The sequence below is a fragment of the Candidatus Uabimicrobium helgolandensis genome (genome assembly GCF_041508025.1).
Lineage (GTDB): Bacteria > Planctomycetota > Uabimicrobiia > Uabimicrobiales > Uabimicrobiaceae > Uabimicrobium > Uabimicrobium helgolandensis.
In genome coordinates, this window is the sequence record NZ_CP165719.1 from 686,887 (window position 1) to 802,229 (window position 115,343).

Sequence of the window (115,343 nt, forward strand, 5' to 3'; positions counted from 1 at the left end):
GCAACCCAAGATGTCCTCTATAGAGGACCATTCTTATGGTTTGTTTTTTTTACCATTTGGAATTTTACTTTTATATGTAACCGAAGATATGCACTTGCAGCAATACACGCTCCTATATTACTGAGCTCTATTCTTTTGGAAGCTTTTCAATAAGGAATTTGGGGACAAACACGTGCTTTTGTTCTTGGTTTTCATCAAATATTTCACTTGTACCTTCATAAATATTTTGATAGTCGAATTTATATAAAAGACAGAGACGAACAGTTTATCAAATTTGGTAAACTTTTAGAGGTCATTTCTTTAGGATATGCAATTTTCTACATGATGTGGGTTTTTTATTTTTAATTCTTTTATGATTTTAGTAAAAGCCATCTTCCTCAAGAGCAATTTTGCTATTTTTCTATAGGAAAAATGTGCGATTACTGTTGAGTTTTGTACAACCACAAATTTCACATCGTACATGTAACTTGTTGTAAACCTCTGTCATTTTTCTTTATTGAATGATGGCATTAACATCGGACTACTATTCACTATTATAAAATTGATAAAATTGCCCGAAATTTTCTCAAATCAATTTATTTAGTTGCCTCAGTTATTATTCTTCTTCATTAAATGGTGACTCTAGCTTTGTTGTTTATTCAACTCTGTTCACGATCGTGTTGCCATGACAAACCAACAAAATCTTAGAAAATATTTTTTCCATTTTAAGATTTTGCAAGTTTTTTGTATGCTGTTAATCTTAGCCGCTGGTTAACCAAACTTTGTTTATAAAGATTATGGTTGATATTTATATCTCTTTTGTGGCACTTCTAAGCAGAACAATTACTTGTAAAAGGTTAGTTATGTTAAAAACAAATTTATTCATTGTTTTTATTTCGATTACTTTATGTTGGTCGCAAACATCTCCAACATCAGGCATTCGCAATAAAACACCGCAAATAATTGCTATTACTAATGCAAATATTATAGTGAGCCCATCTAAGAGAATAGAAAAAGCCACTATTGTTATACGTAATGGTTTTATTGAAGATGTGGGGCAAAACGTTCACATTCCTCAAGAAGCTGAAATTGTCGATGCACAAGAATCGACAATCTATCCAGGTTTTATAGAAGCTTTTAGCGATTATGGCTTACCAACAAAATCTAATAATAATTCAAATGCAGATTGGCGTCCATCTTCTGGTAATAAGGAAGTCGTTAATGGAGGAAGGCATTGGAATGACGCTGTACATTCAGAAAGAAAAGCAGCGCAAGCATTTTCTTCTGATGTAAAAAAAGCAAAAGATTTTCGTTCACAAGGGTTTACTGTTGTTCAAACATCTTCTCTTGATGGTATCTTTCGCGGACAAAGTGCTGTTGCTTTGCTCGGAAGTAAAACGGCAAATAATACGCTTCTTAAACACAACCATGCTCAGTTTGTTTCGTTTCGTAAGGGAAGTTCAAAGAGCAGTTACCCTGGATCTCTAATGGGAAGCATTGCCCTTATTCGTCAAGTATTAATGGATAGCCAGTGGTATCAACAAGCTTATAGCGCTTACCAATTGAACAAAAGCCAAAAAAAACCAGAGTTGAATTATAGTTTGGAAGCTTTAAAAAATGTAATTAATGGTAAGCAAACCATTGTGTTTAGCGTAAATGACGACCTTTCACTACTGCGTGCTTCACAGATAGCTAAAGAATTTGATTTGCGATTTATTTACAAAGGGAGTGGTTACGAATATCGTCGTTTAGCAGCGATTAAAAATTTACAGTCGACTCTCATTATTCCAGTTAATTTTCCAGGTGTTCCAGATGTAACGACACCTGAAAGACAGTTTGATGTTTCGTTGGGAAAATTAAAACATTGGAATGCAGCAAAAGAAAACCCAGCATACTTAGAAAAATCAGATATTACATTTGCTTTTACTAGCAACGGCTTAAAAAGTGTATCGCAATTTTTACAAAATGTGCGCCAAGCAGTAGAACGAGGATTATCAAAGAAAAAAGCTCTTGAGGCTCTTACGGTTATTCCTGCTGATATTTGCGGTGTTTCCGATATTGTTGGAACGATAGAAAAAGGTAAACAAGCTAACTTTATTATAAGTAGCGGTGACATTTTTGAAAAAGAAACACAATTGTATTCAGTGTGGGTTTCAGGTGAAAAATTTATTTTAAAAGAACGCAAAAAATTTGATTTTGATGGTAAATGGGAAATCAAAACAGAGAAAAGTCAATTTGAAATTCACATTGAAAACAACAGTAAAATAGAACTTCATAACCTTAAAGGTGCGCACGCCGAAGATCTAGCAATTCACGACAATAAAATTCATTTTCAAGTAATTACTAGTGAAGGTGTTAATCGTTTTTCTGGACGTTTGTGGAAACAACAGCTTTCAGGCGTGGTTGTTTTGGCTAACAATGAAAGTCATTCTTGGCAAGCATCTCACAAAGTAGAAGAAACAACTAAAAAAACTTCTGAGAAAAAAGAAAAAAGTGCATCAGACGAGAATGTACCAGACAAAACTTTATTTGAGCTAGTGTACCCCAATAAGGCTTTTGGGCGTAGATCGATGCCTCAACAACCATATACTGTATTTATAAATAATGCTACAATATGGACAAGTACAGTAAATACAGGTAAAATTGAAAATGGCGACATGATTGTACGCGAAGGAAAAATAGTAAAAGTAGGTAAAGATTTGCTTTCTCCTCCAGAAGCGGTAGTTATTGAAGGAAAAGGAATTCATGTCACTCCAGGTATTATTGATGAACACTCTCATATAGCTATTTCTCGCGGAGTAAACGAAGCAACAGAGGCCGTTACCGCAGAAGTGCGCATAGGTGATGTTGTAAATAGTGATGATATAAATATTTATCGCCAGTTAGCCGGAGGAGTTACTAGTACTCATTTACTGCATGGTTCTGCTAATCCTATTGGTGGCCAATCGCAAGTAATTAAATTACGCTGGGGAAGCTTACCTGAAGATATGAAGTTTAAAAATATCTCAAAAGGAATTAAGTTTGCTTTGGGAGAAAATGTAAAACAAAGTAACTGGGGAGAAAAATATACCACACGTTATCCTCAAACGCGTATGGGAGTTCGCGAAATTTTCTATGATGTTTTTCAAACAGCACTCGAATATAAAAAACAACATGAAAATTATAAAATGTTAAGTGAGGAAGATAAGAGTCGTACAATAGCACCGCGCACGGATATTGAACTAGATGCTATTAATGAAATACTCGACAAAAAAATGTTTATACATTGCCACTCTTATGTGCAAAGTGAAATTCTTGCTCTAGCACGACTCGCTAACGAATTCGGCTTTTCTGTCGGAACATTTACTCACGTGCTTGAGGGTTACAAAGTTGCTGAAGAAATTAAGCAGACAGGAGCGATGGCTTCTTGTTTTTCTGATTGGTGGGCTTACAAATTTGAAGTTTATGATGCAATTCCTTACAATGCTGCGGTGATGCATCGTCAGGGAGTTGTGGTATCTCTCAATTCCGATGATGCAGAAATGGCAAGAAGATTGAACCAAGAAGCAGCAAAAACTATCAAATATGGTGCACTTAGTGAAGAAGACGCTCTGAGACTTATTACTATTAATGCTGCAAAGCAATTGTATATTGATAAGAGAGTTGGTAGTCTTGAAAATGGTAAAGATGCTGACTTTGTAGTGTGGAATCACAATCCTCTGTCATCATATGCACGCGTTTTACAAACTTGGGTAGATGGTCGTAAATATTTTGATGTTGAAGATGATCGCAAAATGCGCCGCGAAATTCAAAGACAAAAAGCTGCTCTTATCCAACTTGCATTAAATAAAAAAGCAAAAGGTGAAAAAGTAGATACTTCTGCCGTTAAAAAAGAAAAACATTATCATTGCGACGATTTTGATGATGCAGTAAGAGGGAGAGATTAAAGTGAAATTTATACTATTTATTTTGTGTTTTTGTTTACTGCATGCTTCGGATATTGTACCGGGAACAGCGCAGCAAAAAATTATAGCCATTGTCAATGGTACAGTGCATACTGTTTCAGGAGATGTTATTGATAATGGCATTGTTGTTTTTGACAAGGGTGTGATTACCGCAGTGGGAGCTCAAAAGCAAGTTCAAATTCCCAAAGGCTGTGAAATCGTAGATGCCAAAGGACAACATGTCTATCCTGGACTTATCGTTCCATACACAACATTGGGACTCGTTGAAATTGGTGCTGTGCGAGCATCTGACGATACCAATGAAGTGGGTAGTGTTAATCCCAATGCGCAAGCCTATACAGCATACAATATGGACTCAGAGGTGATTCCGACTGTGCGTTCTAATGGCATATTAACAGCACATGTTGTTCCGCAAGGTAGTTTATTTGCAGGAACTTCATCTATTATTATGCTTGATGGATGGACTGTTGAGGATGCAGCACTTGTAAAGAATGCAGGAGCTTATTTATCATGGCCATCAATGACTGTTTACGAAAATTGGTGGATAAAAACATCCGCAGATGAACAGCGCAAAAATATTAAAAAAAATATTGCAAAAATAAATAAGGTATTGCAAGATGTGCGCAAGTATCAAAAAGCGAAAAAAGCTAACGATTCGATAAAGAAAGATATTAGGTGGGAAGCTTTACTACCGGTGATAGAGAAAAAAATACCACTTTATATTTCTGCTTCTGAATACAAGCAAATAGAAGCGGCAGTTGCCTTTGCAAAAAGTAATGATATTCGTATCGTTATCGTTGGAGGAGCAGATTCTTGGAAACTAACTCGCGTTTTAAAAGAAAATGATATTCCTGTTATTTTACAAGCTGTTAATTCTTTACCTCGCCGCGGCGAAGAAGATTACGATTTAGCTTTTCGTTTACCACAAATGTTAGAACAAGAAGAAGTTAAATTTTGTATATCAGGTGGGACGGATTGGGATAATTATTGGAATATACGTAATCTACCATTTCAGGCAGGTACAGCTATTGCGTACGGATTAAGTAAGAAAGCTGCTTTGCGAGCAATTACTCTTTCACCAGCAGAGATTCTTGGTATCGATGATCGCGTTGGTTCTATTGAGATCGGGAAAGATGCAACGATCGTCGTTTCTAAAGGTGATATCCTCGATATTCGTAGTAGCCATATTGAGTACGCTTTCATCCAAGGACGCAAAGTTAATCTAGATGATCGTCATAAACGTTTGTGGCGAAAATACCAACAAAAGTATAAAGATAAAAAATAATATTAGTGTATGTCCTGTTTTTATGTTTTCGCCTGCCTTCGTAAGGCTTAAAAGCCTTGCGAAGTGCGCGAGGGGAAAGCATAAGCATAAAGATAGATCCTAAATCTCGATTTTCAAAAGAATTAGAGAATTACTATGTATGATTTTAAAAATTTTCACCAGCACTGTCTCTCTCTATCACAAGAACAATTTTGTAAAAAATTTCCTAAGCCAATACTTGTCATTGGTAAACGACCTAAGCCACAGTATGAAAAAAAAGTTGATTTGATGCGTACGCAAGCGATTACAACATATAACTCTCCTCTTGTTTTCAGAGGTTTTCGTTTAGGATATCCTCCTAAGTACAAATGTTTAGTTTACTGTTTTGACCAGAGAAAAACGGTGACAATTGGCCGCACAAATAACAATGATATCACTTTACGCGACGACTCTGTTTCTAAAGCACATGCTTATTTTAAAAGTAGAAGTACTTTTACCGGATTTTTTTTACAAAAAAACAAAGAAACTTGGAATGTAGTGGATATGGGTTCTGAAAATGGCACTTTTGTGAATGGAGAATTTCTTGAAGAAAATGACTCTCACATTGTAGAAGATAAAACCAATATTGTTTTTGGAGCTTATTACTTTGCAACTTTTTTTATGCCAAAAAGTTGTTATGAGTATATTCGCTCTTTATCGTAGGGATCATATCTTTGTTTGCTATCATTATAACTTTCGTGGGACACATTCTCATTGTTGGAAGTGCTTTACTTTATACTTCAGGTAGTATATTTATCACTTCTACAGAGCAAACGTTACTTTGGTACATCGTTGGTAGCATTGTTTCTTTTGCTGGGCTTACATGGTGTTACTTTCGAAAAATAAAATATAAAAACGCTTGGTGGTTGTGCTGTGTTTGTAGCTTTGCTTATATTTTTATGCCACCAAATTTATCTGATGATATTTATCGTTATATGTGGGATGGAAAAGTTTGCGCAAGTGGACTATCTCCTTACGAATCTAAACCACAAGATTTAAAAATAGATGCGGTTTTGTACCCGCTTCTTAACTCCCCTAAATACTACTCTATTTACCCTCCTTTTTCACAAATAATGTTCTGGGTTCCTGCAAAGTTATCTCAGGACAATAACTACGTATTATTTTATATTTATAAATTACTTTGTTTTGTATTTTTTATAACGATGATTTTTTGGATTGATAAATTATTGTGTTTTGACGCAGGATATCTTCGCGCTCTCATTCTTGTCGGATGCAATCCCGTTATACTTTCGGAGCTTATTGGCCAAGGACATACCGAAATTTTTATGATTGCAACGCTTGTTGGCTGTTTTTACTTTTTTGAATCGCGTCCAAAGTGGTCAATGTTTTGCTTATCACTCGCTGCTTTAACAAAATTATATCCAGTCGTTTTATTTCCTTTTTTAGTTTTCCATAAAAAATATATAAAACATTTATGGATTCCGATTACAACTTGCTTATTATTATGTTCGGTATTTTACACTGATATGATGTTTCACAATATGAGACAATCTTTAGAGTTATACACCCAAAAATTTTCATTCAATTCTGCCCTTTTAGTTATTTGGGAAAAAGGATTGTACTTTGCCGGAGTTAATCTCAATTATAAATGGGCACTGAAAGCTTGTTGGGGAATTTTTACTGTTTCTTATTTGTGCACTCTTGTTCTCTATATACGCCAAAAGTGCCCTGTTAACAAAAAGTTGTTTATTAATATTACTTATTTGGTTTTGTTTTTGTATGTAGTGTGTAGTCCAACGGTTCATCCTTGGTATATTGTACCTCTTCTCGTAGTAGCCGCTATTTGCGAAAAAAAAACATATTTACTTTTTGGATGGTCTTTACTCATTATTCCCACATATCTCTTCTACTTATCAGAAAATCTTCTGTGGCGTAATATTTATGTTTTTATTGAATACCCTGTTGTTATTGCTGCTTTTTTCCCTTGGTTTCTAGACAATACAATGAAGTTTTTGGCTTACCGGAAATTTGGTATTTGCAAAGATTTTATTTATGGAGAAAGTGTTCTTGACAATGGTTGTGCTGAAGGTTATTTGGGACAGCACATTCATGAAAAGCTAAAAATAAAAGTTCAGAATTTAGATGTGTTACCATTGAATAAAAGTACTATTCCTTATACAATGTATGATGGTAAAAAAATACCGCTTGCTGACAATTCCGTTGATACAGTAATTTGCGCACTTATGTTGCATCACTGTGAAGATCCAGAGTTGGTTTTAAGAGAGGTCATTCGTGTAGCCAAAAAGCGAATTATTATTTTGGAATCTACATTTGAAAATAAGTTCGATTTAAATATTCTTAACTTTTTTGATCGTTGCGCAAATTTTGTACGCAGTCGTGGGAAAATGGGAAAAGAGGAATTGCACTTTAAAACAGTTGATCAATGGCAGAAAATATTCTTAGATAAAAAAGTTAGTATAAATAAGGTGTTTTGGGCAAATCGTTTTATTCATAAGCATGTAGTTTTTATTTTAGACAAGGAATAAAGAATGAATTTGATGTCATTAGAAGAGATGAACGCACAGCTTCTACTAAAATTTGGCAACAAAGAAAACATTACTGAGGTTTGCCTTACAAGTGAAGAAGCATTGCGCACTGCCAAAGAAATACTAGGTAGTGTATCACGGCATATGACCTCTGAACAAAAACAAGTTCTTGTAGAAAGCATTCTAAGATCAAATACTCGAAGAATGATAGACGAATCTTACTAGGTAGACAGGAAAATAGCATGAACAAAAAATGGGTGGGGAGAAACGTACCGCGAAAAGAAGGTGTTGAAAAAGTAACGGGGAAAAGTAAATATGTAGATGATCTTACTTTTCCTGACATGATATATGGAATTACTGTTCGTAGCAAAGTTCCCCGAGGTAAAATACAGAAAATTCATTTTGCAAAACACATAAATTGGGACGAGTTTACAATTGTTACCGCGAAGGACGTACCAGGAGAGAATGTTGTTGCTTTGATAGAAAGTGACCAACCTTTTTTGGTAGACGAAGAAATTCGCCACCCACAAGAACCCATTCTCTTGTTAGCTCACCCAGATAAATCTTTATTAGAAGAAGCTCGACGTAGCATTCAAATAGAGGTAGAGCCGTTAGCGCCTGTACTTAGTATAGAGGACTCTTTAAATAAAAAGCAGATTATTTATGGTGAAGATAATGTTATAAAAGAGTATCTTATTTCTAAAGGAAATACAGATGAAGTATGGACACAAGCTCATAAAATTATCTGTGAAAAGTATCAAACAGGAGCACAAGAGCAACTATACATAGAAAATAACGGTATGATTGCAATTGCAAATGAAGAAGAAGTGACAATATGGGGATCGATGCAATGTCCTTACTATATCCATAAGGCGCTTATTCCTCTTTTTAATTTACCAGCAGAAAAAATTCGCATTGTGCAAACAGCAACAGGCGGTGGTTTTGGCGGAAAAGAAGAGTACCCTTCTATCATAGCAGGGCATGCCGCTTTATTAGCTCGTAAAGCAAAGAAACCTGTCAAGTTAATGTATGACCGCGCTGAAGATATGGTGGCGACAACAAAACGTCATCCTTCTCACACGACACACAAAATAGCTGTAGATGAAAATGGTAAGCTCTTAGCGATTGATATTGATTTTATTCTCGATGGAGGTGCATACGCGACACTTTCTGCTGTTGTTTTATCAAGAGGAGCTCTTCACGCAGTAGGACCATATGAATGCGATAATATACGCGTTCGCGCGCGTGCAGTTGCAACTAATAGACCACCCCAAGGGGCGTTTCGTGGATTTGGCGCACCACAAAGCATTTTTGCTTTAGAGCGTAACTTAGACTTAGTGGCAAAAGAAATGAATATGTGCCCTGTTGAGTTGCGCAAACGTAACTTTTTAAAACGCGGAGTTGAAAATGCCACTGGCCAGATGATGGAAGAAGATATTCGCATTGATAAAGTTCTCGATATGGCTTTAGAAAAATCTGATTATTTTGCCAAAAAAAAACAATTTGCTATTCATAACTCACAAAACAACAAAACTTTCAAAGGTATTGGTCTTGCAACATTCTATCACGGCGCTGGTTTCACTGGCTCAGGCGAAGTGCATTTAGCGTCAATCGTTGGAGCGAGATTAACCGCACAAGGAAAAGTAAAAATTCTCGCTGCGAGTACTGAAATCGGGCAAGGGACCAATACTATTTTTTCGCAAATAGCTGCCGATGCTCTAGGAGTTAGTTACGATCTAATTGAAATAGAAAATCCAGACACTGCAAAAGTTCCCAATAGCGGACCAACCGTAGCTTCAAGAACTTGTATGATTGTTGGTAAATTGGTGGAATCGGCTGTTTGGGGTATCCGCGATACACTTCAAAAAAGTAATCTATTACAGGAAAATTATAGCGAAGAGCAATTTATTAGTGCTAGTAAAAAATACTTAGAAGAGTTTGGCGAGCTCAAGATGTTCGTCAAATATAAACCTCCTGCAGGAATCAAGTGGGACGACAAAAACTACCGTGGAGCAGCTTACAGCGCCTATGCTTGGGCAGCTTACGTAGCAGAAGTAACAATTGACAAATATACTTGTGAAGTTTCTCTCGACGATTTTGTTGCGGTGCAAGAAGTGGGAGAAGTGGTTCATCCAATTCTTGCAGAAGGACAGATCGAAGGAGGTGTTGCGCAAGGAATAGGCTACGCCTTATATGAAAATATTGTATGGCGTGATGGACAAATGGCGAATAACCAAATGACAAATTACATTATGCCAACTACTTTGGACGCACCTAGTATACGCGTGTTTTTTACAGAACCTTTTACCCCAGGAAGCGTTCGTAAAGGTATAGGAGAACTTCCACTTGATGGAACTGCCCCAGCAATTATCTCTGCAGTAGAAAATGCAACAGGGCAACATATTTGCCATGCTCCACTTATGCCCGAAGATTTAATGGATTGTATAGAAAAGGGAACGAAATGAATGAAATATCATTTAAAGTAAATGGTAAATCTGAAACAGTAAATGTTCATCCATTTTCACGTTTATTAGACGTTTTACGCAATGATTTACAGTTAACGGGAACGAAAGAAGGATGCGGTGAAGGTGAGTGCGGCGCATGCAGTGTTTTTATCGATGGTGTTTTAACAAATAGTTGTTTAATTCCTATAGCACAAGTACAAAATTGCGAAGTGGAAACTATTGAAGGGGTTGCTGAAGGAGAAAAAATACATAAAGTGCAGCGAGCCTTTATTGATATGGGTGGAGCACAATGTGGAATTTGTACACCAGGAATGATAATGGCAACTCTTAATATTTTACGCGACCAACCACATCCAAATGATGATGCGATTCGCGAAGGGCTAGCTGGAAACTTTTGCCGTTGTACAGGATATACGAAAATTATAGATGCTGTCAAAAAGAGTATAGAGGAGAGAGAAGATGAGAGCATATCTTCCTAAATACAACTTAACAAGTGCCACTAGTTTAGATCACGCACTACAATTATTAGATAATGGTAACCGGCCTATTGCTGGGGGAACAGATTTAATGGTTCTTTTTGATACCGGTAACCTTCCCGAAGGAAATTATGTAAGTATTCATTCTCTAAATGAATTAAAGGGGATTTGTATAAGTGATGAGTATGTAAAAATAGGGGCTTTAACTACTTATAGTGAATTGCGTCAAAATGAAGTTATCCGAGACGAATTTCCTTGTATTTATGAAGCGGCAAAAGTCACTGGCGGAATTGCAATTCAAAATAGAGGGACTATTGGTGGGAACATTGCCAATGCTTCACCAGCAGCAGACACTCCGCCGGCTCTTTTGGTTTACAACGCTAGTCTAAAAATTATTTCGAGTACAGATGAAAAAAATATAGAATATAAAAATTTTCATAAAGACTATAAACAAACGCAATTAGCGGCTAATGAGCTCATTAAAGAAATTATTCTACCACGACAAAACAAACACAAATTGCATTATTATCGTAAAGTTGGTACACGCAAAGCGCAAGCGATATCCAAAATATGTATAGCAGCGCTTGCAAACTTTACAAAAGAAAAAATAGAAAATGTAAAAATTTCCGTCGCCAGTGTTGCACCTACAGTTGTTCGTTGTACAAAAACTGAAGATTATTTTTGCGGAAAACAATATTCGCAAATTGACATTCATGAAGCACAACAAGTCTTACAAACGGAAATATCTGCAATAGATGATATTCGTTCAACAAAAAATTACCGTGTCCGAGTTACTTGCAATCTAATACAAGAATTTTTTGACTTGATAACAGAGGAAAATAATGAGTGACCTACCAACTTTATCACAAGAAGAAGCCAAAGAAAAATTAAAAAATGGCGAAAGACTTCATCAGGTATACGTAGAACGCCTTTCTATGTGTAAATTAGAAATTGAAACTCCTGTTGAAATAACCGAATGTAAGATCGGTATACTAGATTTCAATAAAAATGAGTTTAAACAAGAGTTTATATTACGTCAGTGTGAGGTAGAAACTCTTGTATTAGCAGAAACGATCTTCCACGCAAAATGTACTCTTAAAAAAACCAAGTTTGGTCGTGCCAAAATACAGCGTGCTCAGTTTAAAGGTAATATAAACGCCGAATCTGCAAAATTTTCTTATACATCTTTTTACGAATGCATTTTTGAACAAAATGTAAATTTTGGCTACGCTTCGTTCTATGGAGATGCAACATTCCAAGGGGCAGAGTTACGCAAAGGAGGCCGCTTTAACAGTTTGCGTATTACAAATGGAAGCGCCACATTCATCGGAACGTTTTGGGGAGGAAAAGCAGACTTTCGCCAAATAAACGTAGAAAAAGATTTTAATATCTCAGGAAGTCGGATCGAAGATGAGCTACTGCTTATTGGCTCTGTTATTGGTTTAAATACTAGTCTTGACAATTGTATTCTTCATGCAAAAACCGACTTGAGTAATGTAATGAGTGGACGCAATATTTCGATAATTAACGCCACTCTAGGTGAAAACCAAAGTTTTCGTTTTGTAGACACTACAACACCAGGGCTCAATATCGAACGATCTGTTGTCGAAGGCCATGTATTTCCTGAGAATACTGGAAATTATCAAATGGCCGCAAAAGAATATGCTTTCCTTAGAACGGCATTTCAAGCGATGAATCGCTTCGACGAAGAAGACTGGGCGTACTATCAATTTAAAAAAATGCAGCGCAAAAGTCAGCCTATACCTCTAAGTCCAATCAAAGGAGGAAAACGCTTGTTTGAGTATTTATTTCTAGACCTAGGATGTGGATACGGAACAATGCCTTTTCGGACACTTGGTGCCGTGGGACTTCTAATATTTTTGTTCGGCGCGTGCTATTCGATGTTGGGAGCTGCGGGAAATATTAGTTTTGGCTTAGAAAATGCTAAACTTAACAATTTTTTAAATGCAATAAACACTAGTTTAGTTGTTTTTAGTGGTGGTTATGGCGACCTTCAAGTCACTGGTATTGCAAGACTACTCGCGATGGTTGAGTATTTGATAGGCGTAGTTTTTATGGGACTGTTTGTGGTATCCTTTAGTCGCAAAATAATTCGCTAACCAATTAACAGGTTCTAAACAAATACAACGTTGATTTTTTACTCTAAAAGAAATGGCACGAATAGCTACAAAAGCTGTTCGTGCCATTTCTTTTATCTCTAAGTTGGAATTTTTAGTTACTTCGCTTTTTGTAAATTTATATTATCGTTTTCAGGAAACTCTTCCATATTTAAATTACTTTGAATTTCAACAAACGGTGTTGCCAACCAATCAGAAGCCACTAATCCTACGAAACCTTCCGGTTCTACGTGTTCATTCTCTATTATGTATGAACTGTTGGCCCCTCCACAGGAAAAATTAAGTTTTCCATCCTCAGCTTGATATTGTAACCATAGCTCATATTTTTCGCGGTGAGTAGAGAACGAGTCCTCTGACGTATGGATTAGTTTTTGCTTTCCTTTGTTTACAATATACAAACGATTACGGCGATCTTGCATGTTAAATAAAAACAAATAATATGGTTTGTTAGGTCTATAAAAAAGAACAGCTCCAAAAGCTTTTCCCATGTCGTTTGGTACATTTGCAACTACGTTCTTGAACTCTCTTTTCATTTTATTATTTTCAGGGTTAACTAAATATGCTTTGAGGTGAAAATAATTTGGTTTTAGTGGGTACTTCCATAGTACCACTTCTTTTTTGTTGAGTAGAATAAATTTGGGAGAATACATCTTTAGTTTTAAAGGCTTGAATTTTTTAGCATACCTGAACAAGAACCAATCTTTTTCCATGTTCTCTGGTTTTCTATTCTTGGGGCGATAAAATGGATAATTAATTTCTAACCAATTTCCCTCGAATTTTTTGACTTGTCCAGCAACTATCTCCTTTTGTTGTGGGTTATCTTGTTCTTCGAAATTTTGACAAAGTTCTTCAATAGCAATAGCTATTTCTTCATCTTCTGGAAATTGTTCCTGTAGTCTCTCGTAGTATATTTTTGTTTGCTCAGGGCCATGATCTTTTAATACTTTTTTGGCAGCGCTTTCAATAGTATCTATAATTTTTCCATCTACAGCGGCAAACTCTAATTCATCTAAAGATTTATATTTGTTTAAAGATTCATATGTTTGGTTTACTTGCCAGTATTTTGCTTGCTCTATTAGTTTCAACATGTGTAGAGTAAGATTATTGAACGTTGTTTTCGCCATTTCGCGATGTTGATTTTGCACTTTGTCACCAATAAAACCTTTACCTTCATCGATTATATAGTTCATTTGTAGTAAGTACTGACAACGATCCAATTCTTTTACAAAATTTGAGTTTAGAGCTAGATATTGAGATAAATTATTAGATATGATTTTTTTCCAATTTTGTTGGTGAGAGTTTGGTAACTCGTCAATAGTTTTTGTATACAAACAACTAACATGTTCAATACTTTTTATCATCATCTTAGGTTTATCTATACGCTGCATTTTGTTGTATATACTATTGTTGATAGTTTGAAACACATCTATTGTTTTATCGTGTATAGAGTGTTTCGAATTTAATAATTCTGTTATATGTGAATAAAAACTCACAGCATCTAAAAACTGTTCTATGGTAGGTTTGATGTTCATTACATTAATATTTATATTTGCCACTTTGTTCATTTTATGATCAAATTTTTTCTCTATAAAAGCAATAACATGATTTTTGATTTTGTGATTTTGTTGACTAAAATCTTTTAGAAGGTTTCCTGCTTGTTGATAGTTTTTATTTGTTACGAGCGTTTGTACACGTTTTATATCCTCTTGCCAATCAAATTCGTCGCTAGGAATATTTTCTGAGCTTAATTTTGTGATTTCTTTTTTTACTATACTATCTACAGTTTCAGAAAAATTTTGTTCAAGTAGATTCTGTAAAACAGAAATAACTTGCTCTTTGTTTTTATTGTTGCGCGAAATATAGATAATCTGTGCAACCATCATTTCCCATAGAGTGTTTTCCTGGTCTATAAAAGATTCTCCCCACTTCGTTGCAATATTGTTATTCTTTATTTTTAGTAAAGCTTCTTGTAGTTTATATATATCACTGATTTTAATAGAATCGACAACATCTTTTTCTAGATCTAAACGCAAACGATTTTGGGCAGCTTTTTGCGCATAGATTTTTTGTTGTTTGCGCTGTTGCACTTGCTTTATTAAATTGGTAACTCTATTTACATACCAAGATGGTCCTTCAATACCATTGTCAATCAAATGCGTAAATGCACTGTCATTTTTTTCGTCTTGGCTTTTTTCTTTCAGAGACAAATAATTACTAAGATAGTTTTTTGTTTCTTTAATTTGTGGAGAAATATCACTATGGATCTCCGATAATTCGTAAGCTTTTTCAAGATTATTTACATCTATTTTTTGCGATATCTGTTTTTGAATTTCTTGCGGGCTGACACCTACGGAGTTTAGTAAAATAAAGAAGAATATTACGGCAGCAGCACTACTAGCCCATAGTTTCCAGTGGGATTTCTGTGGAGGAGGAGAAACCCTCGATGAACGCATGCGAGAAGTACGTGTCAATTTTGTTACAGGTGTTTTTGTATTTACAATTTTATTTGTTGGGCGGACAGTAAGGGTGTTTATATTTTTTAAAGCTTTAATTAAGTCACTATAATTTTGAAAACGGTCACTTTTACTTTTGGCTGACATCTTGAGGATAAGAGGATATAGATTGTCTGGCAAGTTTTTATTAAATTTTTTGGGGTTTGGCAATTTTGTTGAAATATGTTTAAGACAAATAGCGGCAGCGTGCGGAGCATCGAAAGGTTTTTCGCCTGTTACCATGTGAAATAGTGTAATCCCCAAACTATAGATATCACTGCGTTTATCAATGCCACTTTCTCCTCGGCATTGTTCAGGCGACATATAGTGAGGAGTGCCCATAATTCGGCCACTCACTGTCATTGTTGATGCGTTGGTACACCTAGCTAACCCTAAATCACACAATTTAGCATGACTATCTTCTGTACGAATCATTATATTTTCGGGTTTTATATCGCGGTGTATAATATTATGTTGACGATCAGCGTATTCTAAAGCTTCGGAGACCTGGGTTACAATTTCTAAGGCTTTATTCACCGGAAGTGGATCACTATCAATAAGTTGTGCAACATTCTTTCCCGCGATATATTCCATTACAAAATAATGAAAATCATCATTTGTACCAGCATCGATACCGGTAATAATATGTTTGTGGTTTAATTTTGCGACCGAATGTGCTTCTCGTTGAAATCTTGCTACATAATCTTTTGTTTGGCGCTGCTTTGAGAGAACTTTAATCGCCACTGTGCGTTCCATTGATAGTTGTAACGCCTGATATACTGCTCCCATGCCACCTTGTCCTAGTTTTTTTATAACATTATATCCCGCTATTTCCATTGTATTCTCCTTTTGTCTTGTGGGAGATTTTTGCGATACATGTTGAAATTTTTCTAGTATGGAATTACTAATTTCATTGTTTTTCAGTTTGTATCTCGGCATTTTTCCTATTCCCTTTTCTCCGTAGCAAAGCTTGGCACAATTTTTTAATTTACGGTCAAACTCATTTGTCACGATTGTTCTCCTATGCATTTCTTTAGCTCATTGTGTAAAATCTGAAGAGATTTATTGACTTGATAGCGGCTAATCCCTAAATCTTTAGCTATACACGAAGCATTCTGATTATCGCGATACTTTAACAAAAATATATCTTTTATATAAGGATCAGGCATCTCCTCTATAATTTCGCGAATTAATAAACTTTCGAATACTTCAGAAGCTCTTTGATCATTTACAAAGACTTGTTCAGCAAATACTTCGTGCTCGCTTTTATTTTGAACGATAGCTCGCTTTTTCGATTTTTGGGTGCGCCAAAAGTTGCCAATTTCCCCTTTGATTATTTTAATAGCTAAATAGTTGAAAGCCTGAGGGTGTTGAATTTCTTTTACTTTTACAGATAATGTAAGAAGAACTTTATTGGTAAGTTCTAAACTATCGTGATAATTACCAACACTTAAGCGAATAAAATTAAAAACCACATCCTGATAACGGTGTAAAAATTCATTCATATGATCTACCGTATGTGGATTTTCTTTGATATATTCTATTAGTTTTACCGTTAGTTCAGAGCAATTTTTATATAGTTTCATTTTTTCACCAGCTAAAATTTTTGCTATTTTGATATGGCTTACATAAGGCGTAAATGCGAACTCTATATGTAAAGTGTAAACAGATCACATGTTTTGAAAAAAAATTTAAAAAAAATAGGATAAAAACTATGATTTATATTTTTGACTTATTTGGAATCTTTGTTTTTGCTGTTAGTGGTGCCCTTAGTGCTGGAAAAAAATCTTTAGATTTTTTTGGCGTTGCGGTGATTTCTGTTGCTACAGCACTCGGTGGAGGCACTCTACGAGACTTAATTCTTGGAAATACTCCTGTTGCGTGGGTTCAAGACCATAATTATATTCTTGTTGCTGTTAGTGGTGCGTGTCTCACTATTTTTTTGAGAAAACGTTGCACTATTAACAATATAGTATTAGTATACGCAGATGCTTTTGGTTTAGCGCTCTTTACAGTAATTGGAACACAGGTCGCTATAGCAGCAAGTGTTTCTCCTGTTATTGCTATTATTATGGGAGTTATGACTGGAACTTTTGGTGGACTACTTCGCGATGTAATGACCAATGAAATTCCATTTGTACTAAGAAAAGAAATATATGCAACAGCGTCATTTGTAGGAAGCATTTCTTATCTGATTGTAGAAAATTTTGCGAGCACGAATATTAGCATAATTATTGCGATGACAGTTACTTTGATATTGCGTATCATTGCTATTCGTCGTAATCTTTCTCTGCCACTTTTTGAAATATCCTAATTTCTTATACTTTTAGGGCGTGTCATCATTCAAAATATTGTGTGTTTTTTCGAGCCCGAGCCCGTTTCTGAAACTTTCACTAACAATTTATCAAAGAAGCAAAGTTTCTTTTTCCATCGCAAAAAACTAGTATTGAACCAATAAATCACTTTCTGTCGCTCAAAAAGTTTTCGGGCGCGGGCTCGCAAACGGGCTCGGGCTCAATACTACTGGCGTATCATTAAATGAATCCGTTATATTTTTATCTGTATTGAATGATGACAGGCCCTAATTAAAACATTTTCAAATGAGTGAAAATTTATGAAAACTATAATTAAAATATCCGCTTTACTCGCATCTGTGATACACATCTTGTTTTTTTGCCTAGAAAGCTTACTATGGACTAACCCTAAGGTACAAAAGATCTTTGGACAAAGTGCTGAAACGATAAGTGCTACCAAGTTACTAGCTTTTAATCAAGGTTTTTACAATTTGTTTTTTGCCTTGGGAATAATCGCTGCTCTTCTTGTAATGAAGAAAAATCAAACAATTGGTTTTACTCTTTTAGCTTATATCGGTTCTTGTATGTTAGGGGCAGCTCTTGTTCTGCTGTATTCTTCTCCAACTATGATTACGGGTGTCTTAGCTCAAGGAGTTCCTCCTATGGTAATGTTACTAGGTATTTCTGTGTATTGTAACAAAAATTGCTAAGGCGTGTTTATGCACAATGTAATAAAAAAAATATTGAAGAATATTGAAAGTGACACGGTGTATAGTGGTTGCACGTTTTATTTAGATGAGAACGTCGTTTACAATATTAAAAATTCGCATTTCGAAAACTGTAGTTTTCGCAGTTCCGTTTGCTTTGGAAATTTAGAAATGTGTGGTTTTTCTAGTTGCGGTTTTTCTAATAAAGTGATGGTTCAAATTATTAAAAATGATGTACAAGATCATGTTTTTTCGTTATCGTTTCTGACACATTTGATCTTGTACTCGCCGCAAAATTGCGAGCGCATAAATTCTAAATTGAGAACTATAAATTTGAATAGTAATGATTTTATTCTTGGACCAATGAACAAACTCTCTTCTTTAATAAGCCTTAATTTAAGTGGAAATAATATCAAGCAGATGCCTGAAACTATTAAGGAACTTCGTAATTTAGAAGAGTTGGATGTTTCGTTGAATAAACTAGCTGCGTTCCCTCTTTACAAAAATCTACCATTAAAACATCTAAATATTTCGCATAATTATTTGAAAAAATTTCCCAATACACTTCTTCGATATTTTCGCCTAGAAAGTTTGGATATTTCTAACAATCAAATTCGTTCTATCCCTTCTCAAATCTTAGAACTAAAAAATTTGCGGCAGTTAAATTTGTCAAACAATAAGCTCACAACCCTTCCTTTTGAATTGAAAGCTCTACCTTGTCTTCGCAATGTATACTTGTGCGATAACCTATTTGATAAAAACTATCAAAATTATTTATGTAAAGAGTTACCCCACTGCAACATCATATTTACATCTAGCACAACACCGTTATTTTTGTTATGATTCGTAAGGTGTTTCTCTGTTTTCTAGTTGTTCGATGTGGTGCCAGCCAAAAGGTTTAGCGAAGATAAAGAGAATTTATATGTACGGCAAAACAAAAAAAATAAAAAAAATTCCACGACGTAGCAAAGGCTTAATCGATCAAATAGTCATTGGCCAAAATGAAAATAAAATTTCAAAACGTATTTTACCTGGAAGCTACTTAGAATGTTTTCCTTTTCCGCGATCAAGACTAAGCAAAAAAAGAGATTTTTCTATTGGGCGTAGTGAAGGAAATGAACTACGATTATCGGACTCAGAGGTCTCACGAAAGCATGCTATTGTCAAGTGGGTACCAGAAAAAAAGGCTTATGTTATTTACGATTTACAAAGTCAAAATGGTGTTTATGTTAACGGAATGTCTTGTAAGGAATACTCTTTAAAGGACAAAGATGTTATTTTAATAGCTGAACATAGTATTTGTTATTACGAAGTAACTGAGTTAGTCGGTTCCAAAGAAACTCCGCCAGAATTAAAAGGTGCTGAAACAACGATCATGAAAAATAAAAGTGAAGTTGTTGAGCGCTTACGAAAATCATTGAAAGGTGACCTTGGAGTTTTAGATATCGGAACCGTTTTGCAAATGATCGCTGGCGAAAGGAAAACGGGTTATATTAAAATTGAAGGGCGTGATGATAAGGGATATATACATTTTCAAGATGGTTATATTGTCCATAGTGAGGTAAATGAGTTAAAAGGGGAAGATGCTTTTTTTTGTATTGCAAGATGGGATTATGGAAAATTTGAATTTATTGCTGATATAAAACCTACAGAACTCAGTATGGATGAAGATGTTGCATACCTACTTTTAGAAATTGCACGTATGGATGATGAACAGTCTCAAAAGTCTGAATAATGTTTTGGCTCCTAGCTCGCCAATCAATAACTAAGAGCCAGGAGCTGTATCATTTTGTAAGTGAAAACAATCTACTTTTTTGCATGTATAGAGAAATAGACTTCTGATAATGGGATTGTTATTTGATTTGTAAACTCGGCAATACATACTTGGTCTTTAATTTCGGTAATGACCCCATCGGCTATTTTTTTATCGTTATTCTTCCTATATAATGACACAAAACTTTTTTTATTAATATGGGTACTTTTTCCTGTTTCTAGGATATACTGAGTTCCCATTTGCGGAAGATCTACTTGTTCTTCATTCCACGTAATTTTTCTTTCCACCTTTGCAATTACACGTCCACTTAACAAACCAGTGGGTTTATTCTTACTTAAATCAATATTTATGTATAAAATATTTACTTCTTGCTTTTGATTAGGTCCAACAACAATACGGATAGTCGTTGGAGTTTTAAAAGCTAATATTAACATTTGTTTGCTCTTGTACAATTGTGGACTATGAATAGGGCCGCGCTGCGTTTTAATTTTTTTTATTGGTTTTAGGTAATCAGCGGCAGTTAAATGTAAATGTAGATGATGTTCTTTATTTTTTTTTGGTATAGGAAGCAAGTAAAGATCAAATTTTCTCTCTAGTTTTTTTAACTGTGGAATTGTTATCATTTTTTCTTCACCAGCAACCTTTGCATATTGATAACCACTGATATAATGAAGCTTCTGTTTACTAGCCATTTCTAATTTGTTAATAAAAAGATCATTGATTGAAATTGTAGGCGAAGACATTACTTTATAGTGGTTTTCCTTGTGTATTTCGATTTCGTTTTTGGCTTGCTTGGGTGTGACAGAATCTACTAATATATGAACATTGGGGTATTGCCAATCTTCTTTTTTTTTCAAAAGCCACTCTATTTTATCTAATGGTATAGCGCGTACCATTTGAATTTGAACTGAAAAAGAACGATTTACCTTCATTTGGTTTAGGAAAGTTTCTATTTTATTGTTTACTTGTAATGTTGCTACACAAACAATGTCTGATTTTATGATTTCAATGCTGTGCAGTTGTTTCTCTAAATTATTGGCTTGTAAATGTACGCGAATAGCTTTAAATAATAATTCTTCTACCACTCTTTCCATTTTTGAAATAGAACCATTGTCATCTAAACGAATATTACCTGCTTTTGACAAAAACTTTTTAATGTCAAAGTGACGAACTTCTACAGCATGAAGATCTTGAGCATAACAAATAGAAAAGCTAAGTAAACAAATAGCGCTAAATAATTTAATCATTATATTCTCCTAAATCGTAATAATAATGTACAACTTGATGATTATTTTCTGATATATATGTTGTATGTGACTCAATGTGAATTATTTTAATTGAATTTTGAGGTTGCTTACTACTGGTAAGCATGAAAAATCCAAGACATGCGAATAATAAACTTGCCGCTGCGTACCAGTAGATTTTGCTTTTAGATTTAGTGACTATCGCGTCTTTTTGACATAACTCATACAACCAAAATGCAAAGTCTATATTTTTTAGGCAATCACATGAAAATAGATGCTGCCGGATTTCTATTTGTTGTTCCTTAGATAATTCTCCATTGAGATAATTCTGCCAAAGATATTCAGCCTGTTGACAATTCAATGTGTTCTCCTATCAAAAAAAATTTGCAATTGCTTAGAACTACGACTTAAGCTACTTTTCACAGTACCAACTGGTATCTCCAATATCGATGAAATTTCTTTTGTTGAATATGATTCATAGTGGTATAGTAAAAATATAATACGCGCAGTAGAATTTAACAACGACAGCGGCTTGCGTATTTCATCCTGTAGCTCACAATTACTCATTGTAGATTTTCCAGGTATATCAATAGCTAGATGTTCCCACCAACGGCGTTTTCGTTTGTAGTTAATAGCAACATTAGTTGTTACCTTTAATATCCACGAATAAAAAGGATAATTAAAATCGTAAAGTGATATTTTCTTATACAAACGTATCCACACTTCTTGAGATATATCCTCTATTTCCCAACGATCTTGAGTAAAACGTTGCAGTAAAGCGAATATTTTTTTATCATAATGATCAATGATTTTTTGCCAGGCTTGTTCGTTGCCCTCCACTGCTAGTTTTATATACGCAATATCTAGTGACATGTGTTCTCATTTCAAAATACAATTTACAGTCTGACACTTACTTTAATCGTGACCACTACTGCTATATACACTTCTTTTTGACAAATGGTTGCATAAAAATTTTTTGCATTGAAACGAGAGTGCCCACAATCAAAAAGAAGGAAATTATCTTCGGTACACTGATTCAAAATTGTTTACATACCTAACTTGTATTTTTTCGTACAGTACCATCAAAGTACCTAGTTGAACATTCAAAATTATCTACATTATAATGCGCGAAAATTTACGAATCAATATACTTAGTTTGCCGAAAAAACAAACTGCTCTCTAAGGCGCAAGCGTATAATATATATAAAAAACAGCGTATTTCACCGGTGATAAATTTGCTTGACATCAAATATTACTATGATATCATTAGGCAACTGTGCGTTTCTAATCTATACAGCGGAAATAAGGCCAAAAATATTTAAACCGTTTTGATATGAAAAAATAAAAGGCATCTTGACCGCCCTAATCATTTATATTAAGGATAAACAATGTCTGAACAAAATACTTTAAAGGTTGGAGATCTTGCGCCTGATTTCACTTTAAAAAGTCATGATCTACAGGATGTAGCTTTAAGTTCTTTTAAAGGAAAAAATGTTGTACTATTGTTCTTTCCTTTTGTTAATACTGGTGTTTGCGAAAAAGAGCTCTGTTATGCTCGCGATAACATGGGGAAATATGAAGAGTTAAATGCTCAAGTATTGGCAATTAGTGTCGATAGTCCATTTTCTCAAAAGCTTTGGGTTGAGAAACATAAGTTTTCTTTTCCTCTTTTGAGTGACTTTAACAAAAAAGTTTCTGCATTATACGGAAGCCTTTTTGCAAGTTTTGTCCCTGAAAAATTTGATTTTCATGGCGTATCAAAAAGAGCTGCGTTTGTTGTTGATGCTGAAGGAAAATTAAAATATTGCGAAGTACTGGAAAGCCCAGGAGAAGAACCTAATTACGATGCTATTCAGCAAGCTTTAGTTTAAAAAAACAATTTAGGATGTAGCCCTCATCCTAAACTCTACGGGTCATTTACTTGGGGTTTTCCCCAAGTAGAAACTATCCAAATAACAAAACTCAATCGTTTTGTCACTCCAAATATACCTATATTTGAGTTAAAAAAACAATTCTTTAGAGATAGGAAATACAATGGAAAATAGAGAGCAATTAAATAAAAATTTGGCGCAAATGCTTAAAGGCGGCGTTATTATGGATGTTGTAAATGCTGAACAAGCCAAAATTGCAGAAGATGCAGGTGCTGTGGCAGTAATGGCCCTAGAGAGAGTTCCCTCAGATATACGTAAGGATGGTGGTGTAGCAAGAATGTCAGATCCTTCCTTGATTATCGAAATCAAAGAAGCCGTCTCTATCCCCGTAATGGCCAAAGCACGTATAGGCCACTTTGTTGAAGCGCAGATACTAGAGGCGCTAAAAATAGATTATATTGATGAATCAGAGGTTTTAACTCCAGCAGATGAAAAGCACCATATAAACAAAAAGAATTTTTCTATTCCTTTTGTTTGTGGCGCAACTAACTTAGCAGAAGCATTACGCCGTATTGCAGAAGGTGCAGCAATGATAAGAACTAAGGGAGAAGCTGGTACGGGAAATGTTGTTGAGGCTGTTAGGCACATGCGTACTATTAAAGATGGTGTTAGAACTATTTCACGTATGGACCATGAAGAACTTATTGTGTGGGCAAAAGAAAACGGAGCACCTTATGAATTAGTATGCCAAGTAGCTAAAGATGGAAAGTTACCTGTCGTAAATTTTTCTGCAGGAGGAATAGCGACACCAGCTGATGCAGCTTTAATGATGCAGTTAGGTGCTGAAGGTGTATTTGTCGGTTCGGGTATTTTTAAATCTGAAAATCCAAGTAAAACCGGTGCTGCTATTGTCAAAGCGACTAGCGATTATAAAAATGCGCAGCTCTTAGCTGAAGTTTCTAGAGACTTAGGAAATGCGATGGCTGGCTTAGAGATATCGCAGATACCAGAGGAAAAAAAATTGGCGAAGCGAGGCTGGTAATGAAAAATATAGGTGTTTTGGCCTTCCAAGGTAGTGTAATTGAGCACGATAAAAAATTACGCGCTGCAGGAGCTACTACACAAGAGGTGCGCTACCCACAAGATTTAAATGGTATTGATGCTATTATTCTTCCTGGCGGTGAAAGTACTTGTATCCACAAAATGTTAAATGCGTTTAAGCTTATGGAACCTTTAGCAAAAAAAATACAGCAAGGTTTACCAGTATGGGGAACTTGTGCGGGAGCCATACTTCTTTCTCGTAGCATTGACGGGAAAAAAAATACAACTTCTCTAGGAATACTCGATATAGAAATAGAGCGTAATTCTTACGGAGGTCAACTAGACAGCTTTCAATATCAAACGACATTGCCTTTTATTGATAATAGCGATGTAAGCTTGATTTTTATTAGAGCACCTCGTATTGTATCTATAGGTGCTTGTGAAAAGTTATTGTGCGTTGAACAAAATCAACAACAAGAGATTGTTGCTATTAAAAAAAATAATATACTCGTAACTACTTTTCATCCTGAGTTAGATACAGGTTGTGCATTTCACCGTTATTTTATCAATGAATATGTCAAAGCTTCTTAAATAATATATTTGCAAAACTATATTTTAATAAATCCGGGATTAAGGAATTTAATATTGTTGAACAAAGGTTTTGAAGTAGAAATGTACACTGGTACATACGAAGCGGAAATCATTGGGTTGTCTGACAAAATTAGTAGAGATCTTGAAGGATTTGAAAGAGAACCTGATACCCGAAATGTAGAATATATCACTTCACCAACGCGCGATTACAAAGAGTCTCTTTGTAAGCTTATACAGCCGCGGGTGATGCTAAGAGAATATCTCAAAAGTCGTAACTATACTATTATTCCTGGTAGTGCTTTGTCATTGGGAGATACAAAACACTTTGATCGTTCTTACCCTGATAATCCATACCATGATTTTATAGAACAAACTTACGGAACAAATGTTGTTACGGCAAGTATACACATCAACCTAGGAATTGGTGATCCAGAAGTATTGATGCGTGTTTGCCGTGTTATACGCATGGAAGGTTGTATGTATTTAGCCATGAGTGCTTCGTCACCTTTTATGGATAATGAAGTAACGGGTTATCACTCAACAAGATGGAAAAGATTTCCTAAAACTCCAAAAATAGTGCCACTATTTTCTAACCATCGGCATTATATCGACTGGATGGAAGAACAGATTCGTTTAAAAAATATGCAAAATGTTAGGCATTTATGGAGTAGTGTAAGGCCGAATGGCAATAAACGTCCTTACGAACTTAATAGACTTGAACTGCGTATATGCGATTTGGTTTCTGATCCAATGGAAATAGTAACTCTTACAGCTCTTTTAGAGGCACGTGTTATTCAGATAATGAATGATGAAACTATTGACCCACTTACAAAAGATTTTAGCAATGAAGAGTTGCGGATTATTGCCGATGATAATGACGAAAAAGCAGCTGAAAAAAGCTTAGAAGCACAAGTTATGAATTGGGAAACTGGGCAAACAGTTACCATGAAGAGCTGGATTGAGGATATATATTCACAAACAAAAGACATAGCCAAAAAGCATAATTTCGGATGTTGTATAGATAAAATTCCGCGTATGCTTGACCAAGGTAGTATGTCACAGCAGTGGTTAAAGCTTTTTAATGATGGACATTCTATCCAAAACATCTTGAAATCAGCTATACAGTCAAATATTCTTCGCGAAAAAGAAATATTTGCTGAAGTTTGTTCTAATAAGAAAAATTAAATTTTGGTTAGGGCGTTTATAATACGCCCTAATTGATTGGTTTTCAATAAAACGATTACGAATCACAAATATTGGATCGTTCCAAGTTTTGACTTTCCGCCTTAAGTAAATGAGATTTATTCAAGTTTATTGCCAAGAATACCACTGTCGTACAATTCTTGAACTTCCTCACTTCCACCTATAAATTCGCCATTTACATATAGTTGAGGAAGAGAAGGCCAATCACTAAATACTTTAACACCTTCGCGTATAGCAAAATCATTGAGAATATCAATGTTTTTAAAGTCGTGAAGACCATGTTCTTTCAACATCATAACAATATTAGCGCTCAAACGACACATTGGCGAAGAAGGTGTTCCTTTCATAAAAAGAACAACCTTGCTTTCATCAATTATTTTTTTTATTTCGCGTTGAATGTCTCTACTCATGATTAGCTAATTTTTGAAATTCAGCAATAGTCAGAGTTTTTAAAGCCAAGGCATGTATTGCTCCATCCATCGCATCTCCCAAAGACTTGTATACCATTTGGTGTCTTTTTACTCGACTAATTCCTTCAAAACTATTGCTCATAACAATAACTTCAAAATGATCACCACCTCCAGTATAGTCATTCACACGAATTTCAGCATCGGGGATCGAAGCTTTTATATTTTCACTAAGCTGTTCAGGAGTCATATTTGTTGTCCTTTAAAGTAGGGGGTGACACACCCTAATTTTTGTTGAAGAATGTGGCTATATTTTTTGTTACACCCTAAATTAACTAGAGTGTCCAAATTTCTCACAGTTTAGACTGGAATTTTTTATTTGTCAACTAATTTTACCAAGGAAACCAAACTATGAACATCATAGATATTGTATTATTTTTTGCTATATATTTCTGTAGTATGTCTTTAGCCTTGCGTATTATGCAACATCGATTGCAATGGAAAAACCTATTATTTATGTCGGTCGTTTTAACATGTGTACCGCTAGTTTCTAAGAGCCTAGTTACTTTTATAGATAAAATCGAGTTAATTAGAAACCCGATGCAGTTTCTTGTTGCCTTATTGTCTATAATAGTATTTGCGGTACTGACAAAAAAAATAATAAAATGCTCTGCTAAGGAAAATGCACAGCTAACAATATGCTGGTTTTTTGTATTTTTTTTGATGCAACTTATGGCTCGTTATGCTATTTAGATTGATAAAAGTGCAGAAATGCACTTGCGCCAAGATGCGAGACTTTGTGTAAGTGACTTGTACGACGGTAGTCCATATCATGTAGTGATTAGGTGTTGTTGATGAATTGCTGTTATTAAGATAAAGTGTATCTTCCAAAGAGTATATTGAGGGAGATATAGAAATGTCCAAGGCAAAAGCGAAAAGAAATACAAGAAGAAGTAAGCTGGTACTAAGTGACCCGCCAAAAGTAATTACCCATTGGCATTTTGCTCTTTTATTTCCTAGCTTTGTTGCTCCTTAGTTACGCAGCTATAGCTGCGCGCCTTCGTCTCGCCGCGCTAGAAAATAAAATCCCTGCATTCAATGGGTAACTACTTTTGTCAGGCCACTTAACAGAACAGACATGAAAAGAAATGGAGTATAAGTGAGTAATCTGTAGGTTCAAGAAATCTTAATTCTTAATTCTTAATCCTAATCCTTTAAGGGGCGCGGCCTTTGGAAGTTCTTTTGATCAAAAGAACCAGCATTGAGACAATTGACCGCAGCACATTTTTTCCCAAATTAATTTGCTCTTTAGGGTAGTATTCTTTGGTAATTATTATATCTAAAGCGCCAGCACTTTCAAGCGCAGATCCTCTAGCAATATCAAAGTAGCGATCTTTAGGTGTATATTTTCCGTTTCCTTCTGCAATATTTAAAACAATCGAGGTTGATGCTCTATCCAACTGATAGAGCGCAGCCAATTTTCTTGGTAACTTTTTTAGTATAGGATTGCACCATTTTATGAATTCTATTGCTTGTTGGTATACTTTCAGTTTCTCGTGGTCAAAATATGCTTCCATTTCAACGCTCCAGATTAAGATTAAGAATTAGAATTATGATTAAGATCCTTCTATTCTAAATCACAGAGCGACAAAACTTCCAAAGGCTTTATATTCTTTTATAGCATTAATTCGTCAGCAGTACCTGGTTCTGTAGTAAAGAATTATAATGGTGAATGAATAACCAAAGAGCGTCAATATGGTTTTCGATTTTTTTGGAAAAAGAAAGAGCTTTACGGACGAGTCGAGAAACTCTTTGCCGAAGGGTATTGTTAAAACGTTCAATGTAAGCTGTTTTACCAGTATGTTTGCCAACAGCTTTGTGACGTTTAGAAGGAAAAACCTCAGAATAAGAATCCCAAAAATCAGTATAAGATAAAGCGCATTGCCTGTATACCGCTGGTAAAGAATTCCAAAGACCTTGCGCTCCTTCTTTATCACGTTTTGCAATGTGAGCTCCGACAATTTCTTTAGTGTTGGTATCTATAGCTAACCAAATCTTATTGCTTTTATTGCTTTTTTTACTTCTACCCTAGGTGATGCTGTCGCGTATTTTTTGTTCACATATTTTTGTAACCAAAACTCCGATATTCCTGTAACTCTGGATATTCCTGCAATCGGACTTTTTTCTAATAGCAGTTTATCCACCAAGTTCCATTCTTCTTTTGAAATCGTTTTCTTTGTTCGATTTATTATGTATTGTCCACATTCTTTACATTTCTGCTTTGCTTTTCCGTACACGCTTCCATTTTTTATAGACTTCTTCGAGCCACATTTCGGACATTTCATTCATATCTCCTTTTCTGATAACTACTTTTTTGTTTTAAATTGTATCAAAAAAGAAGTTTTTAGAAAACATCACTACATGATATGGACTACCTCAATATCTTTAATCAACATTCTTTCATTTGATTACTGCGACTTTTGTGCACAATTTTAATTTTTTGCGCAAAATTTTAAAAAACTTGGTGTTATAGATAGTAAGACATTAATAATTTGTTACTTACAAAAGGATAGATATGGATGAATGGTTAATTAAGCGTGCACGTAGCGGAGATCAAGAAGCCTTTTCTATGCTTGTTCTAAGACATCAAATGTTTGTTGTAAACATTTGTTATCAGTTTTTACGAGTACGAGAAGATGCTGAAGACACTACCCAAGAAGTATTTATAAAACTGTATAGAAATAGTTCTCAATACCAGGCTCAAGGTAAATTTCGTTCGTATCTTGCAAAAATTGCAACCAATGAGTGTTTAAATCGATTGCGACGGGAAAAAAAAATGAAAACAGTACGTTTAGAAGAATATACTCATGCAAATGTGCCGCCAACAAAAGAAGAAAATATTTCTCCTAAATTACAAGAGGCCCTTGATCAACTTCCAACAAGGCAAAGATTAGCATTTCTAATGAAAATTCATGGTAAAGCTTGTTATGAAAGCATTGCTTCAGAATTAGAATGTCCAGTGTCAGCTGTTGGTAGTCTTATTTTTAGAGCAAGGCAAACGCTTCAAAGAAAATTAAAAAGTTCCTCCGAGGAACAGGAGGCTTCTCAATGAGTTGCGAATTATACCAACAACAACTTTCCTTACTTTTGGATAATGAGTTAAATATTCAAGATTTTCCTGATCTTAATAAGCACTTGGAACAATGTTCATTGTGTACAAAAATGTATAATGATTTCCAGGATATAGACGAAGAATATCAAAAATGTTCTTATCCTTTTCCTGCACCCGATATAACAGGGCAGCTAGTCAAGTGTGTAGCCGTTTCTCATTCAAAAAGAAATATGTTACCGCTCATAGCAGCGATTTTTTTAGCTTTTGTATTTGGCGTTTTGTTGACCATTGCTTATGGAAAGGTTAATAGCGATACAATATACGTTGTGCAACCTTCTGATTTGGAGCCAAATATCGATATTATTGATCAGTTGGTTTTATATCAGCAACAGAAAAAATGGCAGAAGGCCAAACCACTACTCAAAACTTTGATTCGCGAAAATGAAGATAGCCAAATCCTAGCGATAGCTTCCTTTTATCTAGCCCAGGTATATGTACAAGAAAAAAAATTTTCACATGCAATCAAAGTCTTAAGCGATTTTTCTAAGTTTACTGAATTAAACATGATTGATCAGGTTGACTACAATAGTTTTGTCTCTGAACATTCTGATTCAACTATTTTTATCAAAGATGCTTTAACTCTAGCAAAAAAGCTGCAAAGCCTTGTGAAATATGCAGAGGACAAAAAGCTTATTAAAGAGCAAATAAAACTTTTAGAATTACTTTCCAAAGGGAAAATATTTTAAGGAAAAAAAATGAAAAAACTATTATGCCTATTTTTTATAATAACTTTGCAAGTAATTGCTCAAACTGAAACTGTTGCAAGTTTACGTATGAGAAAGGAATTATATAAAGCAATTGAAGAAATTTATCCAAGAGCTAAAAATTTGCCTAATTTTTCTGATGTTCAGCAACAATTAAGTAATGAAGATATAAATGAAAAATTGCGCGCTGTTATTCGTTTAAAAGACTTTGATGACAATCATAATATTGTTATTCCTCTTTTAATAAAATTTTTAAAAGACCCCAACAAAGAAATACGAGAAGAAGCTGCTTGGGGTTTAAGTTTTTTAAATAAACATGCGTACGATGCGATCCCTTTCTTAGTAAAAAACCTAGGAGACAAAGAATGGGGGCCAAAACGATCAGCGGCTTATGCTCTAGCAGTTATCGGCGTGCAAAAAATTATTCCGCAACTTATTCTTAGTGAAAATATAGAAGTGCGCGCAACAACAGCAAGAATTCTATACTATATGGAAGATGAAGTTCTGCCCTTTACTGAGGCAGTGAAAGAACTTTTAGAGGATAAAGAAGAAAAAGTTAAGAATGCTGCTTTACTAGCCTGGGAAAATATTGAAAAATATTCTGGAGAGAAAGAAATCATAAAAGCTATTGCTAATTCAGCATCAAGTAAAGATTCATTGAAACGCAAAGCCACCTTGAAATATTTAAAATCGTTAACGCTAAAAGATATGAGAATTTCAACATTAGGGATCTTAGTTAAATTGTGCAAAGATTCGAATTTCGAAATAAAAGAGGCTGCGTGCGACATTTTACTAAATTTAGAGGAAGCGAAAGGACCTTTTGTTGATAAGAATATTCCAAAAATTCAGATTGAAAGAATAAGTCGTTGGTCTGTACGTCGTAGAACGAAAAGGGCTTTACAACAGCTAGATATTAACTATATTACAACCGCGTTTCCTCGATTAATGAAAGAAATAAAAAGCTTTGATTGGAAAACTCGAAGGAGAGCTTTAGATAGACTTGGCGAAATTGGCAAAGTTAATCCTGATATTATTATTCCTGCTATCACCAAATGCCTTTTTGATGAAAATGAAGAAGTGCAGTTAGCTGCTGCTTTTGCTTTGGGAAATTTAGGTACCTTAGCAAGTAAAACTGCACCAGATTTAATAAAAATATTGTCAACAGATTATTGGCGTTTACGCCGAGGTGCGGCAATGGCTTTAGCCGAAATAGGTGCCATAAAAGAGATTTTACAATTAGCAGAACATAAAAATCCAAATATGCGTCAAATGGCGGCGCGCGCTTTATATGATTTGGAAGAGAAAGCACTAGATTATACAGATACAATACAAAAACTACTTCAAGACCCAGATAAAGACGTTCGAGAAGAGGCCCAACATTCTTGGAAAAATGTTCAAGAGTATAAGAAATTTTTTGAAGAGGTTGAAGAAGGGTTACAACTTACTGTTAGTGAATCTGTTAAAGATCGTATTCAAGCAATAAAATTTCTTTCTTCAACAGGTATTCTTGCTGTTCCTACCTTCTTGAAGTTTTTACAAGACCCTGATACTCGAGTTCGACAACAAGCAAGGAAAATTCTTTTAGGAATCCAAAATATGGAAGCAATTAAATCGCAAGATATAATAAAAAGATTAACAAAACAAAAAAGACTTAGAGAAAAAAAATAACGCATGCTGAATATAGAAGCGTGGACACTTATTACGCTCTTCAATTGAAGTAACACTTTGATTTTATAGATATTACTAGGTCTATCATTATTCAAGATGTTTTTTCAAGCCCGCTTGCGAGCCCGATTGCAAAGCTTTTGATCAAATAAACAGGCATTTCACCTTTAGAAAGTTTCGGAAGCGAGTTCGATACTACTTACAGTATCATAACTTAAGTTGTGACCTAAAAATAACAAGAAAAAGTGAAAGCGAGAACAAAAAGGACAACTTTTAACTCAAATCCATAAGAGGTAACAGCATGAATTTTCTTTGGAAAAAAAGAAGTGATCTGACTAAAAGTATTTTCAATCCTTTTACGGGTAACCTTTTGAATAAACTCAGTAGCTCGGGAAAAAGCCCTTTTAGAATTTTTCTTTCTCTGAGGTAAGATAGAGACATTAAGAGCTTCGGAAACAATATCTTCGAAAGAGTAGTCGTTGTAAGATTTATCAGCAAAAACAAAAGAGTTTTCAGGGATATCTAATTGAAATTGTTTGAGAACACGACAATCATTGCAGCCGCCAGGAGCAAGCAAAAACTCAACTGGTAAACCAGTTTTGGTGACGAGCATATGAACCCGCAAACCGAAAAAATAACGACGTTTGCTTGCAACACAACTCCGATGATCTTGTGTATTGTATATTTTGCAACGACTAATGCGAATATTGTCACAGACCGGAATAGGGAAACTATCTATGATATAATCTCGCAGATTGTTTCGCTTACTAATTTCAGCAAACAAATGAAAAAGAGAAAGCCATACACTTTCACCAATAGCACGTATGCGGCGATTGAAACGACTTTTACTTAGCATTTTTTTGATGTAGCCATGCTCAGCTAAAAAATTTCGTCCTTTTTCAAAGTTGCCAGAAAAGTAGAGCATAGAAACTAATGCTGTTGTCATAATTTCTGAATTAGTCATTTTAACTTGAGGATCTTCTACAATCTTGAGTGCTTGTGTTATCTCATCACATATACAGAAAATAATTATAATTTCTTTTTCCATGACTTTCTCCTTCTTGTTTTTCTTACTTTAAGAGAAGAGTCGTTATAACAGTATAAAAAAACGATGTGTGCAATTCGATTTTTGAGGTTCGTGGTCGTGGATCGATATTCCATGTGCGAAAATTAGACTATTAACTTTGAAAGCATACAAATTATTCTATAGAGTAGTTTTTTCTTTTGAGTCTATTATTTGGGCTATCTTAGCAACATTGAATACTGCACTACATTCATTTGCTGATGCTCTTGCTATAGAGAAAAACCTTGCTTTCTCTTTTTTGCTAAATTTGGCATTGCCTTCTGCTATATTAAGAGGGACTCAAGGCGATGCTCTTTTTAGCTGATCCTTTAAATAGCTGTAACCTGATGGCATTTTCTCCATCGCATTAAATGTTTCTTTTGTATATTCTAGTGATACTTGATATACATCTAATTTTTCATGATTAAAATTCATTGCATTACCCTTACTTCGTGCCATGTGCCACGACTGCGTCTCACGAGATTCGAACCGCGCACATCGAATTTGTAAGAGTAATTATACCAGACTGTACGATAACTTTTATAGGTCGCAACTTGGGTTAATATAAACAATGATATTTTAACGATATCTGTTACGATAACACGCCTTACAACAGAGTGGTTATCACTAATTTAATTGATGACAGTAAAAGAATAAATACACTTAGTTCAATATCAACATTGTAGTAATTGGTCATAATTTCGAGGGAACTATGGAATATCTATATCAAGTCAATATTCAAGATGAGGTTCTTGGACGTATTGAAAGAACCGAAGCTCACCAAAAAGGTATTTTACATCGTGCAGGAGTGGTTTGGATTTTTAATTCTAAGCAACAGGTTTTCTTAAGCAAGTCGCAAAAAGTTTTTAAAAGCACGCAGCTTGCCTTTGAGTGTCATAGCGGCGTTGAGCCTTCGGTTACATAGCTACAGTTATGTGCCTCTCAGGCTCTCCTTGCTCTGACACTCAAATTCTACGCTGACTTGAAACGTGCTCAAAACTTTTTGCGACTCACTTAACTACAAGAAGCGAATCCAAGAGCATTTTTCCCAATTGTGTAGATTGTGCCTGCAGTTTCCATGTGAAATACGGACAAACATATCAACAAGCAGCGACCGTAGAATTACAAGAAGAAACAAACCTCTGTGAAAAACCTAATTTTTTAGGTAAATTTGTTGTTAATGAAGAACCTGATCGTATGATTGTGGCAGTTTACAATATCATTTCTGATAAGAAAATTACTTTAGATCCAACAGAAGCGTATAATGGAAATTATTACAGTTTAGACGAAGCAGAACGACATATAAGAGTAAATAACACTACCCACTGGCTTCCACAGTCTTGGGAAATAGTAAAAAATACTTTTGCCCATTAAACTAAATCAAATTCAAAATAGAGAATTCTTGTCCTTCGCGATAAATATCAATAGAAACAAAGATTATGAATTCCTTAATTCAACAAGGAGAGCAAAGCTCCTGCTGTTGAATGCAATATTAATCAACTATACGATTTATTCTTGGGTTAATATATTCAATACTTTCAGCGTCATTGTAAATCCCTTATAATGACAACCTGGGCTGCCCCTAATTCTACTCTGTGTCCCACAAATATACTTGTCCATCATTGCTCATTGATACTAGTGCTCTACCATTAGGCGAAAAACAACAGTGATGCACGGAGGCTTCGTGCTTGCGTAAAGACAGAAGTTCTTGGGCGTTCCATTTTTCTTTTTTATTAGGAGTTAAATTGAAGTCCCATATTCTTATGGTTCTATCTCTACCTGAAGAAATAATGCGATTACCTTCTTTATTAAAAGTGCAAGAAGTGATATTAGATTTTTGCCCTAAGATACGACCTAATGGTTTATGATTCTCTAAATCCCACAAGGCAAAACTAATATCTTGTTCTTCACCTGACAAGTAATAATCTGCGGTTAGTAAAAAGGGTTTATTCGGATGAAAAGCGGCAAATGTAGCTTTGTATACTCCTTCCCGAAATTGATGTATTTCTTTTTTTTTGTCAATATCCCAAAGTGTAATTTCAAAAGATGTTGTAATAAAGTGATTACTATTTTTAGGAGAAAAACCACACCAGCGCATCCCTTTTTTGTGGCGATTGGGAAGTTCAAATTCGCGATTGTTCTTAAAATCAAAAATCTTTATTGATCTTCCTACAGAAGCAAGATAACGCCCATCATTACTAAATGAGCAAAATCGTATTGCATCATTATGAGTACTAATAATCGTTGAAGTCTCTTTTTCAATATCCCACAAAACAACTTCATATTTTTTTTTCTTCGAAGACATCAGACGTGTTAGATCGGGAGCTTTATCACATGTTGCTACTTGGTTTTTAAGTGGGTGAAATGCGCATGAGTAAAATTGACGATGCTTGCCAAAAGTTTTATAAAGTTTTTTCTCATGCCAATTCCAGATTTGTAAACCATCGTTACCTGCTATAGCAAGTAATTGTTCTTTTGTTTTCGCAAAATCTCCTCTTCTTTCGGCAGTCCCTGTTTTTCTTGGTAATAATTCAGCAGGGCGTAAATTTTTGTCTATCGACCATAATTTTACACTGTCAGCAGTAGAGATAAAACTCTTTCCGTCTTTTAAAAAGTCGCAACTCATTATTTTACGAGAGTGCCCATAGTATTTATTAGTAAAAACGATGTCCCCTTTGTTGTGAACTTTCCATAAAACAATAGTCATGTCATCTCCGCAAGTTAACATTCTTTTGCCGCTTTTAGAAAAACAACACCAAGAGATGCCTAGGTTATGAGCTTTTTCAAGAGATCTAATAAAGCGAAGTTTGCCATTATCAATCATCCATAGGTCAACATAACCGTATTTTGTTCCAACAATAATAATATTTTGTTGCGCATTAAACGTAGAGTTGCTAATATTCCCAACTCTGCGTTTAATGTCCATTGAATAAGATAATTCGTTTACTTTTTGATAACGATTGCCTACTTTTTTCCATAGCATCAAAATGTCTTTACGACTAGCGATAATATATTGTCCATCTTTATTAAAGACACAACTAGAAATCTCGAAATCTTTGATAGAGCGAAAAGAATCCGTCCCCATACCACTTTGCAGAGCAGCCTCTTTCATTTTTTTGAGAAGATCTATTTCTTGTACAGGCGTCGTTTGCCTTTTTCTTGTACTCCAAATTTTAATGATACCGTCATCGCCAGCAGACACAATGTATTTCCCATCTGCACTAAAAGAACTTTGTTTCACCTCGTAAGCATGGCCTTCATAATTGTGAATAATTTTTCCGGTAGATGCATTTACAAGATATAGGTTTTTTACTGGCAAGCCAAAAAGTCTATTGCGATTTTTATGGTTGCGATTTGTGGATACAAGAACTAATTTTCCGTTGGGACTAAAATTGCAATTGACAATATCTCCTTTAAATGGTGATGATGTCCATATAGGTTTTTGCGAGTTGCCAATATCCCATAACTCTAGTAAAGAATTCCTTGCAGCGATAAATGTCTTATTTTTAGGGTGAAAATCGCAAAAGCGATATGGCGATTTTCCAAAAGAAATATGTTTGATTTTTAATGTTTTGTTAAGCCACTTCCACTCCCAATTATCACGAAAAATTTGAGAGCATTTGTTTAATGAATTCTTTGCTCCTCCAATATTGGCATCTTCTATACGTAAAGCCGTGAGCGCAATATTTGCTTTATAAACGTTTTTCTTAAGATCATTTAGAGCTTGATTTTTTTGTTTTAAAGCTTTACTTTTTTGCTTTAGAGCTTCACTTTTTTGTCTTAAAGCTATTCCTCGTTCATTGTTACTTTTGCTTAGTTCTTTGTTGGTATTTTCTAGTTTTTTCCTAGCTTGGATTTGCTGATAAAAATATATCGTAGTAAAAGTTAAGATTAGTGTTGCAATAATAGCAATAAGTATACTTTTTTCTTTATTGCGAATAATCGACTTTTTTAAATAAGTAAATTGAGTAGGAGGAGATGCCGTTATTGGACGATTATCAAGATAATTTTCCAAGTCTTTAGCTAGAGAATTAGCGCTTTTGTAACGCCGCGAAATCTTTTTTTCCATACATTTTAAAGTAATTGCTTCTAGTTCTCTTGGGATATCAGGGTTTAATTCTCTTAGAGGAACAGGATCTTTTTGCATGATCTGTACGATAATGTTTAGTGCTGAAGACCCGCTAAAAGGAGGAACACCACTCAGAGCTTGGTATAAAGTTGCTCCTAGAGAGTATACATCGCTACCAGGTACTGCTACTTTGCCGTGCGCTTGTTCTGGAGACATGTACGTTGGAGTTCCCAGAATATCTCCTTCATGAGAAAGGTCACTTTCAGCATCCTTGACCAAACCAAAGTCCATAAGCCGCGGTTCTTTATTAATATCAAGCATAATATTTGAAGGTTTTATATCGCGATGAATGAGATTTTGGCGATGAGCGTTATGCAGTGCTAAAGCAACTTTGTTGATAATTTTAGCAGTAGTTCTGAAAGTAAGTGATTTTTTAGAGATGTACTCAGAGAGCGTCTTTCCTTCTATGTACTCCATCGTAAAGTATTTTTGCGGGGCTTCGCCTATATCAAAAATACGAATAGTGTTCGGGTGGTCTAGTTTTGCAACGACTTGTGCTTCTTTTAAAAAGCGCTGAATTTGTACTGATTTTGCTTGTTTTGCCAATATCAATTTTAATGCTATACTTCTTCCAAGATCGTTATCATAGGCTTTATACACAACTCCCATTCCACCACGCCCTAACTCTGATTCTATGCGATACCGTCCAGCAAAAATATCTGAAATATTTACGGAGCCAGAATGTTTTTGAGTAGTCGAGTGCTCTTTTTTATTTGTCGAAATTTGTTGCAATGAATCAGTTGAATTTCTGGGATTACCTTGAGTGATTACACTTATATTTTGTTTTACTTCGGGCATGTCGTTCGCCACTAGCGTCTCATTTGGAGAGTAATAATCAGAATCTTGGTGAGTATTTATCAAAGATGAAGCTATCTTTTCAAATATCTGAATTTCAATTTTTGTCAAAATCTGCTGTTCTGCTAATCTTGCGATTAACTTTTGATAAAAAGTTATAGGTACAATTTTTTGATATATAGAAAACAAAGTAGGGTTTTGCTGTTGTGTAACTGCTTTATTCCATAGTATACTTTTTTGCTGCTGATTAATAAGGTTTTGAGCAAGCGCACCGTTGAGCAAACAACTTTTTAAATACAAAAAATATAGCTGATAACACTGTTTTTGAGAAAAACTTTTTTGTAAAAATATATCTATATTTGAAATAGGTGGTATTTCTTTTCCCAAATATCCTAGGCTTTGAGCTTGGTATATTAAGGATTTTTCGCGATAATTCATCGAAATCCTCCAGATTCTTTGGTCTTATTTATGCATTTCTAAAAACACATCGATAATTTTTTCGACGCGTTTTGGGTGTTTTACATTTTCTAAGGTAATAATGTAAATGGTATTCATTACTTTGCGTCCTTTGCAAATCTGCGATAATTGCTTTTGTTGATTTTGCAGACAATGTTTTGGAATAATAGTAATTCCCATACCTGATGCGACCATATCAAGTGCACCATGAAGATGATTGATCATACCAGTTACTTTAAGTCTTGAAAAAGCTGGATACGATTTTTTCTGGCTCTCGCACCATTTTTTATACAAAACTTCCATTCCTGGATAGATAATCATTTCTTGTTCTACAATTTCTGACGCAGAAAGTCTTTCTAAAGACTTTTCTTTTGCTATCCATATGTACTGTTCTTCGCAAAAAGGAATAAAATCAATGGACTGAATTTCTTTTTTTTTTGTAATAAACCCAAAGTCAATTTCGCAACTAAGAACTTTGTCATAGATAATTTCGGAGGTGCAAATTTCTACTTGTAAATGTAGCTGTGGAAAGTGATTTTGTCTATAATTTAGAAGTTTTGTAAAGTGTGATGAAAGTAAACAGCTTTCAGGTAGAGCATAACGTATTTTCCCAGAAAGAGCTATTGCAGATTGTTTAATATCGCGTATAAGTGTATCTACATTATCGAGATAATTTTCTATAAAAAAACGTAGCTTTTTTCCAGCTGGCGTTAAATAAATATTTTTTTGTGCACGTACAAATAATTGTGTTTCCATTTGAGTTTCTAGTTTTTTGATTTGTTGTGTTACCGCAGATTGCGTAACATGAATTATTTGTGCTGTTTTGGTAAAATTTAAAGTTTCTGAAGCCACCCAAAAAACTTCAAAATATTTAGAGTCTATTTGATCAAAGTTTTTCATAAATACCATAACTATTAATTTTACTAATGGAAAGTATTAAAATATTTAATTTTACTAATGGATGAAACTATGGCAAGATAATTTTAAATAAATTTTATATAAAATATCCTTAAGGAGAATATTGTGAAATTCTTGCTAATTGTAGCTTTATGTCTTACGTGTCTTTGCGCTGAGAAAAGCAAAATACTTGTTGTTGTTTCTAGTTCTGATTATATTACCCTTGCCGACGGTACCAAACACAAAACTGGTTTTTTCTTGTCTGAGTTAACTATTCCAGTTATGGCCTTGTTGAAAGCAAATTACGAAATTGTTTTTGCAAATCCAAAAGGTAACACACCAACCATGGACGCGGTAGGAGATAATATTCAGTATTTTTCATCCAAAGAAGAGCATCAACAAGCAAAAGAGTTGATTAAAATACAAAGTTTTATCAACCCTCGTAAACTCTCTGATATAACAGAGAAAGAACTTGAAGGATTTAAAGGTGTGTTTTTTCCTGGTGGACATGCGCCGATGGAAGATTTATGCCGCGATATAAATGTAGGTCGCGTGTTGAAACACTTTCATAAATACCAAAAACCTACAGCGCTAATTTGCCATGGCCCAATAGCATTGTTATCAGCCCAAAATGAAAATGGATGGATATACAAAGATTACAAAATGACTATTTTTTCCGATGATGAAGAAAAATTTGCTCAAGAAAATATTCTTCATGGAAAAATGAAAGTGCTTCCTTCACAAGCGCTTAAAAATGCAGGTGGAGAATTAAGTCATGCTAAATCGTGGACAAGTCACGCTGTACGCGATCGCGAATTAATCACTGGGCAAAATCCTAATTCTGATCACGAGTTAACACATCTTTTTTTAGAAGCTCTTGTTAAGCAAAAAATTTCTGGAAAAAAAATAACAGCCTGGGATAAAACAACTCGAATGCAAGTAGACACTCTCTATAACGCGTCGACTGGAAACCCTAATTGGCAGGGAGATGGCCATATAGTAATTTACATTGGCTGTAAGAAAGATGACTCTTCAAAAAACTTTATAAAGCAATTGCAAGCTCATGTAAATATGGCGAGAAAGTCTTTTAAAGAAAATGGGTGCGAAGGTTATGTAGTATATGCTACACAAGATATCGAAATTGCTTACTTGTGGTGGACAGATCTACAAACAATGAAAGATTTTTTTGGCTCCGAATTAGGGCAAGCGTGTATGAATGATGCTAAATCTTTTATGGATGATGTTCTTTTTACGGCGGTTAGTGAGAAACCCGTATGGTTAAACGAAAAATAGGAAGATAATAATTAGCGCTCTATATGCAAAACTTTTCCCGCGAGATAGTGTAATCGAACGTATACCTATGCTCCCGCACCTATATTGATATTTCTTGGTATGCAATCCCTTTATGCTAGCTATGCCGATGTAAAGGGATCGTATACCATTATATTTTTAGCGTTTTAGCTTTGTCAAAAATTAATAGCTAGGTCACTTATTTAGATGTTTTATTATCCTTTATTTGACTCATTAGAGCTTTTGTCAGAGCAATTTGATCGTCGCTTGTAGATTTGCTATTGGTGAATACGATAATTGATCCTTTGCCTTTTGCTGCATCGCGAATAGCGTCTCTTTCGTCAATACCAGCAAAATATTCGAGTATTACTTGGTCGTTAACTCCTTGTAAACCGTCGCGAATTTCTCCCATCGCATCACCAATACCTTCAGCAATGGTTTTACGCTGTTCAACATATGCTTGTGCAGTGAGTTTGAGACTTTCTGCATTAGCTCTCGCTTCACCTACCTTACGAATTTTAAGTGCTTCAGCCTCTGCAATTGCAGCCTCTTGTTCGCGTTTAGCCGCAATAACTCGATTAAAAGCATCCGCCACCTCTTTACTTGGTTCCGGTTCATCAACTAACACTGTAACAATTTCATAACCAAAAGATTCTAGTTTGCCTTTCAAATCGTGTTCTACCGCGACAGCAATATCATCTCTTGATGTGTATAGGTCCGCCATTGTCATGCCAGCAGCTTTCGAACGAATAATGTTAAGTACAAAGGATTGGATTTGCTGAATAGGACGATCTAGCTCATAAAAAGCTGCTTGGACCTTGTCTTCAATAACTTTAAACTGCACTGCAACAGGAAAACGAATAAAGGCATTGTCCGAAGTTTTTACTCCAACCTCATCTTTAACTTCTTGGATTTTTAAATTAATAGTTCCTACCGATAAAGCAATTGGCCACGGCATTTTAAACTGCAAACCTGCAGACCTAGTAGAATCAAATTTTCCAAAAACTTCGATTACCTGCGCTGTCTTTTGTCTAACAACAATCACACATGTAGAAAACACCACAACAGCAACAACAGCGAAAGCAATGTAGTAAATTTCCATGAATTTTTCCTTTATTAAAGTGAAGTTAATTACATTTTGGAATATATACGTACTTACACCACTAAAGTGTTGATAATTTTTATTTTTATATTTTTTGTATGATGTCTGGGCTAGGCATTACCTCAAACTGCACAACATTTATTTTTTTTTTGCCGAAAATAAATGCTTTTGCCAAACGATGTACTCCATCCATTACTACTCCATCTACACTTAAAATAATAGGATAAGATAAATCTGCCTCATAAATTCTTTTTACATGCGAAGCTACTTCTCTTACCGTTGGTTGTTTCCTTTCAAAAAACCAGCAATTCTCATCTAGAGTTTGAATACTTTCTATATCTGTAAGAGTCGAACTTAATTCTTTTGCTAGGCTCCAAAGTCTTTCTACATTCCAAATGTGCTTTTCGCCAGCGACAACAGTTGCGTAAATATGCTTAAATTTCATATGAATTTCCTAAGGAATTTTTGATTGAAAGAAAACTATAGGTTTAGGTTTGTAGAATGATTGTGATTTCTCATAAGGAAAATTTATATAATAGATGATTTTTCTGTGGTGTTTGTAGAATGTGATTTAAACCTGACCAAATACATTTCGTATTTGTGTCAGATTTATATTTTACAAGTATTCTTTGTATAGAATGATGTGCGTAGGCTTAAACAATTTTTAGCTGTTCTACAAGTTAAGCAAGTCGCAAAAAGTTTTTAAGAGCACGCAGCTTGCCTTTGAGTATCATAGCGGCGTTGAGCCTTCGGTTACATAGCTACAGTTATGTGCCTCTCAGGCTCTCCTTGCTCTGACACTCAAATTCTACGCTGACTTGAAACGTGCTCAAAAATTTTTTGCGACTCACTTAAGAAAGAAGATTTAAAAAAGAACGGTGCGAAGCAAACATTTTTTGTTTTAGAGCGTCATTTATTTTGACGAAGCTTGCTTCGATAACTTCTGAATGTTGAACAGTGATTTCCGAGTTACAACCTTCTACATGTAAGTGATACACAGAAGTTTCTATCCAGGCATTATCAGTATTTCGCGGATCATCGACATAGCCTTCGTAAATTTTCTTTGCAGTGGACATGTCTAATTCGATACCTGTTTCTTCTTTTAATTCTCTCTGCGCTGTTTGTAAACTTGTTTCTCCTTCATCGATCATACCACCAGGAACAGCAAGTTCTTCTGTATCTTTTCTTTTAACAAGCAAAACTTCTAAGTCTTTACTATTACGTGTAATAATAGCATCTGCGCCAAAATTAGCTCCCCACTTAGCTAGAATACCTCGACCAGTCATTCCTGTTCTACCAACAGGATTTTGAGGGTAACCGCTCTCTATTTTTACTTCTCCTGCATGACTTTTGAAGTTGAGTTTTTGCACCTCTTCTAAACTTTCGGGATCAGCATAACTCCGAGAATTGTTATCTGTGTGATTAAAATATACTGGATTATAAGGGTCTTCAATCGAAGATCTTTTTGGATACTCGGGATAGTTTTCCAAGCATTTTTCATTACGAACGTTCATTATTATTCCTTTTCAGTATTTTCTGTTTGTTGTTTGTCTTCTATTATCTTTTCTTCTTCTTGTGGTTTAGCTTGTTTATCTTCTGCTATCTTTTCTTCTTGTGGTTTAGCTTTACGTATACACACGGCTGGTACACCACCCCAAACTTCGCCATCGGGAATGACAGTGTTTGGCATAACAAAAGAATTAGCTAAAATCTTTGCTTTTACGCCTATATTAACTCCTCCCATAATCGTGGCTTTCAAACCAATAACAGCTCCTTTTCCTATTCGTACAGGATTAATGACCAGATAGCCTGCTTGTCCGTAGTGAGCAATTATTGTCGCTGAACCACCAATAGTGACTTTTTCTTCTAGAGTGATTAAGGACGGATCAGAAATGTTGGTTGTGTTAAGTTGTGTTCCTCTACCTATTTTCATTCCCATAAGTTTATAAAACATCATGCTAAAAGGTGTTGGAGTTATCATAAATAAGAAAGTATAACGAGCTATATAAGTGAAACCGTTATGTACATACCAAGGGACAGCTTCGAGAGAATAGTATATTCCACGCCAAGGTTTCAACTTTAGTCGCAAAATAAAATTTGCAAAAGGTAGAACAATTAAAATAAGAGTGAAACCATAAATAAAATAACCAGCAGCAATAGAAGTTGCAAATGCTGCATAATGATACAAGTGAAACCAAGTATGAGTAGCGCTGTAAATATACGTTACAAAATAGATACTAGGGACTAATGCTAATCCTATAAGAATAGATGCTAAAACATATAGCAATAACAATACAGAACAATGTACTATACTGCGGAATTTACGTAAACCTGTTTCCATCATGCCAGCGAATCCACCTCGCGTAGAAACTTTTGAATCTATATCTACTCTTTTAGACTTTTTTTCTTCTTCCATAATGACAACTTTCAATTAATGTAGGGGGCGTCTAGTGACCCGCTAAGAGTATTTTACTTAGCTAAGTTTGTTCTTTTATTTTTTAGCTTTGCTAGATCTCAGGTACACAGCTACAGCTGTGTGCTCTTGTCGCGCCGCGCTAGAAAATAGAACTCTTGCATTCGGTTGGGCAATTATTTTGTCAGGCCACTTAGTTTTGATAATTCTACTGAATATTTTACAAAATAGCAAGTTTAACAACAAGTTACTTTTCTCAGCTTACGACTATTGTGCAGCATTCTAAAATACTAACGTATAAGATAATTTAAAGTTAATTTTTTAAGCGAACTTTTAAGTCATTTAAACAAGAACACTTCCAAAATGACAACATCAAAATTTTGATTGATGACATGCTTTGACAATTAAAGTATTATAAAGGTTAACTTTAAACTAAGTGACCTCACAAAAATAATTACCCATTGAATACAGAGCTTTTATTTTCTAGTGCAGCGCGACAAGGGCACGCAACTGTAGTTGCGTAACTAAGGAGCAACAAAACTAGAAATTAAAAGAACAAAATACCAACGGGTAACTACTTTTGGCGGGTTACTTACTACATTGATTCATAAATTTTTACGCATTGTAACGCAGTTAATTTTGAGTGTTCAGCTAGGCACTTTGAAGGCGCAAAGCCATAGTTTTATAACTGAAAAGTAACGACGCTGACGCTCAAAAGTACAAGTTAGAATGTGTAAATAATTTTGAATCAATGTACTTACGATCAGATCTTAAATTTCGTTTAAATATAGGGGAGGACTCATGGAACGCGTAGCATTGTATGCAGGTAGCTTTAATCCACCAACAAAAGGACATCTAGATATCATTAGTCGCGCTTGTAATGTTTGTGATCGTTTGATTGTCGGAGTAGGAATTAATATGCGTAAAAAAGCTGTAATTAAACCAGAAGAACGCGTACAATTATTGGAAAAAGCAACAACGCAGTTTAATAATGTTACAGTGGGTACTTACGAAGGTTTAACTGTTAATTATGCAAATAGTATTGATGCAAATGTTCTTATTCGCGGACTGAGAAATCCGACTGATTTTCATATGGAATTTCAGATGGCTGTTACTAACAAAACCTTGTCACCCAACTTAGAAACTTTATTTTTAATGAGCACACCTAACTTTGCTTTTGTCAACAGTTATTTGGTCCGCGAAGTTGCGGCTTCTGGCGGAGATATAAATGCTTTTCTTCCAGAAGAAATCATCGCCGACGTAAAACAAATATTTGAGAAGAGAATGGATTTATTGAAAGAGTTATTCTAAGAGCCTGTTATAAAATTATTTTAAGGCGCCAAATTGCTTCTTTTAACTTCTAATTTCGTTATTTTTTTGTTACAAAACTACTACTTTGCGTCAAAAAAATGTCTCATTAGAAGCTAAAATGCCCTAATTTTTCGCCCTCAACTAATTTTGTAACAGGCTCTAAACCAAGTTGTTTATTTTCTGATTATTTACATCGTTTTTACCAAACACCTTGAAAGGATACGAAAACATCATTCGTATAAATTGCAATGAAAATAACAATAACGCATATTTTTTTATTTGTATTAGGATGGACTTCGGTTTTTACTCATAGCCATGAATTACAATGGCTAGAAGGAGATTGGTCTAGAAAAAGTGACAATGGAACTATTGTTGAATCCTGGAAAAAAGTGAATGATCATATGCTAAAAGGCACATCTATTTTAAAAGTAAATGGTCAAAAAACGCTTATAGAGGAGTTGTATTTAATTAAAATGAAATCAGGCTGGTTTTATATTGCTAAGCCTGTACAAAACGAATTCCCAACGCCTTTTAAACAGCAAAAAATTAAAGAAAACCAAGCTCATTTTGAAAATAAAAATTATGACTTTCCACAAAAAATAGAATATCAAAGACAGGGTAGTGAGTTGCATATAATGATAGAGGGCACTATTAAAAAACAAAAAAAGTCATTCACTTTTATTTATGAGAAACAGTAATGAATAAAAGTTTACAATTTGGGCGTTATAAAATTCTCGCAAAATTAGGCCAGGGTGGAATGGGAGAAGTCTTTAAAGCCATTGATCCTGTTTTAGGGCGAGAAGTGGCTTTAAAAATTATTACCTCAAATGATGCCAAAGAGATTCAAATAGAACGTTTCTTTACAGAAGCAAAGGCAACAGCAACAATACGCCATCCCAACGTGATCACTTTATTTGATATTGGACAAGAAAGTGGCCGACCTTTTTATGCGATGGAAATTGTTACAGGGCAACGTTTAGACATGTTTATGAAACAAAGTACTTCTATTAATGACTTTGTTCGACTGATGAGTAAAATCGCGAAAGCCATTGCGTGTATTCACGACCATGGAATTATCCACCGCGATTTAAAACCATCGAATATTATGATGGAAAAAAATGGTGAACCTAAAATTATGGATTTTGGCTTAGCAAAATTTTATGAAAAATCTGGGCAGAATTTGACTTCTGAAGGGGTGATGGTTGGCACATTGAATTATATGTCTCCAGAACAAGCTAATGGCATAAAAGAGGAAATTGACAAACAAACAGATATTTATTCTTTAGGGGTGATCCTTTATCAAATGCTTTCAGGAGAACTACCTTTAGAGAGTGACACTGCTTTGGGACTTTTGCGAAAAATCTTTGATCATAAACCTCGACCATTAACAGAGCTAAGAAGTGATATTTCTCCTGCATTAGAAAAAATTTGTTTACAAGCTTTAGAGAAAGATAAAAATAAGCGCCAGCAAGATGCAAAACAACTAGCGGAACAGTTAGATAACTATCTTGCGCATGCTAAAGCTGGTACTTTAAACATTCTTTGCGAACAAAAAGCTACTGTTTCAACTGCGACTAAAAAAAATACAGCACCAAGAACTCGATCGGCATCAAGATCCAAAAGTATTCGTACACAAAGAAACCGCGGAAAAGTAACTAAAGCAAAAAATAACACATCTCAGAAATTGTATCTAATTTTAGTATGTGTATTTGTATGTGGATTATTTATTTTTATTTTTAGCGGTAAGTCTTCGGAGAATTCACAACATCTTAAAAAATTGCAAACTCAGCATGTGGATGATGACAAAGAACAAGCTACCAGTTTATTAACAGAGAAAAAAACACAAGAAAAAGCAAAGCTGCTAACAGCGCAAGAAAAAATTAATCGTTTAGCAGAAAAAAAAGCACAACAGCGTATAGAAGAAATGGCACGTAAGCAAGCCGAGATGCAAGAAGAAATGGCGCGATTGAAACGCGAAAATGAGCTTGCAAAAAAGAAAATTGAATATCCAGAAAAAGATGCTGTGGATCCTTTGCAAAAACAACCAACGCATAAACAGCAAACTCAAGAACAACAAATTGTAAAAAGAGTAACAGAAGATAAAAAGGATTTTCCTCAGATAGATGGTTTTTCTTTCCTACATAAAAAAAACTATACTTGCGCTAATTTAGCATACGAAGTTTATGAGTATAGGCATCTAAAAACAAATATCATTTTTACTTTAATTCCTGGTGGGTCCTTTGTTCTCGGAACTAAAATAGGTAATAAAATAGATGAACAACCGCATAAAATCACTCTTTCTCCTTTTTTGATATCTAAGTTTGAAGTAACGAATCAAGAGTGGCAAACAGTTATGAGTATGCCCAAATTTAAAAAGAAGAAAAAGCATCCAGTTGTAAATGTTACATGGGAAAATGCAGTTTCTTTTTGCCAAAAAACAGGCCTGAATTTGCCTTCAGAGGCCCAATGGGAATATGCTTATTTTTCTGGAAGCGATAGTAAAAGTAAATTTTATTGGGGAGATGATTTTAGCGATGAGTATTTATGGCAATATGGAAAACTAGGGCAAATAGGTACTAAAAAACCAAATGCCTTTGGTTTACATGACATGGCAGGTAATGCATATGAATGGTGTTTGGATGCTTTTTTACCGTATCGTTCTCAGCCAAATATTGACCCTGTTGTAAACAAAGGTCACCGAAAAATAGTTCGCGGTGGTGGTGCACGAAGAGATACGTATGGAGCGAGACGTAATAAGAGGAAGGCGAACAGTTCTGCATCTTTCATTGGATTTCGCTGTGTTAAAAATCTTTCTACCAAAGAGATTACAATCGTAAATAGGTATTTATTTAAAAAAATTAAAATAGAGCAAGATCTTCCGCAAGAACTACCAAGTCATTTATCTCGTAATTGGCAGACTCTTGATGACGAAATTAATCTCTGGCAACAAGAAGTAAAAGATAGTCAGAATCTAATGAAAAGAAAATTCGATTCATTAAAAAAACTTAAAGATAAGGATTTTGTTGTTTCGAAAGAAGTATTTACTTCACCAACGCTTTCTCTACATGGAACTAAAGTTAACGGTGAAATTCTAAAAATACTTTCGAGTATGAATCATGTCAAAGTGTTGGACCTAGGACACACACGTGTTGAAGACAAATATTTGGCAAATATAAAGAATTTTGCCAATATTGAATATCTCGATTTATCGGAAACAAAAATCACTGAAAAAGCCTTGAATTATTTACCAAATTTAAAAAAATTACGTATTCTCATTCTAAGTAAAAACAAAATGCGCAATTTTCCTTTTCACTTCCTAAGAAAATTTCCAGCGCTTGAAATGTTAGAATTGAAAGAATGCGATATCAAAGAGAAGGACATCAAGCGCATTCCTACTTTCGATAAAATAATGATTCTTGATATTTCGGAAAATGAGATAATCGGCGATTTGCGAGGAATACATAGATCAATGCCTAATTTGAAAGAATTGCGATTGTCTAAGAATAAACAATTAGATACTGGAAATAAATGGTTTTTAAATTCCATTGTTAAGATGAATCTTGCGGCTTTATATTTAAATAAAATACAATTCAAACACCCAAGTCATTGTCAAATATTTACGCAAATGAAATATTTAAGAGTATTAAAACTCGATGAAACGAATATTGACAATTCGTGTGTTGAATATATTTCAAAAATAAAATTGTTAAAAACTCTCGATATTTCTGAAACAAATATTGACAGCGAAGCGACAAGGTATATTTCGCAAATAACAACTCTAAAAAACCTGGATCTTTCTGATGTAAAAATTAACAATCAAGCAATAAAATGGTTAGTCCAAGCAAAAGCATTAAGGAATTTAGATCTTTCTGAAATAAAAATAGATGATCATTGTGTCAACGATTTGATACGAATGACGCAACTCAAAAAATTAAATATAGGAAAAACGAATATAAGTAGGGATGGTATTGACAAAGTCAGAAAAGCTCTAAAAAGATGTCTGGTAAAATATTAGGAGATAGTAAACGTGCGTAAATTTTCGATTTTTAATATAGTTGCTACTTGTCTTTTGTTTGTAAGTGGTTGTTATACGAAGATTCATGGAATACTTCCACCACCTAAAACATCTTCTAAACAAGAACAATTTGCTATAGGTGCTAGTAAAGTTGACATTACACCGCTACCAGGTATTGCAATGGGAGGGTATTCTATTGTTGGCACAACTGGACGTGGTTATTGGACAAGACTGTATGCTAAAAGTTTATATTTTTGCGACTCAAAAGGGCAAAGTTTTGTTATGGTTTCGTGTGATTTGTGGTCGGTAAGTGGAGGGCTCGCTGACCGTGTTGCTGAGCTGGTCGCATTGCAAGGCAAGCATTTGAGCCGCGAGCAAATTGTTCTTGCTGCAACACATACACATCACAGCCCAGGAAATTTTTCTACTTCTCCAATGTACAACGAGTTTGCTTCCTACCGTAAAGGTTTTGATCAAAGCTTATTTGATTTTTTTGCCCAAAAAATAGCAGATTCTATTGTCTTAGCTATTGATAATAGCCAGCCTGCGACAGTGGAATTCTCAGTTAAAAAGGTAGCAAAAGTTGTGCGCAATCGAAGCTTACAAGCTTTTTTATTAAATGTCGATAGTCATGAAATACTTCAAGAAAATGCAGAATTACCATTAGAAAAAGTACTTGATTTTGACGATGATGCTTATCGTGCGGTCGACCCCAATCTCACAATGGTGCATTTTCGAAATGCTAAGACCAAAAATACTATCGCAGTATCGGGTTTTTTCGCAGTACATCCAACGGTAATGGGAGCTAAAACCGAGGTATATCACGCAGATTTATACGGCGTGGCGACGACTCTTACAGAGCAATATTTACAAAAACAAGGTGTAAAAACGCCCATTGTAGCTCTTTTTAATGGTGCTGAAGGTGACATCTCTCCTAACTGGAGTGCACGCGATCGTCGTAACACAATGTATTTAGGAAAAAAACTCGCAAAGGAAATGATTTCGGCCTTACAACAACCCCAACAACAAATGAAATATATTGAATTAAGTTACCGATTTGAAAATATAAATCTTGCGAAGCGTTGCTTCGAACTCAAAAATATTGAACGTTGCACAGCCGAAAGACCTAGTGTGGGAGTTGCAACAGTCGGAGGAGCTACTGATGGCCGTAGCCGCTTACATAGTTTTTTGTGGCGTGAGCAGGTAAAAGGAACGCGAAGTAGCGAACAAGGAACAAAACAACCACCAAATAATCCACTTCGTATGGAATTACCTTTTTTAGCGCGTTTTGTACTTGATTCTCTTATGGGGCAAATAGTTCCTCCCAAAAATTGTCCTCTTGGTATTTATCGCTTGGGAAGCTTGACTTTTGTAACAATGCCAGGAGAATTTACTACTACCCTTGGACGCAGAATACGAAACGAAATTGCAAATATAATTCCAGGAGAGACGATCTCTATTGGTTTAGCCAACGAGTATATTTCGTATTTCACCACTCCTGAGGAATATGAAATTCAGTTCTATGAAGGTGCATCAACTCTATACGGTCCATTTTCAGGGGCTTTCATTCGAAAAGAATTAGTAAATATAGCGAAGAAAATGTCAATGGATAATGTACGTACAAAAAATAAACCATACTCTTATTATCCTGGGCCTAAACGCATTTTTTCATTGGAAGATATAGGCAGTGAACCTTATTTATTAGATGATGGTCTTTCAAATCTAGTACAAGATCTCGAAACTGGAAAACCAGTGCGCTCCTACCCTCATTTTGTATGGCACGATTCTATTTCTCAATTAGATCCAAGTTTAGAGCATAATATTCCACATATAAGTTTACAAATTAAAAAGAACGATTCTTGGCAAAACTTTGAGTACCAAGGTGTTGCTGAAAATGACCGCGGATTGAATTTTGTAACAGTATTGCTCAGAGTTACAGATAACAAAAGTAAGTGGGGAACAATTTGGCTACAACCTTCCAAGATAGAAGAGGAATTAATATTGCGTTTTTGCATACAAAAATTAGGAAAAGAAGTTATTTATTCCCCCATTTTCAAGAGCAACTGATGCTTTTGACTTCGATACATTTGAGAAGAGCTACAAGTCACTAGTTAACAAAAACGAGAAGTAATCTGAATATTTCCGCTACTTATTTAACGAAAAAGTCTTCTGGTTTCATGGCGTGCTTTGCGAAATGCAGTAACAACTTCTTGCGACATTTCTCTTGTATCTTGCGTGGTAAAACCTGGCTCAAACAAGGCTGAACCAATAGCAAAACCTGTAGCTCCTGCTTTCATCCACGATTTAATGTTTCCTGGATGAATACCACCTACTGCAAAGACAGACACATCAGAAGGTAAAACGACTCTTATTGACCGTAAGTATTTAGGTCCATAAAATTCTGCGGGAAATAGTTTAAGGTGCTTTGCGCCAGAGTTTATCGCATGAAAAGCTTCTGTTGGTGTTGTGAATCCTGGTATTGGAATAATATTTTTTTCTAAAATATGCGAAATAATTTTAGGGCAAGTGTTAGGAGCCACGGCAATTTCAGCATTGATTTGTTTTATATTTTCTACATCTTTAGTGGTAACAACAGTCCCTGCACCACAAACTATGTGATGAGAAAAATTTTCTTGCAAAATTTTGATGCTTTTTAAAGCATCAGGGCAATTGAGTGGAATTTCAATAATACGAATTCCTGCCAAAACAAGTTCAGTCGCAATATCGATCACCTGACTAGGTTCAATATTACGTAAAATAGCAATAATCGGCATGCTGTCAAAAATCTTTTTTTGTTTACTATTCATTTTTTTATAACGAGATTATCTCTTCTATCATTTATCAAAATAACCTCGAACCTCCTTTGCGACAGAAAATTTTACTTATAACTCTACTTTAGGACAGAAAATAATTTATAAAATAGCAAATTATTTTCCGCCTTAGTTTGATTGTATGTGCTTATCACTTGCCTAAACTAGGTAAGCGAAGATTAGGGATGCTTTTGATAGCAAAGGTATCAGATACACGTGAATGATATAAATACTGTGTAATACGAAGAGGCTCGTTGTCCATTGCGTAATCTAATGCTCTTTCAGGAATACTATTTCGAAATAATAGCTCGTGAGACTTTCTTGGAATTTGTTCATCTTTTTGAGATACAATTTTCAAAATCCATTCGGGCGTTTTTATCTGTCGATTGCTAACAGGCAGAGTTTGCCACAGACGAATTGTTTTGTCAAGAGATGCTGTTAACAAAACACCATTATAATGGTCTATACTCAAAACCGCTTTGCGATGTTGGGCAACAGTACTTACTTTTTTTGAAGTAATGAGGTCCCACCATACAACACTATTATCTTTGGAAGAAGAAAATAAAGCATGGTACTTACTATCATAAATAAGCTGTGTGATTTGCGCGCGATGCCCTTCAAAAGTTTGGACTTCTTCACGTTTTTTCAAATCCCATACATGTATTACCCCGGCTTTTTTTGAAAAAATTAATTGATCTCCGCGTATATATACAAGTGTTTGAACTAAATGTTCTAATTCACATAACGTATATGAATAATCAGCAACTTTTAAATTCCACAACTGTATGCTTTTAGAGCCAGTAACAAGCCAATTACCATCATAACTATAATCTAAAACACTTAATTTTTCTTTGTATTTAAGCTGGTAGGTTACCTGCCCACTTTTCAAATTTTGAATGATGATTTCATTTTTGTTTTTGTAAGCTAAATTGTCTTTGTATGTAGTAAAAACCTTTTCACCAGGAATACTGCGCACAAATGAGTAGTCTTTGCTACTCCAAATATAAAGTTCGTTATTATTGCTAGCACCGACAATGTAATTCTTTATGTATTTTACACGTACAACCTTGTGATTATGCCCATCTAAATTAGCCACAACTTTTTTGTTACTCACATTCCAAACTTTGACCGTTTTATCATCTGAAGATGACACGAAATGTTGTGCATTTGGACTATAACTAACCGAGTTTACTTTACTAGAATGGTCGCCAAAAAAAGCGACGTGTTTATTATGTGGAGCACGCCATAAACGCACAATACTGTTTGTGGCGCTTGCAACAAATTTTCCATCTTTGCTGTAAGTAATTCCGCGCGTGCTTTTATTTTCTCTATCAATATAAGCAAGAGGAACCTCTGTACCTAAATTGAGCAATACTGCTGGTTTTGTTTTATAAGCAATGCCAATTGTGTTGCCATCAGGACTAAAACAAATATCATTTACCAAAGCTTGGTCTTCTTTAAAAGTACGTATTTCTTGGCCTGTCACAATATTCCATAAGCGAGTTGTTCTATCTTGTGATGCAGAAACAATACTGCGTCCTTGCGGATGAAACTTCACAAAGGTTACAGGTTCTTTATGTCCAAAAAGTACGAAAATAGCTTTATTTTTTCCCATATTCCAAATACGAATAGTTTTGTCACTAGAGCCAGAAGCAATAAATTGACCTTGTGGACTTATAGCAACTTTTAAAATAGAAGAGTTATGTCCAGCAAGAACAGTGACTACTTTCCTGGTTTTTAAACTCCACAGGCGAATAGTTTTATCATCTGAACCTGAGATAAGCCACTTACCATCGTTACTAATTACTATGCTATTTACTGGAGAAGTATGTCCAGTATAATTGATGTAGCTAGGTTTTTGAGTTGTAGTGTTCCATGCAATTGTCTCTTTACGCGAAATAGAGACAATACTATTTTGGATTTGACGTACACTCAAGACTTGGTCGTTGTGCCCTTCTAAAGTAGCAACATTTCTTTTGGAACGAACGCTCCACAATTTAACCGTTTTATCTGAAGAAGAAGATATTAAATACTTATTGTCAGTACTAAAGGCAATGTCTTTTACCCATGATTTATGACCAGTAAGTTGCGCTAGTTTTTGCCCGCTTTGCGCATCCCACAAGTATACATTTTTACCAGCAATTGAAGCAAGTAGAGTTTCATCTTTGGAAAAGGCCATCGCTGTAACTTCTGTACTATGTTTGTCGAATGAGCGTACAAGTTTTCCTGAACGCAAATTCCACAATCGCAAAGAACGATCAGAAGAAATCGAGTAAATATAATCTTGCTTACGACTATAATGTATGTTGGTGATTTGTGCTGAGTGTTTTTTTAAAGTATATTTTGGCTGACTATTTGTTAAGGTCCAAACCAGAATTTTCTTATTTTTATCTCCTGAACAAATAAAATTACTTGTGCGATCAAAAGTTAAACAAGTGATGTCTTTTTTGTGTCCGTTGTATTTTCGTATAGGTTTGCCTGTTTTTGCATTCCATAGATACACTGATTTACGAGAACTCCCCGCTAATTTTTTACCGTCAGGACTACAGCTGAGTTTGTAGATAGACTCATTTGTTTTTAACGTTTGCTTCACGCGTCCTGTATTGGTGTCCCATATACGAATTGTGCGATCTTCTGCTGTTGAAATAATTCCTGAGGAGTCTGGCAAAAACGCAATATCGTTAATTTCGGCACTGTGTCCTTTGAGAGATCGTATTAGTTCTCCCTTTGTGTCCCATAAACACACAGTATTATCTTTTGCCACAGTCGCATATAATTGCTGGTTAGGAGCTATTTGTAACATGGTGATTTCGCCATCATGCGCGACCATTTTTTGGGCTTTTTGTTTTCTTGTGTTCCATAAGAAAATACTATTGTCTTTGTTTGCAGTGGCGATAAAAGAGGAATTTGGATGATACGCTATATCGCGAATTTTGGATGCACTTTTCCATTCACCAATGTATTTGCCATGTTGATCTAGCAGTTGCAATAAGTTATCTGAAGAAATAGCAATTGTTTTCATGTCTGGTCCATAACGCAAACACTTGATATTTTTTGGGCGATGAAAAATCGCACGTTTTTGTTCTCTACTTTTGGAAAATGGATAAACATATACTTGATTATTTATGCCTACAATTGCTTGTAAATGATCATTATAATGCGCTTCATGTATCTGTGAAGTAAACGATTTTTTTGCTATCAGTTTTAACGAACTAGCCTCAAATAATGTTGCCTGTTTCGAAGAAAAAACGATTAAATTATTACCATCTGCAGAATACGAAAGAGATAATGCTTTTGTAGGCAAATCGATGTTTTTTAAAGAACTAAAATCTTTAGTAGAAAGCATTTGTAGTTTATTTTTGGAGTCGATTACTGTTATTTGTTGTTTATTCGGATGTAAAGTAATTGCTCTGTAGCTCTCTTTCGATAGATAAATTCTTTTTTTACTGGCTAAGTCCCAAACAATTATACGATTATTTGTGCTAAGATATACTAGTTTCGAATCTTCGAGGTGAACATCAAATGAGCTACGCGGAATTTCTTTACAAGCCATTGTCGAAATCAGTTCTTGTTTTTGGGTATTCCAAATGCGAATGGTTTTATCTTTACTTATAGAAACGAGCTTATAGCCTTCATCGAGGTAGATTGTTGCGACTATTTCTCGCTGATGGCCACGAAGTATTCTTTCGTCACTATTTTCATCTATAGACCAAATGTGTATACTATTATGATTTTGCGACACGGCAGCAATTTCTTTGTTATACGGATGAAAAACACAAAAAGTAAACTGCGCTGACAGTTGTTGAAAAATATTATTTAAGCGACCAGTACTCGTGTCCCACAAATGTACATTGCTATCTGTTGTTACACTTGCAAGCATTTTGCCATCTTGACTGGAGGTAATATGAGAAACAGGAGTGCTGTAATGAGGAGTTGTTTCCCAAACTAAACCCTCTTTCATTAGTGCTAGCTTTACAAATTTCTTGTTCTTATTGCGAATCTCATCCACTTCATCTGGTGGTAAATTTTTTGTGAGCTCTAAACTAGCACTTGAAAATAAAAGACTATCTTTCCATTGCTGATTATCAAACGCTTCGCTAGCCTTTTGTAATGAAATTTTAGCCAATGTTTTTTTTGCAGCTTTGGCTTCAGCAAAACGAATGCGCTCTTCGCGTTTTGCTTTCATCCTTTCAAATTCGGCTCGTCGTGCTGCTTCTTCAGCTATTTTTTTTTGCTTTTCAACTTTTTCAGTTTCGCGCTTAGCAATATCTCGTTGTTCCTGGGCTTCTTTCGAGTTAACTTTTGCAATGGCCTCTTGTTTTTTCGCTTGTGTGGCATTTTTTTCTGCAAGCAAATGTTCTTGGCGTATAAAATACAAACTAACACTCAATACTAAAAACGTAAGAAGTACTGAACCCAATAACAATAATCGTACTCGTTGCGAAGACTTTTCTGCTTTTATTTTTTGTTGTTTTGCCTGTTGAATTTGTTGTCGTACTTGTTGAACTTGTGGATCATCGCGGTCTAATTCATCAATCTGAGCTTCACTTAAACCTAAATCATCGTTTCTTAAAGCTATCGTTGAATAGGCAATACGTGCAGCATATCTTCCTTCTTTAGCAATTGTATTTCCTGTCCACAGTTTTAACGATTGCTCGAAACAACTAACTGCTTTCGAAAACTCAGCATAAAGGTGGTTTCTTTGTTTTCCTTTGAGTTTTTTATCTTGAGCTTGTTGGTTTTCTTCTAATATTTTTTGACCTTCTCCAGAGATAATTAAGCTCTCGCGGTGTTTTAAGAAATAGGCTATAGCTTTTTTGAAATCATCAACATCTTGGAAACGATCTTCTGGAAGTTTTGATAGGGATTTACTGCATATATCTTTTAACTCATGTGGAATATGATCTTCAATGAATAAATCATCGCGTTTTTGATCAAAACTTGGCTTGTCAGAAGCAATGGCTTTCATTAATGATTTCCATATATTCTCATCGTAATGTGGTGGTTTGCCGGTGATAATTTCGTGCAGAATCGCTCCGAGAAGATATGTGTCTGTCCACGGACCTATTTCTTTTCCACAGCCTTCAGCTAATTCAGGACTCATATAATGAGGTGTTCCCATTGGGCTTGTAACCATTGATTTATGAAGCGTACGTAACTCCGGTGAAATTTCATCTCTAGAAACTGCAAGTCCCCAGTCCATCACTAAAACTTCCCCAAATTCACCTATCATAATATTTTCTGGCTTTAAATCATTATGAACAATACCTTTGTTGTGCGCAAAAGCCATTGCATCACATACGTCGAGTAAAATGCGTAAATGTGCTTCTAAGTCGTACTGTTTAAAACGCTCGTTTTCTGCCGTTTTGTTTAATATCTTTTTCCATTCCACCCCTTTTACTAATTTCATTGTAAGGAATACATTGCCGTTTATATTTTGACCTAGCTCATAAACAGGAACAATATTTGGATGGTCAAGGTATGCAGTAACAAGAGCTTCAGAAATAAATTTTTGCTGACTCACATTGTTAATACTTCCAGGAATGATTCTCTTTATTGCAATTTCACGTTTAAGACTTTTTTGTTCACCTTTGTTGATAATTCCCATACCACCACGAGCTATTTCAGTTCCAATTACAAAATTTTCTGAGCGCGAGTCAAGTTTACTTTTAATGCCATCATGTAGGGTATCTTTCATACTGTGAGTTGTTGTGGCTCTTAAAGGATTTTGTGGCGTTTTTTGTTGCGGTTGATCATCATCACAAATAGTTTTTGAATCTTCTAGGCATTCATTTTGCACTGCGTCATTGTCTTGTGCGCCAATGATTGTATTTGCTGCACTCATGCTTTTTTCATCGATGATGTTATCAAAAAGAGTTTGTGCTCCTTTTTCTAAGTCAGATATTTCAGAAGGTAATTCTTCAGAGCTACCATCTAAAGTTTGATTGCCACTTGCACAATCGGGCAAACTTTTTATCAAATCATCTTTGCTATCAAAATTCGCATCCAAAGTTTGGTCACCTTGTAAGTCATTATTTACAGGGCTATTATCGTTATCTAAAATTTCAGTGGCTATCGTTTGGTCGTCTAAAGTTTGGTCACCCTGCAAGTCGTTGTTTACAGGGCTGTTATCGTTATCTAAGGTTTCAGTGGCTATCGTTTGATCGTCTAAAGTTTGGTCGCCCTGCAAGTCATTGTTTACAGGGCTGTTATCGTTATCTAAGGTTTCAGTGGCTATCGTTTGATCGTCTAAAGTTTGGTCGCCCTGCAAGTCATTGTTTACAGGGCTGTTATCGTTATCTAAAGTTTCAGTGGCTATCGTTTGATCGTCTAAAGTTTGGTCGCCCTGCAAGTCATTGTTTACAGAGCTGTTATCGTTATCTAAAGTTTGGTCACCTTGTAAACCATTATTTACAGGACTATTGTTATCAACAGCTGTTTCTTGAACTTGTACAGGAGTTCCAGTAGCTGTTTCATTAATTGTTTCGTCTCCCTCGGAGATCACTGATCCTTTTGGAGTAATTACTTCAATACTCGTATCGTTTTTGTTGAGCAAAGTCATGAGTGGTAAATATACATTTTTGCTTGCAAGAGATTCAGCACCTTTATATGTAGTTCCACCACCACCACGCTCTAATTGCTCAGCTCCAATTGTTTTTGACCAAAGTTCGTGAATTGTTTTTTCATCCATGTATATTACCCTCTCATTTCAACTATTTTTGTTGTAAGGCTGCATCAAGAAAATGTTGTGCTTCAATATTATCAGCATTGATTTTTAAAGCTTTACGTAAATATAGTTCTGCTCTTTTAGGGCGATCTTTTTTTAGGTAAGATCGTCCTAATAGTGTATATGCCTTATCATCACCACCTAATTTGACAGCCTTTTTACACATTGCAATAGCTTTATCCACATCTCCACCTGCAATAGGAGGATTGTAGTAATACATTTTTGCTTTTGCAACATGCGCAAATGCGTTACTTTTATCAGTACTCAGAGATTTATTGAGGTCGTTTAATGCTTGCGGACCTTTTGTCATCCCCGATAAAAAGCCAACGATTGCATGAGAAAGTAGTTCTCCGCGAATTCTGTACAAGTCTGCCCAATTCGGCCTACTTTTAAATAACGGGCTGAGGATTTTTATACCTTTTTCTGCTGCTTTCGCTGTTCCTGGGCGAGTAATATTTTTGCCTTCTGTATTGGGCAATTCTCGGCGAAAAAATCTTTCGACATTGCAATAAGCTAAACAAACTCTTGCAAACCAGTACCGAGCATTGTCATTGTTTGAGTTTTGCGCAATCCAATTTTCTAAATCTTGTTGTATTTTTGATAGATTTTTTAACGAGTAGGTTTTTTCTACTTGTTCTGCTTGTTTTATAAGCTCAGGAGATGCAGTAACGCTTATTAAAAACAATAAAATAAAACATACTTTTTTCATGATAAACTCCTTGGTTTTTGTTTGCAGTGGTATTGCAGAGATTTATCTGCACCTCAATAGAAAAGGTACTTTTAGATAAAATTGTAACATAAAAAATATAGAAATTCACTCTTATTTACATTGCTTTAACAAAAGTAAGAACACAAAAAGCTACTTTCAATTTCAAGTGGGTTTTGTATAATTTTGTCGTAGTGGAAATAAGTATAATTTAGCAATTTAATGATCTCCAAAAGTATTCAACAGATAATTACTTTTGTTAGTCACTTAGCTACTCATTTCTTAGTGCTTTCTTACAGGTATAACATTGTTTGTTGTAAAATGTACTGACACATTCTAATTTTTTATAAGGGATGTGACAAAAAAAATGTAGTAAATTTTTTATCACATTCCCAGATCTAATTTAACGGAATAATATATGATATGGAATTTTTTTAAACGCGTCTTTGGTTTCAAAAAAACAGTTACTTTACCTAAAAATAAATATGATTTTGTCGCTATTGATTTTGAAACCGCAAATAATCGTAAAACAAGTATTTGCTCCTGCGGCATAATTACCATAAAAGATGGACAAATAATTGAAAAAAAACATTTCCTCATTCGTCCAAAGGTACTTGAGTTTTATAAACGCAACACTCAAATTCACGGTATTACCAAAGATGATGTTAAAGACCAACCAACATTTGATAAAATTTGGCCCGAAATTAAAACTTATATAAATAACGAACTTGTAGTTGCTCATAATGCTAGTTTTGATTTAGGGGTTCTTAAGGCTGTTCTTGACCAGTATCATTTAGACTATCCAAATATTGAGTACTTATGCACTGTTCAGCTAGCGAGAAAAACAATAAAGGATAGTGATAATCATAAGCTAAATACTTTAGCAGAATATTTTGGTATTGATTTAAAACACCACGACGCCTTATCTGACGCCCAAGCATGTGCACTTCTTGTTTGCAAAATTTGCGAAAAGCAAAATCAAACTATTCGCGAGGTTGTTTTGCAAAACCATATTAAATTTAAAAAATTAACGTCGAAATTATAAGTGTGCGAAAGCGCTCATTTTCTATGAGCAAAAGCGCGCAGTTATTGTGCTACTGTATTTGCTAATAAGCTAATCTGTTTATGTTACTTAGATTTTTATTGTGCTCTTTACCTTTAACTAAAAAGGAAAGGGCGTTTTCTTGGCAAAAAAAATACTACTCTGGCACGCACTTTGCTTTACTACAATAGCAAAAGAAACAATAATCTTGTTAAGGAGTAGTGTATGTGGCAGCAAAAAATATCGCATCTATTTAATATCCTAGGACAACTTTCTCCCTACTCTCAGGTGACAATCGAAAGTTTAGCAAAAGAATATAAAAAAGCCCCAAGAGCGATCAAAAAAGATTTAGAAATTTTAATGTCAGCAAATCTCGGCGTTTTTATCGAAGAGGATAAAATCCGTATCTCCAAACATGGATATAAACGTATTCGTAGTTGGGTTTTAAGCTAAATTTAATGAGTCTCCCAAATGAGTTTTCGCAACCTGCAAGATAAAAATCCACTTTGGCAAAAGATGTAGGACGCCCCTTGTGGGTGTCCAAGGGAGTCGATAGAACAGAAACGTTCTATGCAAGTTTTATATTATAACCATACACGAAATACCAAATAATACCTACACATCCTAAGATCCTTCATTTTCTTAGAAATTTATAATGATTACTCACAATCACAACGTTTAGTAATATCTTGTTCTGCACAAAGTTCATGAACCCATTTGCGTAATTGCTTTTCGTTGTATTGTGTTAAGTCTTTTAGCGTTTGCCAGTCATTTTCTTTTCCAGACAATTTCATTAAGCCTCGGTATATGCGCGATGCACTTTTATAATATGGGTCATCGCTGGGAAGACGTCCGTACCACGCCCAGTAAACCATTGTAAAAATTCCTTCGAAACTAGCGTCTAAACGTTCCATAACTTGAAACAAATAAAAATCGATATATTTTGTGTGCCGTACACCAAATAATTCCGCTACATGTTCAAATCGCGTTTGGATATTGTTAGGAGAGAATCCCTGTTTCCAGAGCAAGCCTAAGTGTCTACCAATATTGTTTTGAATTGGCATATAACAAGGTAGGTCATTTATATGACCTAATTCATGATTATGAACAGTATCAAGGCGTCTTTCTAGAATTAAATTAAAAAAGGTATCCCACTTTTCATTTTCCGTTTTTGGTAATTTTTTTACTTGTTTTCTTAAAGCGCGTTTCAAGAAAATATCAGCTATAGATTTTGAGTAAGGCAAGTAATCTTTATCTGCCATGGAAAATTTTTCAGGAAATTTTACTGGTTGAGTAATGCGTTTGTATAAGTCTTGTAGAGTAACTATGTGAGGACGCAGAGTATCTACTGCAACATAAAATCCGTTATTTGATAAAAATGCACGCCCTGCTATGGTTGGAGCTCCGGAAAAATAACCACTGTAAGAATCGATAAATGTTTCATCACATGTTATTGCTTGGTAAGTTCTTGGTTTTCCCCATATTTCGCGTTGGTATGTACGGTGACACAAGCGGTTCATTAAACGTATTTCAATTTGCCCATAGTTATTACCCATATCGAAAAATTTATTGTAGCGAGCAAAATAAGAGCATAGAGTTTGTGCTTTAGGATTAAAGGGATTTGCTTCGCGAACAACCCAAAAATAATTTTGAAATTCACGACTGGGTGACGCCGGAAGATCAATACTAAACGTCGCGGCTATACGGCGAATGTCACTTAGCATGGTTACAATATCGCGGCGTGTAGTTTGGTAATATTTAGCCACATATTTCCGCAAAGCTTTTAAAAATTGTATGTGATTTTGTAATTTTTGTTTTTCTTCATCGAACCCTGTTACTTGATCATAAACAATAACCGCTTCTTCTTCCCACCCTACAAAAGTAAGTGAGCGAGCTAGCTCTAATAAAGACTCATTATTATTTTCTTGGACGCTTTTTATCGCTTTTTGCAAACGAAGATAGCGCAAGCGAACTTTATTGTCCTCGTGGAAAACTAAACGCTGCGGAACAATTCTTAGCCAAATATTATAGGCGGTGGCATATTGCTTATTTTGTAGTAAAAATCTTCGGTACAGTTTAACAGTACGTAAAGAATATGGGTTTTCGATGATCGCCTTTTCCAATAGTAATTTCCCCGTTTGTATTGCGCCTTTTTCGAGAGAGAAATGGCCTTTCATTGTTAGCAAAAAATTTTGTCGAGGAAAATATTTTAGAGCCTCATCTAATAGTAAATCTCCACTTTCTGGTAGTTCTTTTTCGTAAAGAGTTAGCAATTCTCGCCAATAAGAAGTTAACAGTCCAAGATTTTCATCATTGTTAAATTCATAATTCGGATGTAGTATTTTTACTTTGTGTATTTCTTTTGCAGCAGATAAAAATTGTCCGTATAGTAAATAATTCGCCGCTTCAAAAAAATAAGGTTTGATAAGAGAAGAATCTAATGAATGTGCTGTACGTGCCGCATCTAAAGCATCTTGCCATTTTAATTGACCAAGCAAAATAAATGCGCGCAGCTCGTAAAAATTTGGCGCGCTTACGTCATGTTCAATTGCGGCATCAATAAGAATTAGTGCTTCATCAAGATTTTTCTCATCATATTTTTTTTGCGCTTGTGTAAACTCATTTTGCGCAGTACTTTTATCTACAGGATTCAATTCGAGAAAAGAACAACTACTTGTTATAGTTATCATAAAAATCAAAAATATTTTCATATTTTTTCCACGACAAAACTAGCCCCTTGTCCACCACCAACGCATAAAGTTGCCAAACCAACTGATTTGTCTTGTCGTTCGAGTTCGTTGACAAGGTTCATTACGATTCTTACAGCAGATGCTCCTACAGGATGGCCAAGAGCAATTGCTCCACCATTTACATTGACAATTGTTTCATCTAGTTCTCCTAAAGCTGGACGTTTCAAATATTTTTCACTTAGTTTATTGCAAGAAAAAATGCGGAGGTTAGCTAAAACTTGGACAGCAAATGCTTCATTGATTTCGACAAGGTCCACATCTTTCATTGTCATTTTGGCTTTATCAAGAGCGAGTGGCGTGGCGTAAGCTGGTCCAAGCCCCATGTAGGAAGGGTCGAGTCCGGCGAATGCAAACGAGCGTATTCGCGCAACAGGTTTGTATCCCATTTTTTTGGCATGTTCTTCTTCCATAACTAGTAACATCGCAGCGCCATCGGTAATTTGACTAGCATTTCCCGCGGTAACAGTTCCACTTTCTTTTTTGAATACTGTTTTTAATTTTGCTAATTTGTCGGTGTTTTCAAGTTCGCGAACACCATTGTCTTGAGAAATATAACTATCTTCATCATCTTCATCAACGAGATAGGGCATAATTTCCGAAGTAAATTTGCCATCGTCGATCGCTTTTTTTGCGCGTTGGTGACTACGTAAAGAAAAAAGGTCTTGTTCCTCGCGAGAAATCGAAAAATCATGAGCAAGTATTTCAGCAGTGTGTCCCATTTCTAGACCACATGAACGATCAGATAGTATCAATTTTAAACCAATCACTGGGCGATAATAATTCATTTTAAACTTTGCTAGCATTCGATATTGTTGCCATTTTCCTCGACAACGCATAAATTTTTGTAGCCAATTTCGTGCTCCGGCATTCCACATTAGAGGAATTTGTGACATATTTTCTGCCCCACCGACAATAAAGGTGTTACCCATATCGGCTTGAATTTTTTGGTAAGCATAAGCAATGGCTTCCATACCGCTGGCGCAGTTTCTTTGCACTGTTACTGCAGGAATACGATGAGGTAAATCAGCAAGGAGTGCTATATGGCGCGCTAGATTAGCCGCTTCTGGAGGTTGGGCCACATTGCCTATAATAACTTCGTCGATATTTTGTGTATCTAGCTCACTTCGTTTTACCAGTTCTTTTACAACTGTCGCCCCCAAGTCATATGCTGGGATATTCTTAAATTCACTATTTATTTTTAAAAACGGTGTACGCAAACTTCTGACAATTACAACATTTTTCATATAAATTTTCCTAAAAACTACTTGCACATAACGATGATAACTTTTACGATGGGGGGAAATTTGCCTTGGGCGCATCGACTTTAAGTTTTCATATAATATTTGATATTATACAACGAAGACAAATGTCGACTCACCCTCTACGAATAAGCCCACGATTCTTTCTCATTTTAATGGATACTTTGATGAAAAAAAAGCAATATTATTATCTACTAATCACACTTTTGTGTTTAGGATGCAGTTCTTCTCAACCCCAAAAAAATGATAACCCTAAATACATTTACGATTTAAGTGGTTATGTAGAAGCAAATAAAGAGAAGTATAACATAGGTGAAGATATTGAAGTTAAATATGTTATTCAAAATAATCGTGGTAAATTACACCAAGAACCTGTGACTAATGGTAGTAAAAAAATAAGTGAAGCTTTTCAATCCTACGGATTTAATGCTGCTTCTAGTAAAGATCAGCTTGTTCATTTAGAAGTAAAAGACTTTGGAAAGCCGATTAATGGAGCTATCTCTTTAAAGCCCAAGGGTAAAAAAGTATTTGTAAAAAATATTTTTTCTAGTTCACAGCCAGGAAAATATCGATTGACATTTAATTTAAACTGGAAAGAAAATAAACAAATACTTTTTAAACCGATTGTCATTGAAGTTGTCGATAATCAAAAGCCTCAAGATAATTCCACTTCTGAAAGTATAGATCCACAAATAAGAACTTCTGTTCGCAATTTAGTAGATCCAGAAACACGCGAAGAAGCGGAAAAGGAAATAGTAAGTTATGAAGCCAAAGGACTTATTGCTGTTGTTGAAGCAATGGGTGACAATAATAGTGAACTTCGCTCGGAAGCAATGTTCTTTTTGATACGAATAAAAGATGACTATGAAATAGATCCTATTCGCGCTTTAGAGTGGGGAGCTTTACACGAAAACCCAGAGATTCGAATGCGTTCTATCCATGTTGCAGGACAAATAGCACCCGATGAAATCATTCAAATTATCAAAGACCGATTGGTGAATGACCCAGATAAAAATGTTCGTCTGACATGTCTACGCACTGCAAAACCGCTAACAGACATTATTGCTGTTCAGTTAATGGTTTTTGCTCTTAATGATCGCGAAGTTGAAATACGTCGAGAAGTAATTAAAGAATTAAAAGAACGTACAAATGAAAACTTTGGTTTTGATCCAGAAGCAAGTGAAGAAGAACGTAAATCTGCTTTACAAAAGTGGCGCGAATGGGCTGTTTCTAAATACCGCGGAAAATAATCCATGCTAGAAGATAATGAACTTATAGAATTGTTCCAACAAGGTGAAATACAAGTGTTTGAAATACTTGTTGAACGCTATAGCTCGCGTATTATTAATTTTTTATATCGTCTTTGCTGGCATAGAGAGTTAGCAGAGGATCTAGCACAAGAATCGTTTATAAAACTATATCGTAGTTTGAATCGCTATGAAACAGAAGGTAATTTTAAGGCTTATATGTTTACTATTGCTAAAAACGTTTGGATTGATTTTCTACGTAGTAAAAAAGGAAAAACAGAACTAAAAAAACAAGCAGGCGATAGTGAAATTATATTTGAAAATTTAAAATCTACAGAACCTTCTGTCGAAGACATGGTTTATTATAAAGAAAAATTAGAACTATTAGAAACGACAGTAAATCAGTTATCAGAAGAACAAAAAATGGTTTTTATGTTGTACCACGATGATATGAAGTATGCTGAAATTGCAGAGATTCTATCCATTCCAGAAGGAACGGTGAAATCGCGATTGCACCATGCATTTAACAAGATCAAAAAAGTATTGTTTGAGGAATAGAGTGTATAAAAAAGGAATATTATTAGATCGCGATGGAGTTATTATTGAAAATCGCGAAGATTATGTAAAAAATACAAGTGAAGTCAAAATTCTTCCAGGAGTTAGGGAAGCAATTACTTCTTTGTGGATGGAAAATTACATAGTATGTATTATCACTAATCAATCTGGTGTTAGCAAAGGTTTGTACAGTGAAAAAGACGTGAAAGATATTCATCGATTTATTGAAAAGGAACTTTGTCACGAGATATCTGGTCCTATTTTTTGGTACTACTGTCCACACCAAGATAAAGATAAATGTACATGCCGAAAACCAAATTCGGGTTTACTTGAAAAAGCTATTAGTGATCACAATTTTTGCAGTGAAAATACGTGGATGGTTGGCGACAATATTCGAGATATTGAGGCCGGTCGTAAAGCACAATGCCAAACATGCTTGGTACTTACTGGGCTTGGAAAAAGCTTTAACAAGCCTAAAATGAGTTTAGTTCCACACAAGGTTTGCCACGATTTATACGAGTTTGTCGAACAAATTTTAACAGAAGAAGAGGAGAGTCTATAAGAAACTCTTATAGCAATACTGAAATATGGCAAAGAAAATGCGAAATGCTATCGCTCCTACAAGAGTAGAGGATTACCCTGAATGGTATCAGCAAGTCATAAAAGCTGCTGATTTAGCTGAAAATTCAGAAGTTCGTGGTTGTATGGTGATTAAACCGTGGGGATATAGCCTTTGGGAGAATATTCAGCGCTGTTTAGATAAAATGTTTCGAGACACAGGACATCGCAATGCCTATTTTCCGCTATTTATTCCTTTGAGTTATATGGAAAAAGAAGCAGAACATGTTGAAGGGTTCGCCAAAGAATGCGCTGTCGTAACTCATCACCGCTTAGAACCAGGAGAAGACGGAGGTCTAGTTCCTGCAGGTAAACTAGAAGAACCTCTTGTTATACGTCCGACTTCAGAAACTATTATTGGTGCAGCATTTTCGCGTTGGGTACAATCGTATCGCGACTTACCACTTCTCATTAATCAGTGGGCAAACGTAGTACGTTGGGAATTGCGCACGCGGTTATTTTTACGTACTGCAGAATTTTTGTGGCAAGAAGGACATACCGTGCACGCCACAAAACAAGAAGCGGTAGATGAAACACTACAAATGCTAGATGTCTATGCTGACTTTTGTGAAAACTTTATGGCAGTACCAGTAATAAAAGGATGTAAAACAGCTAGCGAAAGATTTCCTGGCGCAGTGGATACATATTGTATTGAAGCGATGATGCAGGACAATAAAGCTTTACAAGCAGGAACATCGCATTTTCTAGGGCAAAATTTTTCACGCGCATCAAATATAAAATTTCAAGACAAGAATGGTGAAGAAAGTTTTGCATGGACAACTTCTTGGGGAGTTTCAACGCGTTTGGTAGGTGCACTTATTATGGCTCATGGTGACGATGATGGATTAGTTATGCCTCCGCGTATCGCTGCAGCCCATGTTGTTATCGTACCAATGCTTAACAAAGCTGAAACTAGAGACCAAGTACTAGAATACTGCGACGACTTAGTACAGCAGTTGAAAAAAATCAACTACTACGGAACAGAATTGCGTATTGAATATGATAAACGCGATATTGGCACTGGGCAAAAAACCTGGGAATGGATCAAAAAAGGTGTACCAATTCGCATAGAAGTAGGTGGCAGAGAACTACAAGAAGGAAATGTCTTTATGGGCAGAAGAGACAAAGGACCAAAAGAGAAAGAAGCAATGCCTAAAAGTGATTTTATTGCAAAAGTAACTGACATTCTAGACGATATTCACAATAATCTTTACACCCGCGCCGCAAAATTTCGCGACGAAGCGACGAAGAAGATAGATAGCAAAGAAGAGTTCTACGAATTCTTTACTCCAAAAAATAAAAAGAAACCTGAACTTCACGGTGGTTTTGCTCTATGCCACTGGAGCGGAGAAGCAGAAGTAGAAGAACAAGTAAAGAAAGATTTAAAAGTAACTATTCGCTGTATACCTCTAAATGGTGAAAAAGAAGAAGGTAAATGTATTATCAGCGGAAAACCAAGTAAACAGCGTGTTGTTTTTGGAAAAGCATACTAGAAATTAAAGTGTTAGAGCGCAATTTGCGCTCTAACACTTTAATGATTAAGAAAACGTTTATCATCATCTGAATTGATTGAAAATTCATGAATAAAGCCAGCTTTACTTCGTGGATTCCTGGTCAAGCCAGGAATGACAGTGAAGTTGAGTTTAAGCGCTATATCGAAGGCTTGTACAAGAAGAGTTGTAAGTTTTTTAATTTTAGACTTTTCGAACACACCCAAATCAATCGTCTTCGCTCGACCATCATCTCAACCTTCCATTCCAAACTCGACCATAATCCTCAACCTTCTCCGTCATTCCAAACTTGACCATAATCCTCAACCCCGTCATTCCAAACTCGACCATAATCCTCAACCTTCTCCGTCATTCCAAACTTGACCATAATCCTCAACCCCGTCATTCCAAACTCGACCATAATCCTCAACCCCGTCATTCCAAACTTGACCATAATCCTCAACCCCGTCATTCCTGGCTTGACCAGGAATTCACGATCACAAGAAAACCGTCTATAATAAAAAAAGATCATTCCAATCAGGATTATTTCGTTTAATAAGATCTATTTTCCATTGCCGCTTCCATTTTTTCAGCTGTTTTTCACGATAAATAGCGTCATAGACTTCTGTAAACATTTCTATATACACAAGTTTATTAACACTATATTTTTGTGTAAACCCGCGCGTAAATTTCGACTTATGTTCATACATTCTTCTTTCTATATCATTGGTCACACCAACGTATAAAGTGCCATTTTTTCGGCTAGCAAGAATATACACAAAATAATCTTTCATAAAACTCCTCCGAAATAGTATTGTATAGATTTTATAATACCTTTAGTTGCGACAAGTTGGCTTTTCTCGCGAAGAATTGGCACAACTATTCATCTTAGATTTATAAACAAAACACTAGTACAATACTCTTTGGAGATTACAAAAATGAAATTACAACAAATTGTTAAAACACCATACTTGGCATCGCGTATTGCTTACGGATGTATGGGAATTGGTGGTTCTTGGGATCATAATTCTTTAAATATAAACGAACAGAGAAATGCCACCATAGCAATTGAAACAGCATTTGAAACTGGCATTAATATTTTTGATCACGCAGACATATACTGCTTCGGTAAATCGGAACATGCTTTTGCTCAGTTTATTATTGATAAACCCCACTTACGCGACAAAATTATTTTACAGAGTAAGTGTGGCATTCGCATTGCAACAGATAATCATATAGGTCATTACGATTTTAGTTATGATCATATTATTAATTCTGTTGAGCAGAGTTTAAAACGTCTGCAGACTTCTTATTTGGATATTTTGCTTTTACATCGCCCAGATGTTCTTGTAGAAGGAGAAGAAGTTGCGAAAGCTTTTTCAGAGCTCCATCAAAGTGGTAAGGTACGTTTTTTTGGTGTCAGTAATCATACTGTTATGCAGATAATGTATTTACAAAAATACATACAACAACCTCTTGTTATTAATCAAGTGCAGCTCAACGTTATTGACAATGATTTGTTCAATTCTGGAATTGTTGGAGGTGGAGGAAATTCGTTAGATAGTGTTGGTTTAGTAGAATATTGTCGCATCAATGATATTACAATTCAAGCATGGGGACCATTAGCATCAGGAAAGATATTTGTGGAACAGCCTCAAAACCATCGAGTTGCTGCGGTACAGAAAGTACTTCATAAACTGGCAGAGAAGTATTGTACAAATACTATGGCTATTGCTCTAGCATGGATACTCCTTCATCCTGCCCAAATACAACCTGTCATTGGTAGTTCTAATCCTTCACGTATTCGCAATGCTTGTGAGGCCATTAATGTTGATCTTACGCGTTCAGAGTGGTATGAACTTTTCGTTGCGGGGCGAGGAGCAAATTTACCCTAATCAAATACCACTTCGCAATTTGGTAACCATTTGCGTATTTTGTCTTGCTCGGTTAGAGAAATGTTATTATCTATTAGATAAATTTGCGAAAGCTTCGGTAAATTTTTGATTGTTTGTGGAAGAAATTGTAGCTTGTTGTTATCTAAATGCAAAACTTTTAAAGACGATAGATTACCAAATTCTAGGGGAAGTACTTGTAGTTGGTTGCTACTTAAATCTAAAAACGCTAAATTGGTGAGAGAGCCAAATTCAGATGGTAAGCTTTTAAGCTCATTGCTTGATAGATTTAGTCTATACAGACTTTTTAATTGTCCAAACTCTAACGGTAAAGTGGTTAAATAGTTACTTGATAAATCTGCCTTATACAAGCTATGTAAATTCCCAAAATGTGATGGTAAAGTATACAATTTGTTTTTACATATTTCTAGTTTGCGTAAATTATGTAAGTTCCCAAAGTCTTTTGGTAACGACGTTAGGCTATTTTCTGTTAAATCCAAATCCGTCAATTTAGTCATGCCACTCAAATTTTTTGGCAAGGCGGTTAGTTCATTTCCTTGGAGATTAATACTTATAATATTTTGTAGCTGACTTATGTTTATAGGTAGTTTTTGTAGTTGGTTATCTTTTATCGTCAATCTTTCTAAATTTGAGAGTTGCGAAAAACCCTCAGGTAAAAATTGTAAATTATTATTAGTTAAAACCAAGCGCTCTAACTTTTCTAACTTTCCTAGATAATCAGGAAGAGCAACAAATAAATTGTTTTGCAAATTAAGGTATTGCAATTTTTTCTGAGTGTATAAACTTTGTGGTAGAGTTTGCAGTTTATTATATGAAAGGTCTAGTGTTTCTATATTCGATAAATAAAAATTTGGGCATAGTGAAGAAATTTGGTTGCCTGATAAATCGAGTGTTTGCAATTCTCGCAACTGATTTATTTGCTGAGGAACAGTTACAATTTTATTGTTAGATAAATCTAATACTGACAGCTTTTCTATACAACCAATTACCGTTGGAATTTGTGAAATATTGCGCCAGCGTAGAGAAATAATCGTATTTTTGGGAGCTTGATGAAAATAAGCTAGATCTTTCGTTGTTATTTGTGAAATCCTCCAATCACTTGCTCTCCAAACAGCTAGTTCGTAGCTTCCTCGTCCAATCACAATGTAAATAGAAAAGTAGTTTTGAAAAGAAAAAGAGCAGATTTTGTAGTTATTGCCATAAGCTTTTTGTAATTCACTTCGCGCTCTAAAGTATACTACCGTTAACGTTGCAATAGCTACATTGGATAGAATAAAAATGATGATCAAAGACTTGACAATCCAGCCTGTTTTTTTGTGTTTAGTATTTTTAGAATTCATACAAAAAAAGACCTTATAAATTTTCAAAATCAATAGAGGTATAGTGAGTTGGTGAAATAACACCGCTACCAACTTCTACGATATTATATTTTAAATAGTCTTACCATAAGCTGTTTTTTTCTGAATAAGCCAATTTTTATGTTCGAATTTACAAAAAAATAGATGCCAAAACTATTCTAAACCATTATAATTTAAGCAAGTCGCAAAAAGTTTTTAAGAGCACGCAGCTTGCCTTTGAGTATCATAGTGGCGTTGAGCCTTCGGTTACATAGTTACAGTTATGTGCCTCTCAGGCTTTCCTTCTTTGACACTCAAATTCTACGCTGACTTGAAACGTGCTCAAAAACTTTTTGCGACTCACTTAAAAACGAGTGATTACTTTCAAGTCGAAAATATTGAGGGAAATATGATGAAGATAGTCATTTTTATATGTATATTATTTGCAAGTTGTTCACATAAATTTTACAAACCATATGTAGGCCCATATGCCGAAAATCCAGAATTTGTAGAATCTGTAACATTCCAAACGGAAGATAATCACCAATTGAAAGGTTTTTTACTAAAATCTCAAAAACCATCCAAAGGTATTGTTATCCACTTTCATGGTAACACAGGAAATGCACAAACATACTTTATTTTTGTTGAATGGCTAATTGCTAGAGGTTACGACGTTTTTACATTTGACTATCGTGGTTATGGAGAATCACAAGGATCTCCAAGTCGTTCAGGATTAGTGAAGGACAGTCGCGCAGCCATTAAGTACATAACTGACCAAAGAAAATGGGATAATATCTATCTTTTTGGCCAAAGTTTGGGTGGAAACCAAGCTATCGCCGTAGTCGATGATAGTAATCGTCACTTTATCGATGGCATGATTATAGATAGTACTTTTTATTCTTACGCTTCGGTTGCGAATTACCATGTAGGAGATTCATCTCTTTTTTATCCTTTTACTTGGATGCTAGTAGGTGGTAACAGTTATAGCGCTGCTGATTATGTCAAATCTCTACATGTACCGATCATGTTTATACATGGTGATAAAGACGAAATGGTTCCGATTTCTCATAGTTATCAACTATTCCAAGAATCAAGTTTTCCTAAATCATTCATAGGTGCAGTAAATTGTGGGCATGTTGAAGCTTTAGCACGAGAACCAATCAGAGATGCCATTGTACAATTTTTAGAATCAAATTCTTTAGAATTTCAGTACATTAGAGAATCAACTGATCCCGAATATAAAAAACCTCCGAGCGAAAATCAAAATTAAAAGAGGTTACAACGTACAACAAAAATGTTCTAAGTATTTTTTTTGTTGCTCTTGGGATAGAGTATGCCAACAGTCGCTTAACCAACTCAACAAATATAAACATGCTATAGTAATAAATTCATTGAGCATACGATGTTCTTGTTTTGAAATAGGGGCGATTTTTTGATAGTTTTCAAGGTAATTTTTGGCTTTGTGTGGACATAAACAATGCATTTTCCAGCAACTGCAGAAATAAAAAATAGCAAGTGCAATGTCAAAGATACGATAGGTGTAAAAAATCCAATCGAAATCTAAAATCGCTACCGCTTTTTGTTGGTGAAACATAATGTTTTCTAAGTGGTAGTCACCGTGAATCATTACTTTTGGTAAGTTTGTAATTTGGGGAATAAAAGCAATACTCTTGTTGATGTTTTTCTCGATACATTGGTTATAAGAACCAAAAATTTGCTGTTGGTTGTTTTTTGCACGCAAGTTTTCCAGAAATGCTTTTATTGATATATTTTTTTGATGTGGTGGTTGCCAAGAGAAGATTGCACGATGATATGAAGCTTGTAGTTGCGCTGCACTTTGTAAATAAATGGTATCACAGTTTGCGTCCCAATCGCCTACTATTTCATAGTCTAAAAAACCAAAAAGTGCACCATAGCGTTCACTATAGTGCACATATGTTTTTTTGGTTTTCGTGAAAAGTAACTGTGGTGAAGTTTTGAACCTCTGTTTTTGTAAATAGCAAAGCAAATCGTGCTCGATAAGGATATCTTGTTCGCAATTATTCTTATATAAACGAAAAAAGTAGCGGTTATTATTTATAGTTACAATGTAACTATCATTTACCATTCCACCTAAACAGACACTTATATTGTTGATTTTACCTAGCGAATAGTGGCCTTCGATAAGCTCGATAATTTTGCGTTTGTTAGTCACTTATTAATTATTTGCCTTAAAATTGATCTAATGAATAGTCATCGTCAATTGGATTTTCATCCAGATTATATTTACCAATTACGTTGAATTTTAGTTGCGGTACTTTGCGACGGTTGATCGAAGAAGCGATTTCCGACAATAGTATATTCATATTAAGCTGTAAGCGTTCTAAAATTTCAGCGGATGATGATGGTAAAGAGTTTGGCATAACAGTTACTAATAAACGTGAACTATTTGGTGAAGGGATCACCGAGTCTACATATAAATCACGTAAAATATCATCATCACACTCTCCAGCAAGTGCATAATTGAGAGCTTTTGCTATTTGGCCACATAGGCGCAAATCCTTGTAACTTTTTCCTGTGCTGCGGCGCCTCGGTTTTTTACGACTCATGTTTAATTTCCTTATTTAACGAATGCAGTATATTTCAACTACACTCCAAATAACCGACGCAAAGTTTCTCAAATTTTTGCTCGGTCACCTACTTAAATTATAATAATGAAGCATTATATCTCCTGCTTCCCTTGTTGATCTTCCAAAGCTAATAATGCCATCTTCGTGTCCTCCCATAGAAAATATTTTTAATTTAGCCACATCTGTACGATTAAATAATCTTTTTACTTCATTTGCCATAGCCACTGTACCGTAAGGAATATCGGGGTTAGTAACTGGTATTCCTAAAGCTTTGGCATTTTTCCAGATCTCTGGACTATGAGTGTGAAAAACATAGCGAATATTGGTATCGGCATCGTAGATCGCTCCATGCGTGAGTGATTCAGATGATGGCTTTACAGGACCTTCTGCAACTATAAGGTTTTCTTTGATATTATATTCTAATACGGTTGTGTAGTCATGTGTAGTTAATTGTCGTTTTAAACCTGTTTGTGTTCCGGTAATAAAAAAACTTCTTTTTCCACACGGCTGAAAAAAAGGCGGACAACGTTTACTAACATTTCCAAAACCAGCACCATCATAACGCAGAGGATCTTGACCTATAATTTTATATGTATATAGTATATCGCGCCATTTGTCTAAACACTCAATATTTTTTTGATGAACTGCTGGATAAGGAAAAAAGCGCAGTTGAAATTTTATGACACCCTCTTGTTCCATATCTTTAATCCACCTTAAAATAATTATGAACACCTTGTTGTAGTAGCTGCATATCGCCAGGAATCGTAAAGAAATAATACCCGTGTTTTTGTTTTTGTAAAGCCGTTTCTAGATTGGCCGCATAGCTTCCAAGAGGAATGTTGTATTTGCGCGCAGTGGTTTCTATTTTTTGTATAGCTGCTTTTAATTCAGGAGAGTCGATAACAACTCCCATTGAAACTGATAAATCGAAAGGACCTACATGCCACAAGTCTACTCCAGGCACTTGCGCTATTTGCTCTAAATTTTCTACAGCTTCAGGTGTTTCGATCATTAGTATTGTTAGTACAACATTATTTGCTTCAGCGAAATACTCTCTAAACTTACCTAAATAACGATTTCCTCTTTCAGCACCAACAGGCCTTTTCCCAATAGGAGGGTATTTTGTGGCATCGACAGCTTTTTTAGCATCGTCAGCGTTTTTTATACTAGGAATAATAATTCCTTTTGCTCCAGTGCCAATATATTTTTTTATGTGCGAAATATCATTTGTCGGAATTCGTACAATGGGTACCGTTTTTTCATTTTCAGCTACACGCACGAGGTTTTGTACATCTTTTACGCTCATTTCAGTGTGCTCTGCTTCGATCCAAAAGAAATCAAGTTGATTTCCCATTGCCATATTTTCAATTATTTTAGCGTCGGCAATAGTTACAAATCCACCAAACGTAGGTTTTTTTAACAGACTAATTTTTTCTTTTACTTTATTGTTCATCGTTGTTGATTTTAGCTCTTTTACAATACAACGTGTGATACGTGGATATTGTTCTCCTGTTTCAACGATAACAAAATTTTGCTCTGCTTTAAATTTCATTTCTTCATTATCTTTTGTGGTACCTTGCCATTCCAATTTTACTTGCACAACATAATTACCATCGCGATCAATTTCGACTTTTACACTTTCGATATTGTGCGTCGCTTTTTTTATTTGTGATGCTACTAGTGAGTGCCATTTTTGAAAATCAAACACTGAATACAAATTTACATCTGGAAATTGCATGTATAAACTTGTTTGTGATAATAACGGTAGAAAGTTTTTTAAATCGGCGTTATTGTCTAATAGTGAAAACCAGTGATAAATAAAACTAATGATTTGATTTTTATTGCGTAGTTCTGGACTTATAGGTATTTTGAAAATTCGGTACGGATTTGTGGGACTGCTGCCTAAATGTATTTGTGCTGTAGTAAAATAAAGTTGTCCATTACTTATAGAAAAACTATCGGGCCAAGAGATACTTTCGTGTTGTACCAAGTATTGCACTCGTAAACCAGGTGTTAAGCGCAAAATAGCGTTGTTTTCCAAGCTTGAAATATATAAATTACCATGAGGGTCGAAAATCAAACCATCAGCGGCACCCGTTTTTCCTAAGACTTGTACGTTTTTATGTATAGTTTCTTGTGCAATATTTTGGTCGCGTAAAACCTGTGTACGTATGCGGTATAGACTTTTTGCCGTTAAAGCTTGGTAATATAAATACTCATTGTTCGGACTTAGGGCAATGCCATCTGAGTGAACCTGTGGCGCTTTACCACCGCGCAGCCATTTCTTACCTTCGATTTCTAATACCACGTCTTCAGCATTTGTAGAAGCGTGGTTATCTAGTAATCTACGCGAAATTCCCGTTTTTAAATCGAGAACAACAATTGCACCATCACCCGAGTCTGTCATATAAGCAAATTGGTTAATCGTGTCCACACGCACGTCATTTAAGTAGCTATTTTTTAAAACAATACTTTCGTTGAAAGTATATATTTTCAGTATTTCATTGCTACTCAGATCTATTTTGAGGAGCTTGGGTCCACCTTTTATTACACCAGAAAATTTTGGATTTGCAGGATCAAGTACCCACAAAAAATTCTGATTATCTATATACACACTTTGGACACAGACAAAGCGATTTCGCGGAGATAAATCAAGAGTCCACCCATTCCAGTTTTTATTAGGAAAAGGTATGACACGTCCATTTTTTTGCAGTTCTCCAACAGAAATAGGTGTACGTGCTCCCCATCTTGGGTAATTAACAAATGTGCGACCACTTTGTGAAACAGCGATTCCCGTCCACTGTCTTTTGGAGTTAGCCACTTCTTCGAGAATTTTTTCTTGGGCAACACAAGCGATAAACAGTAATACAAATATAAATTTTTTCATAGAGTATTCCTTAATTTTTACGAGCAATAAAAATCATTTTTTGACTAGTATGTTCGAATGGTCTTTCATCGTACCAACCAAAAACATTTTCCACTGTGAAATTTGCTTGCTCTAATAATAGCTCCATCTCATAGCGATGCACATAACGCAATATTTCGGTATACGGATAACGTTTTACTTCGCCGTCACAGCAAAGTTCTATGATATTGTTAGCAATAAGAACTTGTCGTGCGCTATCATAGCGTCCACTGCACCAATGGTTCAATGTTGTATTTTCTTTGTAGTTTTCAATACACATAAGCAAAGATAGTTGCCCTTGGCACTGGGGTTGTTTTAGCAAATAAAATGGATGGAATACATCAATAACAAGTTTTGCGCCGGAAGTAAGATGCTTTGATATGTTTTGCAAACATATTTTTTGATGGGTAATAGAGGGGAGTAGTAAAAAAGAATTTGCTGCAATAAAAACACCCGATATTTTTCGAGGCAAGTTAAATTTTGTCATGTCGTCTTTTTGCCATTGTATGTATTTTTGTAAATTTAAAGGGCATTTCTCTTGTCCCTTATCCAACATTGCCTGACTGATATCTAGAGCAATCATATGATGTTTTTTGGCAGCAAGTTCAATCGCTAAACGTCCCGTACCAGTGGCAAGCTCCAATAATGGATCTTCACTAGGAGTAAATACCCTTTCGTACAGAGGGAGATCATGAAGAAAACTAACGCAGACATCGTAGAAATCAACTTCATTATGACTGGGAGCACCCAAAATAGACCTTTCTTTATTCTGTTATGTTTCAATGGCGTAATCTTAAATTATGTAAAAAATATGATCTTTATATTTGTAGGGCGTGTCATCATTCAAAATATTGTGTGTTTTTTCGAGCCCGAGCCCGTTTGCGAAACTTTCACTAACAATTTATCAAAGAAGCAAAGTTTCTTTTTCCATCGCAAAAAACTAGTATTGAACCAATAAATCACTTTCTGTCGCTCTCAAAAAGTTTTCGGACGCGGGCTCGCAAACGGGCTCAATACTACTGGCGTATCATTAAATGAATCCGTTATATTTTTATCTGTATTGAATGATGACAGGCCCTAAATGTTTGCGATGTAACAAAATAACTTTTTTAGTTGGGGTAACCTCATAATTACACAATTATGAGATCGTACCCATTTAGATAAACTACGCCATATAAATAGTAAGACCAATAGAAACAAATACAGAGCTAACTAAACCAACAACTGCCATAACACTTGAAGAGTTTAATTTTCTTTGTGTGCTTCTCTCTAAGTTTTCGCATACTTGTGGAAGAATTTTGTAATTTTGATACAAAATAATGGGGGATATCACAAAGGAAAGTCCGTAAACCAGAGACATATAGCCTAATTTGTAATTTTTTTCGGCTACCGCTTTAATAGAGTCATAGTCGCGCAGTAAATCTTCGTCTTTTATTTGCTTGCCGTTACTTTCTTTTAAGAGATTAGTGTATCTTTTGTAAACAGAGCATTCTTTGCCTTCATACACTAATTGTAAACAAATAGGACACTCTTTTTCTGTTATTTCTTGTTTTTCCAGCTCTATTGCTTCAAGCGAAGGATCAGCTTCTGGCAAAGGTAAAGCAGTTAGTTTCGTAGGCTGAGGAACTCCAAGAGTTAATGTAGCTAGGCACCTTGGACATTTGATTTTTTTCCCATAAAAATTATCAGGGACACTCTTTCTGTAAGAGCAGAATGGACAATCAAAAGGAATAGACATTGCGATTACCTTTATATTCATTTAAATTTTTTATACATAAGGCATGCAAAAGAAATCTCTTTTTACATGCTTAAAACGATAAAAATAGAGTCTAGGCTCCATTGCGAATGTTATAAAATGCTAGGTAAACAGTTCATCTTGTTCGCCAGCTAATTTTCTTTTTACTGTCGACCAACTATGCCGAATATAATCAGGAAGAGGTGGTTTGCTTTGACATAGTTTTTGAATAAATTTTTGGGTTTTGGCGTCGGAAGGATAACCAGAACCAAAATCTCCAAATTTTTTGCGTAGTTTTTCTATTTCATCGTCTCTTTTTACTTTTGCGAGAATACTAGCTGCAGCAACAACAGGATAATTATCATCTGCATGATTTTCAGCAACAATACATATTTGACGTTCGTTTAGTAATTTCTCAAGTTGTTCTTTAAATTTATGACCTCCTCTTCCAGGAGCATCAATGTAAACAACATCAGGATACCTTCTTTTTATAAGTTCTACAGCGACTTCTGCTTCTAAAACATTTAAACGTTTTTTTAAACAGTACTCATCTATTTTAGGAGGGGGAACTACGATAATTTCTGTTCCAAGTGCTATATCTTTAATTTCATCTACCAAAGCTTCGCGCTTTTTTTGAGTAAGCTTTTTGGAATCTTTGACACCGCATTTTAAAAGTTTATCCCAACTTTTTTGTGTAACCATTACTGCGGCCAGTACCATGGGACCTATAACACACCCGCGGCCAGCTTCATCTATACCTAAAATTTTCATTGTAATATGGCGAGGATGTTCCCGAAGGGAATGCCAATATGTTCTTCATCGTAAATGTTTGCCCCGCACTTCCTTTCTGCATCTTAGAACTTTTGATTGACAAAACATCACTTTTTGCGTCGATACGTCCTAATAAGTATATAAAAAAGTTTCTTAGTATTCAACATGGTTTCCCACTGTTGCTCACAACTTCAGTATCACAGGCTTAAAACGAGAAACTAGATTTGTAATTATTTATCGTTTTATCGAAAATTAACTATCGTTCCGACGATTTTACTTTGTAATTTGTTACTAGACATACCGTTTTAGATCTTTTTCATAATTATTCATCTTCAGAATTTCCGATGCGAATGCCGTAGCTTTGAAGCACAGATATAATACTCGCTATAATTCCTGGCAAAGAGGATCCATTTCCATCTCCGCTAATATTGACACTATGTTTTGGATGCGGAAGGGATTTGGCAATATCCGGCATCATTGCTATCGCTTGTGATTGAATTTGTTGTTGAGAAAGCATGTTCGCCGTTTTTTGCCTTTTTTCATCGAAATCGAGCTCTATATTCGTTTGTTTGTTATTTAAGTCATTTCTCTTCTGTTTACATTGCAATTCTGTTTCGAGTGCAAGGTCTTCGAAATGCGCTTCTAGTTCTTGCTTTCGCTTACGAAGTTTTGCGTCGCTTTCCATTTCAAGTTCTTGTATTTGACGCTTGGCTTTGATTTTATCTTCTTTTAGCTGATATGAATGAATTTCTAATTCCATATTTTGTTGGCGTTGAGCAAACTCTTTTTCCAATTCGATTGTTTTTATTTTGTGATTCAATTGCAATTGTTTTTCGCGAATAACTTGTTGTGCATCTTGTTGTGTTTGTTCTTCTTCAAGCTCTCTTTTATTCACCGTTGATTGGTTTTCAATTTCTGCTAAGCGCGCGGCAGCCATTTGGCTTGAACGAAATGGTTTCTGTAAATTTTGCCATAAATTTGCCGATGATACGATGGCTTCTTTTATTTGCACTGTGATAATCTTAATTCCCAAACCACTGTCATCACCGAAACCTTCAGCCACTTCTTTCAAACGTTTTGTCAATTCTTTGATAATCGGTTGTTTGTCGGATAAAACTTCGTTAATCGACATAGTAGCGACTTTGTCTTTAATAGCCGCTTCTGCTTGCTCTCGTAACTGTAAGGTTACAACGCGCATCGGATCTTCAGCATCAGAAAAATCGAGACGACGATAGGCCGTTTCTACATCATCAATAATCCACTGAACATAGGCTTGAATTAAAATACCTTGTAATTCTTTGCAAATGGTATTTGCACTGATAAGAATTGTTTGCATTGAGCTAGGAACAACTAAAAAAGAATCGCTGCGCGGATTATAGCGAAACGACATTCCGAGACCTATGTGTAAAGGTTTTTCATGCCCTCTACGTGTATGAATAACGTACATGTTGGGAGGTACAACTACAGATTTAAACAATCGCCCTGTTACTTTTACTCCGAGAGAACTAACTATTTCTTTTTCTTCTTCTTCTATTATTTTGGTGTTGTTATCTTTGCGCGGAGCAGCGGGTTTCGATTTTTTGTGCTTGCGGTTTACACGTAATTGTTTCTCCAGATTATCTACCTCGGCTATAGCTTGCTGCATATAAATATTACCTTTGGCGTCCATAGATTCCTCCTGATTTTGTGGATTGTTTTCAAAATTTGTAATACGAACAGGTATAACATTACTTGGTTTATTTGTCATGTTTATTTCGTTTGAAAAATTCCCTCCAGATTCATCGTTTGAATCGTCAATATCACTGTCGCAATCGTTAATACCACTATCGGAATCGTTGACATCACTGTCGGAATCGTCAAAGCTGCTGTCAAAATCGTCGTCGTTTAAGTTGCTTGCGTTTTTCTTAACAATAAAACAATCTTGTTCCTCATCAAATATGCTGGCGCTAGGTAAATCGCTAAATATATCTTCTGCAGGCATATTACTTTGAGGTACAATGTCTAGAAAAGGGGCATCTTGTTCTTGTTCTTCTTCGTCGCTAAATATGTCAGGCTCTTCATTTTCAAACAAATTTTGGGGCGACATACGTTGTTGTCTTCTTCTCAAAACATGTCCTTTATCGTTTACGTTACTATATAGAGTATAGCACTACATTGATTCTTGCAGTACGGTTGACTTGGAATCGTCGGTGTTTTTTATTGCAAGATAATATATATTATGTTATGTTCACCAATTATGAAAACAAAAAAACAATACACTGTGTTATGTAAAATTATATGTGTAATTTCTTGTTATGCAATCGCATTTTTTATAACCGATCCAACTCTTTCGAAGTGGAACAATCAACAAGTTATTACAACGACAAACCACGAAACAGAGCAACCCGCATTTTCTACGACATATATCGCTCCTGAATTTCCACATGAAAAAAATCATGTATCTTCTATTACTCCGTTAGATGAAAATCGCATAATGTGTGTGTGGTATGCAGGATCAAAAGAAGGAGCTCCTGATGTTTCTATTTATGCGGCTATTCGTGAAAAAAACAAATGGTCTTCTCCACAACGCCTTGTCGATTTAAATATTAGTTCAAAAGAACTAAATCGTTACGTTCGCAAGGTAGGCAATGCAGTTGTTTTTAAAGACGCAGAAGATACTTTATGGCTTTTCTATTGTAGTGTTAGTCTTGGTGGTTGGGCAATGGCAAGAACTAATTACCGTTACTCGCGCGATAACGGAAAAACTTGGAGTCGAAGTAAGGAACTCTTTTTAAATCCATTTTTGAGTTTAAGCAATAATGTAAAAAATAAGCCTCTTGTATTTAAAAACGGTAGCTTTTTATTACCTCTCTACCAAGAATTTATTAATAAATATGGCATTGCGTTATGGGGAAAATGGGAAGACAATGAACTCAAATACATAGTAAAGCGTATTGGAAATCATCAGCGAACTTTACAACCAACACTTGTTCGTAGTGAAGATGCTGGTCTAATAGCTTTTTTTCGTAATCGTGATAAAGGTTCGATGTTGCAATCAAAAAGTATAAATTCTGGTATAAATTGGTCACCAGTAAAAAAGGCAAATTTACCCAATCCTAATTCTGGTTTTGATATGTTGCATATTCGCGAAAAGGAATTTATTGGTGTTATTAACTATTCTCCTACAGAGCGCGATAATCTTGTGCTTGTTTATACCAATAATAGCGGTAAAAAATGGCATATTTTACACTATCTGGAAACAGCTATCCCTGTCGAACAAGATGAGCGCTTTAAGCTTATCGGCAAAAAATCACATTACTATCAATATCCAAGCATAATAAAACACAATGGAAACTATCATCTCTCTTATACTTGCTTCGAAAAAATAAAACATACTACGTTTAATGAGGTATGGTTACGTGAAAAAATAAAAAAGGTGAACAAATGATGCATGGATTAATAGAGTACGCAACTATCTTTCTATTTGTGTTGTGGATAAGTAATAAGATTTTTACAAATTTGTTTATTGCAATTTTAATTGGTGCTTGTAGCCTGTATATTCCCCTAGGAGAACTTACTCTAGCGCAATATATATTGTCATATCATCCAAGCTTTTCTTTTTCCAGCTGTGCACTATGTGGCCTTTTAGTATATCACCAATCTTTGGATGAACTACTCCTTACAAAAAAAGATATGAAGTACTTTTTGTGGGGAAATGTTGTACTTGGAACAACTTTATATTTGAGTTCTTTTGCAATCATACCTTTTGATATTTATTTTTATGGGTTTTTCTTCTCTGAGTGGTTTGTCGTTTTTCTTGTTATAAATTTATTTTGCATTTTACTTAAATATAATACTATTTTTTACATTTTGTTGGGCTGTATATTCTCTTTTCTTATGCACTTTGGTTATTCTCCCAACTATTTTGACTATCTCATAGATCCTCTATTATTTTTGTGTTGTACAGGAATTTTAATAAAAAACAATGTTGTCGAGTGGTTTCGTAAAAAAAATCGATCCACTTCTAGTTAGAAAGTTTAGTCATGTTTCGCGAAAAAAACTCGTGGATTGAATACCTTGTAGTATTTACAGTATTTACATTCGTTATTATCGGAATTTTCTTATCTATTTATAATTTAGATTACTACCGCAATTCTTACGCAGTAGAAGATGGACTCATTGAATGGCTTACAGTTGTTTCATTGTTATTTGCTAGCATGATTTGTGTAGTAAGAGCATTCAAAATCAGACTAAAGCGCGGTTCTCTTTTTCTTGCGTGTTTATGTTTCTCGAGTTTAGTATTTATTTTTGGTGCAGGAGAAGAAATTTCTTGGGGGCAAAGAATATTCGATATCCAAAGCTCTGAATTTTTTCAACAGCACAATGCACAAAAAGAAACAAATTTTCACAATTTAAAAATTGGCGGAGTTAAAATTAATAAACTACTCTTTGGAACTATCCTATCTATTGTCGTTGTTATATACTTAACATTGTTCCCTATAGCTTATAGACGCACTGATTGGGGAAAGAAAATAATAGATATGTTTGCTATTCCTCTTCCCAAACTACTCTATATAATGAGTTATGCAGCTTTGTTCTTGATACTTCTCACCATACCTACAAAAAACCGCGGTGAATTGTTAGAGTTTGGAGGAGCAACACTGTTTGCTTTTATTGTATTATTTCCAGCGAACAAAGAATTGTTTGAAAGTACCTAATTAGTTTCGGAGTGTAGGGCGTGTCATCATTCAATACAGATAAAAATATAACGGATTCATTTAATGATACGCCAGTAGTATTGAGCCCGAGCCCGTTTGCGAGCCCGCGCCCGAAAACTTTTTGAGAGCGACAGAAAGTGATTTATTGGTTCAATACTAGTTTTTTGCGATGGAAAAAGAAACTTTGCTTCTTTGATAAATTGTTAGTGAAAGTTTCGGAAACGGACTCACAAATGGGCTCGGGCTCGAAAAAACACACAATATTTTGAATGATGACACGCCCTGGTTAAAAATAATTTACTGATTTTATCTGTCGCGACTATGTACGTCCAGATAACCAGTTCATTAGTAAAATTTCTATGTAAAATTTGGTGTATTGTTTTTCGCTACACTCTCAATACATACTCTATATAAAATCTTTAACGTTCTAAGTGGTTACTTTTAACTTCTTTAAAATATTTTTCAAAAAAAATAGCGTTTTAAAATATTGATACAAAACGTCTTAGGTAAAACTTTCTTATTTTTTATTTTTTTGTATTGATTTTTAAATTACTTCATCTATAATTACGGGCCGGGGTGTAGCTCAGCTTGGCTAGAGTACTTGGTTTGGGACCAAGGGGTCGCTGGTTCGAATCCAGTCACCCCGATACTATAATGAAACATTTCTATAAAAACACAAAAAACTTCCGCAAAAACACAGAAGCATTATCCTCATACATTATACATCAACGTTGGTATCGAGGGAAATCACAATCCAACCACAACATTTCTATCGATGATGTTATTGAAATTGCAAATGAACAATATATTTTTATTGTAACGGCAAACAATTCTATAAAACATAAATACATTCTTTTTCTAATTCTCTCTGAACAAAAACAACAAAATTCTATGTTTAATTTATATATAGATAATAAACAATTATTTGTTTATGATGGATGTCAAAATGAGGAATATTGTAATAATCTGTGGAACATAATACAATTTCCAGATACATATCGTAATTTGAGTAGCTTTATTATTCATCAAAATTTAGATCTCTCAATTAACAACTCAAAACTGCAAGATATTGAGCAGAGCAATACGAACATCATCTATGATGATCGCTTGTTACTCAAAATATTTAGGCAACCTCAACCTGGCACCAATCCTGATTTAGAAATAAATGTCTTTTTAAGCGAACAAGGTTTTTGTCACGTACCAAAAACAGTCGCTGCTATTCGTTATACATCAGACAGTGGTAAAATTTTCGATATTGCTATTGTCCAAGAATTAGTGAAAAACGCTAAAGATTGCTGGGAGCATACCGTCGATTTAGCAAGTAAGTTTTTAGTCCAAAATCGCGAAGAAAATTTAGCACAACGTTCGATTTTTAGCAGTTTAAAAACAATACCAAGCACAATGGAGTTATCCGCTAATTTTGCCAAATTACTAGGGCAACGAACAGCCGAACTTCACCTAGCACTTACTAATACTAATGACAATGCTGATTTCACGCCATCAAAAATCGATAATCTTTATTTACTAAATCTATATAAAGGTTTTTGTGGTATATTGCAAGAGGTTGTCGATACATTAGAGAATAGTGATATGAGGACTAATCACAATGTCATTAAATTTCTTGAGGCAAAGAATTATCTACAAACGCACTTTGAATCGTTGACAACGATAAAAACAGAGGGATTCCGTATTCGCTGCCATGGAGACTATCATCTTGGACAAATTTTAAAGTTAGAAACAGACATTGTTATTCTAGACTTTGAAGGCGAACCACTTCGTCCCATAGAAGAAAGGCGCCAAAAACAATCTCCTTTTAAAGATGTAGCAGGAATGATTCGTTCTTTTAACTATGCTGGATTTAAAGCCGCCATGGATTTAGGAACTACAGATATCTCTCGTGCAAACTATTGGGGGAATATTGTTTCCACAACATTTTTAAGTGAATACCTGAAAGTCGCTGAAAGTGGAAAGTTTTTATCGCAGAATAAACAACAACAAAGAGTTCTACTACAATTATTCTTGTTTGATAAAGCTCTTTATGAATTGAAATATGAATTGAACAATCGCCCTGACTGGGTTCATATACCACTATCTGGTATAATCTCATTATTAAATGATGTCATCGAAAAATAATTAGTTTTACCTAGCTCAACAAACAATTGAGTTCTCAGAAGCTTTACTTCAAGTATTCGTATATTAAAGACCTCGACTTCAGTACCTAAATACATTCAGTGGTACAATTTTTGGTTGAATGCCCTTAAATTAGGGCGTGTCATCATTCAATACAGATAAAAATATAACGGATTCATTTAATGATACGCCAGTAGTATTGAGCCCGAGCCCGTTTGCGAGCCCGCGCCCGAAAACTTTTTGAGAGCGACAGAAAGTGATTTATTGGTTCAATACTAGTTTTTTGCGATGGAAAAAGAAACTTTGCTTCTTTGATAAATTGTTAGTGAAAGTTTCGGAAACGGGCTCGCAAATGGGCTCGGGCTCGAAAACACACAATATTTTGAATGATGACACGCCCTAAGTAAAATTGACAAATTGCATAAAACTTTTACTACTCGCTTCCGTGATAGAGCTTTACTATAGTCTATTGCAAAGGTTACATTCATTATTTGAACGGCTGAATGCATTCTACTTCTCTCCTCTAAAATTGTACAAAAGAATTTTAGTTCTTTTAAAGGCATTATCTTTGGAATCTTTCCAGTATTATAAAGGATGAATGTCTTTACTTCTTTGGATTTTTTAGTTTGAAAGAGTGGTGAATTCGCACTATTTTCCTATGTAAGTTATCAATAAACTTGACGACTAATAACAAAAATTGATTTACTTACAATGTTTTGTCAAATAAAGTACGCATTTTCCTTTTCTTATTATTCAATTTTATGAGTACGTTTTGAGAAAGCGCTGCTTACAAAGATCCAAGTAAAACTCCTGAAATCATTCAGAAAGGATTTTCTTATGAAGATACTATGGTTGTGCATTATCTTACTACTACCGTGCTTACAAGCGCAATTTGATATGCCAGATCCTGTAGATGCAGAACTTATTTCGCAACAACAAACCGTTGAGCCTGGCTCCTCGTTTTGGGTTGCTGTTAATTTGAAAATAGAAGACCACTGGCATACCTACTGGCGAAATCCTGGGTCTTCAGGTTTGCCTACAACTATTAAGTGGACACTACCAAAAGGAGTGACAGCGAGTGATATTCATTGGGCAACACCACAGTGGATAAAATCAAGTGGTTTAGTCTCTCTTGCTTACGAACACGAAGTAGCGCATCTTGTCAAGATATCAGTGGCAAAAAACTTTGCCGAGAAAACCCTTAAACTTAGTGCGGCAGTAGATTGGTTAGTTTGTTCAGATGTCGGCAAACTTGCTGGTTGTTATCCTGGCGATGCTAAATTGACAACATCTGTTGCAATAGGTAAGTCGCAAGAAAGCGATAAAAACAAAAAGTTTTTTAGTAAAGCCCATGCGCAATTACCAAAAACAAATGACAAGTGGCAAGTTTTAGCTAGTCGTGACAATAAGACTGTACGAATATTTCTTGTTGATGGTAGCAGTGCACAACAAAAATATGAAAATATGACGTTTTTTCCTCACCAAGAGTTCTTTAAACTAGAATCACCACAAAAATTTTCTTATGAAAATGGGGTGTATGTTATTGAAACTGAACTTGCAAGTACTGCTCCCAAAAAACTAAAAGAGGCTTTTGGAGAGATAAAGCTTGCAAATGGAAATTTACTGATATCAGTGGGAGTTATCAACCAAAAACTAGATTCGCAACAAGTAAAAGACTTAGTGAAAAACGGTGGTATTGACAATCTTTCAACTACAGAGAGCTCTGATATTCTCGCAATATTATTTAATGTGTTTTTCGCATTTTTAGGCGGAATTATACTTAATGCAATGCCTTGTGTCCTTCCGGTAATCTCATTGAAGATTTTTGGATTCATTGAAGATGCCGGAGGAGACAAAAGTAAAATTTGGAAAAGTGGTCTTGCTTTTACAGCAGGTGTTTTGGTGTCTTTTTGGATATTAGTTGGACTTTTATTTGCAATACGTGATTTTGGTCTTTTTGGTATAGAAGGTGCTGGATGGGGATATCAATTACAATCTCCTACTTTTGTTATTGCTTTAGTTATGGGCATAGTTTTGTTTTCATTGAACTTATTCGGCGTATTTGAAATTGGAACTTCACTAACAAGTGTTGGAAGCCAAACTAAGAAATCAGGGCTACTTTCATCGTTTTTGACAGGTGTGTTTACTACTATTATTGCGACACCATGTAGTGCTCCATTTATGGCAGCAGCGGTTGGTTTTGCAATGGCTCAAACTACAATAATTGGATTTTCTATTTTTACATCTCTTGCTTTAGGATTGGCATTCCCTTATCTAATGTTGTCTTTTTTTCCAAGTTGGTTAAGTGTACTACCGAAACCTGGGCGCTGGATGGAATCTCTTAAGAAATCTTTAGCGTTTCCTTTATTGGGAGCAGCAGTATGGCTATTTTCTATTTTTGTGGTACTGATGGCCGAAAACGTTGCACAAGCAGAATATGTTGTATTCTACGGCTTAGCAGGTGCCTTTTTTCTAACACTTGCCGCTTGGATTTATGGTCGTTGGGGAATGGTCGGTAGCAAAAAACGTCCTCAAGGAATTGCTTACACTTTGATATGTGCTGCCGTAACAATTTATTGTTGTTATGCTTCTTTAAATCCACCATTTGAAACTTGGGTAAAGTTTTCACCGCAAAAAGTTGAACAACTGTTAGAAGAAGATAAACCAGTGTTTATTGACTTTACAGCTTCGTGGTGCATTACTTGCCAAGCAAATAAAAAAAATGCCTTACGTACAGATAAAGTAACTGAGCAATTTGCAAAATATGGCGTGGTAACAGTGACAGCTGACTGGACAAAGCGCGATAAAGTGATTGGCGATTACTTGCAAAAATTTGGAAGAAACAGTGTTCCTTTATATCTGCTTTATCATGGCAAGAGCGGTGAATATACAATATTACCACAATTACTTACCACAAGTATTGTTATTGAGGCTCTTGAGAAAAATCTAATTTTGCCACAAAAAGAAAAGCCAGAGGAGTTGAAAAAATAAAAATGAGCATTGAACAAAATTCCTACACAGTACCAGGAAGATATTGGACAATGCTAGACAACGGCAAAGTTCGCTGCGATCTTTGCCCACGTTATTGTAAATTACAAGAAAACCAGCGCGGACTATGTTTTGTCCGCGCTCGCAAGAACGATCAAGTGGTCTTGACGACATATGGTCGTTCAAGTGGTTTTTGCGTTGACCCTATTGAAAAAAAGCCACTCAATCATTTTCTTCCTGGCACTCCTATTCTTTCATTTGGTACAGCAGGTTGCAATCTCACATGTAAATTTTGCCAAAATTGGGATATTAGTAAATCGCGACAAATAGATACTCTTGCTGATAGCGCTTCGCCACAGCTCATTGCTAAAGCAGCACAGGAACTGGGATGTTCAAGTGTTGCTTTTACTTATAATGACCCTGTTATCTTTTTAGAATACGCGGTAGATGTCGCCAAAGAATGTCGTAAATTGGGTATCAAAACTGTTGCGGTAACCGCAGGAGAGATATGCGAAGAACCCCGCCGTGAATTCTTTGATCACATTGATGCTGCTAATGTTGATTTAAAAGCTTTTACACAAAAATTTTACAAGGAAATTTGTACAGGAGATTTGCAAACAGTTCTTGATACACTAGTTTATTTAAAGCATAATACCAATGTATGGTTTGAAACAACAACCTTGCTAATTCCAGGAGAAAATGATTCTTCGCAAGAAATCGACGCTATGACATCTTGGGTCGTTGATAATCTCGGTCCTGAAATTCCCATGCATTTTACTGCTTTTCATCCTGATTGGAAAATGTTAGATAAACCGCGTACACCTCCAGAAACACTATCTATGGCTCGCGAAATTGCCATAAAAAATGGCGTTCGTTATGCTTACACTGGTAATGTTCATGATAAGAAAGGTGGTAGTACGATTTGTCACCATTGTGGGGAATCACTTATTGTCCGAGATTGGTATGTGCTCCACAAGTGGAATTTGCAGCAAGATGGGCTTTGTAAAAACTGTAAAGTGAAGTGTGCAGGTGTTTTTGAAGAAAAACCTGGGAACTGGGGAACTAAGCGTTTACCTGTACGTCTAAAAGATTTTGTTGTCTAAAATCTTAGAAATATTATGTTGAAAAAGATTACCATTTTTACTGTTCCTTAGCCCGAACAAGGAGAAGTGTATGTCCACAAATCAAAATCGACACAAGGAAAAGCAAAAAAGTCAAACAGTAGAAACGTTATTTACTACTTCACAAAACCTTGTAGATTCAGAAGAAAATCAAGAATTAGCAACACAACATACGATGATTGATAATTCTCAATTGCACACGCCACCAGCGAAAACAGAGCATACGATTGTTGAAAATAAGACAGCGCAAACGCAGCAAACAGTTCTATTCAATTCTCAGGAACGAATTGATTGCGAAGAACGAACGCGACAAACAATAGTTCAAAAAGATTCACTACAAACAAAATTGCCTGCTGTTTTTGCAGAAAAATACGAAGTATTAGGTATTTTAGGTTCTGGAGCAATGGGAAAAGTATTTAAAGCTCTAGATAAAACTTCTAATCAACAAGTGGCCATTAAAGTAATCCACAAAAGTCAGGAAGATTCTCAGGATATAGTGAAGCGGTTTTATCGCGAATCAAAATTACTAGAGAAGTTAAATCATCCTCATATTATTAAGATTTATGAACAAGGAGAATATGAAGGACAACCTTATTTTGTCATGGACCTTGTACAGGGAACAACTTTAACAGCTGTATTGAAACAAAAAAATTATCCACTAAGACGCAAATTATCTTTATTAATCCAAGTGCTTGAGGCAGTTGATTGTGCTCATAACGAAGGTGTCATTCACCGTGATTTAAAACCAGACAACATAATGGTGACTCCAAAAGCAAAAGCCCTTGTTATGGATTTTGGTATCGCACGCGATCAAGATGATCAAAACGCAACTAAATTAACAAAAACTGGCATGTTAGTAGGAACACCTCTTTATATGTCTCCAGAACAAATTAACGGAGAGAAAGTAACAGATGCCAGCGATATTTATACCTTGGGTGTTATTATGTATGAAATCATTACTGGAAAAGTCCCTTTTTGCGGAAATCTTAGCAAGATTATGTGGCAAGTAGCTCACAGTGATCCTACCCATCCTCGCGAAGTGTCCAACAATATAGCTAAAGATTTATCAAAAATATGTTTGAAAGCTATGGCAAAAGAACAAGAGGAACGTTATACAACAGCAAAGGCTATGGCAGACGATATCAGGTGTTATTTAAAGGGGCAAAAAATATCTGCTAAATCTTCTTTTGGTGTAAAAAAATGGGTCTCTAAAAATCGTAATTCTTTACTGTTACCATGTGTGGTTTTGATTGTAGGACTTATATTTTTAAGTCAAAACAAAGACAAAATAACAGGCGAAAATAATGTGGTAGAAAATGATGGGCAAAATTTAGAAAACTCTGTAACAAAACGAAATGATACTGTTAACGATAAGCATCCAAAAGATAAGTTTGGTAGACCACACGACGACGGACCACATGGTCAAAATAAACACCCACACAACGACAGACCACACCACGACAGACCACACGATAACGGACCACATGATAAAAATAAACATCCACACGACGACAGACTACATGATCAAGAGCCAAATGACGAAGACAAACATTCAGAAGATGGGAGACTGCATAAAGAACCGCACCATAAAAATAAACGCCCAGGTAGATCACATGACAAAGAACTACACGACGAAGATAAACAGCCCAGAAATAATTTTGGCAGACATCATGGCAAAAATAAACGCTCAGAAAATAGTAGATTGCATGATAGAGATAAACGCCGTAATAAACTTGACAAGCCAATAGATGAAGAGTTTTTCGATGAAGAACTCGAAGATAATTTTGGCGAAGATAGACCACGTCGCCGTAGATTTGAAGATATAGAAGAGCGTGTAGATAAAAGATTTGAACGCGGTAATCGAAATGTAGATAAAAGATTCGAAAACGGTGAACACCCAAATCGACGTAATAGGCTTGGATCAATAGATAGAAAAAAAATATCTCGCAGCGAAATGCATAAATTAAATAAGCACTTTCGTTTTTGTAAAGAGTGTCACCATCTTTTGCGTAAAAACCGTATCAAACCAAGTCGTCCTCCGCGGTTAGCAAAATTACCAAAAGAAATCTTCTTAAAAATTAAAGCGCATGCTGAAAAAGAGTAAGATGCTACATGAAAATTGAAATAGCGATGTTTTTTACATTTGATAATGGAATTAAGAGACTTAGCTTTCCTTTCCCACTGGAGCTACGGAAAGGAAAGCTAAATCTTTTATCAAAAAATAATTGTGAGTTACGAATTTAGCGAGAATACATCGTTTTTTACGATGTTCTCTTCACAATTAATGACGTATGTAGTAAAAATAATCTACTTGCGGCATAAAACTTTCTCCTGCCTTAATTGTTTTTTTCCATTTCACAGTGGTGCTATTGTTTACGGCAGAACTACCACGGTAATTATTCCAATCTCTACTATTGTAAGCGTGTAGAGTTACGTTGCCATCATCTGAAGCTTGTGTTGCTTTACCACCAAAAGCAAAAATAATTTCAATATCAATTGCTCCACGTTTATTATTGCAAACATCTAATTTTGCTTGGTTGTTTACTTTTACATAGTGATATCCATCCCACTTCAAATCACGTGGTTGGCGTTTAGTTTCTTTTTCGTTAACAGTCCCCTGAATATCCACAGCGATAGTTACTGGTACGCGAACTTTACTTCCAGAAGATGTATATGTAAGAAGTTCTTGGGCTAGAGGTTGTTGACCTTGCATAATCATTGCTGCTCCGGTTGTCCACGGAAGTTCCGTATTGTTTAGCAATTCAATTTCATGCCAAATTTTATTCTCTGAAAACTCTAACTGCGTTCTATTTTTACTAGAGTAACTTAAATTATGCTTGATAGCAGCTTTCCACGTGTAAATATCGCGGTACTTAACCTTCGCGGTAAAGATATGAACTGCTGCACGTCCACCTTTTCGAATAGTGAGTTTCGGTAATTTGTAAACAAATAAATCCTGCGAACCTTTTGCTGTAAGTTCTGAAGGCAAAGTAACATTTCCACTTTGTTGCGAACGTTGAGGAGCGCTATATGCATTTATTTGTTGCAAACTAACTGCAGCATTGGAAAAAGAGTTTGTTCGATTTTGACGTTGAGAATTGCGTAATACATTGCGTAAAGTATTTTCTAAACTCAGAGGACTTACCGTATCGCGAAAACGAAAATTGGGAACACCTACCACTATATCCATTGGAACATCTAATAAATCTTCATTTTCATTGATAATTTCCGCTTGTAGTGAAATTGCGGCGATATTTTTGGGTTGCAAGTCAATGCGGTAAGAAGGAATCCAACGCATTCCAGGAGTAAAATACATTAGAGTAATGTTGTGTTTTTTATTTGCTTGTGCAAAATGAAAAGTCAGTTGTTTACGGCGCTCTTTGGTTTCGATCTTACGTTTTATTGTCGTTATCATATTGCGAACAAATAAACTACGAATTTGCGATACTGGTAGTAGCATGTCTCCTGTTTCGGTACGCAACACAAAATAAGAGCCTGAAATGCTTGAAATGGTTGCTTGTGAATTTTGCGTATTAAATACATTCTGTGACAAATTACTCACTGACTTACTTAGTAAAACACGATGAATTCTTCCTTCGTATTTTGTTTTATCATTCATGACTATTTTGCATTTTTTGCCTTTGTTTACTTCTAGAATTTCAACATACTCAGTACAAGTAAAATCTTTTTCTTCGGTTTTTGTAACTTCGCGCCACTCAGCATTTAAACTGGTAATATCGGCCTCTTTTGCTGTTGCCCATAGCGAACCAAGAACAGCTGATTGCGGGACGTCATAGCTTATGATTTCACCTTTATCATTAGAAGTTGCACTTCCTTTTTTCACAACGAGACAATAACCATCTTTAAAAACAATGACCCTTTGTGTTTTAAATTTAATATCAACTGCGCCAACAAAAATAAACGAGAATGAAACAACTGCAAGCAATGTATATTTATACATAATAGCGTCCTTAAGTAATCTTGTTGTAAGAAAAGTAACATCACGTACAATATACCATAGTATCAGAGTTTCTTTTGTAACAGGTTTGTAAAAGAAGATGTTAGTTTATGTGAGTTAAAGAAATCACAAGTGCATGACATAAAACGATGCACTTGTGGATACTACTTTATTTCATATTGAGAATTTCTTGTTCTTCTTCTTCTAATTTTTTCCATCGTTGTAGGGAAGATCTTCTATTTTGAAAATGAAAAATGACCCCAATAAACAAGTATATAAAAATGTGATAGTAGTGGAGAGGAATTTCATAGATCAAATAATTATAGTAAGTAGTTTTCAAATCCGCAACAGGAGCTAGGCTTAGTCCAAAACATAAGCTAGGTGATAAATATTGAAGATTAGCTAGGTTTGCACCAAAATAATTTTCTGCCTCCATGTAGAACAAAGCATAAAGAGGTAAAAGCACAACTAAAAATAATGAGATACAAAAAAGAATGGCGCGGCGAAAACCTGCTTGTTTAATTCGAAAAGATAAGAATGTTGAAAGCATACAAAAAAAGTAGGTAAAGCTAAAAACGACTAATCCTGAAATGGCTAGTTGCTCGATATAGCTATGAGTATATTTTTTAAAAAAACGATTATTTTTTATACCAAGTGATTCCACTAAAAACATAGTACCTACTAAGAAGATTAGCATCCACAAGATACTCATTGTACAGACAAAACGCCCTCCTCGGTAAGATCCGGGTCCTAAAAGGGTGATGAATAATTTCCAATTAAATATTTTCCGTATACGACCAGCTTTCAAATACTCCGATAAACGCTTCATAACAAATTTTTCTGGTACGGCATTTTCTCCTGCAAAGCCAATTGCCCCAATTAAGGAAAGTAGGCCTACTACCCCAAAGCAAAAACCACTGCTGACAATAATCATCTCATAATCTAGTTTTTGCCCTACAGAGAATATCGTGTTTATATAGTAGGTAAGAAAAATAGCAAGCAAACTTGTTCCGAATATTACAAAGTACGCCCTAAGAGCTGTGGAACGATTGTTTGCATAGGTACGTAGAGAATTTTTTGCAACTAGATAAGGAGCAAAGATGAGCGAAAAAAATAGAAAAGGTGGCATAATATAAATTGTAAGAAAAACGTTTAGGCTTCCATAACCACCAATACTGATAAAAAAGCGGCTAATTTCGGAGAAATACAAATAATCTACAAGTAAATAAAATAATACTGGTGAGACAAAACTGTTTAATACAATAATAACAACATAACTTGCAATAATAGCACGCGTTATAGTCTTATATATACTTGAAATAGCAAGACATAACATCACAATAAGAGCAGAATATGCAAACAAAACACCATATGTTATTGCAAGAAGATCAGGGGTTATTCCACCAAAAAGAAAAGCCATCATCACTACAGGCAGTGAAGAAATTAAAAACATTGCGCAGTGAGTAAATGCTGAAAGAAATTTTCCCCAAACGATATCAGAGGGAGATAAATTTGCTGTAACTAACAAATCGTATGTTTTGCCTTCTTTTTCCGAAATAATAGCGGTGCAACTAAAAGCTGGAAATACTAGACTAACAACAATGTATTGCATAATACTAAAAATCATAAATAAACTTTTACCTATACTTGCTGTTGCCATGCGTTCCATTGACATAAAGAAAAATCCCAGTAGCATAGCGCCGATCATAAGTAATATTGTAAGATTAAAAGTATAAAGAAAGCGTTTCGTGCGTAAGTGGGACCGCAACCCAAGTAAATGAATAGGGTTTATATATTTATCAAAGAATTCCATTAGCTAACCTCTCCTTGGGTTACCCTCATAAAAATATCTTCTAAATTACTTTGTGAAGATGTCACCTCTGTAATAGGAATATCGGCATTAACCAAGTTTTTTATTACTAAATACAAGTTTTCTGTTTGTCCAGAATATTCAATTAAAATAGAATCATTTTCGTTGTGAACATTTATAATTTCATCGGTATTTTCTAATACGTTAAGCGCTGTTTCTATTTTCTCTTTGCTATGAATTTTGATGCGTACTTCTGTGTGATTTTTGCTAGAGAGTTGTGAAATCGTTTGTAGATTTCCACTTACAACTAAACCTCCTTTTTCAACAATTGCAACTGAATCAACAATATCCGAAAGTTCTGTTAGTATGTGACTTGAGATAAAGACAGTTTTGTTCATATTGCGTAGTTCTCTAAGAAGTGAGCGAAATTCAATACGAGCTCGCGGATCTAAACCAGCAGCAGGTTCGTCTAATATCAAAACATTTGGGTTGTGTAATAAAGTCTTTGCAAGACAAAGTCTTTGCTTCATTCCTTTTGATAGAGAAGAAACAAGCTTTGATTCTAGTTTTTGCAAGTCTGTCAATTCCATACAACCTTTTATTGTACCTGTACGGTTTTTTGGTGGAATACGATAGGAACGAGCAAAAAAATCTAGAAATTCAAAAATAGTTACATTATCGTATGTACCAAAATAGTCTGGCATGTATCCCATCGCCATACGAACTTTTTCTGGATCAGTATAGACACAGTGTCCATCAATCCAAGCGTTACCGCTATCTGGCTGCAATAAAGTAGCCAACATTTTTATGGTAGTTGTTTTTCCAGCACCGTTGGGACCGATAAATCCAAATATCTCGCCAGAAGGTACTTCAAATGACAAATTGTCCACGGCTAAAAAATTACCAAAAATTTTTGTTAGGTTCTTCAACAAAATCATCTTAATTTTTCCTAGGTATGGGCATAAATAAAGCGCTTATTTTTTCAGTTATATTTATGCTTGGTTCTGTTTTTATGGGAGTCCAGTTTTCACGAAAAAGTAATATCACAAAATCGCGATTGTCACACTTTAAATAGTTTGTTATCTCTGTGTTGATAACTTTTGCCAAATGCGAAGAAATATTATCATCTAAAAGGTCTGTATTGTATCCATAATTGTTGAGCGTACGTAGTTTTTTATTGTAATGAAAAGTGGTTTTATTTGTACTGTTATTAGACAAATTATAGATTTCTCTAGTTTTGTATTTAACATAAAAACTCTTGATAATTTCAATATTGTTCTCACCTTTATCAATTACAATATCATTGCCTTGTTTGTTGAGAACAATAGCACTGCTATTGAACACTGTGTCTATACGAAAAAACTTTGTCTCCCATAAGTTAATAGGATAATTGTGTATAAAGAGTCCTTTATCTTGTTTATACTTAAGATTTTCGCTTCCTTCACTAAATATTTTAGTAACAATAGATTTTTCTTTCCCTTGAATTCGATAGAGGTTTTTAGCTCCTGATGAAATAGCTAAGAATTCTTTACTATAATATTTATTATTTTCTAATGGATAATAAATTGAAATTTGCTTCCCTATATTGGAAACACCTTTGGAAAAAAAACCATAAAATAACACAACAGCGCAAAATACTAAAGCAATTGCAGGTATGCTAAAAATCAGATACAAGGTTTTGTTTCTTTTTCTTAGAAATGTAAAGTTAATAGGACCGATGAATAAAAAATATAAAATCATCATTATGATAATTAAACTAAGTATAGGTGCACGTTCTTTTGTAAACATTGCTTGATCAATATAACTGTTTTCACTCCCCAGTTTAAAAATTTTTTCATGCACTGAAGGTGTTTTTTGTTTAGGTAAACATTGCAACCAAAAATTACTGGTAGACTCTGAACGAGCGTAGGTTTTTAGATCAACTCCAACATATGTTATTGAGCCATAATTGTAGTCTAATTTCCAAAACAAGTCTTTGATAATCGCTCGTTGTTGCGGATGAGCAAAACGATATTGGGTTTTGGAAAAAACTAAATTTTCAAACGCCTTAGAAGTATGTGATTCAGTTGTAATTTCGTCCAGTTGAAAAAGGTGTTGCATAAATTTATTCTTTGATAGCCACAAATTACTGGCGCAACTGACGACTAAATGACCACCCATTTTTAACCAATTGAGTAGTGCTTGAGCCTTGTCGTTATTTACATCACCGAACTCTAAAAAAGGACGATCGCTATTTATAATAATGACATCAATATTCGAGTATTCTAACCAGTGCGATGGCAAGTCTTGTACCCCTATTTGTTCTATTTCTACAGTACGATACTGCTTTAAATCGCGACGCATCATCGGAGCAAGAAAGGAGGCATCGAAATGCTTTGGAGGGCAGATATACAAAATCCTTAGCGCATTGTAACCCGAACGAGGTTGAACACTTGAGCGTATGATTTTTCGACTATTAGCAAATACAAAAAATTTAATTTCATAAGTATTGGAACTAACCTCGCCATACAATCGAAAATAACGTCTACTACTTGGTAAAATTTCAATATCTTTGTCGATCGTTGTTTTTTTTCTCCAACTAGTAGAATGAGCTTGTAGAGAAATTGTTTGTTTTTTCCATGAACTGTTAGTTACTAATACACCAGATATGGTTATATATCCTCTTTCTGATGACGAGAAATTGGTTATGGCTTTGAGGTTTTCAATCTTTAAATTGTTTTTTGAAGATGTCAAATTTTCATACGACATGCTTTGGCTACAACAAAAAGAAAGAAATAAGTAATTTAATAATAATATTGTTCTCATTAGAACTTTCCCAAAAATATTACGTTTGAGTTATAAGGGACGCTCCCATAGAATGGAGACACCATTGTTTTATTCAAGTAAAACTACATTTCATTTTGTAATGTAGTTTCAGAGAACTGTACTCCTTAAACAAAGTATTCATATTTCGAAATAAAAAATAACAGTACAAAAGAATATTGCATTCTAAACAGCTAGAAATTATAATCAAAAATCCACCGACTGCTAACTTTATTTTAGAAAGGCAACAGATGATTCGAAAATTTATTGTATGTGTTTTTGCCATTTGCAGCTTAAACATTTACGCGAACGATGGGGTTATAAATGGTCGCGACGATGTTGAATTCGCAAAGGCCTTAGCTCGTAGTGGATATTATGATTTAGCAGAAGATATCCGCCAGCTTATCCAACAAAAAGGTTCTAGGCAACAACGTAAAGAAACAGAATTACTGAGATGTTTATTTATTAAAGAAAAAGCTCAGCGTGAACCTGACCCACAAAAAAAGAAAAACACATATAGCGAAGCTATACAATGTTACGAAAGTCGCCTCGGATCTGTTGGCGGAATTGAAAATGCAAAGTTAAAATTAGAGCTTGCCGATTTAATGGTAACACAAGCACAAGAAATTATTGAAGAAAGTCGTCAAAAAAACGAACAGATCTCAGGAGTAAATGAAATACTTGCTGGTGCAGGAAAACGTTTTCGCGAAGTTAAAAGTGAATATGACGATGCAGGAACAAATCTCGAAGCAAAATCAGCAACTGTTCGCGACAAAGCAAACCTTCGTTATCATTCGTGGTATGGTTTGTGCCGCGTTTACTATTTTCAAGGACTAGCCGGTGGCCAAGGCAAGCTAGATATGTGTAGCAGTGAACTAGAAAACTACATGGGTGATTATGAAGGGCTTATTGGTTCTTACTACGCAATGCTACTTAACGGACTCGTTTTGCACGAGAAAGGTTCTTACGGTGACGCTATTATATTCTACGATGGAGTTTTACGCCCTCTTATGAATGTTGATCACCCCAAAGCTATAGAACTAAGTATTCAATCGTGCTACTATCAAATACAAACTTACAATAAATGGAAAAGATTTTCTAAATCTGCACAACTTGCCGGTGACTTTGAAAAACATATGAATGACAAGTTGGCAGTGAAGTTGGAACGCGAAAGCTATGGACAAGCACTCTTATTAGAATTAGGTAGAGCTTATGTTGGTCAAGGTGAATATGGAAAAGCTCTTAAAATAGCCGAAAAAATAGCTGGTCTGCAAACTTACTGGTCAATAGTTGCTAAAAGATTACTACTTGAGTGGGGAAAGTTAAGTCCGACGGCCTTACAAAATGCTAAAAATGCTCATTTAGTGGCGAGTGGACTTGCCAGTAAAGAAGAATATCACGAAGCTATTCTTGCTTATCTTAAGGTGATTAAGTATTCTAAGAAAAAGTCTGACATTGCTAAGTATGCTATTGATTCTTGGGAAAAGATGGGGCAACTTTATTGGCACCTTGGTTTATATCAAGAATCGGCAATGTGTTATGAAACATGTGCTACAAGTAAAAAATATCGCCTTAAAAAAGTAGTGGAAAAAAAGATAAATGGTAAAATTGTTGAACAAAAAATTAGTATTACCGCAAAATCCGCTTACTGGGCGTATCGCGGCTTCAAAGAAGCCTACAAGCAAACCAAAGATGGCTACTTAAAAAATAAATCAGATAAAATGCGTAATTATCTGGTTAAAAAATATAGTAATTCTCCTTATGCGAAAAACCTTTCCTATAGTGCGGCAGACGACAAAGAACGCATTGCTCGCTCCACAAAGAATTATGTTGCTTCTGCTAAGGCATACGAAAAAGCTGCTAATGCTTATCGTAGTGTTTCACCACAAGCAGATGCTTACGAACGTTCACTTGTGAATATTGGTAAGTGCTACTACAATGCAGCGAAGAAATATGAGCAAAAAAGTAAAACCTCAACAAAGAAGCCTGGCTCATTTCGTATGAATAATAAATCCGAAAGCCTATACAAACGCGCAGTTTCGGAACTTAAAAATTATCATACCTACACAAAACAAAATCGTTTATCTGATTTAGAACTTGATAAAAAATCTCGCCGTAAAGAAGCAATGGCAGAGTCCTTTTATTTCTTGGGACGTTCTTATTTAAGATTAAAAGATGTTGCTAGAGGAAGTAAGTATTTAGAGACACTATGTGAAAGATATCCAGAACAGTCTGACATGTTAGCACAAGCAACTTATCTACTTGTTAAATCAAACCTCAATGCTAATAATTTAAAAAAAGCAGAGAGCTTTATTAAACGTACAGAAAAAATATATGGCGCAAAAGGTGGTTCTTCCGCAAGCGCTATCTATCGCAGTGCTGCTTACAACCTGGCTGGAAGAAAATATTATTCTCTTGCTGCAAATGCTGACGAAAAATATGACGCTCTAAAAAAGAAAGACACTCTAGATCAAAAAGAACTAAAAAAAGCTTTGGATCTCAGAGTTGATTATTACACAAAAAGCGCTGATTATTTGAATAAATGGTATTTGTATCGCAGCAGCTTAAAAGTAAATTCATTGGACTGGATTGCTAGTACACAAGTGATCACTGCTAAATTGCTTAAAGAAACTGGACAAACACAAAAAGCAAATACAATGTTCAGTAGTGCACTTAAAGTATTTCGCAAGTGCCTTTCTCGTAATAAAGACCCTAAAAAAGAAAAAGAACTCCAAGAAAAAACAGCAGAATGTGCAATAGAAACAGGAAATTGGGAACAAGCAATTTATGTTTTTTATCCTATTTTTGCTCAAGACCGTATAGAACGCAAAGAGAAAAATGATTCTCAAACAGAAGATGCACTATACCTTGATTATTTATCGCGTATACTAGCAGGATTAGCGCAACAAGTGTCCTACAAAGACGCAGATAAACTACACAGTTTTTTGCAGACTTACCTCAGCAAGGAATTAGTAAGCGATATAAGTAAACATATTCCAACAAAAGTATCAGAAACAGTATTTTATAACGAATACATTCGCGCACAAATTATTATTGCCAAAGTAAATGACTCGGCTCTAAGTGATGGTGAGCGTAAAGAATTGTCTGATGAATTTAATAAGCAAAAAGATGAACTAAATCAAATCACAGAGGAAGAACGTCTTGATCGAGGTATTAAAACACTACAAGTGACATATCGCGACAAAGCTCTTAATCTCATTGAGGAAAAATTACCACAAAATTCAAAAGAAGCGCATGGAGATGCTGGACAACGTATCAAAAATATGTGTCTTTACTTATCATATGACTACACATCTAAGCTTCTCGATCGCCTATCTCCATATCAAAATCCACAAGTTCGCTTTGGAAATTACGATAACCCACAGTGGTGGGAAACAAAATATCGTCAGTTTCTCATTTTGCAGTTACGTGGAGAAGGAGCAAGAGTCAAAGGGCTTATTAAAGCACTACGCCTCAATCAACGCAAAATGGGTGGACCTGTTTATCAAAGGAAATTTCAAGAACTGTCAGAACGTTCTTAGACAAAGAAAAGGAGGCTACATAAGTGGTAACTCTCAGGATAAATATGACAAGATTAGTTCAATGTCTGATCTTTATGTTAATTGCGATCCATATTGTATCGGCAGATACAATATATTTCAAAAATGGTACGTCGCGTACAGACGTAAAGATCATCAAGGATAGCTACGCAAAAATTGCTTACGAATTGCGAAAGCGTACTGTGTCTGTGCAAACAGAAAGAGTAGATTGGATAGAATATTCCGATAGTCCTCAAGAACTTATCGCAGGTAGAGGAGCTTTAAACAAGGGTGATTACGAAGGAGCTGTTTCATTGATAAATAGCGCTGCAGAAGCTGCTAGTTTACCGCCGGCTGCAGGACCTTGGTTTTTTGTTTATAGTAACTATCTTTTAGGTAAAGCGTATCAAGGTTGGGCAGATAGTGATCCTCAACAATCTGATTTGTATAAAACTGCTATTAAGCATTACCAAGACGCTGCATCTAAACCCGAAAGTCGTTACCTACATGAAAGTTATTTTGGTATTGCACAGTGTTACATTAATTTAAAAGAGTATAGCAAAGCTAGTCAATCTCTAAGTAAACTAGAAGCTGATGCTGGAAGAAATAGTTCTGACTACTGGAAAATACAAGCAACATTATGGCAAGGCCACAAATCTCTTGCCCAAAAAAGTTTTACTTCTGCCGTTAGCAAATATCAACGTGCGCAATCCTTAGCAAGTAAAAAAGAGTTGACCAAATTGGAACGCGAAGCAGCAATTGCCATTGGTAATTGTTACATCCAAGATAAAAAGTTTTCTCGCGCCAAAAGCCATTTTGAAAGCTTAAAAGACGCAGCAGAAAAAAATGATTACGAGCTTCTTGCTGCCGTTGAAAACGGCCTTGCTATGAGCCTTCTAGAAGAAGGAAAAATAACTTCGGCAAGGCGAAAAGCACTTAATGTTATTCTTGACTATTTTGAGGCAGAAGAAGAGCGCCCGCAAGCTCTGTTTATTGCTGGTTTGTGTAATGAAAAAGCTACAAAAGAGAAGAATCACTTAAAAAGAGCACAAGCATGCTACCGATTTCTAACCCAAGGTTATCCAGGTAATCCTTGGACAACAAAAGCACTGCGCCGGTTACAAAAAATTACGCAACAAGAATAAAATCATTGCAGTGTTATTGTCGTACTGATACAATAGAAAAACATGTACTTTTTTGGTCGCTGCCCAAAAAATAAGTGACTTAATAAAAAAATTATGTAGGGATATCTCTCTTGTACAATAGATACTTTTTTAAGTCACTTAATACTTTTGCTAGGTAGTTTTATCAGGTAATTCTGTAAAGAAATTTTTACAGAAAGTTCATTTATATAGAAAGGCAGTCATGAGTAGCAAAAAACTGCTGTGGACAACATTATTATTGATAATGTCTCTATTTTGTGCAACCACTTTTTTAGGTGCACAAGACGACGCGGGTCTCGGAGAAGAATTCCAAGACGATTATACTCTATGGGGTCTTATAAAAGTTTCAGGTCCTATTGGATGGTTAATTATTCTTCTATCTGTTGCGACCTTAGCACTTGCAATTGAGCACTTAGTATCTCTACGCCGCGATAAGCTCATTCCTCCTGATCTTTTGCAAGAAATTGAAGATCTATTTGAAGAAGAGGCTTATGAAGAAGTCATGGAGACATGTGCTGCTGAACCAGGCTATTTCACAAATGTAATCGGTGCAGCATTACCACGAGTTAACTCTGGTTATGATTCTATGATGGAAGCTGTACAGAGCATAAGTGAAGAAGAGTCTGTAAAATTACAGCAGAAAATCTCGTGGATGCAATTGATTTCAGCTGTAGCTCCGATGCTTGGACTACTTGGTACTGTAACTGGTATGATTGGGGCTTTTAGCCAAATCGCAACCATGTCTGGTGCACCGAAACCAAAAGACCTTGCGAAAGGTATTTACCAAGCGTTAGTTACTACATGTCTTGGACTCATCGTAGCGATTCCTGCTATTGCCTGTTATTTTTATTTCCGTAATAAAGTAGTTCGTATTAGTATGGAAATTAATGGTATATCTGAAGAATTGCTAGAACGTTTTAGACAAGATGCTTAAAATGAAAAGGTAAAAAAATATGAAACGTCGCAAGTCTAAAGATATGGAAGATATCGAAATGGACATGACTCCCATGATCGACGTCGTCTTTAACTTAATCATATTTTTCATGTTAGTAACACAAATGGTAACTATTGAACGTGCAGAGTTAGAGTTACCAAGAGCAAGTAACGCAGAAGAAGAGGAAGTCGAAGACAAAAATCAATTTATTGTTAATATCCATCAAAAACCAGATGAAGAAGGTCGTTGGATTGAAACAAGTCTTGGTAAACACTCGTGGGCAGAATTGTCTCAACTTCTTTACGAAGAAGCGCAAGCCAAATTTAATGAAAACGAAAATATCTCAGATCGCCAGGTATTAATACGTGCAGACATTTTTACACCTTATCGTATGGTTCAACGTGTCATGATTGAGTGCTCAAAACAAAAAATTTACAAAGTTTCCTTTGCAACCAAAATACAATCTGAGTGATTAAGGAGTTTTTCACATGGCTGTTTCTCGATCTTTAGAAAAAATAGCAAACGAAAAAGCAGATATGGACATGACACCAATGATTGATGTCACGTTCTTACTGTTAATTTTCTTTATGTGTACTTTGCATTTTAAAGTTCTAGAAGGAATACTGCAAGCGCATTTACCCAAAGATCAAGGAATGCAGAACACATCAGCAGAAAAAGATCCTGAAGAACCTATCACCGTAAAAATATTAACATCTTCTAGAGATGTTACGGTTGTATGGGTTGGGAGCGAGCAATTTGAAGGTCAAAGAAAATTTACGCGTTTGTTTAACAAAATACGTAGCATTGTACAAGCAAGTCCCAATTCTAATCCACCAGTCGTTATTGATCCCGACATTGATGTTCCTTTTCAAGATATAATTTCAACGCTGAATGCCTGTCGTAGAGTAGATGAGACCCGAGAAGGGAAAAAACCTCTACAAGTTAAATTTGCGGCTAAAGCGCTCGATGACTTGGAAGATGAAAATTAAGAACTTTATATACAAAGTAGGGTGTCTCTGTTAAGGCGTGTGACACGCCCTGGTATTTGATATATGTTTATTATATATCAGTGCAACCAGGGACTCCTAATTTGGTAAAGTATTGTGTTTAGTCATTTTGATCTAACAATACTTTAAAATGTGTAATTGACAAAAGGAATAATGATTAGAGAAGTTTTAAATGAGTGGAAAAAATAGGACATGCTCTGGAAAGTCTTAAAATTATCAAATTTGGAAAAAGCAACTGTGTTGATTATTCTTTTCCGCTCATCTACTCAATTTTCCTAAAAATTTTCAGGCCACTTTAAATCGAATTTCCAGGAACAGTTTGCAAATGTATTTTACATTGACCTACTGTTTTTGCTTTGTGGTCGCAAACCTAAATCCCACCAAAATAACAAGTATTCCAATAACAATGAGGAAAATTTATGTCGCAAAATAAAACATCTATTGCATCGCGAAAAGAGTGGGTTTCCTTAGGCATTCTTTTCTTTATGGCCTGTGCGATAGGTACTTATATTGTATCTAATATCGAAAATGATATTAAAAAAATAAAAGACAGTTCTTCAAACGACTACGAAGACTTTGAGTTAGAATATGACAAAGAGAAACAACAACAAATAAAGCCAACAAAATTTGTGGAAAAAAAGTTTACAGAAGAAAATATTCTAGACTCAAAATATATAACGACTGAAGCCTATTATTATTTTGTTCACAAGCTTCTTTTTACGACTAATAAACAAATTGAAGAACAAACAGATCCTAATCTTGGATGGCGCAATTTAATAAAAATTAAAGAACGCGATCAATTGCGTGGAAAATTTATGCGCATTAAGGGAGAGCTAGTAAAACTAGACAAAGAAGTCTTAAAAGGAAAATACGCAGACAAGCGAAATATTAAAGGCCTAGTGGTGTGGCGCGGCGTTATTTTCTCTTCCGATGGTCGCCTGTATTTATTTACTATTACTGATCCGCCAGAAGGTATCAAGAAAGGACAAGCTGTTGAACTGTACGCGATGTTTTTCAAAATATGGATTTATGAAACAACGTCCGGTGGTGAAGCAAAAAACCCATACTTTTTGGGAAAAAATGTTAAATTAATACCACAAGTTCAAACACATCAACAAAAGAAAATAACTGTAGTTTTTCTCCTCATATTTGCAATTACTTGTATTTTACTAGGGTATGGAATTGTTGTAGAACGACAACAAGCGAAAAAATTTAGCAATGCTTATGCTGAACGAAAATTAAAGCGTCTGAAAGAAAAGCGCGAAAAGCGTGAGAAAAAAGTTGGTGAGAAAGACGAAAACGAGAAAGACGAAAACGAGAAAGATGAAGATAAAGATATCTCGTAGAATTCTCTTTAACAGCCGTGTATAGGGCTACTGTTAAGAAATATAGGACTCATTCCCTGCTCTCGCAGGGAGTAATATGTTATTGTAAGTTCTCAGCGCGTTTTTTCAAAGCGTTCATTGAATCGACTAAGCTGACGTTCTTTAATGTGTTCATTATTTTTTTAGGAACCCATAGCCCTAACTCTATTTCGAAATTACAAGTTGCTGATGTTGTTTGGTCGTTTACTTTAGCAAAGACGTAACTACCTTCAATGTTTTTGAGATCACCACCAACATAGCCCCAAGTTAGAGTGTGTTTTTCTTCGTCGTACTCGTAGCGCAGGGTATAGTTTAATTTTTTTACAAGTATTTTTACATCGTACTCTACAATAATAGGACGATTTTTTGTATCTCTTTCTAAAACAGATATGTTTTTGATTGTGTCTTGCCACTGTGGGTATGTTTCAAAATCGCAGATAGTTTTGTAGCATTTTTCGATATCTGTATTTATCATTATTGTTTTTTGTTGTTTTTCCATCTTTTCCTCAGGAGTTACCTATGAAATGGCTATATTGTGTTTTTCTTATTTGCGTGCCAATATTTAGTCAGCAGCAAAGATCGGATACTATTGTAGCTATTGTAAACAAAGATATAATAACATATGGAGATGTACTCAAAAAAGTAAAAAGTATCATTCAGAGTATTGAAGCTTCCGGCTTGCCAAGAAAGCAAAAAGAATTACGTAAAGCAGCAAGTATGCAAGCAAAATTACGTGATATGGTCGATACACTACTTATGCAGCAAGAAGCTAAAAAATATAAGCTAGAGCTGCCTAATCGCGAAAATATTAAGAAGCAAGTTGAAAAACAGCTAAAGAAACAAAAAGAAACACGTGGGCTAGATGAATTTGCTCTAGAAGACGTTTTTTATTCGCGAGAATTATTACGCAACTTGCTACAAGCTCGTTCTGCATACTCTCAAGGGGGTGAACGGCGTGCTGATATTGATACTTTTGTACAACCCGCTGAAATTTGCCAGTACTATAAAGATAACCTTGGTAAATATACCAAACCTCCTAAGATAAAAACGCGTATTATAACTTTGTTTTACAGTAAAAATGATGGCCGTGAACAAACACGCGCCAAAGCAGAATCAATTGTTCGCGAACTTCGTAACGAAGCTGATTTTGCAGAAATAGCAAAACTATACTCTAATGACCCTTATGCTGAAAGCGGTGGAGATTGGCCGCGAAAATTAAAAGATAATAAAGAAGTATGGGATTTTATCGGTAAAGGGGAATTGCCAAAAGAAGTAGATGATATTGCTTTTAGTATGAGCAAAGGAGAAATAAGCGAACCTATCATGCTCGATGGTGAATCCTACTGTCAAATTGTGAAAATAGAAGATATGGTAGAAGGAGGAGCCGTTCCTTTTACAGAAGTACAGCCTGAAATACGCCGTCGATTGCAAAATGAAAAAATAGTAAGCGCTTTGAAAGGTATGCTTACTCAACTTCGTCGTCGATCTTTTTTATGGCCAGAGAACATTTTTCGTAATCCAAACGAATTAGAGTAAGAGGTATAGTGATGAAATGGTTATGTGTGGTAATGAGTTTGACCTTTACTTTTGCACAAATACAAAATGAAGAAGTATTACAATTACTAGGTGAACAAAACAGTGAACAATTTCACAAGCCTTATCCACTTGCCATACTATATCAACTTGTTGATATGCCTTATCACCAGGTTTATGAAAGAGTACTTCGCGCTCAATTTGAAGATAGATTATCAAATAACTATGAAAATTTTTACAATGCAAAATATTACCACACTGCATTAACAAAAAGAATTATTGAAGCTTCTTCAGTGAAAGATATACCGAAAAAAATGTTAAGTACTCTCAAACAAGAGCATTTTTTAGCTATTGAAATTCATGGATACGATCGTTATTTTGTTATGAGAGCTTTTTGCCCAAAAACCAGAACATTTAGTCCTATAGTGCGTCGTTCTTTTAACTCAAATGAAACCCTTGCCAAAGATATTTGTAGTATTATTCCACAGATATTTGGTATTGAAGGTATTGTTGTAAAAAAAGAAGAAGAACACTATTTGTTTTTGCGCGGGAATAACACGACTATGCGTAGTATACTAAAGAGTGGAGGACATACTTTTTATTTGTATCGACAAAACGCACGTATTGTCAATACCTATGCTCAAATAGGTGAGTTGCTTTCAGTTGGTACTTTTGTGTATAGTAAGATTGATGTACTAGGCGATTACAAATTGCGTGGTTTTGAAACAGCTCAGAAAATTTATTTTACAGGTGGTTTTCAAAAAATAAAATTAATAAATCACGAAGAGCAGTCGCAAGAAGCCTTTTCTATCTTTACCAGTTACGAGGGGTTTTCTGATAATTCCAAGAACTATCGCGGAACTACAGACATTTCAGGCAGTTTTAAAATCGAAGATACTGAAAAAGCGCCTATATTTTTGATGATCATGAAAAATATGAATAATGTTAATTTTCCTATTGTACGTAGGCATATTATTGTCGAAAACAATAGTGCTACTCTCAAACTCGTAGCGCAAACGTTAGAAGAAGTAGAAGCAATTTCAAAACGAAAGCTTTCACAAAGACAACTCTTACAAATAAAAAACGAAGTGGTTCAGAGAATACTACAAGCGAAGAATTATATGAAGTTGAACGACTTTGAGAAAGCAATTATTTCTTTGGAATATGCAAAAAAATTAACCCAAAAAATGAATAAAGAACCCTCATTGCAGAACGCTCTTACAAAATTAGAAAACGTCTATCAGCAAGCTTTGAAACAAAAGAAAATGAATCGCAACAAGAAAGAAGCGATTGCGCTTTTGAAAAAAACAGACAAAAAAGTAAGTAATTTTTTCTATAAAGAAGCTTTAGAACTTGCAAAAAAAGCACAACGCCTCTGGCCGTTTGCCAACGATGAAAACAAAGGGTACCAAGAAATTCTTAAACGATTAAAAAAAATTGAGATTTTGCTTCTTCAAGAAAACACTAGTTTCGGTGAAGCACGACTACTACTATCAAAAACTCTATTTTCTTTTAATTCAGACAACATAACCATTAGAAATATCGAAACAATTCACGGTGCTGTTAAGATATTAAATACTCCACAAAAACACCAAGAAATTTATAATGACCGCTATATTTTAACAGCAGCAAGATCTTTTTTAGACAAGCTCGCAAGTGATCTTATCACAATTGCAAACTTTCATTTGGAAAAATACAAAAATAATGAAAACACCAATGAAAGGCGTGAAGCTTATAAGAATTATGAAAAATATTACAACAGTAGTAAGAAGATTGACGTGATTTTAAGTGAACTCCAAAAAATATAAAATCGCTGTTGAAATATTATAGAATATAGAATACAATCATGAAAATAATTTTGAGCATGCTCCTAAAACAGCTGCTCCATAGTATCATAAACAAACCTCGTGTAAAATTTGAGAAAGGCTCAGTCAAATGCAAGACCAAGATCCTAAAGAGTTATTAGTACAATACGGGCACATCCTTGCTTTTGTTGTTTGCATCGCATTCAACGGTTTTTGGTATATGGGAGCAGGGGATGCAAGAGCGGACGCTTTGATCACCAAAGTAGAAAGATCGCAAAAAAAGATCGCAAAGATGAAAAGAGCAAGTAAAACACCACCTGACGAGAATATGGACTATAGCAAGACAGTAGAGGCTAACTGGAACAACACCACGGCTTTGTCACCTTCTCCAGGATTCAAATCTATTTACCCTTCGGCAAACATCACATTTGAACGCGAAGTTCCTCCTGAAGATCAGTGGATTAGTAAGCCTACAGGACTTCAGGTTAGTGTTGGTAAAGAAAAACTTTCTTTGCAGTGGCGTGCTCCGTTTCCATTAAGAGACAAAACTGGCAAACAACGACAAATGACAAAAGTAGCCGGCTACGAATTAGTAAAACTTTGGAGAAATCCTAAAGGCAAATCCAAGAGAAAGCGCTATACTTTTGGTAGTGGTACTACTAGCTTTGTCGATGAAAAAGTAGAAACCAAAACTCTATATTCTTATAAAGTACGTGCCTATAGCTTTAACACCGCAGCAAAAGGTGGTGGCGAAGGCGAAGTAAAGGGAAAGAAAGCTGTATTAAGTGATTTTAGCGGCACCAAAAAAGGTAAAATTAAATCTTTGTATGAGATTGAGCTTTTAGGTGTAGCGGGAGAAAGTGCTTTTATTAAATTACGTCGTTACTACAAAGGGCAAAATCGCGAAACCACCTGCACCATAAAAAAAGGTGCGGACATTGAAGCCAAAAACGTTAAGGTTTCTGGTTTAGATAAGCGTATGGATTTTGTTCCTGGTTGGAAGCTTCTTCACTTAACTACTCGTGCAGAACGCACAAGAAAAATCACAAAAAAGGTTTTTGTTCGTATCAACCCTGATACAGGTAAGGGCGAATACAAAGATGTAACTACTGAGCAAAAATATGAAACCGCTGCGATTATTTTTAAAGATGAGAAAAATAAACAAGTAAAGAGATTTAAAACAAAAAAGTAACCCACTTGCACCAAAAGAGTAAGTATAGATTGGAAAAGATCCCCTCCACGATTAGAAGGTGAATTTCGATGGTACAAACAAATTTCTTCCAAAAAGAAATCAGCTTAAAATTTATTTATTATGGTCGAGACAGTGTAGGTAAAAAAACTACGCTTCATAGCCTACATAAGCATCTTGAGTCAAAACAAAAAACTAAAATACAAGATGAAAATTTTGATGATGTGATTGTCCATCATTTTATCCACATTCCGAGAAAAGCACTTGCTGGAATGAAAATTAAATGTGGAATATACTGCATACCAGAGGAAGGACTTCACTCTAAAAAAGTACTGTCTTTACTCGAAAGCGTTGATGGGATCATTTTTGCTGCTGACCTAAATTCTACTACAGAAGAAGCTGCAGAAAGTTATAAAAAACTGGAAGCGGCTTTCAAAAAAATAGACGAAAAACTGATGTTTCGTTCTATGGTTATGCAGTATACCAAAAAAGATCTTGTTGATAACGTTGATGAAAAAGTAGAAGCTTTCAACACTTCTTTTAACAAGCTAAAGAAAAAACATTTTGCTAGCGGAGAAGGTTCAGCTCAAGAAATTCTTGATACATGGGAATGTGTATATTCCCAAGTAATGATCGAAGTTAGAGCAAAACTTGACTCAACGACAAAGAGCATGCCTAAAACAAAATTGAAGTTTAATTTTAACCGCAAAAAAGAGGTAGAAGAAACGGAAGAAGACGACAAAGGTTTAAAAATACCCAAAAAATTTGCTAAAAAAGATGAAGAACCCGACGAATATAACGACACTAGAATTGATTTGCATGTTTCAGAAGATGAAAGTAAGAAAGCTAGCGAAATAGAAGTAATCGCAAATGAAGATAATAAAACCAGCGAAACGGAAGTAATCGCGGATGAACGCAAGAAAGCTAGCGAAACCGAAACAATCGCAGAACATAATCAACATCTTATAAAAAAGCAAATGCCTATAGACAGTTTCTTCGAAGAAAGTTCTGAAGAAGGGTTAACCAGCGCAAAAACGGAATCTTTTTCTGTTGATGAAAAAGAAATGGATTCTATTAACAGACTAAAAGTGACAAACCAACTACTTTCAGAATTAGATACCTCTTTACGTGAACAACGCGCGCCTGAAACTCTATTTTTTGAATCTACCTCCGACGAAGAAAAAACTCGCCTAGATGAAAACTTATATTCGGAAACTTTGAGTTTAAAAAGTTCTCCTCTTGTCAAAGAGATGGAAGATAAGTCTTCAGAGCAAGCACTTGAAAAAATAAAAAATGGAGAAATATTACAAAACGCCAAATTAGATTTATTGGATCTTCGCAATTATAATTTTGTTGATCCTATTCGTATTTCTAAATGTCAAATTGGTTCTATTCTTTGTGATGGTTCCGATTTTAATGGCCCATTTATTATTGAAGATACTAAGATTAGTCAACACTTTAGTCTTTCCAGTAATATTGGAAGTTTATTTCGCGATTCTATCAAACTAAAAAGAGTTGAGGTTGATGGCGAAATTGTATGGGACGGAGTCGTTGCATCTAAAGAAGTGACTATTCTCGATTCTACTTGGAACAGCAATGCTCAAATCCAACGATGTGCTTTTGAAAAAGAAGTATTTATCGCCAATAGCAATATTCTCAGTTTCAACTGTAAAGAATCTAATTTTCGCGGTGAATTTACAATGACAGGATGTCGCTTTGAAGATAATGCCGAATTTCAAGGAAGTAATATAGAAGACCGTTTATACATTTCGAGTAGTTATTTTCAAAAAGCGTATTTTTGCAATACGCACTGCAAATCAAATGTCGAGGTAATTAATTCCACATTTGATAAAATTGGTAGTTTCAAAAAAATGCATATTGCAAAAGGCTTTTGTTTAGAAGGATGTGTTTTCAACGGACGGGCAGACTTTTCAGAGGCACGTATCAACGGAGAATTTGAAGTTCGGCGTACAGAATTTTTCGAGGATACATTTTTTCATAAAGTATTGGCGACAGCAAATCAGTGTTTTGAAAATGTGACTTTTTCAGCAATGACAGATTTCTCTAAGGCTTCTTTGAATCAAGCAGATTTTATCCAAAGTTATTTCAAAGGAATTACTCACTTTCATGAAGCAATTTTTTCTGAAGATGCCTCTTTTTTAGAGAGTACCTTTGAAAATACCACAAATTTTTCACGAGCGATTTTTTATAAAAAAGTTGACTTTACCGAATGCGCATTTAATGGACGCATGTCTTTTCGCGGTATGATTGGTGATTATGTTGTTATTCACCGCGATCAAGTAGAGAAAAAGCTGGTTTGCGATAGTGAAAAGAATCAAGAAATGATACGCCAAGAATATCTTACTCTTAAACGCATTATGGATAAGCAAAGGCGCCTCCAAGATAAAGACTGGGCTCACTATCACGCTAAACGTGCTGAAAGACGTTCTAAGAAAATCAATTGGTTCAATCCAATGAGCATAGGTGAAAGATTTGTAAATTGGTTATTTCTGGATATTGGTAGTCGCTATGGAACACGTCCGCAAAATATAATCATACTTGGTGTTCTACTTTGTACTTTTTTTGCTAGCATATACGCTTTTGTTTTTCCAGAACATCTACAACCAACAGATCTACTTATTAGTGAAAAGCTTGGTTTAGACTCGTATAGCTTTTTTGAGCAAAACCAAAGAATATTCGCTGGTTTAGAGTTAAGTTTAAAAGCGATAATACCAGGAACTGCAATGAGTACATCTTTGCAGAGCAGTTTATGGATGTGGGCAATAGTAATGTTAGAAAGTTGTCTTGGTATTATTTTAGCATTTATGTTATCTATTCTTCTAGTCCGCAAACTATTGCAAAGTTAGCTTTTCTTCTGTTAAAGCCTATATTAATGCGATGCGTCTTTGGTAAAGCTTAAGAGCTTCGCATTTCTCCTCCAACAGGAAGGAATATAGATTCTCAAAGGCAATACATGGGGTATTCACAACCATTTTGTTTTTACAAAAGAGATGCATAGGTCCTGTGGAGAGGAAAGCTTGCGAAGTAAAAGGGCATCGCAAAAAAATGACATGCCTAAAATTATAAGATTGTCTAATTAAACATAGTTACCGCATAACAATGAGAGCTCATTTGGACACACCCAACTTAAAAACGCTGGGTCCACGAAAATAAATCAAATCATAATTAAGTTTAGCAAACAAATTCTTGAATGCTTCAACTACAACCACAACCTTGACTTTCACAACTATCTTTTTTGGAATTCTACATGAGTAAGCATATTTTTATTGTCGCTGGTGAAGCGTCTGGAGACATTTATGGTGCACAGCTCATCACCCACTTAAGAAACATAGATCCTGATATAGAGGTTTCTTGTTTGGG

The 115,343-nt window shown here is 35.2% G+C and carries 91 protein-coding genes, 1 tRNA gene and 1 pseudogene (1 of these 93 running past the window's edge); 55 read left to right on the forward strand and 38 right to left on the reverse strand.

Annotated features, from left to right (window positions below):
• Positions 1-842: 842 nt before the first annotated feature.
• From UABHE_RS02510 to UABHE_RS02550, 9 genes are all read left to right on the forward strand, one after another.
• Positions 843-3,905, forward strand: a complete 3,063-nt coding sequence (locus UABHE_RS02510; protein WP_372368623.1) for an amidohydrolase family protein — start codon at positions 843-845, stop codon at positions 3,903-3,905.
• Between the two features lies 1 nt (position 3,906).
• The gene (locus UABHE_RS02515) at positions 3,907-5,208 is read left to right on the forward strand and encodes an amidohydrolase family protein (RefSeq protein WP_372368624.1); all 1,302 of its coding nucleotides are present in this window, start codon (positions 3,907-3,909) and stop codon (positions 5,206-5,208) included.
• Between the two features lie 135 nt (positions 5,209-5,343).
• Entirely contained in the window at positions 5,344-5,889 is a 546-nt protein-coding gene (locus UABHE_RS02520; RefSeq protein WP_372368625.1) for an FHA domain-containing protein, read from the forward strand.
• 11 nt (positions 5,890-5,900) lie between these two features.
• Positions 5,901-7,733: a glycosyltransferase 87 family protein gene (locus UABHE_RS02525; protein ID WP_372368626.1), complete on the forward strand. Its 1,833-nt coding sequence runs from the start codon at positions 5,901-5,903 to the stop codon at positions 7,731-7,733.
• A 3-nt stretch (positions 7,734-7,736) separates the two neighbouring features.
• Positions 7,737-7,958 (forward strand): hypothetical protein, encoded by a 222-nt coding sequence (locus UABHE_RS02530; protein ID WP_372368627.1) that lies wholly within the window; start codon positions 7,737-7,739, stop codon positions 7,956-7,958.
• A 17-nt stretch (positions 7,959-7,975) separates the two neighbouring features.
• On the forward strand, positions 7,976-10,198 hold the full coding sequence (locus tag UABHE_RS02535; protein ID WP_372368628.1) for a xanthine dehydrogenase family protein molybdopterin-binding subunit: 2,223 nt from the start codon (positions 7,976-7,978) through the stop codon (positions 10,196-10,198).
• Positions 10,195-10,677, forward strand: coding sequence for a (2Fe-2S)-binding protein (locus UABHE_RS02540; protein ID WP_372368629.1), 483 nt, complete (start codon positions 10,195-10,197; stop codon positions 10,675-10,677). Before UABHE_RS02535 ends, UABHE_RS02540 begins: the two co-directional genes overlap by 4 nt.
• The gene (locus UABHE_RS02545) at positions 10,658-11,524 is read left to right on the forward strand and encodes a xanthine dehydrogenase family protein subunit M (protein ID WP_372368630.1); all 867 of its coding nucleotides are present in this window, start codon (positions 10,658-10,660) and stop codon (positions 11,522-11,524) included. Before UABHE_RS02540 ends, UABHE_RS02545 begins: the two co-directional genes overlap by 20 nt.
• Entirely contained in the window at positions 11,517-12,794 is a 1,278-nt protein-coding gene (locus tag UABHE_RS02550) for a pentapeptide repeat-containing protein (RefSeq protein WP_372368631.1), read from the forward strand. Before UABHE_RS02545 ends, UABHE_RS02550 begins: the two co-directional genes overlap by 8 nt.
• A 116-nt stretch (positions 12,795-12,910) precedes the next feature.
• On the opposite strand, the gene UABHE_RS02555 is transcribed toward UABHE_RS02550, so the two are convergent.
• Together UABHE_RS02555 and UABHE_RS02560 are read right to left on the reverse strand one after the other, a co-directional pair.
• On the reverse strand, positions 12,911-16,315 hold the full coding sequence (locus UABHE_RS02555; RefSeq protein ID WP_372368632.1) for a serine/threonine-protein kinase: 3,405 nt from the start codon (positions 16,313-16,315) through the stop codon (positions 12,911-12,913).
• Positions 16,312-16,890 carry a sigma-70 family RNA polymerase sigma factor gene (locus UABHE_RS02560; RefSeq protein ID WP_372368633.1) on the reverse strand — a complete coding sequence of 193 codons (579 nt, stop codon included), beginning with the start codon at positions 16,888-16,890 and terminating at the stop codon, positions 16,312-16,314. The genes UABHE_RS02555 and UABHE_RS02560 overlap by 4 nt, the downstream gene beginning before the upstream one ends.
• A gap of 128 nt (positions 16,891-17,018) precedes the next feature.
• Here UABHE_RS02560 and UABHE_RS02565 point away from each other — a divergent pair, with 128 nt between their 5' ends.
• The 4 genes from UABHE_RS02565 (at position 17,019) to UABHE_RS02580 (ending at position 20,040) form a co-directional block, all read left to right on the forward strand.
• The gene (locus UABHE_RS02565; RefSeq protein WP_372368634.1) at positions 17,019-17,618 is read left to right on the forward strand and encodes a trimeric intracellular cation channel family protein; all 600 of its coding nucleotides are present in this window, start codon (positions 17,019-17,021) and stop codon (positions 17,616-17,618) included.
• A 300-nt stretch (positions 17,619-17,918) separates the two neighbouring features.
• Positions 17,919-18,308 (forward strand): DUF1304 domain-containing protein, encoded by a 390-nt coding sequence (locus tag UABHE_RS02570; RefSeq protein WP_372368635.1) that lies wholly within the window; start codon positions 17,919-17,921, stop codon positions 18,306-18,308.
• 9 nt (positions 18,309-18,317) lie between these two features.
• On the forward strand, positions 18,318-19,148 hold the full coding sequence (locus UABHE_RS02575; protein WP_372368636.1) for a leucine-rich repeat domain-containing protein: 831 nt from the start codon (positions 18,318-18,320) through the stop codon (positions 19,146-19,148).
• Positions 19,149-19,227: 79 nt separating this feature from the next.
• Entirely contained in the window at positions 19,228-20,040 is an 813-nt protein-coding gene (locus tag UABHE_RS02580) for a DUF4388 domain-containing protein (protein ID WP_372368637.1), read from the forward strand.
• 71 nt (positions 20,041-20,111) lie between these two features.
• Here UABHE_RS02580 and UABHE_RS02585 read toward each other — a convergent pair whose 3' ends face one another.
• From UABHE_RS02585 to UABHE_RS02595, 3 genes are read right to left on the reverse strand one after another with little or no spacing between them, the layout of a single operon-like run.
• Positions 20,112-21,326: a hypothetical protein gene (locus UABHE_RS02585; protein ID WP_372368638.1), complete on the reverse strand. Its 1,215-nt coding sequence runs from the start codon at positions 21,324-21,326 to the stop codon at positions 20,112-20,114.
• Entirely contained in the window at positions 21,319-21,684 is a 366-nt protein-coding gene (locus UABHE_RS02590; protein WP_372368639.1) for an anti-sigma factor, read from the reverse strand. The genes UABHE_RS02585 and UABHE_RS02590 overlap by 8 nt, the downstream gene beginning before the upstream one ends.
• Positions 21,681-22,196, reverse strand: a complete 516-nt coding sequence (locus UABHE_RS02595) for an RNA polymerase sigma factor (protein WP_372368640.1) — start codon at positions 22,194-22,196, stop codon at positions 21,681-21,683. The genes UABHE_RS02590 and UABHE_RS02595 overlap by 4 nt, the downstream gene beginning before the upstream one ends.
• Positions 22,197-22,711: 515 nt before the next feature.
• Between UABHE_RS02595 and UABHE_RS02600 the strand changes: the two genes are divergently transcribed.
• The 4 genes from UABHE_RS02600 (at position 22,712) to gshA (ending at position 26,011) form a co-directional block, all read left to right on the forward strand.
• Entirely contained in the window at positions 22,712-23,194 is a 483-nt protein-coding gene (locus UABHE_RS02600; RefSeq protein WP_372368641.1) for a redoxin domain-containing protein, read from the forward strand.
• A gap of 163 nt (positions 23,195-23,357) precedes the next feature.
• Positions 23,358-24,236: a pyridoxal 5'-phosphate synthase lyase subunit PdxS gene (gene pdxS, locus UABHE_RS02605; RefSeq protein ID WP_372368642.1), complete on the forward strand. Its 879-nt coding sequence runs from the start codon at positions 23,358-23,360 to the stop codon at positions 24,234-24,236.
• Entirely contained in the window at positions 24,236-24,826 is a 591-nt protein-coding gene (gene pdxT / locus UABHE_RS02610; RefSeq protein ID WP_372368643.1) for a pyridoxal 5'-phosphate synthase glutaminase subunit PdxT, read from the forward strand. The genes pdxS and pdxT overlap by 1 nt, the downstream gene beginning before the upstream one ends.
• Before the next feature lie 51 nt (positions 24,827-24,877).
• Positions 24,878-26,011, forward strand: coding sequence for a glutamate--cysteine ligase (gene gshA / locus UABHE_RS02615; RefSeq protein ID WP_372371554.1), 1,134 nt, complete (start codon positions 24,878-24,880; stop codon positions 26,009-26,011).
• A 116-nt stretch (positions 26,012-26,127) separates the two neighbouring features.
• Here gshA and UABHE_RS02620 read toward each other — a convergent pair whose 3' ends face one another.
• Positions 26,128-26,439, reverse strand: a complete 312-nt coding sequence (locus UABHE_RS02620; protein ID WP_372368644.1) for a glutaredoxin family protein — start codon at positions 26,437-26,439, stop codon at positions 26,128-26,130.
• A complete protein-coding gene (locus tag UABHE_RS02625) occupies positions 26,432-26,686 on the reverse strand; it encodes a BolA family protein (protein WP_372368645.1) in 255 nt (84 codons plus the stop codon). Before UABHE_RS02625 ends, UABHE_RS02620 begins: the two co-directional genes overlap by 8 nt.
• A 161-nt stretch (positions 26,687-26,847) precedes the next feature.
• Between UABHE_RS02625 and UABHE_RS02630 the strand changes: the two genes are divergently transcribed.
• Positions 26,848-27,189: a hypothetical protein gene (locus UABHE_RS02630; protein ID WP_372368646.1), complete on the forward strand. Its 342-nt coding sequence runs from the start codon at positions 26,848-26,850 to the stop codon at positions 27,187-27,189.
• A 461-nt stretch (positions 27,190-27,650) separates the two neighbouring features.
• On the opposite strand, the gene UABHE_RS02635 is transcribed toward UABHE_RS02630, so the two are convergent.
• Together UABHE_RS02635 and UABHE_RS02640 are read right to left on the reverse strand one after the other, a co-directional pair.
• Entirely contained in the window at positions 27,651-28,013 is a 363-nt protein-coding gene (locus tag UABHE_RS02635) for a four helix bundle protein (protein ID WP_372368647.1), read from the reverse strand.
• A 106-nt stretch (positions 28,014-28,119) separates the two neighbouring features.
• Positions 28,120-28,781: pseudogene (locus UABHE_RS02640) on the reverse strand (IS1 family transposase).
• A 230-nt stretch (positions 28,782-29,011) separates the two neighbouring features.
• Here UABHE_RS02640 and UABHE_RS02645 point away from each other — a divergent pair.
• Genes UABHE_RS02645 through UABHE_RS02655 form a run of 3 tightly spaced genes read left to right on the forward strand, consistent with a single transcriptional unit; the run spans position 29,012 to position 31,980 of the window.
• Entirely contained in the window at positions 29,012-29,548 is a 537-nt protein-coding gene (locus UABHE_RS02645; protein WP_372368649.1) for an RNA polymerase sigma factor, read from the forward strand.
• Complete coding sequence (locus tag UABHE_RS02650) at positions 29,545-30,294, forward strand: hypothetical protein (RefSeq protein WP_372368650.1); 750 nt, start codon at positions 29,545-29,547, stop codon at positions 30,292-30,294. The genes UABHE_RS02645 and UABHE_RS02650 overlap by 4 nt, the downstream gene beginning before the upstream one ends.
• 9 nt (positions 30,295-30,303) lie before the next feature.
• The gene (locus UABHE_RS02655; RefSeq protein WP_372368651.1) at positions 30,304-31,980 is read left to right on the forward strand and encodes a HEAT repeat domain-containing protein; all 1,677 of its coding nucleotides are present in this window, start codon (positions 30,304-30,306) and stop codon (positions 31,978-31,980) included.
• 223 nt (positions 31,981-32,203) lie between these two features.
• On the opposite strand, the gene UABHE_RS02660 is transcribed toward UABHE_RS02655, so the two are convergent.
• The 3 genes from UABHE_RS02660 to UABHE_RS02670 form a co-directional block, all read right to left on the reverse strand.
• Positions 32,204-33,025, reverse strand: coding sequence for an IS982 family transposase (locus UABHE_RS02660; RefSeq protein WP_372368653.1), 822 nt, complete (start codon positions 33,023-33,025; stop codon positions 32,204-32,206).
• A 156-nt stretch (positions 33,026-33,181) separates the two neighbouring features.
• Positions 33,182-33,328 (reverse strand): four helix bundle protein, encoded by a 147-nt coding sequence (locus tag UABHE_RS02665; protein WP_372371555.1) that lies wholly within the window; start codon positions 33,326-33,328, stop codon positions 33,182-33,184.
• 12 nt (positions 33,329-33,340) lie between these two features.
• The gene (locus UABHE_RS02670; protein WP_372368654.1) at positions 33,341-33,475 is read right to left on the reverse strand and encodes a hypothetical protein; all 135 of its coding nucleotides are present in this window, start codon (positions 33,473-33,475) and stop codon (positions 33,341-33,343) included.
• A gap of 277 nt (positions 33,476-33,752) precedes the next feature.
• Here UABHE_RS02670 and UABHE_RS02675 point away from each other — a divergent pair, with 277 nt between their 5' ends.
• Positions 33,753-33,965 (forward strand): hypothetical protein, encoded by a 213-nt coding sequence (locus UABHE_RS02675; RefSeq protein WP_372368655.1) that lies wholly within the window; start codon positions 33,753-33,755, stop codon positions 33,963-33,965.
• 155 nt (positions 33,966-34,120) lie between these two features.
• Positions 34,121-34,414, forward strand: coding sequence for a hypothetical protein (locus UABHE_RS02680; RefSeq protein ID WP_372368656.1), 294 nt, complete (start codon positions 34,121-34,123; stop codon positions 34,412-34,414).
• 214 nt (positions 34,415-34,628) lie between these two features.
• Here the strand turns inward: UABHE_RS02680 and UABHE_RS02685 are convergent, their stop codons facing one another.
• Positions 34,629-38,402 (reverse strand): protein kinase, encoded by a 3,774-nt coding sequence (locus tag UABHE_RS02685; protein ID WP_372368658.1) that lies wholly within the window; start codon positions 38,400-38,402, stop codon positions 34,629-34,631.
• Between the two features lie 24 nt (positions 38,403-38,426).
• Entirely contained in the window at positions 38,427-39,320 is an 894-nt protein-coding gene (locus UABHE_RS02690; protein WP_372368660.1) for a LysR family transcriptional regulator, read from the reverse strand.
• A gap of 123 nt (positions 39,321-39,443) precedes the next feature.
• Between UABHE_RS02690 and UABHE_RS02695 the strand changes: the two genes are divergently transcribed.
• Entirely contained in the window at positions 39,444-40,610 is a 1,167-nt protein-coding gene (locus UABHE_RS02695) for a type 1 glutamine amidotransferase domain-containing protein (RefSeq protein ID WP_372368661.1), read from the forward strand.
• 196 nt (positions 40,611-40,806) lie between these two features.
• On the opposite strand, the gene UABHE_RS02700 is transcribed toward UABHE_RS02695, so the two are convergent.
• The 4 genes from UABHE_RS02700 to UABHE_RS02715 form a co-directional block, all read right to left on the reverse strand.
• On the reverse strand, positions 40,807-41,709 hold the full coding sequence (locus UABHE_RS02700) for an SPFH domain-containing protein (RefSeq protein WP_372368663.1): 903 nt from the start codon (positions 41,707-41,709) through the stop codon (positions 40,807-40,809).
• 85 nt (positions 41,710-41,794) lie between these two features.
• Positions 41,795-42,154: a chromosome partitioning protein ParB gene (locus UABHE_RS02705; protein WP_372368664.1), complete on the reverse strand. Its 360-nt coding sequence runs from the start codon at positions 42,152-42,154 to the stop codon at positions 41,795-41,797.
• A gap of 406 nt (positions 42,155-42,560) precedes the next feature.
• A complete protein-coding gene (locus UABHE_RS02710) occupies positions 42,561-43,223 on the reverse strand; it encodes an NUDIX domain-containing protein (protein ID WP_372368665.1) in 663 nt (220 codons plus the stop codon).
• Between the two features lie 2 nt (positions 43,224-43,225).
• Entirely contained in the window at positions 43,226-44,125 is a 900-nt protein-coding gene (locus UABHE_RS02715; protein ID WP_372368667.1) for a DapH/DapD/GlmU-related protein, read from the reverse strand.
• 798 nt (positions 44,126-44,923) lie between these two features.
• Between UABHE_RS02715 and coaD the strand changes: the two genes are divergently transcribed.
• The 4 genes from coaD (at position 44,924) to UABHE_RS02735 (ending at position 51,515) form a co-directional block, all read left to right on the forward strand.
• On the forward strand, positions 44,924-45,433 hold the full coding sequence (gene coaD, locus UABHE_RS02720) for a pantetheine-phosphate adenylyltransferase (RefSeq protein WP_372368668.1): 510 nt from the start codon (positions 44,924-44,926) through the stop codon (positions 45,431-45,433).
• A gap of 248 nt (positions 45,434-45,681) precedes the next feature.
• The gene (locus UABHE_RS02725) at positions 45,682-46,131 is read left to right on the forward strand and encodes a DUF6265 family protein (RefSeq protein ID WP_372368670.1); all 450 of its coding nucleotides are present in this window, start codon (positions 45,682-45,684) and stop codon (positions 46,129-46,131) included.
• The gene (locus UABHE_RS02730) at positions 46,131-49,448 is read left to right on the forward strand and encodes an SUMF1/EgtB/PvdO family nonheme iron enzyme (protein WP_372368671.1); all 3,318 of its coding nucleotides are present in this window, start codon (positions 46,131-46,133) and stop codon (positions 49,446-49,448) included. Before UABHE_RS02725 ends, UABHE_RS02730 begins: the two co-directional genes overlap by 1 nt.
• A gap of 12 nt (positions 49,449-49,460) precedes the next feature.
• The gene (locus UABHE_RS02735) at positions 49,461-51,515 is read left to right on the forward strand and encodes a neutral/alkaline non-lysosomal ceramidase N-terminal domain-containing protein (protein WP_372368672.1); all 2,055 of its coding nucleotides are present in this window, start codon (positions 49,461-49,463) and stop codon (positions 51,513-51,515) included.
• Between the two features lie 86 nt (positions 51,516-51,601).
• Here UABHE_RS02735 and UABHE_RS02740 read toward each other — a convergent pair whose 3' ends face one another.
• The 3 genes from UABHE_RS02740 to UABHE_RS02750 all read right to left on the reverse strand — a co-directional run bounded on the left by UABHE_RS02740 (position 51,602) and on the right by UABHE_RS02750 (position 59,694).
• Positions 51,602-52,255: a 2-dehydro-3-deoxy-6-phosphogalactonate aldolase gene (locus UABHE_RS02740; protein ID WP_372368673.1), complete on the reverse strand. Its 654-nt coding sequence runs from the start codon at positions 52,253-52,255 to the stop codon at positions 51,602-51,604.
• 154 nt (positions 52,256-52,409) lie between these two features.
• Positions 52,410-58,949 (reverse strand): protein kinase, encoded by a 6,540-nt coding sequence (locus UABHE_RS02745; RefSeq protein ID WP_372368674.1) that lies wholly within the window; start codon positions 58,947-58,949, stop codon positions 52,410-52,412.
• 22 nt (positions 58,950-58,971) lie between these two features.
• The gene (locus tag UABHE_RS02750) at positions 58,972-59,694 is read right to left on the reverse strand and encodes a hypothetical protein (protein WP_372368675.1); all 723 of its coding nucleotides are present in this window, start codon (positions 59,692-59,694) and stop codon (positions 58,972-58,974) included.
• 415 nt (positions 59,695-60,109) lie between these two features.
• Between UABHE_RS02750 and UABHE_RS02755 the strand changes: the two genes are divergently transcribed.
• Together UABHE_RS02755 and UABHE_RS02760 are read left to right on the forward strand one after the other, a co-directional pair.
• Complete coding sequence (locus tag UABHE_RS02755) at positions 60,110-60,736, forward strand: 3'-5' exonuclease (protein WP_372368676.1); 627 nt, start codon at positions 60,110-60,112, stop codon at positions 60,734-60,736.
• Positions 60,737-60,958: 222 nt separating this feature from the next.
• The gene (locus UABHE_RS02760) at positions 60,959-61,186 is read left to right on the forward strand and encodes a hypothetical protein (protein ID WP_372368677.1); all 228 of its coding nucleotides are present in this window, start codon (positions 60,959-60,961) and stop codon (positions 61,184-61,186) included.
• A gap of 206 nt (positions 61,187-61,392) precedes the next feature.
• On the opposite strand, the gene UABHE_RS02765 is transcribed toward UABHE_RS02760, so the two are convergent.
• Both UABHE_RS02765 and UABHE_RS02770 read right to left on the reverse strand, forming a co-directional pair.
• A complete protein-coding gene (locus UABHE_RS02765) occupies positions 61,393-63,444 on the reverse strand; it encodes a tetratricopeptide repeat protein (protein WP_372368678.1) in 2,052 nt (683 codons plus the stop codon).
• Complete coding sequence (locus UABHE_RS02770) at positions 63,441-64,727, reverse strand: thiolase family protein (protein WP_372368679.1); 1,287 nt, start codon at positions 64,725-64,727, stop codon at positions 63,441-63,443. Before UABHE_RS02770 ends, UABHE_RS02765 begins: the two co-directional genes overlap by 4 nt.
• 182 nt (positions 64,728-64,909) lie before the next feature.
• Between UABHE_RS02770 and UABHE_RS02775 the strand changes: the two genes are divergently transcribed.
• From UABHE_RS02775 to proS, 4 genes are read left to right on the forward strand one after another with little or no spacing between them, the layout of a single operon-like run.
• On the forward strand, positions 64,910-65,992 hold the full coding sequence (locus UABHE_RS02775; RefSeq protein WP_372368680.1) for a HEAT repeat domain-containing protein: 1,083 nt from the start codon (positions 64,910-64,912) through the stop codon (positions 65,990-65,992).
• A 3-nt stretch (positions 65,993-65,995) separates the two neighbouring features.
• Entirely contained in the window at positions 65,996-66,547 is a 552-nt protein-coding gene (locus UABHE_RS02780) for an RNA polymerase sigma factor (RefSeq protein WP_372368681.1), read from the forward strand.
• A 1-nt stretch (position 66,548) separates the two neighbouring features.
• Positions 66,549-67,106, forward strand: coding sequence for a D-glycero-alpha-D-manno-heptose-1,7-bisphosphate 7-phosphatase (locus UABHE_RS02785; protein WP_372368682.1), 558 nt, complete (start codon positions 66,549-66,551; stop codon positions 67,104-67,106).
• A gap of 25 nt (positions 67,107-67,131) precedes the next feature.
• A complete protein-coding gene (proS, locus tag UABHE_RS02790; RefSeq protein WP_372368683.1) occupies positions 67,132-68,655 on the forward strand; it encodes a proline--tRNA ligase in 1,524 nt (507 codons plus the stop codon).
• Between the two features lie 509 nt (positions 68,656-69,164).
• Here the strand turns inward: proS and UABHE_RS02795 are convergent.
• Positions 69,165-69,446, reverse strand: coding sequence for a GIY-YIG nuclease family protein (locus UABHE_RS02795; protein WP_372368685.1), 282 nt, complete (start codon positions 69,444-69,446; stop codon positions 69,165-69,167).
• Between the two features lie 144 nt (positions 69,447-69,590).
• On the opposite strand from UABHE_RS02795, the gene UABHE_RS02800 reads away from it, so the two are divergent.
• Positions 69,591-70,547 (forward strand): aldo/keto reductase family oxidoreductase, encoded by a 957-nt coding sequence (locus tag UABHE_RS02800; RefSeq protein WP_372368686.1) that lies wholly within the window; start codon positions 69,591-69,593, stop codon positions 70,545-70,547.
• On the opposite strand, the gene UABHE_RS02805 is transcribed toward UABHE_RS02800, so the two are convergent.
• Positions 70,544-71,905, reverse strand: a complete 1,362-nt coding sequence (locus UABHE_RS02805; protein WP_372368688.1) for a leucine-rich repeat domain-containing protein — start codon at positions 71,903-71,905, stop codon at positions 70,544-70,546. The genes UABHE_RS02800 and UABHE_RS02805 overlap by 4 nt on opposite strands.
• A gap of 304 nt (positions 71,906-72,209) precedes the next feature.
• Between UABHE_RS02805 and UABHE_RS02810 the strand changes: the two genes are divergently transcribed.
• Complete coding sequence (locus UABHE_RS02810) at positions 72,210-73,172, forward strand: alpha/beta hydrolase (protein WP_372368690.1); 963 nt, start codon at positions 72,210-72,212, stop codon at positions 73,170-73,172.
• 6 nt (positions 73,173-73,178) lie between these two features.
• Here UABHE_RS02810 and UABHE_RS02815 read toward each other — a convergent pair whose 3' ends face one another.
• The 8 genes from UABHE_RS02815 to UABHE_RS02850 form a co-directional block, all read right to left on the reverse strand.
• Complete coding sequence (locus tag UABHE_RS02815) at positions 73,179-74,096, reverse strand: phosphotransferase (RefSeq protein ID WP_372368691.1); 918 nt, start codon at positions 74,094-74,096, stop codon at positions 73,179-73,181.
• 16 nt (positions 74,097-74,112) lie between these two features.
• Positions 74,113-74,490 carry a hypothetical protein gene (locus tag UABHE_RS02820; protein ID WP_372368693.1) on the reverse strand — a complete coding sequence of 126 codons (378 nt, stop codon included), beginning with the start codon at positions 74,488-74,490 and terminating at the stop codon, positions 74,113-74,115.
• An 84-nt stretch (positions 74,491-74,574) separates the two neighbouring features.
• Complete coding sequence (locus tag UABHE_RS02825; protein ID WP_372368694.1) at positions 74,575-75,210, reverse strand: class II aldolase/adducin family protein; 636 nt, start codon at positions 75,208-75,210, stop codon at positions 74,575-74,577.
• A 4-nt stretch (positions 75,211-75,214) separates the two neighbouring features.
• The gene (locus tag UABHE_RS02830; protein WP_372368696.1) at positions 75,215-77,398 is read right to left on the reverse strand and encodes an L-dopachrome tautomerase-related protein; all 2,184 of its coding nucleotides are present in this window, start codon (positions 77,396-77,398) and stop codon (positions 75,215-75,217) included.
• A 10-nt stretch (positions 77,399-77,408) separates the two neighbouring features.
• Positions 77,409-78,167 (reverse strand): class I SAM-dependent methyltransferase, encoded by a 759-nt coding sequence (locus UABHE_RS02835; RefSeq protein ID WP_372368697.1) that lies wholly within the window; start codon positions 78,165-78,167, stop codon positions 77,409-77,411.
• A 414-nt stretch (positions 78,168-78,581) separates the two neighbouring features.
• Positions 78,582-79,154, reverse strand: coding sequence for a hypothetical protein (locus tag UABHE_RS02840; RefSeq protein ID WP_372368698.1), 573 nt, complete (start codon positions 79,152-79,154; stop codon positions 78,582-78,584).
• 120 nt (positions 79,155-79,274) lie between these two features.
• Positions 79,275-79,922, reverse strand: coding sequence for a ribonuclease HII (gene rnhB, locus UABHE_RS02845; RefSeq protein WP_372368699.1), 648 nt, complete (start codon positions 79,920-79,922; stop codon positions 79,275-79,277).
• A 322-nt stretch (positions 79,923-80,244) separates the two neighbouring features.
• Positions 80,245-82,029, reverse strand: coding sequence for an SPFH domain-containing protein (locus tag UABHE_RS02850; protein ID WP_372368701.1), 1,785 nt, complete (start codon positions 82,027-82,029; stop codon positions 80,245-80,247).
• Positions 82,030-82,158: 129 nt separating this feature from the next.
• Here UABHE_RS02850 and UABHE_RS02855 point away from each other — a divergent pair, with 129 nt between their 5' ends.
• From UABHE_RS02855 to UABHE_RS02890, 8 genes are all read left to right on the forward strand, one after another.
• Positions 82,159-83,349, forward strand: coding sequence for an exo-alpha-sialidase (locus UABHE_RS02855; RefSeq protein WP_372368703.1), 1,191 nt, complete (start codon positions 82,159-82,161; stop codon positions 83,347-83,349).
• Positions 83,346-83,933 (forward strand): hypothetical protein, encoded by a 588-nt coding sequence (locus UABHE_RS02860; protein ID WP_372368704.1) that lies wholly within the window; start codon positions 83,346-83,348, stop codon positions 83,931-83,933. The genes UABHE_RS02855 and UABHE_RS02860 overlap by 4 nt, the downstream gene beginning before the upstream one ends.
• A gap of 11 nt (positions 83,934-83,944) precedes the next feature.
• Complete coding sequence (locus UABHE_RS02865; RefSeq protein WP_372368705.1) at positions 83,945-84,619, forward strand: hypothetical protein; 675 nt, start codon at positions 83,945-83,947, stop codon at positions 84,617-84,619.
• A 572-nt stretch (positions 84,620-85,191) separates the two neighbouring features.
• A tRNA-Pro gene (locus UABHE_RS02870) sits at positions 85,192-85,266 on the forward strand.
• Positions 85,267-85,273: 7 nt separating this feature from the next.
• Positions 85,274-86,752: a hypothetical protein gene (locus UABHE_RS02875; protein ID WP_372368707.1), complete on the forward strand. Its 1,479-nt coding sequence runs from the start codon at positions 85,274-85,276 to the stop codon at positions 86,750-86,752.
• Positions 86,753-87,586: 834 nt separating this feature from the next.
• A complete protein-coding gene (locus tag UABHE_RS02880; protein WP_372368708.1) occupies positions 87,587-89,740 on the forward strand; it encodes a protein-disulfide reductase DsbD family protein in 2,154 nt (717 codons plus the stop codon).
• A gap of 2 nt (positions 89,741-89,742) precedes the next feature.
• Positions 89,743-90,840 carry an AmmeMemoRadiSam system radical SAM enzyme gene (amrS, locus tag UABHE_RS02885; RefSeq protein WP_372368711.1) on the forward strand — a complete coding sequence of 366 codons (1,098 nt, stop codon included), beginning with the start codon at positions 89,743-89,745 and terminating at the stop codon, positions 90,838-90,840.
• 70 nt (positions 90,841-90,910) lie between these two features.
• Entirely contained in the window at positions 90,911-92,962 is a 2,052-nt protein-coding gene (locus UABHE_RS02890) for a protein kinase (protein ID WP_372368712.1), read from the forward strand.
• Between the two features lie 177 nt (positions 92,963-93,139).
• Here UABHE_RS02890 and UABHE_RS02895 read toward each other — a convergent pair whose 3' ends face one another.
• From UABHE_RS02895 to UABHE_RS02910, 4 genes are all read right to left on the reverse strand, one after another.
• Positions 93,140-94,819, reverse strand: a complete 1,680-nt coding sequence (locus tag UABHE_RS02895) for a hypothetical protein (RefSeq protein WP_372368713.1) — start codon at positions 94,817-94,819, stop codon at positions 93,140-93,142.
• Between the two features lie 166 nt (positions 94,820-94,985).
• Positions 94,986-96,629 (reverse strand): ABC transporter permease, encoded by a 1,644-nt coding sequence (locus UABHE_RS02900; protein ID WP_372368714.1) that lies wholly within the window; start codon positions 96,627-96,629, stop codon positions 94,986-94,988.
• Complete coding sequence (locus tag UABHE_RS02905; RefSeq protein WP_372368715.1) at positions 96,629-97,564, reverse strand: ABC transporter ATP-binding protein; 936 nt, start codon at positions 97,562-97,564, stop codon at positions 96,629-96,631. The genes UABHE_RS02900 and UABHE_RS02905 overlap by 1 nt, the downstream gene beginning before the upstream one ends.
• A 1-nt stretch (position 97,565) precedes the next feature.
• A complete protein-coding gene (locus UABHE_RS02910; protein WP_372368716.1) occupies positions 97,566-99,431 on the reverse strand; it encodes a hypothetical protein in 1,866 nt (621 codons plus the stop codon).
• A 248-nt stretch (positions 99,432-99,679) separates the two neighbouring features.
• Here UABHE_RS02910 and UABHE_RS02915 point away from each other — a divergent pair, with 248 nt between their 5' ends.
• The 6 genes from UABHE_RS02915 (at position 99,680) to UABHE_RS02940 (ending at position 107,417) form a co-directional block, all read left to right on the forward strand.
• Positions 99,680-102,970 (forward strand): tetratricopeptide repeat protein, encoded by a 3,291-nt coding sequence (locus UABHE_RS02915; RefSeq protein WP_372368717.1) that lies wholly within the window; start codon positions 99,680-99,682, stop codon positions 102,968-102,970.
• Between the two features lie 44 nt (positions 102,971-103,014).
• A complete protein-coding gene (locus tag UABHE_RS02920) occupies positions 103,015-104,112 on the forward strand; it encodes a tetratricopeptide repeat protein (protein WP_372368719.1) in 1,098 nt (365 codons plus the stop codon).
• 220 nt (positions 104,113-104,332) lie between these two features.
• Positions 104,333-105,064, forward strand: a complete 732-nt coding sequence (locus UABHE_RS02925) for a MotA/TolQ/ExbB proton channel family protein (RefSeq protein ID WP_372368720.1) — start codon at positions 104,333-104,335, stop codon at positions 105,062-105,064.
• Positions 105,065-105,083: 19 nt separating this feature from the next.
• Positions 105,084-105,536, forward strand: coding sequence for an ExbD/TolR family protein (locus UABHE_RS02930; protein ID WP_372368721.1), 453 nt, complete (start codon positions 105,084-105,086; stop codon positions 105,534-105,536).
• Positions 105,537-105,552: 16 nt separating this feature from the next.
• On the forward strand, positions 105,553-106,053 hold the full coding sequence (locus tag UABHE_RS02935; RefSeq protein WP_372368722.1) for an ExbD/TolR family protein: 501 nt from the start codon (positions 105,553-105,555) through the stop codon (positions 106,051-106,053).
• A 437-nt stretch (positions 106,054-106,490) separates the two neighbouring features.
• Complete coding sequence (locus UABHE_RS02940) at positions 106,491-107,417, forward strand: hypothetical protein (protein WP_372368723.1); 927 nt, start codon at positions 106,491-106,493, stop codon at positions 107,415-107,417.
• Positions 107,418-107,496: 79 nt separating this feature from the next.
• Here UABHE_RS02940 and UABHE_RS02945 read toward each other — a convergent pair whose 3' ends face one another.
• On the reverse strand, positions 107,497-107,934 hold the full coding sequence (locus UABHE_RS02945; RefSeq protein ID WP_372368724.1) for an SRPBCC family protein: 438 nt from the start codon (positions 107,932-107,934) through the stop codon (positions 107,497-107,499).
• 20 nt (positions 107,935-107,954) lie between these two features.
• On the opposite strand from UABHE_RS02945, the gene UABHE_RS02950 reads away from it, so the two are divergent.
• From UABHE_RS02950 to lpxB, 5 genes are all read left to right on the forward strand, one after another.
• On the forward strand, positions 107,955-108,971 hold the full coding sequence (locus UABHE_RS02950; protein WP_372368725.1) for a peptidyl-prolyl cis-trans isomerase: 1,017 nt from the start codon (positions 107,955-107,957) through the stop codon (positions 108,969-108,971).
• A gap of 11 nt (positions 108,972-108,982) precedes the next feature.
• Positions 108,983-110,776 carry a hypothetical protein gene (locus UABHE_RS02955; RefSeq protein WP_372368726.1) on the forward strand — a complete coding sequence of 598 codons (1,794 nt, stop codon included), beginning with the start codon at positions 108,983-108,985 and terminating at the stop codon, positions 110,774-110,776.
• Between the two features lie 127 nt (positions 110,777-110,903).
• Positions 110,904-111,965 carry a hypothetical protein gene (locus UABHE_RS02960; RefSeq protein WP_372368727.1) on the forward strand — a complete coding sequence of 354 codons (1,062 nt, stop codon included), beginning with the start codon at positions 110,904-110,906 and terminating at the stop codon, positions 111,963-111,965.
• A gap of 68 nt (positions 111,966-112,033) precedes the next feature.
• Positions 112,034-114,829 carry a pentapeptide repeat-containing protein gene (locus UABHE_RS02965; protein ID WP_372368729.1) on the forward strand — a complete coding sequence of 932 codons (2,796 nt, stop codon included), beginning with the start codon at positions 112,034-112,036 and terminating at the stop codon, positions 114,827-114,829.
• Between the two features lie 401 nt (positions 114,830-115,230).
• Positions 115,231-115,343 carry the 5' portion of a lipid-A-disaccharide synthase gene (lpxB, locus tag UABHE_RS02970; RefSeq protein ID WP_372368730.1) on the forward strand. 1,033 nt of this gene lie beyond the right edge of the window, so the window shows 113 of its 1,146 coding nt (coding positions 1-113); the start codon lies at positions 115,231-115,233; its stop codon lies off the right edge, out of view.

Bases quoted from the DNA above. Each gene is read 5' to 3' on its own strand.
- UABHE_RS02510 (WP_372368623.1), top strand. From the start codon at position 843: ATGTTAAAAACAAATTTATTCATTGTTTTTATTTCGATTACTTTATGT.
- UABHE_RS02520 (WP_372368625.1), top strand. From the start codon at position 5,344: ATGTATGATTTTAAAAATTTTCACCAGCACTGTCTCTCTCTATCACAA.
- UABHE_RS02530 (WP_372368627.1), top strand. From the start codon at position 7,737: ATGAATTTGATGTCATTAGAAGAGATGAACGCACAGCTTCTACTAAAA.
- UABHE_RS02535 (WP_372368628.1), top strand. From the start codon at position 7,976: ATGAACAAAAAATGGGTGGGGAGAAACGTACCGCGAAAAGAAGGTGTT.
- UABHE_RS02540 (WP_372368629.1), top strand. From the start codon at position 10,195: ATGAATGAAATATCATTTAAAGTAAATGGTAAATCTGAAACAGTAAAT.
- UABHE_RS02545 (WP_372368630.1), top strand. From the start codon at position 10,658: ATGAGAGCATATCTTCCTAAATACAACTTAACAAGTGCCACTAGTTTA.
- UABHE_RS02550 (WP_372368631.1), top strand. From the start codon at position 11,517: ATGAGTGACCTACCAACTTTATCACAAGAAGAAGCCAAAGAAAAATTA.
- UABHE_RS02560 (WP_372368633.1), bottom strand. From the start codon at position 16,890: ATGAAACTATATAAAAATTGCTCTGAACTAACGGTAAAACTAATAGAA.
- UABHE_RS02565 (WP_372368634.1), top strand. From the start codon at position 17,019: ATGATTTATATTTTTGACTTATTTGGAATCTTTGTTTTTGCTGTTAGT.
- UABHE_RS02570 (WP_372368635.1), top strand. From the start codon at position 17,919: ATGAAAACTATAATTAAAATATCCGCTTTACTCGCATCTGTGATACAC.
- UABHE_RS02575 (WP_372368636.1), top strand. From the start codon at position 18,318: ATGCACAATGTAATAAAAAAAATATTGAAGAATATTGAAAGTGACACG.
- UABHE_RS02580 (WP_372368637.1), top strand. From the start codon at position 19,228: ATGTACGGCAAAACAAAAAAAATAAAAAAAATTCCACGACGTAGCAAA.
- UABHE_RS02585 (WP_372368638.1), bottom strand. From the start codon at position 21,326: ATGATTAAATTATTTAGCGCTATTTGTTTACTTAGCTTTTCTATTTGT.
- UABHE_RS02595 (WP_372368640.1), bottom strand. From the start codon at position 22,196: ATGTCACTAGATATTGCGTATATAAAACTAGCAGTGGAGGGCAACGAA.
- UABHE_RS02600 (WP_372368641.1), top strand. From the start codon at position 22,712: ATGTCTGAACAAAATACTTTAAAGGTTGGAGATCTTGCGCCTGATTTC.
- pdxS (WP_372368642.1), top strand. From the start codon at position 23,358: ATGGAAAATAGAGAGCAATTAAATAAAAATTTGGCGCAAATGCTTAAA.
- pdxT (WP_372368643.1), top strand. From the start codon at position 24,236: ATGAAAAATATAGGTGTTTTGGCCTTCCAAGGTAGTGTAATTGAGCAC.
- UABHE_RS02620 (WP_372368644.1), bottom strand. From the start codon at position 26,439: ATGAGTAGAGACATTCAACGCGAAATAAAAAAAATAATTGATGAAAGC.
- UABHE_RS02625 (WP_372368645.1), bottom strand. From the start codon at position 26,686: ATGACTCCTGAACAGCTTAGTGAAAATATAAAAGCTTCGATCCCCGAT.
- UABHE_RS02630 (WP_372368646.1), top strand. From the start codon at position 26,848: ATGAACATCATAGATATTGTATTATTTTTTGCTATATATTTCTGTAGT.
- UABHE_RS02635 (WP_372368647.1), bottom strand. From the start codon at position 28,013: ATGGAAGCATATTTTGACCACGAGAAACTGAAAGTATACCAACAAGCA.
- UABHE_RS02645 (WP_372368649.1), top strand. From the start codon at position 29,012: ATGGATGAATGGTTAATTAAGCGTGCACGTAGCGGAGATCAAGAAGCC.
- UABHE_RS02650 (WP_372368650.1), top strand. From the start codon at position 29,545: ATGAGTTGCGAATTATACCAACAACAACTTTCCTTACTTTTGGATAAT.
- UABHE_RS02655 (WP_372368651.1), top strand. From the start codon at position 30,304: ATGAAAAAACTATTATGCCTATTTTTTATAATAACTTTGCAAGTAATT.
- UABHE_RS02660 (WP_372368653.1), bottom strand. From the start codon at position 33,025: ATGGAAAAAGAAATTATAATTATTTTCTGTATATGTGATGAGATAACA.
- UABHE_RS02670 (WP_372368654.1), bottom strand. From the start codon at position 33,475: ATGAATTTTAATCATGAAAAATTAGATGTATATCAAGTATCACTAGAA.
- UABHE_RS02675 (WP_372368655.1), top strand. From the start codon at position 33,753: ATGGAATATCTATATCAAGTCAATATTCAAGATGAGGTTCTTGGACGT.
- UABHE_RS02685 (WP_372368658.1), bottom strand. From the start codon at position 38,402: ATGAATTATCGCGAAAAATCCTTAATATACCAAGCTCAAAGCCTAGGA.
- UABHE_RS02690 (WP_372368660.1), bottom strand. From the start codon at position 39,320: ATGAAAAACTTTGATCAAATAGACTCTAAATATTTTGAAGTTTTTTGG.
- UABHE_RS02700 (WP_372368663.1), bottom strand. From the start codon at position 41,709: ATGGAAATTTACTACATTGCTTTCGCTGTTGTTGCTGTTGTGGTGTTT.
- UABHE_RS02705 (WP_372368664.1), bottom strand. From the start codon at position 42,154: ATGAAATTTAAGCATATTTACGCAACTGTTGTCGCTGGCGAAAAGCAC.
- UABHE_RS02710 (WP_372368665.1), bottom strand. From the start codon at position 43,223: ATGAACGTTCGTAATGAAAAATGCTTGGAAAACTATCCCGAGTATCCA.
- UABHE_RS02715 (WP_372368667.1), bottom strand. From the start codon at position 44,125: ATGGAAGAAGAAAAAAAGTCTAAAAGAGTAGATATAGATTCAAAAGTT.
- coaD (WP_372368668.1), top strand. From the start codon at position 44,924: ATGGAACGCGTAGCATTGTATGCAGGTAGCTTTAATCCACCAACAAAA.
- UABHE_RS02725 (WP_372368670.1), top strand. From the start codon at position 45,682: ATGAAAATAACAATAACGCATATTTTTTTATTTGTATTAGGATGGACT.
- UABHE_RS02730 (WP_372368671.1), top strand. From the start codon at position 46,131: ATGAATAAAAGTTTACAATTTGGGCGTTATAAAATTCTCGCAAAATTA.
- UABHE_RS02740 (WP_372368673.1), bottom strand. From the start codon at position 52,255: ATGAATAGTAAACAAAAAAAGATTTTTGACAGCATGCCGATTATTGCT.
- UABHE_RS02745 (WP_372368674.1), bottom strand. From the start codon at position 58,949: ATGGATGAAAAAACAATTCACGAACTTTGGTCAAAAACAATTGGAGCT.
- UABHE_RS02750 (WP_372368675.1), bottom strand. From the start codon at position 59,694: ATGAAAAAAGTATGTTTTATTTTATTGTTTTTAATAAGCGTTACTGCA.
- UABHE_RS02755 (WP_372368676.1), top strand. From the start codon at position 60,110: ATGATATGGAATTTTTTTAAACGCGTCTTTGGTTTCAAAAAAACAGTT.
- UABHE_RS02760 (WP_372368677.1), top strand. From the start codon at position 60,959: ATGTGGCAGCAAAAAATATCGCATCTATTTAATATCCTAGGACAACTT.
- UABHE_RS02765 (WP_372368678.1), bottom strand. From the start codon at position 63,444: ATGAAAATATTTTTGATTTTTATGATAACTATAACAAGTAGTTGTTCT.
- UABHE_RS02770 (WP_372368679.1), bottom strand. From the start codon at position 64,727: ATGAAAAATGTTGTAATTGTCAGAAGTTTGCGTACACCGTTTTTAAAA.
- UABHE_RS02775 (WP_372368680.1), top strand. From the start codon at position 64,910: ATGAAAAAAAAGCAATATTATTATCTACTAATCACACTTTTGTGTTTA.
- UABHE_RS02780 (WP_372368681.1), top strand. From the start codon at position 65,996: ATGCTAGAAGATAATGAACTTATAGAATTGTTCCAACAAGGTGAAATA.
- proS (WP_372368683.1), top strand. From the start codon at position 67,132: ATGGCAAAGAAAATGCGAAATGCTATCGCTCCTACAAGAGTAGAGGAT.
- UABHE_RS02795 (WP_372368685.1), bottom strand. From the start codon at position 69,446: ATGAAAGATTATTTTGTGTATATTCTTGCTAGCCGAAAAAATGGCACT.
- UABHE_RS02800 (WP_372368686.1), top strand. From the start codon at position 69,591: ATGAAATTACAACAAATTGTTAAAACACCATACTTGGCATCGCGTATT.
- UABHE_RS02805 (WP_372368688.1), bottom strand. From the start codon at position 71,905: ATGAATTCTAAAAATACTAAACACAAAAAAACAGGCTGGATTGTCAAG.
- UABHE_RS02820 (WP_372368693.1), bottom strand. From the start codon at position 74,490: ATGAGTCGTAAAAAACCGAGGCGCCGCAGCACAGGAAAAAGTTACAAG.
- UABHE_RS02825 (WP_372368694.1), bottom strand. From the start codon at position 75,210: ATGGAACAAGAGGGTGTCATAAAATTTCAACTGCGCTTTTTTCCTTAT.
- UABHE_RS02830 (WP_372368696.1), bottom strand. From the start codon at position 77,398: ATGAAAAAATTTATATTTGTATTACTGTTTATCGCTTGTGTTGCCCAA.
- UABHE_RS02840 (WP_372368698.1), bottom strand. From the start codon at position 79,154: ATGTCTATTCCTTTTGATTGTCCATTCTGCTCTTACAGAAAGAGTGTC.
- rnhB (WP_372368699.1), bottom strand. From the start codon at position 79,922: ATGAAAATTTTAGGTATAGATGAAGCTGGCCGCGGGTGTGTTATAGGT.
- UABHE_RS02855 (WP_372368703.1), top strand. From the start codon at position 82,159: ATGAAAACAAAAAAACAATACACTGTGTTATGTAAAATTATATGTGTA.
- UABHE_RS02860 (WP_372368704.1), top strand. From the start codon at position 83,346: ATGATGCATGGATTAATAGAGTACGCAACTATCTTTCTATTTGTGTTG.
- UABHE_RS02865 (WP_372368705.1), top strand. From the start codon at position 83,945: ATGTTTCGCGAAAAAAACTCGTGGATTGAATACCTTGTAGTATTTACA.
- UABHE_RS02875 (WP_372368707.1), top strand. From the start codon at position 85,274: ATGAAACATTTCTATAAAAACACAAAAAACTTCCGCAAAAACACAGAA.
- UABHE_RS02880 (WP_372368708.1), top strand. From the start codon at position 87,587: ATGAAGATACTATGGTTGTGCATTATCTTACTACTACCGTGCTTACAA.
- amrS (WP_372368711.1), top strand. From the start codon at position 89,743: ATGAGCATTGAACAAAATTCCTACACAGTACCAGGAAGATATTGGACA.
- UABHE_RS02890 (WP_372368712.1), top strand. From the start codon at position 90,911: ATGTCCACAAATCAAAATCGACACAAGGAAAAGCAAAAAAGTCAAACA.
- UABHE_RS02895 (WP_372368713.1), bottom strand. From the start codon at position 94,819: ATGTATAAATATACATTGCTTGCAGTTGTTTCATTCTCGTTTATTTTT.
- UABHE_RS02900 (WP_372368714.1), bottom strand. From the start codon at position 96,629: ATGGAATTCTTTGATAAATATATAAACCCTATTCATTTACTTGGGTTG.
- UABHE_RS02905 (WP_372368715.1), bottom strand. From the start codon at position 97,564: ATGATTTTGTTGAAGAACCTAACAAAAATTTTTGGTAATTTTTTAGCC.
- UABHE_RS02910 (WP_372368716.1), bottom strand. From the start codon at position 99,431: ATGAGAACAATATTATTATTAAATTACTTATTTCTTTCTTTTTGTTGT.
- UABHE_RS02915 (WP_372368717.1), top strand. From the start codon at position 99,680: ATGATTCGAAAATTTATTGTATGTGTTTTTGCCATTTGCAGCTTAAAC.
- UABHE_RS02920 (WP_372368719.1), top strand. From the start codon at position 103,015: ATGACAAGATTAGTTCAATGTCTGATCTTTATGTTAATTGCGATCCAT.
- UABHE_RS02925 (WP_372368720.1), top strand. From the start codon at position 104,333: ATGAGTAGCAAAAAACTGCTGTGGACAACATTATTATTGATAATGTCT.
- UABHE_RS02930 (WP_372368721.1), top strand. From the start codon at position 105,084: ATGAAACGTCGCAAGTCTAAAGATATGGAAGATATCGAAATGGACATG.
- UABHE_RS02935 (WP_372368722.1), top strand. From the start codon at position 105,553: ATGGCTGTTTCTCGATCTTTAGAAAAAATAGCAAACGAAAAAGCAGAT.
- UABHE_RS02940 (WP_372368723.1), top strand. From the start codon at position 106,491: ATGTCGCAAAATAAAACATCTATTGCATCGCGAAAAGAGTGGGTTTCC.
- UABHE_RS02945 (WP_372368724.1), bottom strand. From the start codon at position 107,934: ATGGAAAAACAACAAAAAACAATAATGATAAATACAGATATCGAAAAA.
- UABHE_RS02950 (WP_372368725.1), top strand. From the start codon at position 107,955: ATGAAATGGCTATATTGTGTTTTTCTTATTTGCGTGCCAATATTTAGT.
- UABHE_RS02955 (WP_372368726.1), top strand. From the start codon at position 108,983: ATGAAATGGTTATGTGTGGTAATGAGTTTGACCTTTACTTTTGCACAA.
- UABHE_RS02960 (WP_372368727.1), top strand. From the start codon at position 110,904: ATGCAAGACCAAGATCCTAAAGAGTTATTAGTACAATACGGGCACATC.
- UABHE_RS02965 (WP_372368729.1), top strand. From the start codon at position 112,034: ATGGTACAAACAAATTTCTTCCAAAAAGAAATCAGCTTAAAATTTATT.